Raw genomic sequence first — 115,343 nt, forward strand, 5'->3', positions numbered from 1 at the left:
CGTGGTGCTGCGCGACACCTCCGAGGGCGGGAACAACGCCATCCTGGCCTTTGCGATCAGCTACACCTCTGAGCGCACCGACGAGCCGGCCGACGTGCTGCTGGGCTGGAACACCGCCCTGGATGACTCCGACGCCGAGACCGCCTGCCGCGCGATGCTCGCGCTGCTGGCCGCGCACTTCCCGGTCAAGGTCGAGGTCGACGACGCCATGGGGCCGCTGAAGACCGTCACCGATGAGCTGATCGCCGCCGGGGACGCCGAGTACGACTTCGAGGCGCTGATCTACGCCAAAGACGCAGCCTGAGCGGGGAGCCCATGACCGCTGAGTCCACCGACACGCTCACCCGCGAGCCCGCCCAGAAGAGCGCTGCGACGGAAGCCGACGCCCGCACCGGGGCGCTGCTGCCGCCGCTGACCCTGGGCCCGATCACGGTGCAGACCCCGGTGGTGCTGGCCCCGATGGCCGGGATCACCAACACCGCCTTTCGCAGGCTCTGCCGGGACTACGGCGGCGGGCTCTTCGTCAACGAGATGGTCACCGCACGCGCCCTGGTGGAGCGCCGCCCGGAATCGCTGCGGATCATCAAGCACGAACCCGACGAGGTCCCACGATCGGTGCAGCTCTACTCGGTGGACCCGGTCACCACCGGGCATGCCGTGCGGATGCTGGTCGACGAGGGCCGCGCCGATCACATCGACATGAACTTCGGCTGCCCGGTGCCCAAGGTCACCCGTAAGGGCGGCGGCTCCGCGCTGCCCTGGAAGACCCGGCTCTTCGAGTCCATCGTCGCCACCGCCGTGCGGGAGGCCTCCAAGGGGAACATCCCGGTCACGGTGAAGATGCGCAAGGGCATCGACGAGGACCACCTCACCTATATCGAGGCCGGTAGGATCGCCCGGGACTCCGGTGTGGCCGCCGTGGCCCTGCATGGGCGCACCGCCCGGCAGCACTACTCCGGTCAGGCCGACTGGTCCGCGATCGCCGCGCTGCGGGAATCCCTGCCCGACATCCCGGTGCTGGGCAATGGGGACATCTGGTCAGCAGAGGACGCCGTGGCGATGGTGGAGCAGACCGGGGTGGACGGCGTCGTCGTGGGCCGTGGCTGCCAGGGCCGGCCCTGGCTCTTCGGGGACCTCCAGGCCGCCTTCGAGGGTCGCGAGGAGCGGCACCGCCCGGATCTGCCGATGGTCTCCGCCACGCTGCTGCGTCACGCGCAGATGCTGATCCCGTACTTCGACGGCGACGAGCGCAAGGCCATGCAGGACATCCGCAAGCACGTGGCCTGGTACTTCAAGGGCTACGCCGTGGGGTCCCAGCTGCGCACCCAGCTGGTCGCCGTGGAGTCGATGGCCCAGCTCGAGGACCTGCTCGGGCAGCTGGATCAGACCCTGAGCTACCCCGGGGCCGACGCCGAGGGTCCGCGCGGCCGGGCCGGATCACCCAAGAAGGTCCACCTTCCCCAGGACTGGCTGGAGTCCCAGGAGCTCAACGAGGTGCAGCGCGAGATGATCCAGGCCGCAGAGGTCGACACCTCCGGCGGATAGGGTTGGACCCATGAGCGCGCAGAACGTGGAGCGAGTAGAGGGCGGATACGCCGCCCTGAGGCCGGGATACACCGAGGCCGATGAGGCCCGCTGGGTGCCCGAGCACGGGAAGTCCGTCTACCGCTCCAGCTTCGAGCGCGACCGGGCGCGGCTGCTGCACTCCTCGGCGCTGCGCCGGCTCGGCGCCAAGACCCAGGTGGTCTCGCCCGACGTTGACGACTTCTCCCGCACCCGGCTGACCCACTCGCTGGAGGTCGCCCAGGTGGGCCGGGACCTGGGCCGGCTGCTGGGCTGCGACCCCGACGTCGTCGACGCCGCCTGCCTCTCCCATGACCTGGGACACCCGCCCTTCGGACACAACGGGGAGACCGTGCTCAACGCGCTGGCCGCCCCGCACGGCGGGTTCGAGGGCAACGCGCAGACGCTGCGGCTGCTGACCCGGCTGGAGACCAAGCGCTTCCACTCCGACGGCCGCTCCGCGGGGCTGAACCTGACCCGGGCTTCCCTGGACGCCGCGGTGAAGTATCCATGGCGCGCCCATGAGGCGCCGATCCTGCCCGATGGCAGCCGCAGCGCGAAGTTCGGCGCCTATGAGGACGACGTCGAGGTCTTCGACTGGATCCGGGACGGCGTGACGGGCCGGCGCAAGTCCATGGAGGCCCAGGTGATGGACGCCGCCGATGACATCGCGTATTCGGTGCATGACATCGAGGACGGCGTGGTCAACGGCCGGTTCCAGCTGAAGTTCCTCACCGATCCGCTGCAGCGCCGTCGCGTGGTCCAGACCACCCACGACTGGTATTTGCCCGAGACGGACCCGGCCCGGATCGAGGCCGCCCTGGATCGGCTCGCCTCCGCGGACTCCTGGGTGGGGGAGTCCGACGGCTCCCGGCGCGCGCTGGCCGCGTTGAAGAACATGACCAGCGAGCTGATCGGCCGGTTCTCCCACGCCATCTTCGCCGCCACCCGTGAGGCCTATGGGGACCGTCCGCTGGTCCGCCACGAGGCTGACCTGGTGGTGCCCGATGAGACGGTGGAGGAGGTCTCGCTGATGAAGGGGATCGCGGCGACCTACATCATGGCCTCCCGGGAGCAGAAGCCGGTCTACGCCCGGCAGCGCGAGGTCATCGAGGGCCTCTACGGGCTGCTCGTCGAGACCGGGGACCAGTTCCTGGAGCCGCCCTTCCAGGCGGACTTCCACGCCGCCGGCGACGAGTCCGCCCGGCAGCGCGCGATCATCGACCAGATCGCCTCGCTCACCGACGGCGCGGCGCTGGAGTGGTACGCCACCCTGGTCCACGGCCGCCCGGTCTTCAACCGCCTCTTCGCCTGACCCCCGCCCCTCAACGCCGGGGGAGGTGGGGGAGGGTTATTTGCCGATGTCGCCGACGACGACGTCGAAGGCCGCGAACAGCTCATCGGCCTCCACGAAGAGGTTCAGGTCCTGCTCCCCGGCTCCCATGGCGATCCGCCCGGAGATCGAGGCGTCCGCATAGATCGGCCAGGTCTGGCCCTCAGGGGTGCGCGCGCCGAAGGGCGTGATCGTGCCCGGGTGGTACCCGGTGGCCGCCACAGCCTCCTCCGGGGCGGTCATCGACATCTTCTTCATCCCGGCCAGCCGGCGCAGCTTTGCCCAGTCCACCTGCTTGTCCCCAGGGATCAGCGCCACCACATAGCTGTGCTCGGAGGCGGACTGGGTGAGCTTGGCCTTGGCGACCAGGGTCTTCACGATCTCCCGCGGCGCGACCCCGAGATTCTCGGCGGCCTCCTCCAAGCTGGAGGCGGGTCCGCGCTGGACGAATTCAAGGGTCACGGCGCGGGCGTCGGCGTCGGCCTGGACCCGGGCGCGTCCGGAAAGCTCAGTCATGTTCCCCAGCCTAGCCAGAGAACCGACCCTCTGCCCGGTCCCTGCACAGGCGCGCTGAGGGCGGGCAAGCATTTGGCCGTGCCGAGTAGATTAGAGCCATGGCCGGACTGATCAAACGCGAAGACATCGACGCCGTCCGTGAGCGCGCGGACCTTCGCGAGGTGGTCGAACAGTATGTGACGCTCAAGGGTGCCGGCATCGGCTCATGGAAGGGCCTGTGCCCGTTCCACGATGAACGTTCTCCCAGCTTCCACATCCGCCCCCAGGTCGGCACCTTCCACTGCTTCGGCTGCGGCGAGTCCGGGGACGTGATCGCGTTCCTGATGGGCATGGACCACACCAGCTTCCAGGAGACCGTGGAGAAGCTGGCCGGCCGCGTCGGCATCGAGCTGCGTTACGAGGACGGCGGGAAAGGACCCGATAAGGCGGAGATCGGGCGCCGCCAGCGGCTGCTGGATGCGCACAAGATCGCCGACGAGTTCTTCCAGGCGGCGCTGCAGAGCCCCGAGGCGCAGCCCGCCCGCGAGATGCTCACCGGCCGCGGCTTCACCCGGGAGCACGCCGCCCAGTTCTCCGTGGGTTACGCCCCCAAGGGGTGGGACAACCTGCTCAAACATCTGCGCGCCAAGGGCTTCACCGAGGAGGAGCTCACCGAGACCGGCATGTTCTCCTCCGGTGGACGTGGGATCTATGACCGCTTCCGCGGCCGACTGATGTGGCCGATCCGCAACATGACCGGGAACACCGTGGGCTTCGGCGGACGGCACCTCTACGAGGATGACAAGGGCCCGAAGTACCTGAACTCGCCTGAGACCGCGATCTATAAGAAGTCCCAGGTGCTCTACGGGATCGAACACGCCAAACGCCACGTCGCCAAGCAGCGCCAGCTGGTGGTCGTGGAGGGCTACACCGACGTCATGGCCTGCCACGTGGCCGGGGTGGAGACCGCGGTGGCGACCTGCGGCACGGCGTTCGGCGAGGGCCACGTGCGGATCGCGCGCCGACTGATCTCCGATGAGGGCGGCGCGGGCGAGGTCATCTTCACCTTCGACGGTGACGCCGCCGGTCAACAGGCGGCGCTGAAGGCGTTCAAGGAGGACCACATGTTCCTCGCCAAGACCTTCATCGCGGTGGGCCCCGAGGGCATGGACCCCTGTGACATCCGCCAGCACCGCGGAGACGACGCGGTCCGCGAGCTGATCAGCTCCAAGACGCCGCTCTTCGAGTTCGCGATCCGGGCCAAGCTGCGCGAATTCGACCTGAACACCATCGAGGGTCGGGTCGGTGCGCTGCGCGCCACCGCCCCGATCGTGGGTGGGATCAAGGACCCGGCGCTGCGCCCGGCCTACACCCGGGAACTGGCCGGCTGGCTGGGCGCCGAGATGGACGACGTCAATCGGGCGGTGGCCTATGCGCAGAAGCATCAGCCCTCACCGCATCAGGAGGCGGAGAAGGGCTCCGGTACCGGCCAGGGGCACCAGTCTGCGGGGCATCAGGGACAGGGCGCGCACGGGCAGTCGGAGCCGGGGGAGCCGCTGCGCCGCAGCGCGCCGGGATATCCACGCCCGGACACCCGCGATCCGGCGGTGCTGATGGAGCGCCAGGCGCTGGAGGTGATCCTGCAACACCCCACCCATCTCACCGCGGAGCAGTGGGAGGAGATCTTCACGGTGCGCTTCACCGCCCCGGCGCACCAGGCCATCCACGACGGCGTGCGCATCGCCGCAGCCTCGGCCTCGGATCCGCGCAACTGGGTCCAGGCGGTGCGCGAGGAGGTGCCGGAGCCGATCAAGTCCTTCGTCTCCGAGCTTGCCGTGACCGCGCTGCCCACCAACAGCGATGAACACCTCGAGAAGTACTGCCAGTCGATCCTGAACCGGCTGGTCGAGCTGAAGATCACCCACCAGAAGGCGAACCTGCTGGGCCGGCTGCAGCGCATGGACCCGGCCCAGAACCCGCAGGAGCATCAAGCGCTGAACCGTGAGCTGATGGAGCTGGAGCTGCGCCGTCGCGCGCTGCGGGAGGCGGAATGGGGGTGAGCCTGCGGCCCGCGCACCCCGGTCCGGCACCAGCCGACTTCGAGGCAAGCACCAGGCTTGATAGCGTGTTGCCTCGAACACAGTGAGCGCAGCCACGCCGCAGGCGTCGCCGCCGAGGATCAAGCACAACAGCAGGACAAGTTCATCAGCGTGACGATGGGGTCACGTGAAGCATCCGAGAAGGAGATTCACATGCCCCAGGAAACACCCTCTGCCGCGCAGACCAGCTCACCGGCCACCGGCAGCATCACCCGGGTCCAGGCCACCCATGAGGTGCCCGAGGCGATGCGCCGCGACGTCGGTCTGCTCGGTGGCCTGCTGGGCCAGGTGCTCAAGGAGTACGGCTCCGAAGGCCTGCTCGACGACGTCGAGGCGCTGCGCGAACTGACCATCGCCGCCCTGGAGGACACCAGCGGGGAGACTCTGGTGCGCGCCGAGGAGCTGGTCTCCTCCTTCTCCGCGGAACGGGCCAAAGAGGTCGCCCGCGCCTTCACCTCCTACTTCCTGCTGGCGAACCTGGCCGAGGAGCAGCACCGGGTGCGGACTCTGCGCACCCGCGACGGCGAGCTCCCGCTGGCCCAGCAGCAGCCCACCGACTCGGTGGCAGCGGCCTTCACCCACCTCGCCCAGGAGGTCGGCGAGCGCGAGGCCGAGCGCCGGCTCAAGGAGCTGCGCTTCCACCCGGTGCTCACGGCGCACCCCACCGAGGCCCGACGCAACGCGATCACCGCCTCGGTGCGCCGCATCGGGGCGCTGCTGGAGGTGCGTGATGATCCCCGGGTGGGCCCCACCGAGCTGGCGAAGAACCGCCGCGAGCTCCTCGAGGAGATCGACAACATGTGGCGCACCGCGCAGCTGCGCGTCTCCAGCCCGTCACCGCTGGACGAGGTCCGCACCGCCCTGGGGATCTTCGACTCCTCCTTCTCCTCGGTGTTCACCCAGGCCTACCGCCGGATGGACGACTGGCTCCAGGGGGAGGCCTCAGGAGCCCAGGCGCCGAAGGCGCCGGCCTTCATCCGGCTGGGCTCCTGGATCGCCGGTGACCGGGACGGCAACCCCAATGTCACCGCGACCATCACGCGCAAGGCCGTGGCGCAGGCCGCCGACCGGGTCCTGGCCGACCTCGAAGAGCGGTCCCGGCGCACCGGCATGTCGCTGACCCTTGATGACCGCTACACCCCGCCCAGCCCCAAGCTCGAGGCGCTGTGGAACCGGCTGCGCCAGCTCTCCGAGGAGCTCACCGAGCAGGCCGCCCAGCATTCCCCGGGCGAGCCGCACCGTCAGGTGCTGCTGGCGATCACCGGACGCATCCAGGCCACCCGGGAGCGCAACGCGGACCTCGCCTACGCGGTCCCCGAAGAGCTGATCACCGATCTGCGTGTGGTCCAGGACTCGCTGGTGGAGGCCGGTGCCAAGCGCGCGGCCTACGGAGACCTGCAGGAACTGATCTGGCAGGTCCAGACCTTCGGCTTCCACCTCGCCGAGCTCGAGGTCCGCCAGCATTCCAAGGTGCACGCCCAGACCCTGGCCTGGCTCGAGGACCCCGCCTCGGTGGAGAAGATGGCCGTGCCCGGAGAAGAGGTGCTGGAGACCTTCCGCGCCATCGCCTCGGTGCAGCAGCGCTACGGCGTGGACGCCGCCCGACGCTATATCGTCTCCTTCACCCAGTCCGCGCAGAACCTCGCCGATGTCTACACGCTGGCGGAGAAGGCACTCGGCGGGCCCGAGAACGCGCCGGTGCTCGACGTCATCCCGCTCTTCGAGACCTATGAGGACCTGCGCAACGCCCCGCAGATCCTCGAGGAGATGCTGACCCACCCGGCCGTGCAGGCGCGCCTGGAGCAGACCGGCCGGCGCATGGAGGTCATGCTGGGCTACTCGGACTCCGCCAAGGACGTCGGCCCGGTCTCCGCCACCCTCGCGCTCTATGAGGCCCAGGAGAAGATCTCCGCCTGGGGGATCAAGCACGAGATCACGTTGACCCAGTTCCATGGGCGCGGCGGCGCGCTGGGCCGCGGCGGCGGACCCGCGAACCGGGCGATCCTGGCCCAGCCCCCGCATTCGGTGGACCTGCGCTTCAAGGTCACCGAGCAGGGCGAGGTGATCTCCGCCCGCTACGGCAACCCGGAGATCGCGCTGCGCCACATCGAGCAGGTCGCCGCCGCCACGCTGATGGCCTCGGCGCCCTCCACCGAACGGCGCAACGCCGAGGCCGCCCAGCGCTACGCCGGGCTGGCCGAGAAGATGGATGCGGTCTCCCGGGAGCGGTTCCACGGCCTGGTCAACGCCGAGGGCTTCGCACCCTGGTTCGCCGAGGTCACCCCGCAGGACGAGGTCGGGCTGCTCGCCATCGGCTCCCGTCCGGCCAAGCGTGGACTCTCCGTGGAGTCCCTGGAGGACCTGCGCGCGATCCCGTGGAACTTCGCCTGGGGTCAGGCGCGGATCAACCTCACCGGCTGGTACGGACTGGGCAGCGCCCTGGAATCGGTGCAGGACCTGGAGCAGCTGCGTCAGGCCTACGCCGACTGGCCGCTGTTCCGGGCGCTGATCGACAACATCGAGATGTCCCTGGCCAAGACCGACCGGCGCATCGCCGAGCGCTACCTGGCGCTGGGGGATCGCGCGGATCTCACCGCGGTGGTCCTCGAGGAGTTCGACCTGACCTCGAAATGGGTGCTCGCGATCACCGACCAGGATCGTCTGCTGCAGAAGCACCGGGTGCTCGGTAGGGCCGTGCAGCTGCGCAACCCCTATGTCGACGCGCTCTCGCTGATCCAGCTGCGCGCCCTGCGGGTGCTGCGTTCCGGCAAGCTCACCGATGATCAGATCGATGATCCGCGCAACCTGCTGCTGATCACCCTCAAGGGAGTGGCCGCCGGCCTGCAGAACACCGGCTGACCCCTTCCCCTTCCCCTCTGCGTTTTACCTCCCCCTACGTGTCCTACCGGCCGGACGGTGCCGCCGGTAGGACACGTAAGCCCCGGTAGAACGCTGGTGGCTAGGATTGGGGGATGACAGTCTCCTCGGCGAAGCCCCTGATCAGTCCCGACCTCGACCCGGCCCAGGCAGATCCGCATCTCTGGCTCGAGGAGGTCACCGGGGAGCAGGCGCTGGCCTGGGTGCGCGAGCGCAACGCCCGTGCCGAGGACCGGATCCAGGACGAGGCGTTCGATCCGCTGCGCACGCAGCTGCGCGAGATCCTCGACGCCTCCGATCGGATCCCCGGCGTGACCAAGCGCGGGGAGCACCTGTATAACTTCTGGACCGACGCCGAGCATTCGCAGGGGATCTGGCGGCGCACCACCGAGGAGTCCTACCGCAGCGAGTCCCCAGAGTGGGAGATCCTGCTGGATCTGGACGCGCTCAGCGCCGAGGAGGGGGTCACCTGGGTCTGGCACGGCGCCGAGGTCCTGCGCCCGCGCGAGGCGACGCCGGACACCCCCACCCCGAGCAACGCGGACACCGCTGCCGACACCGCCCCCTGGCGGCACACCCTGATCTCACTCTCCCCGGGCGGCTCCGACGCCGATGTCACCCGCGAGTTCGACCTTCTCACCCGGCGTTTCATCCCGGAGTCCGAAGGCGGGTTCCACCGGCCGCAGGGCAAGGGCGGGCTGAGCTGGATCGATTCCGAGACCGTCTACCTCACCCACGACGACGGCGCCGATGCCGTCACCAGCTCCGGCTATCCGCGGGTGGCCCGGCGCTGGCGGCGCGGCACCGCGCTGACCGAGGCTGAGCCGGTGATCAGCGTGGAGGCGGACCATATGAGCGCCGTCGCCGGCTACGACAGCACCCCGGGCTATGAACGACACATCGGGGTGAGGCTGCTGGGCTTCTACGACCGCGAGACCTACCTGATCGACCCTGACGCGCCGGAGACGATGACCCGGGTGGAGGTGCCCACCGACGTCTCGGTGGGCTTCCACCGGGATCTGATCCTGCTGCGTCCGCGCACCGACTTCACCCACCACGGGGTGGACTACCGCGGCGGCAGCCTGATCGTGGGCGACGCCGAGAAGTTCATGGCCGGGGCGCCTGAGCTGCGGGTGCTCTTCGAGCCCACCGCGTCGGCGGCGCTGCTGGGAGTCGCGCTCACCCGCGAGAGCATCCTGGTGACGATCATGGAGGACGTGGTGCACCGGGTCGAGGCGCACTGGCGCGAAGCCGGCCAGTGGCGCGCCTGCGCGGCCTTCGGCGAGCTCCACGGCTCCCTCGGCGTCGCGGCGGTGGACGAGGAGGACTCCGAGGAGGTGTGGGTCACCAGCACCGACTGGATCACCCCCACCAGCCTCCACCGCGGCACCCTGCAGGGGCTGCGCAGCGGCGCGCCGGCGTCGTTGGAGCTGCTCAAGCAGGCGCCGGAGCGCTTCGACTCCGAGGGGCTGGCCTGGGTGCAGAGCTTCGCCACCAGCGAGGACGGCACGAGGGTCCCGTACTTCCTGATCGGCCGGGCCGAAGCCGTGCAGGCCGCGGAGGCCGCGGACTCCGAGTCGGTGCCGGGCGCCACGCAGATCGCCGGACCCGAGCCGCACCCCACGATCCTCTACGGCTACGGCGGATTCCAGATCTCGCAGACCCCGAGCTACCTCGGGCTCGCAGGCAAGGCCTGGCTGGAGGCCGGGGGAGTCTTCGCCGTGGCCAATATCCGCGGGGGCGGGGAATACGGTCCTGGCTGGCATCAGGCCGCGCTGAAGCAGAACCGGCACCGCGCCTACGAGGACTTCGCCGCAGTCGCCCGGGACCTGGTGAGCACCGGAGTGACCACGGTGGAGAAGCTCGCCTGCCGCGGCGGCTCCAACGGCGGACTGCTCACCGGCAACATGCTCACCCGGTACCCCGAGCTCTTCGGCGCGGTGGTGATCCAGGTGCCGCTGCTGGATATGCGCCGCTTCGCGCAGCTGCTCGCCGGAGCCTCCTGGCGCGCCGAATACGGCGACCCCGAGACGGCGGACTGGGAGTTCATCCAAGACTTCTCGCCGTATCACCTGGTCGGTGGCGGCGTGGACTACCCACCGGTGCTGCTGACCACCTCGACCCGGGATGACCGGGTCCACCCGGGGCATGCCCGCAAGATGACCGCCGCCCTGGAGGAGCTCGGCGCCGACGTCACCTACTGGGAGAACACCGAGGGCGGGCACGGCGGCGCGGCCAACCCGGAGCAGCAGGCACGGATGAACGCGCTGATCTACCGCTGGCTCTGGCAGCAGCTGGGCTGAGAGGGGGTTCCCTCCCGGAGGCGGCGGATTAGACTGGTCCCGTGAAATCGGGGCGCGCCGGGACCGGCGCGGACCGATCAGGAACAGATCACAGCCGAGGATTCCAGGGGGGAACGCTGCGCATGAGTGTGCCGGCCATCGAGACACGAGGACTGGTCAAACGCTTCGGGAACACCGCTGCGGTGGACGGCATCGACCTGGACATCGCTCAGGGCGGGATCTATGGCGTGCTGGGCCCCAACGGGGCCGGGAAGACCACAGCGATCCGGATGCTGGCCACGCTGCTGCGCCCTGACGCCGGGGAAGCCCGGGTCCTGGGCCATGATGTCTTCACCGAGCCCAAGACCATCCGGGAGAAGATCGCGCTCACCGGGCAGTTCGCGTCGCTGGACGAGGATCTGACCGGGATCGAGAACCTGATGCTGCTGGGACGGCTGCTCGGCTACAGCGCCCGGGACGCCAAGCTGCGCGGCATGACCCTGCTGGAGGCCTTCGGCCTCACCGACGCGGCCGGCCGCCAGGTCAAGAAGTACTCCGGAGGCATGCGCCGCCGCCTGGACATCGCCGGGTCCCTGATCGTGACCCCGCAGCTGATGTTCCTCGACGAGCCCACCACCGGGATCGATCCGCGCAGCCGCAACCAGGTCTGGGACATCATCCGGACCCTGGTCGAGGGCGGCACCACCATCCTGCTGACCACCCAGCACCTGGAGGAGGCCGATCAGCTCGCTGACCGGATCGCGGTCATCGACACCGGCAAGGTGATCGCCGAGGGCACGCCAGGACAGCTCAAGGCGCAGGTCGGCACCGGCGCGCTGAAGGTGCGGGTGGTCGACTCGACCCGCCGCGAGGAGGCCGCCGAGATCCTCGGGCGCACCCTGCTGGCCGAGGTGATTCGGGAATCTGACCCGTCGGCGCTGACCGTCCGGCTCGAGGACGAGTCCCGGGCCGCCTCAGCACTGATCGCCCTGCAGGACTCCGCCCTGGCGGTGGAGACCTTCGCGCTGGGTCAGCCCAGCCTGGACGAGGTCTTCCTCGCCCTGACCGGTCATAAGACAGCTCACGAGTCGAGCGACGGCGTGAGCGCAGAGGCACAGGAGGAGGCGGCGTGACCACCACGGCGCAGGATCAGAACCAGCGGATCAGAAGCGTCCTGGTCCCGGCAGAGCAGCGGCCGGCCCCGGCGGGCGCGGTCAGCGCGTCCTTGACCTACGGCTGGCGTGCGCTGCTGAAGATCAAGCACATCCCCGAGCAGCTCTTCGACGTCACGGTCTTCCCGATCATGATGACCGTGATGTTCACCTACATCTTCGGCGGAGCCATCGCCGGCTCGGTGGACGGCTACGTGCAGTTCCTGATCCCCGGGATCTTCGTGCAGACCATGATCATGATCACCATGTACACCGGGCTCACCCTGAACCGGGACATCTCCAAGGGCGTCTTCGACCGCTTCCGTTCCCTGCCCACCTGGCGCCCGGCACAGCTGGTCGGAGCGCTTCTGGGGGATCAGATCCGCTACGTCCTGGCCGGCGCGATCATCCTGATCGTGGGCTTCGTCATGGGGTTCCGGCCCGAGGGCGGACTGACCGGGGTGCTGATGGCGTTCGTGCTGCTGCTGCTCTTCAGCTTCAGCCTGTCCTGGGTCTGGACGGTGATCTCGCTGCTGGTGCGCACCGAGCAGGCCGCGATGGGCATCTCGATGTTCATCATGATGCCGCTGACCTTCGCCTCGAACATCTTCGTGGATCCCGAGACCATGCCCAGCTGGTTGCAGGGCGCAGTCGAGGTCAACCCGGTCTCGGTGGTGGTCACCGCCATCCGTGAGCTGATGGCCGGGGCCGGTCAGTTCTCCTCCGTCACGCTGGTGCTCGTCTACTGCGCCGTGCTGGTCGGGGTCTTCGGCCCGGTCTCGATGTACTTCTACAACCGCAAGAGCTGAGCGTCCTCCGCCGGGCCAGCGCAGGGGATCGCTCCGTCTGGCCGCCCCGGCGGGGCGCGCTCACTTGATGAAACGGATGGTCAGCGGGTAGCGGTACGGCCGGCGGTTATAGGCGGCGATGGCGGCCAGGATGCTGAACACCACCGAGAGCACCCAGGCGAGGAACAGGATCAGGAAGCCGATCAGAATGATGGTGGTGGCCGCGCCGACGATGTAGGCGATGAACAACGTGATCTGGAAGTTCAGCGCCTCCTTGCCGTGATCATCGAGCATTCGGCTGCGCTGCCGGAACACCAGCCAGAGCACCAGCGGCACCAGCCAGGACAGGAAGACCCCGCCCAGGTGCATCGCGACGCCCCAGCCCTGCTCCTCCCCGGCGCTCACCGGGACCCCGGACTGCCCGACCGAGGGTCCACCGGGCGAGACCCCGGACGGGCTGCCTGGCTGCCCGCCGGAGGGGCTGCCTGTCGGTCCGCCGGAGGGCGCCGGGCCTGCGGCAATGCTCGGCTCCGGCGGCGCCTTGTGCCACTGTCCATCGGGTCCCTGCTGCCATTCACCGTCTGCGCCTGTGGGGCGGGTGGGCTGGGTCATCACTCCTCCAAGGTCTTCGCCGCGGCGGGATCGGGATTCAGCGTCAGCCGCGAGTGAGGACCAGCGTAGTCCTCGCGCGCTGTGATCGATACGGTGGAGGACATGTCTGCTCAGCCCGATATCGCCACCGTTCCGGAAGAAGTTCTCAGCCTTGCCCGCGCGGCCCGCCACGTCGCCGTCTTCAGCGGCGCGGGCATCTCCGCCGAGTCCGGCGTACCGACCTTCCGCGAGGTCCAGACCGGTCTCTGGGAACGCTTCTCCGCCCAGGATCTCGCCACCCCCGAGGCGTTCGAGGATGATCCGGGACTGGTCCACACCTGGTACCGATGGCGGGCCGCGCTGATCCAGCAGGTCGCGCCGAACCCGGGGCATCGGGCGCTGGCCCGCTGGCAGCGGCAGCTCACCGAGCGGGGCGGCAGCCTGAGCATCGCCACCCAGAACGTCGATGATCTCCACGAGCGCGCCGGCGCCGAGGTGCTGGCGCACCTGCATGGGAGCATCACCGCTCACCGCTGCGCCGAATGCGAGGCACCGGTGGAGCTTCCGGCACCCCAGTACGACGGCGCCGCCGCGCCCGCACAGCCGGAGGACCCGCCGCAGTGCACCGTCTGCGGGGAGGGCCTGATCCGGCCCGGCGTCGTCTGGTTCGGCGAGGCGCTGCCGATGCCGGCGTTCGAGGCCGCCGCGGCGGCGATGCAGAGCGCAGACCTGATCCTGGTCGTGGGCACCTCCGGTCTGGTGCAGCCAGCCGCCTCGCTGCCGCTGCTCGGCATGGAGCGCGGGACGCCGCTGGTCGAGATCAATCCCGAACCCACGGAGCTCAGTGACGCCATGCACCACCGGCTGCGCGGACCCGCCGGGGAGCTGCTGCCGGCCCTGGTCCAGGCGGTCACCGGGGACTCTCCGGACCCTCCGGACTCTTCGGACTCGCCGGAGAAGACGACGACGAGAACCGGCGCGACCGCGCCCGACTCTGCGCGATGACCCTGTGGGAGACGGTGCTCCTAGGAGCGATTCAAGGGCTGTTCATGTTCGTGCCGGTGAGCTCGTCGAGTCACCTGGTCCTGATCCAGCAATACCTGGCCGACCAGGGGTCGCCGCTGCCTTCCCCGGACACCCCGGAGATGATCCTCTACAACCTGGTGGTGCACCTCGGCACCATGGTCTCCGTCACGATCGTGATGTGGCGGCCGCTGAAACGTCTGGTTCGAGGGATCTGGCGTGAGCTGGGACTCTGGCGCAGGCGCCGAACGCTGCGGCACCTGATCCACCTCAGGCTGGCGCTGCTGGGCCTGGTCACGACCGCCATCACCGGGGTTCTCGGGCTGCTGATCCGTGCCTACGGCACGGGCGTCTTTGCCAGTCCGTGGGCGGTGGCGCTGATGCTGATGGTCACCGGGGCAGTGCTGTGGTGGTCTGACTCGGTGAAGACCACCTGGCGGGGCGCCGCTCAGATGACCCTGCTGGTCGCCATCGTGATCGGGCTGGCCCAGGCGGCGGCGCTGTTTCCGGGGCTGAGCCGCTCGGGTCTGACCATCGCCGCCGCCCTGGCAATGGGAATGCATCGCCGGCTTGCCGCGCAGTTCAGCTTCTTCGTGGCGATCCCCACGATCCTCGCCGCGACCGGGCTGCAGTCGTTGAGTCTGCTTGACCCTGCCAGCTTCGACGGAGGCCTGTTCTTGAGCTGGCAGGACTATGCGTTGGGGTTCCTGGTAGCTGCCGTGGTGGGAGCCGGGGCGCTGTGGGTGGTGCTGCGGCTGCTCTACCGAGGCTATTTCCGCGTCTTCGCGGTCTACGTGGTGGGTCTGGCGCTGTTCGTGCTGCTCACCCAGCCCGACCTCAGCGACGCCCCGCCAGTGGACGAGCTGCCGCTGGATCAGGACCAGATCAAAAGCGTCCAGCTGCACTGAACCCTTCCCGCCCCGTCAGCGCCGCGCGAGATAGCATGAACCCATGCTCTGGCTATACCTGCTCGCCGTGGTGCTGCTCGGTCTCGTGGTGGCCGCGCTGCTGGGACGTTGGGAGGGAGCGGCCGTGCCGGGCGAGGAGTCGGATCTGGACGGCTCAGGCGTGGATGAGCTGCTGCGGCTCAGGGCCGGCGCGAGGATCACCGCGGATGACCTCCAGGAGGTGCGCCTGGACTCCGCCGTGCGCGGCTACCGGATGGACCAGGTGGACCGGCTGCTGGACGCGCTCGGAGAGCAGCTCCATGACCTCCAGCTTGAGCGCCCACCGATGCAGCACCTGGCTTCGACCAGTCAGACGGTGCCGGAGGCGGACACCTCTGTAGCGAGGCTGACAGCTGACGAGGACCCTGAGGGTCAGGCTCATGGCCCGGCTGACAAGGATCTAAGCGCCCCGCGACAGGACCATCCGAAGCGCGGAACTTCACGGGTGGAGTGACATTCCTCGCAGATGCGAGATAATGGAAGCAGTTCAGGTGCTGGAACTCTCAGGCATGGACACGCACGCTAGAGAACTTCGGAAGGGATGCACTCGATGGCTGCAATGAAACCGCGCACTGGCGACGGTCCGATGGAGGTCACTCAGGAGGGCCGCAGCCTGATCATGCGGGTGCCTATCGACGGAGGGGGCCGTCTGGTGTTGGAGATCAACAACGACGAAGCGCAGGCACTCAAGCAGTGCCTCATCAAAGCCGTCGGCGAGTAATGATCTTCGGTTCAGGCCGGTCGTGCACTGCACGACCGGCCTGAACTGTCTCAGCTGCGCTCGCCCAGTGGCTCAGCGCCGCGCCGCGACCAGCAGCCCGGTGCCGGCCCCGAGCATCGAGGTGCACAGGCGATCGTCTTCCAACAGACGGCGCTCCAGCTGCCGCATCTGCTGCGTGGACTCCTCGCGCACTGCAGGCCGCGGCAGGCGATCATGATCCAGCGCGTCGTTCATGATCAGCAGTCCCGAGGGGCGAAGGAGCCGAATGCCCTGTTCGGCGTACTCAGCGGCGTGCGTCGCCTCGGCGTCGACGAACACGAGGTCATAGCCCCCGGAGGTCAGACGGGCGAGCACCTGTTCCGCCCTGCCGGTGATCAGCCGGGTGCGTGCCGAAGCCAGACGCGCCTCACGGAAGGTCTCCTTCGCCGCCTGGATGTGGTCGGCCTCGTAGTCGATGCTGGTCAGAACGGCGTTCGCCTGGGCGCCGCGGAGCAGAGCCAGAGAGGAGACGCCGACGCCGGTGCCCACCTCGACCAGCGCCTGCGCTCTGCTGCTGGCGGCGAGCACGGTCAGCAGCGCGGCCACCCCTTGGCTGACCGGCTGGACTCCGAGGCTCTCGCCGCGACGACGCGCTTGAAGAAGCGCCGGCTCCTCCTCGGTGTGCTGCTCCGCGTAGGCCCAGCTTGAATGCTTGACCGAGTGCTGTGACTGCTGGGCTTTCATAGGACCTTCTCTGCGCGCGAATGAGAGGAACCGGGCGCCGGCATCGGCAGGCACGTCCGGCGCCGTGGAGCCCGCGGTGACGGGTCGGACCCCGAGTGACGTTGAATGTCCAAATTTTCAGCTTCTGCCCAGTTCTACACTTCATGATAGTCAGGATGACCAGGCTCGATCGTAGTACTCCGTCCGCTCGCGGAGGCGGCACCGGTGAGTCACACCGTGGCTGGCAGCGCGGAGCGGTCGCCCAGGAAGCCACCCGGCCGCGTGCCGGGTGGCTTGTGGCGCTGGCCCTGCTGGTGCTGGTGCTGCTCGGAGTTCTCATCTTCGTGACCGCCTGGGTGGTGGGAGGCAGGGCGCTTCCGCAGATCAATTCGGTGCAGTCTCTGCTGCCGCAAGGTTCACAGTCCAGCCAGCATGAGGCCGAGGGTCTCGCCCACGACGGCGTCGTGGAAGCGCCCGTCACCAGCACAGACCTGAACCTGATCCCGGTGGACGCCGCCGATGTGACGCTGCCCGGGGCGCCGGAGAGCACGCAGATCCAGCAGATCCCGCTGGAGAACCTCAACGAGCTCAAGAGCCTGGGCTGGTCCGTGCCGCATCTCTCCGGCTTCGGCCTGGCCACCGAGTACGCCGAGACCGGAGTGGTCGATGGCATACGCACCGTGCAGGTGCGGCTGACCGACGGCGAGCACCGCCTGGACATCTCCGAGACCCGCCCGGAAGATGCCGAGTTGGAGCTTGCGTCGCTGGAGTCCAAGCTCGGCGAGGTCGTGGACACCTCCGCCGCCGCCCGGGAGACCCTCACCCTGCGCACCGGCGATGACTGCGAGCTCTACGTGTCTGAGGACTCCGAGGAGTGGACCGCGGCGATGGAGAGCGCTCGGGTGCAGTACGTGGTCACCTCCGATCTGCCCACAGAGACTGCGGAGCAGATCTCGAACTGGGTGATGGCCACCGACCGCTCCCGCGTGCAGGTGCTGCCGATCGTTCCCTCCGGCTCCGAGCGGCTTGAACGCGGCTTCGAAGAGCTGCTGGACTGGCTCACCGACTGAGCCGACGCTGAGGGTAGGGTTGAGCTGTGCCTGGTATCAATGCCTACGAGTTCGTGATCCTGATCGTGCTCGCGCTCGTCATCCTCGGACCCGAGAGGCTTCCGCAGTATGCCCGGAATCTGGCCCGCTGGGCCCGCCAGGCGCGGGACCTCGCCGAGGACGCCAAGGGCCGTTTCAAGGATGAGACCGGCACCGACTTCGACGACGTGGACTGGAAGCGCTACGACCCCCGGCAGTACGATCCGCGGCGGATCATCCGTGACGCCCTGAGCAACGAATACGGAGACGACTTCCGGGAGACCCGTTCTGCGGTGACCGGGACGCTGGACTCGGCTCGCGCGGCGACGGACCCGCGCGAACTCTTCCGCAGCAAGAACGGCTCCACACCCGGTGCCCGCAGCGGCGCCGCCTCCAGCGGGGGCGTCTCGCCCGCCGCAGCGGCCGCCAGCGGCGCCATCGCGGCCGGGATGGCCGGAGCTGGCGCGCCGCGGGACCCCGCCGCGCCAGCCGCACCGGAGGTCGCCGCGAACGAGGATCATGCGGAGGCGCCCACCGCAGTCAAGGCCCCCTTCGACAGCGAGGCCACCTAGGCGCCCACCCCTCACCCCACGCGTTTTACCCCGCGATGCGTGGAATACCTCCCCGACGGTCACCCGGGTACATCACATACGCGCAGGTAAAACGCTGGGGCAGGGGAGCAGGGGTGGAGACTGGGATCAGGCGGGGCTGATCGGGAGCTTGCGCCCGCTGAAGCCGCGCGGCTGCACGGCCAGCCGGGCGGCGATCTCGCGCAGCGCGGATCCGGCCGGGGAGTCAGGGGCTGAGAGCACCACCGGCTCGCCGTCGTCGCCGGCCTCGCGCAGGTTCATGTCCAGCGGCACCGAGCCCAGCAGCGGCACCTCGGCCTGAAGGGACTCGCTGAGCCGGTCGGCCACCAGCTGGCCTCCGCCGGAGCCGAAGAGCTCGAAGCTGGAGCCATCGGGCAATGTCATCGGTCCCATGTTCTCGATCACCCCGGCCACGCGCTGCTTGGTCTGCGAGCTCAGCGCGCCGGCCCGCTCGGCCACGTTCGACGCGGCGGCCTGCGGGGTGGTGACCACCAGCAGCTCGGAGCCGGGCAGCAGCTGGGCCACTGAGATGGCGATGTCCCCGGTGCCCGGGGGCAGGTCCAGCAGCAGCACGTCCAGATCGCCGAAGTGCACGTCGGTGAGGAACTGCTCCACCGCCCGGTGCAGCATCGGACCGCGCCAGGCCACGGCCTGGTTGCCCTCGACGAACATTCCGATCGAGATGGTCTTCACCCCGTAGGCCACCGGCGGCAGGATCATCTCATCGAGCCGGGTGGGCTTATCGGTGATCCCCATCAGATCCGGGACGCTGAACCCATGGATGTCCGCGTCCACGATCCCGACCTTCAGCCCCTGCGCGGCCATCGCGCAGGCCAGGTTCACCGTGACCGAGGACTTGCCCACCCCGCCCTTGCCGGAGGCGACGGCGTAGACCCGGGTCAGGTTCTCCGGCTGCGCGAAGTGATTGACCTTCCCGGTCTCCCCGCCCCGGAGGTGGTCCTTCAGCTCGGCCCGCTCCTGGGGAGTCATCACGCCCAGCTGCACCGAAGCGGTGGTGACTCCCTCAGCGCGCACCGCGGCCGCGGTGACGTCTTCGACGATCCGGCTGCGCATCGGGCAGGCCTCGATGGTCAGCTTGACCCCCACCTGCGCGGCACCGGATTCGTCCACACTGATCTCACCGACCATGCCCAGCTGGGTGATCGGCAGGCGCAGCTCCGGATCGATGACCTCGTTCAGGCGCTGGCGGATGCGTTCGGTGATGGAAGGATCAGACACCGCCCCAGTCTACGAGCCAGCACGCTCTGTGACCTCGCCGGTCTCTTCAGGGCTCCGCCACAGGCATGCACCTGAGATGATGTGGACATGTCGATCAACGCTGGGACCAATGCAGGCGCAAAGAACACCTCGGGGCTGCCGCGCGGTGAGCTGCTCGGCCGGTACCGCTCCTATGAAGACGCCCAGAAGCTGGTGGATCACCTCACCGCGGCGGAGGACTTCGACGTCAAGGCGCTGAGCATCGTGGGCAACGACCTGCGCTCGGTGGAGCATATCCGCACCCGTCTGACCTACCCACGGGTGGCGCTCGGGGGTGCCGCGCAGGGCGCCATGTTCGGCGCCTTCATCGGGCTGATCCTCTACCTGTTCAGCCCCGAGGCCGCGATCTACAACCTGTTGTTCTCGGTGGTGCTGGGCATGGCGATCTGGATGATCATCGGGGTCTTAGGCTTCGCCATGCGCAAGGGGAAGCGGGAGTACGCCTCCTCCTCCCAGCTGGTGGCGACCACCTTCGACGTGGTCTGCGAGTTCTCGGCGGCGCACCGCGCCCGGCAGCTGGTGCCCGGCGCCGGTGTGATGAGCCTGAACGCCTATAACGATCCGACCACCCAGGCGTCGGCACGGCTCACGCCCGCCGCACCGGCCCGCACCGGTTCAACCCCCGCCAGTTCCGGCAGCGCCGCCTCAGCTGCCACGCAGCCGGTCGCCGCGCCGCCGCAGACCGGGTCGGGAGAGCAGCATCAGGGCAGCCAGACAGACGGAGGCCCAGCGCTCGTCCAGCCACCCGCAGCCGCACACACGCCGGGACAGGACGCTCAGGGGCCCGACGCCGAGGGCCAGGATGCCCAGGGGCAGGACGCACCTGAGAAGGAGACGACGACGGCGCCCGGCTCGGCTCCCGGCCAGCCCACGGCCGGGTACAACGACCTTCCTGACGGGCGCCCACGCTACGGGGTGCGCGTCCCCGCCGCAGAGACCCCCGCTGAGGGCGGCGCCCCCGAGGCCGCTGACGGAGGGCCGGAGCAGGACGCGGAGCGTCGCCCTGTCGATGATTCCAAGGACGCTGAGGACTCTTCGCACCGCTGAGGGCGGCGGCCAGAACCGGAGGGAACGTGTCTGCAGACACGAAGACGCCCCGCTCCTCCGATGCTCCGTGGAGCCCGGGCGAGCGGGGCGCTTCTGTGTATCTGCGCTTCAGTGCGGTCCTGGCTCAGTCATGAGCCGCGCCGCGCTGAAGTGGTTCAGACGGTCTTGCTGCCGCGGCGACCGGTGATGGCCTGCCAGATGAAGGCCACCAGCACGCCGCCACCGATGGCGAAGAGCCAGGTGGCAAGGTCGAAGAACGAGTCGTTGACGTTGATGCCGAAGACGGCGGAGGCGATGAAGCCGCCGACCAGTGCGCCGAGCACACCGGTGATCAGTGCGGCGATCCAGCCACCGGCCTGCTTACCGGGCAGGATGAGGCGGGCGATGGCGCCGGCGATGAGGCCCAGAACGAGCCAAGCGATGATTCCCATGAAAATTCCTCCTGTGATTCTTGAACCTGACAGGTTCGACTTATTCCAGCCTAACCCCTGAAACCCAGCAGTCATGAACGCTTAGTCGCTGACAGAGATCGGCTTGATCACAGTTCTATCACCGCCGTAGCACACTTCTTCTCGGCTTGAGACCAGGATCTTCAGGAATTCCAGATGCCCTGCATCCAAGCTTCAATCTCCTGCGCGGTGCGCGGAAGCGCTGCCGAGAGGTTCTCGGCGCCGTCCTGGGTGACCAGCACGTCGTCTTCGATTCGCACTCCGATCCCGCGGAACTCCGCAGGCACCGCGAGGTCTTCGTCCTTGAAGTAGAGACCGGGTTCGATGGTGAACACCATCCCGGGCTCCAGCACTCCGTCGAGGTAGAGCTCCCGCTTGGCCTGGGCACAGTCATGGACATCCAGTCCCAGGTGGTGACTGGTTCCATGCGGCATCCAGCGGCGGTGGTGCTGGCCGGTCTCGTCCAGGGCCTCCTCAAGGCTGACCGGCAGCAGTCCCCAGTCATCGAGGTGCTCGGCGAGGACCTTCACCGCAGCCGCGTGGATCTCGCGGAACCTGATCCCGGGGCGGACCACGGCGAAGGCGGCATCCGCCGCGGCGAGCACCGCGTCGTAGATCTTCTGCTGGACCGGGGAGAACTCCCCGCTGACCGGAAGCGTGCGGGTGATGTCTGCGGTGTAGAGCGAGTCCGCCTCCACTCCGGCGTCGAGCAGGAGCAGGTCCCCGCGTCGCACCGCGCCGTGATTGCGGATCCAGTGCAGCACCGTGGCGTTGTTGCCCGCAGCCGCGATGGTGTCATAGCCGAGGTCGTTGCCCTCCAGGCGGGCCCGGGCGAAGAACGTGCCCTCCACGATTCGCTCGCCGCGGGCGTGACCGGCTGCGCGCGGCAGAGCGGCGACGACGTCGTGGAACCCGGCGATCGTGGCGTCCACGGAGAGGCGCATCTGTGAGATCTCCCAGTCGTCCTTGATGAGTCGCAGCTCGGAGAGCGCCTCGGCGAGCTCGCCGTCGAAGGCGTCGGAGGTCTCCAGGTCCACCGTGGTGTTGATCCGCGAGGTGTCCACCAGGGCGTCCACGTCCAGGTCCACCTCCCGCAGCAGCCGGATCCGGGTGCCGCCGAACTCCACCGGCCCGGCGTTCTTGGTCACCGCCACCTCCAGGGCCCCGGCATCTGCGGTGCGCAGCCCGAGTCGCTGCGAGAACTCATCAAGACCCGGACGGGGGCCGATCCAGAACTCGCCGTGGCGGGCATCGGCGTAGAACTCCTGGGTGTCGCGTCCCGCCATCGGCTTGAAGTACAGCGTGACCTCATGTCCGGAACCGTGATCCCCGGTCCCTTCATCCACGGGTTCGAAGACCAGCACCGCGCCGGGCTCATGGTCCACCCCGAGCCCGGAGAGGTGGGCGAAGGCGGAATGCGGCCGGAACCGGTAATCGGTGTCATTCGAGCGCACCTTGTGCGGGCCGGCGGGGATCACCAGACGCTCTGCGGGGAACCGTGCTGAGACCGCGCCGCGCCGGGCGGCAGCATACTCGGCCACCTCGTCACGTTCATGCTGCACCGTCTCCGCTGGAGCCCAGCTGGAGGCCATGAACTCCTGGAACGCCTCCGAGGTGGGCCGCTGGGAACGGTTGTTCACCCGGTCCCCGAGATCCTGCCCCTGCTCGGGGGTGAAGCCCGCCGCGGAGGCGGGGGAGACGACGTCGAACTCTTCCTGCTTCTCTGAACTGGTCATGGGATCCAGTCTAGGCGGGGGCTCGACGTCGGAGCTGGGTCACGGCACCCGGGCCGGCCGGGGCTGGCCGGTAGGCTGAGGAGCATGAGCGTGGACCTGCACACCCATTCATATGTCTCCGACGGCACCGAATCTCCGGCGGCGCTGGTCGCCGCCGCGGCGGCCGCGGGACTGCAGGGACTGGCGCTCACCGATCACGACACCACCTCGGGCTGGGACGAGGCGATCGACGCCGCGAACCAGCACCGAATCGCCCTGCTGCCCGGGATGGAGATCACCACGCTGACCGAGAACGGGATCAGCGTCCACCTGCTCAGCTACCTCCACGACCCGCAGCACCCCGGCCTCTCCGAGGCCGTGGCTGCGGCCCGGGACGGTCGGCTGCACCGGGCGCGCCGGATCGCTGATCGGCTCTCCGTGGACTTCCCGCTGACCTGGGAGACCGTGGAGCAGCATGTCAGCGCCGGGGCCACCGTCGGGCGGCCGCACCTTGCCGACGCCCTGGTCGGCATCGGCGCGGTGGCAGACCGGCAGGAGGCCTTCGACCACCTGCTGCACGCCGCCTCTCCCTACTACGTGGGCCAGGACAACATGCACCCGGTCACGGCGATCCGGCTGGTGCGCGAAGCCGGGGGAGTCCCGGTCCTGGCCCACGGCATGGCCTCAGCGCGGGGCCGCACGGTCAGCGGCGAGCAGCTGGAGGAGATGGTCGCGGCCGGTCTGGCCGGCGTGGAGGTCTACCACCGGGACAATCCCGAATCGGGCCGGGAGGTGCTCCGCGGGCTCGCGTCCCGCCACGACCTGCTGATCACCGGATCCTCGGACTATCACGGCACCGGGAAGGACAACCGGCTCGGGGAGAACACCACCGACTGGGAGACCGTGGAGGCGCTGTGCGCCCTGGCCACCGGCACCGCGCCGATCCGGCCCTGAGTCCCAGAACCCACGACGGAGGCGGTCCCGGCGCGGCCCGCCATAGACTGTGCCCATGACTCAGACCATCAGCGACCCGGCAGGAGTCGTGCGGGCCAAGCGGCTGCCCCGGGAGAAGCGGCGCACCCAGCTGCTGGAGTGCGCGCTGCAGGTCTTTGTGGCCAAGGGGTATCACGGGGCGTCGATGGACGACATCGCCGAGATCGCCCAGGTCTCCAAGCCGGTGCTCTACCAGCACTTCCCGGGCAAGCACGAGCTCTTCCTCGGGCTGCTCGACACCCACCTCGGTGCCCTGGAGCATGAGCTCACCCAGGCGCTGGCGAGAAGCGAGGACAACAAGGACCGGGTGCAGGCCACCATGGGCGCCTTCTACGAGTTCATCTCGCGCAAGGACGAGGCCTACCGGCTGGTGTTCACCTCCGGGATGGACAACGACGACGAGGTCGAAGACCGGCTGGAACGCTTCCACGACGATATGGCCGGCGCGATCGCGGAGGTCATCGCCGATGACACCGGCCAGCCGATGGCCGAAGCGACGATGCTCGGCCACGGGCTGATCGGCATGGCGCTCTCCGCCGCCCGGCACTGGAGCCGACTCTCCGAACGCCCGGACCGGGAGGTCTCCGCCCAGCTGACCGCGCGTTTGGCTTGGCGCGGAATCTCGGGCTTCCCGAAGGAGCCTGAAAGCACGCAGAGCGCGCAGTAGGTAGACTTCAGGCAGGTAAACCCGCCCGCTTCTCCCGCACGCGCCCGCTCCCGGGCACATGTGGAACTCCTCGAAGTGGGCGCAGCCCACAGATTCAAGGAGTTGGCATGGAAGTACGTATCGGCATTCAGCACGTCTCCCGCGAGATCGTCATCGAGACCGACGCCAAGCCCGAAGAGATCGAGCAGGCCGTGGCCGCCGCCATCGAAGGCGCGCAGTCGCTGCTCAGCCTGGAGGACCGCCGCGGCAAGAAGATCGTGGTGCCGGTCGCCTCCATCGGCTATGTGGAGATCGGCTCCGACACCAAACAGACTGTGGGCTTCGCCGCCGCAGTCGCCTAATGAAAGAACCTATGACTGAACAGAGAACCGAGTCCTCGGCCGCCGAGACCGACACCACCATCGCGGCAGCCGACCCCGAGCTCGCCGAGGCCGTCCAGGCCTCCAGCCTCACCTTCGCAGACTTCAACGTCCGCCCCGAGATCGTCGAGGCGCTCGCCGCCAAGGGAATCACCACCCCCTTCCCGATCCAGGCTGAGACCCTGCCGATCGCGCTGGGCGGCTACGACATCATCGGTCAGGCCAAGACCGGCACCGGCAAGACCCTGGGCTTCGGCATCCCCGCCATCCAGCGCGTCACCAGCCCGGACGACGCCGGCTATGACGACCTTCCGGCCCCCGGGGCGCCCCAGGCGCTGATCGTGGCGCCGACCCGTGAGCTCGCCGTGCAGGTGGCCTCCGACATCAAGGTCGCCTCGGCGCGCCGCGGCATCCGGGTCGCCACCATCTACGGCGGTCGCGCCTACGAGCCGCAGATCGAAGAGCTGGACCGCGGCGTCGAGATCGTCGTGGGCACGCCCGGTCGCCTGATCGACCTGCACCGGCAGCGTCACCTGAAGCTGAAGAACGTCAACATCGTGGTCCTCGATGAGGCCGATGAGATGCTCGACCTCGGCTTCCTCCCCGACGTGGAGACCCTGCTCTCCGCCGTTCCGGAGATCGGACGGCAGACCATGCTGTTCTCCGCGACCATGCCCGGCCCGGTCGTGGCCATGGCGCGGCGCTACATGACCAAGCCCACCCACATCTCGGCCGCAGATCCGCTCGATGAGGGCATCACCAAGAAGGACATCCGGCAGCTGGTCTACCGGGCGCACCACCTGGACAAGGACGAGGTCATCGCCCGTCTGCTCCAGGCCGAGGGCCGTGGTCGCACCATCGTGTTCACCCGGACCAAGCGTCAGGCCGACCGGCTCTCCGCCGAGCTGCAGTCCCGCGGCTTCGCCGCCGGCGCGATCCACGGCGACCTCGGCCAGGGCGCCCGCGAACAGGCCCTGCGAGCCTTCCGCAACGAGAAGATCGACGTCCTGGTGGCCACCGACGTCGCCGCGCGCGGCATCGACGTCACCGACATCACCCACGTCATCAACCTCACCGCCCCCGAGGATGAGAAGGCTTATCTGCATCGGGTGGGTCGCACCGGACGCGCCGGGAAGACCGGCATCGCGGTGACCTTCGTGGACTGGGAGGACATGCCCAAGTGGAAGCTGATCGACAAGGCGCTCGGACTGGGCATCCCGGAGCCGATCGAGACCTACTCCTCCTCGCCGCATCTCTACGAGGACCTCGACATCCCCAAGGGCACCAAGGGGCGCCTGCCCCGGCATAAGCGCTCCAAGGCCGGTCTGGACGCCGAGGAGCTCGAAGACCTGGGCGGCCCGGAGAAGCGCCGGTCCAGCGGTGGACGCGGGGACCGCGACGGCGGCCGAGGTTCACGTGCCAAGGGTGGACGCGGCGGGCGCGATTCTGAGAACGGCGGACGCGGTGAGCGAGAGTCCGGTCAGGGTTCTCGCTCAGCGGCACCACGCAGCCGGAACCGTCGCCGCACCCGCAGCGGTGAGGACAGCGCCTCCGCCTCCCAGCAGCAGGGCCAGTCGGCTCCCGCCGAGGCATCCTCGGCGAGCTCTGATTCGCCCACGCAGCCCAGGCGGCGGCGTCGTCGTCGCGGCGGCTCCGGCTCGGGCGGCGAGAACGCCTCCAGCGAGAGCTGAACGGCACCGATGTGAGTGCCGGTCAGGGCGCTGCGGCGCGCGGCGGCGGCTTCGACCCCGGCGGTGCCTCGCAGGTGCTCGAGGGGGAGAACCTCGAGCTGCTGCCGCAGCTGCCCGACGGTGCCTTCACGGTGATCTACCTGGACCCGCCCTTCAACACGGGGCGGGCCCAGCGGGCCACCAAGACCACCAACACCCGGCGTCCCGACGGTGAGGGCAACCGGGTGGGCTTCGCCGGACGCAGCTATGACACGGTCCGCCGCGCGCTGGCTGAATACGACGACTCCTTCACCGACTACTGGGAGTTCCTCGAGCCCCGGCTGCTCCACGCCTGGCGCCTGCTCGCCGAAGAGGGCACGCTCTACCTGCACCTGGACTACCGCGAGGTGCACTACGCGAAGGTGCTCTGCGACGCGATCTTCGGGCGGGAGTGCTTCCTCAACGAGATCATCTGGGCCTATGACTACGGCGGGCGCACCAAGAAGCGCTGGCCCACCAAGCACGACACCATCCTGGTCTATGTGAAGAACCCGTCGCGGTACATCTTCAACGCCGAGGCCGTGGACCGGGAGCCCTATATGGCGCCCGGGCTGGTCACCGCGGAGAAGGTCGCACGCGGCAAGCTGCCCACCGACGTCTGGTGGCACACCATCGTCTCGCCCACCGGGCGGGAGAAGACCGGGTACCCCACGCAGAAACCTGTGGGACTTGTCCGCCGGATGGTCCAGGCCTCCTCGAACCCGGGGGACTGGGTGCTCGACTTCTTCGCCGGCTCCGGGACCCTGGGGGCGGTGGCCGCGGAGACCGGACGGCGCTTCATCTGCATCGATTCCTCGCCACAGGCGCTGGATGTGATGGAGAATCGTCTGGGCGAGCATGCGCAGGTCCACCGACAGGCACTGATGGAGGCGTCATGATCGAATTTCGACAGGTCACCAAGACCTACCCGGACGGGACCGCCGCGGTGAAGGACTTCAGCCTCACCGTGCCCTCGCACACCACCACCGTGCTGCTGGGCTCCTCCGGCTGCGGGAAGACCACCCTGCTGCGCATGGTCAACCGGATGGTCGAGCCGAGCTCCGGCGCCGTGCTGATCGACGAGGAAGACGTCGCCGACGCCGCCCCGGTCGCCCTGCGCCGCCGCATCGGCTACGTGATGCAGCACTCCGGGCTGCTCCCGCACCGCCGGGTGATCGACAACATCGCCACTGTGCCGCGGCTCAACGGTGCCTCCCGCGCCGACGCCCGGGCCCGCGGCTACGAGCTGATGGAGATCGTCGGCCTCGACGCCTCCCTGGGCGTGCGCTACCCCGGTCAGCTCTCCGGTGGTCAGCAGCAGCGCGTGGGTGTGGCCCGCGGGCTGGCCGCGGACCCCAACATCCTGCTCATGGACGAGCCCTTCGGGGCGGTGGACCCGCTGGTGCGCGTGGAGCTGCAGCGCGAGCTCTCCCGGGTCCAGTCGGAGCTGAAGAAGACCATCATCTTCGTCACCCACGACATCGACGAGGCGCTGACCCTCGGGGACCAGATCGTGGTGCTCAAGGCCGGCGGCGAAGTGGCAGCCGCGGGAACCCCCGCAGAGCTGGTGGCGAACCAGCAGGATGAGTTCGTCTCTCGCTTCCTGGGACTGGACTCGGGCCGACGCTCGCTGAACGCGGCCACCGCCGAGGACGGCGGCTGGCTGATCTCCGACGCCCAGGGCCGGCCGCTGGGCGTGGTGGACCCCCAGCCGGTGCAACGCCCATGACCTGGATCTTGGACAACCTCCCGCGGATCGGGGAACTCACCCTGGCGCACCTGGCGCTGAGCCTTCCGGCGGTGATCATCGCCTTCGTGCTCTCCATCCCGCTGGCCTGGGGTGCCAACCGGGTCCGGGTGCTGCGCGAACCGGTGCTCACCGGCACCGGGCTGCTCTACGCCATTCCCTCGCTTCCGCTGTTCATCCTGCTTCCCGCGCTGATCGGCACCTCGGTGCGGGACCCGCTGAACGTGGTGATCGCGCTCTCGATCTTCGGGCTGGCGCTGATGGTGCGCTCCGCTGCTGAGGCGCTGGACGCGGTCACCGGTGACATCCGCACCTCGGCCACCGCGATCGGCTTCTCCGGAATCGGACGGTTCTTCACCGTGGAGCTGCCGCTCGCCGGACCCGCCCTGCTCGCCGGTGTGCGGGTGGTCTGCGTGAGCTCGATCAGCCTGGTCTCGGTCAGCGCCGTGCTCGGGGTCAGCTCGCTGGGCTCGCTGTTCACCGACGGGTTCGCGCGCAACATCGTGGGCTCGATCCTGGCCGGGATCCTGATGACCGTGGTGCTGGCGCTGATCTGCGACCTGCTGCTGGTCCTCGCCGGGAGGCTGCTCATGCCCTGGCAGCAGGGCCGCCGCCGTCGTCCGCTGCTGGCACGGGCGCGGGAGGTCTCCGCATGAGCAACATCCTCGAAGCCCTGGAGTGGCTGCTCACCGCAGAGGCCTGGGCCGGGCCTGGCGGGCTCTGGGCACGCTCCCTGGAACACCTGGCATACACCCTGCTGGCTCTGGGGATCTCGGCTGCGGTCGCGCTTCCGCTGGGCCTGGCGATCGGTCACACCCGCAAGGGACGCGGCATCGCGATCGTGGCCACCGGCGCCGCCCGCGCGCTGCCCACGCTGGGTCTGCTCACCCTGGTGGCGCTGTTCACCGGCATCGGGCTGACCGCTCCGATGGTCGCGCTGGTGGTGCTGGCCGCGCCCTCGGTGCTCGCCGGCGCCTATGCCGGGGTGGAGTCGGTGAACCAGGCCACCGTGGATGCCGCACGTGCCCAGGGCATGAGCGGCTGGCAGGTGCTGACCCAGGTGGAGATTCCGCTGGGGCTCCCGCTGATCCTCAGCGGACTCCGGCTCGCGGCGCTGCAGGTCATCGCCACCGCCACGCTCGCCGCCTATGTCGGCGCCGGGGGGCTGGGCCGCCAACTCTTCCTGGGGCTGCAGACCTATGACTACTCCGTGATGCTCGGGGCCTCCATCGTGGTGATCCTGCTGGCGATCCTGGTCGACGGCGCCTTCGGACTGGGGCAGCGGCTGCTGCGCAGGGTCCCGGGACTGGCCGGCACGGCGCCCGCGAATGTGACTGCCCGCTGATCACACACTGCGCGTGAGCTGGAGTTTCTGCGAAGATCTCCCTCAGGACAAGTTGCCGCCGAAGTGGGAGCTGCCAAGAGAAAGAGGACCAGACATGAGGACCACCGGACTGTGGGTCACAGGAACCATCGCCGCTCTGGCGCTGACCGGCTGCGGCGGCGGAGATCCGCTCGCCGAGGACGGCGAGTCGGAGGCGGAACAGGGCGAGGCTCTGGTGATCGGCTCCCAGCAGTACTACTCCAACACCATCATCGCCGAGCTCTACGCCCAGGCACTGGAGGCCGAGGACATCGAGGTCGAGCGGGAGTTCGAGATCGGTCAGCGGGAGGTCTACGTCTCGGAGATCGAATCCGGCGCCATCGACATCTTCCCCGAATACGCGGGGAACTTCCTGCAGTACTACGACGCCGAGGCTGAGGCGGCCACCCTGGAGGAGATCACCGCCGCTCTCGAAGAGGCGCTGCCCGAGGGTCTGCGGGTCCTGGAGCCGGCCGAGGCCACCGACCAGGACAGCTTCGTGGTCACCTCGGAGTTCGCCGAGGAGAACGATCTCACCGAGGTCGCCGACCTCGCCGGGATCGAGGATCTGCGCATCGCCGCGAACTCCGAGTTCGAGACCCGCCCCTATGGCCCGGATGGCCTCCAGGACGTCTACGGGGTGGAGATCAGCGTGGTCACCGTCCAGGACTCTGGTGGACCGCTGACCGTGGACGCCCTGCTCAGCGGGGACGTGGAGGTCGCTGACATCTACAGCGCCGATCCGGTCATCGAGGCCGAGGACCTCGTGGTGCTCGAAGACCCCGAGGAGCTGGTGTTGCCGCAGAACGTGCTGCCGGTGGTCTCAGAACGGGTCGACGACGCCGCAGCCGCCGTGCTCGACGAGGTCAACGCCGCGCTGACCAGCGAAGAGCTGATCTCGCTGAACAGCCAGAGCGTGGACGAGCAGGCCGATCCCGCCGACGTCGCCGCCGAATGGCTCAGCGAACAGGGCCTGAACTGACCTGAGGCGCCGGGAGGGATCCCCTTCCCGTGCATGAAAAGATCGTAGACCTGTGGCGGATCGTAGAGCTCTAGCCCTACGACAGACCCACAGGTCTACGATTTTTTCGTCTCGAGGGGCAAGCCCGACGCGGACCAGCCTGAAGCGGCAGCTCAGCCGGCGCGGCGGATCTGCAGGCCGCGCACCGCGTCGATGCGTTCGATCGCGAACTCTCCGGGGCGGTGGTGCTGGCAGAACCCGCCGGCGGGGACCTTGGTGAGGTAGCTGGCCATCTGCGCGAGCTCAGCGGCGGAGAAGTCCTCCGCCCGGCGTCGCTTCGCCGGGGTGGCGCGGGCGGTCTCGGCGCGCACCGGGACCTCGATGCCGTGCAGGTCCTGCAGGGCGCGCACGTAGTCCTCGGTGCGCCCCTCGGCAGCCATCTCGCGGGCGCGCACGGTGGGGGTGTGCAGCATCTTGCGCACGATCCGGCGCACCGCGAACTCCACCTCTTCGGCGGCTCCGGTGCAGCCATGCTGCTTCCGGATCTTGTTCATCTCCTCATCGAGCAGCTCCTGGGTGTGTCGCCGCAGCGCCACGATGGCGTCGTCGGCGCTGCGTTCCCGGCGCTCGGTGAGGTAGGTCTGCACCGCCGAGGCCACGACGTCGCGCGCCTCCTGGACCGAGTCCTCGGTCTCCCCGGGGGCGGCCATCTTCACCGACTCCAGGGTGATCAGGTCCACCCCGTCGAGCTCGGCGACGTCGGGATCGAAGTCATGGGAGAGCGCCAGGTCCACCACGGTCAGCGGCTTCACCCGGGGGGAGCTGCCGGTGAGTCCGGCCAGGTTCTCGACCTCCCTGGCGGTGATCCGACGGTTCCCGCCGGAGCATCCGATGATCAGATCGGCCTCACGGAAGGCGGCGGGGAGCTCCTGCATCTGCAGGGCCCGGGCACCTCCGGCGCGTTCGGCCACGAAGTCTTCGGCCCGGCCCGAGCCCGAGAAGACCCCGATATCGGTGACTCCGCGTTCCACCAGCTGGGCCAGCGAGGTCCCGGAGTAGGCTCCGGTGCCGATCAGCACGACCTTGGCCCTGGGGTAGAAGGCGGCGCCGTCTCCGCGCATGTCCCCGGCGATGTCCAGGGCCACCGAGACGATGGACCGTCCGCGCGAGCCCAGCGCCGTGCGGGTCCCGACGTCCTTGGCGGTGCGTGACGCGGTCTCGAAGAGCTTGGTCAGGTTTCCGGAGATGGTGCCGGCATGCTGCGCGTCGGCCAGGGACTTGCGCACCTGACCGGCGATCTCGCGCTCGCCGATGACCGCGGAGTCCAGTCCGGCCCCGACCTCGAAGAGATGGGAGACGGCGTCGTCCTCCACCAGGGTGCGGAAGGAGCGTCCGACCAGTTCACGGTCCAGGCCTGAAGTCTCGGCCACCACGTCGAGCAGCTGCTCCCGGGTGCTCTGGACGTCATCGTGGGAGGACCCGGTGGACTCCGCGTAGATCTCCATGCGGTTGCAGGTCGCCAGCGTCACGGCAGGCATATGTACGGATCCGGCCAGTTCGGCCGCTCCTGAGCTGAGCGTGCCCACCGTCTCGAGGTCCAGCTCCGAGTGGGTGGCAACGAGGGAAATGAGTACCACGACGTCATCGATTCTACAGCGGGTCGAACTGTGCCGCCGAAAAGTGGAGAATGTGGCATATGACTTCTGGAACTTTCGCGGGCATGGCCGCGTCCTCCCCGGCCACCGGCTCGGTCACCGCGATCCCGCGGGCTGCCGTGCGTTCTCAGGGCCCCACCGGGCAGCTGCCTCAGGACCACCCGCTGCTCACCGGGCTCACCGCCGACTCGGCGCTGCTGAATCAGTATCGCGGCGGGCGTAACAGTGCGGGGGAGATCACACGCCCACACCGCCGCCCCGTGTGGTTCATGCGCCAGGCCGGCCGCTCGCTGCCGGAGTACCGGGCGCTGCGCGAAGGCACCACCATGCTGGATTCCTGCCTGGACCCGGCGCTGGCCTCGGAGATCACGCTGCAGCCGGTGCGCCGGCATGACGTGGACGCCGCCATCTTCTTCTCCGACATCGTGATCCCGCTGCGCCTGGCCGGGATCGACGTGGAGATCCAGCCCGGAGTGGGTCCGGTGCTGGGCTCCCCGGTGCGGACCCGCGCCGACGTCGACGCCCTGCCCACGCTCGACGACGCCGCCTTCGCCCCGATCACCGAGGCCGTGAAGCGCACCGTGGCCGAGCTCGGCTCGGCCCCGCTGATCGGCTTCGCCGGTGCCCCGTTCACCCTGGCCGCCTACATGGTCGAGGGCAGGCCCTCACGGGACCACCTGGGACCGCGGACCATGATGCACGCGGACCCCGAGACCTGGAACGCGCTGGCCGCCTGGGCCGCGGAGGTCTCCGGCCGGTTCATGCGGGCCCAGCTGATGGCCGGGGCCTCCGCCGCGCAGCTCTTCGACTCCTGGGCCGGATCACTCGGCCGCGAGGACTACGCCCGGCACGTGCTGAGCCACTCCGCCGAGGCCTTCACCCACGTCCAGGACCTGGGCGGCACCACGCCCGAGGGTCACCGGGTCACCGCCCCGCTGATCCACTTCGGCACCGGCACCGGGGAGATCCTGGACCTGCTGCGCGCGGCCGGCGCCGACGTCGTCGGGGTGGACTACCGGCTGAACCTCGCCGAGGCGACCCGCCGGGTGGGCGCGGAGACCCCGTTGCAGGGCAACATCGACCCGGCCCTGCTGCCCGCCGACTGGTCTGTGCTGGAGAGTCACATCCGGTCCATCATCGCCGCCGGTTCCGGCGCCGCCGGACATGTGCTCAACCTCGGCCACGGGGTGCCCCCGGAGACCGACCCCGAGGTGCTCACCCGGGTGGTCAGCCTGATCCACGAGATCGGCTACGAGGACTGAGCCTGCGCTGAATGAACGCCCAGAGCAACGCCCCGATGAGTGAACCCGTGGCCGCCGCGGCGCGCCCGCCGCACGTGGCGGTGGTCGGCGGGGGCATCGCGGGGCTGATCGCGGCCTGGGATCTGGCGCGTGCCGGGGCCACGGTGCAGATCTTCGAAGCCTCAGACCGGCTGGGCGGCGCCATCGGCGCCCACGTGCTGGGCGGGGTGGCCTACGACGCCGGAGCCGAGGCCTTCGCGACCCGCTCCCCAGTGGTGCCGCGGCTGCTCACGGAGCTGGGCCTGGATGAACAGGCGGTGGCCCCGCAGCACACTGCGGCCTGGCTGCAGCTGCCGGATCTGGCCGCCCCGCTGCCGGCCACCGGGATCCTGGGGATTCCCGCGGATCCGCTGGCGCCTGATGTGGTGGCCATCCTGGGTGAGGCAGAGGCGCGCCGAGCCGCGGCGGACCTGACCACCTCGATGCAGGACTGGGCTGAGATCTCTGAGACCAGGGCCGGGCAGGTCACTTTGGGCGAGGTGGTCCGGGATCGGATGGGTCAGGCCGTGCTGGACAGGCTGGTCACCCCGATCGTCTCCGGGGTCCATTCGGCGGATCCTGACGACCTGGACATGAACAACGCCGCGCCGGGACTCTTCGAGGCGATGCTGCGCGAAGGCTCCCTGGCCCGTGCGGTGGCGCTGGTGAAGTCCAAGGCACCCCCCGGGTCGGCGGTGAACTCGCTCTATGGCGGGCTGCATCGGCTGGTCCTGACTCTGGAGCAGGAGCTGCGCCAGCTCGGCGCGGAGATCCAGCTCAACACGCAGATCACCGACCTCGCCGCGCTCGCAGCCGGGATCGGCCCAGACGGCGTCCCGGGACGCACGTCCGCGCCGGATCACGTGATCCTCGCTCTGGACGCGCCCGCCGCGGTCCAGCTGGTCTCCGGGGTCGTTGACCTGAGCGGCCTTGATCTGGCCGGACTGCTCCCGGAGCAGGCTCCCGGCGCGCAGGCGGTCGGCGCGAAGGCGGCGGGCCCCGGCGTCGCCCTGGTCTCCATGATCCTGGACGCCCCGGAACTCGATGACCACCCCCGAGGCACCGGTGTGCTGGTGGCTCCCCAGGTGAGCACCATCGCGGCGAAGGCGATGACGCACATCAGTTCGAAATGGGAATGGGCGGACACCGCCGTGGCCCACGCCCACGGGCCCGGGCACCATGTGGTGCGGCTGTCCTACGGCCGGGTGGGGGAGACCCATCAGGGTGCCCTGGGGGCAGACTCCAGCGACGAGGAGCTGCTGCGCGCGGCCACCGTGGACGTCGGGTCGCTCTTCGGGGTCCCGATCGAACCGGAGCAGATCGTGGAGGCCAGCGTGATCCGGTGGCGCCGGTCACTGCCGCAGACCTCCGCCGGGCACGCCGAACGCATCGCCGCGCTGCGCGACCGGCTGGCGCAGACCTCCCGAGCTGGGGCCCCGCAGGATCCGGGCAGCGGAGTCCGGCTCCCGGAGATCCACATGATCGGCGCCTGGTTCGCCGGCACCGGGCTGGCCCGAGTGGTGCCCGACGCGCGCGCCGCCGCCGCGACGATCCTCGCCTCAGGCCGCTGAGCGGTCGGTCACTTTTTTCGACGTCATGTAGAAATCCGGTCAACCTCGGGCGATAAGCTGGATGCGGGACATCGCCACCTGGGGTCCCACACGGACGATCAATGCTGATGGAGGCATCTGTGAGCTACGGCAGCACCGCTCAGCGAACGCCCGAAGAGGTCAACACCTCGGGCAAGGACTGGTTCACCCTCTACACCGTCTTCGCGCGGACCGGTTCCGCTCCGCAGGGCGCTGACGTGGAGGTCGAGTTCGACGAGCTCGCCGGAGCGTTCGCCGAGCAGGAGATCGACTTCCGCGGCAGCTATGACGTCTCGGCCATGCGCGACGAGGCCGACATCCTCACCTGGGTCACCGGGCCGAGCGCTGAAGGTCTGCAGGCCGCAGTGCGGCGCATCCGCCGCACCGCGATGTTCTCCAAGACCCGGATCGCCTTCTCCGCGATGGGCGTGCACCGCACCGCCGAGTTCGCCCGCAGCCACGTCCCGGCCTACGCCCTCGGTGTGCCCCCGGAGGACTGGCTGGTCATCTACCCGTTCAACCGCTCCTACGACTGGTACCTGCTGGACCCGGCCAAGCGCGGGAAGATGCTGCGCGAGCACGGGATGCTCGGGCAGGAGTTCCCCTCGGTGCTGGCCAACACCACCTCGGCGTTCGCGCTGAACGACTGGGAGTGGCTGCTCGCGCTGGAGGCGCCGAAGCTCACCGATCTGGTGGACATGATGCGCAAGCTGCGCGAGTCCGAGACCCGCTATCACGTGCGCGATGAGATTCCCTTCTACACCGGACGCCGCCTGAAGGCCGCTTCGGAGATCGCTGAGGTCCTGCTGTGACGATCACTCCAGAGAACACCGGGTCAGACAACGGGTCGGAGAACACCGGACCGGTCCACCCCACCGAGACCTCCGATCACCCCACCGAGGAGCAGGCCGCCTCGGCCGTGGCGGACTCCTCCCAGGCCACCCCCACCCCGGGCACCGAGGACAAGACCGAGGCCGCCGAGGCCCCGGCTCCGTTGCCGGTGGACTACGCCGAGGGCACCACCACCGACGAGCCCAGCAACTACGACGCGATCCTGCTGGCCTCCTTCGGCGGACCCGAGGGCCAGGATGACGTGATCCCGTTCCTGCGCAATGTCACGGCCGGACGCGGGATCCCGGACGAGCGGCTCGAAGAGGTCGCCACCCACTACCGCGCCAACGGCGGGATCAGTCCGATCAACCAGCAGAACCGGGACCTCAAGGGCGCACTGGAGGCCGAGGTCGCCGCCCGCCAGCTGGACATCCCGATCTACTGGGGCAACCGCAACTGGAACCCGTTCTTCACCGAGACCTTCAAGGAGATGCACGCCGCCGGGCACCGCCGGATCCTGGCGCTGGTGACCTCCGCGTACAACGGCTACTCCTCCTGCGGGCAGTACCGCGAGGACTTCTCGCTGACCCTGGATGAGACCGAACTCCGCGAGGAGATGAGCGTGGTCAAGGTCCGCCAGTTCTTCATGGACAAGGCCTTCATCGACCCGTTCAAAGATGCCCTGGCCGCCGGGATCGCCGATGTCCGGGAACAGCTCGAGCAGGCCGGCAAGCCGGAGGCGCAGCCGAAGATCGTCTTCGTCACCCACTCCATCCCCAGCCGCAACGCCGAAGCCATGGGCCCGGACCGGGTGATCGAGGAATACGGCACCGATGTCTACTCGGCCGAGCACCTCGCCGTCGCCCGGCACCTGATGGCCAGCGTGCCCGAGGCTGAGGGCCTGGAGCACTCGCTGACCTTCCAGTCCCGCTCCGGCAGCCCGAAGACCCCGTGGCTGGAGCCCGACATCAACGACGCCCTGGAGGAATACGCCGAGGCCGGGGTCGCCGGTGTGGTGGTGATGCCGATCGGTTTCGTCTCGGATCACATGGAGGTGCTCTGGGACCTCGACACCGAGGCCAAGGACACCGCCGCCGAGCTGGGCCTGGCCTACCACCGGGCCGCCACCCCCGGCATCCAGGAGAAGTTCGTCTCCGGGCTGGTCGATGTGCTCAGCGAATACCTCAAGGGAGCCAATGGGGAACCCGTGGGCTTCGGCGAACAGGTCGTGCCCGGCAAATGGTCCGGCATCTGCGGACCCTGCAACTGCACCCGGTTCCGCAAGGACGTCCAGAGGAGCTAGATGGCGACATTCACCGTAGGCACGCGCGGCAGCAAGCTCGCCCTGACCCAGACGACGACGGCGGCCGAGGCGCTCGCCTCCCACGCCGAGACCGACTACGAGCTGATCACGGTCAAGACCGAGGGCGACATCCTCACCGGGCCGCTGGCACAGATGGGCGGCACCGGGGTGTTCGCCTCCGCGCTGCGCCAGGCGCTGTTCGAGAAGACCTGCGATGTGGCCGTGCACTCGCTCAAGGACCTCCCCGCCAAGGACCTCGAGGGGCTCGCGATCGCCTCGGTGCCCTCCCGGGAGGATGTCCGCGATGCGCTGTGCTCCGCCGATGACCTGCCGCTGCGCGACCTGCCGCAGGGCGCGAAGGTCGGCACCGGGTCCCCGCGCCGGGCTGCGCAGCTGCGCGCCGCACGGCCTGACCTGGAGATCGTGGACATCCGCGGCAACGTCGGCACCCGGCTGGCCCGGGTCCGGGGCCACGGGTCCGCCGCAGAGGCCTCACCGCAGGCGCCGAATGCGGCCCGGGGTGACCTGGATGCCGTGGTGCTCGCCGGAGCGGGCCTGAAGCGGCTCGGACTGGAGCACCACATCGCCGAGCTGCTGCCTCCCGAGGTGATGCTGCCGGCCCCCGGACAGGGCGCCCTGGCCGTGGAGGTCCGCGCCGAGGACGCCGAGCCGACCGCGCCGCTGGGCATGGCCCTGGCGCTCTATGACGACATCCCCGCCCGGCTGGAGACCTCCGCGGAACGCGGCCTGCTGGCCCGGCTCAACGCCGGCTGCTCCGCCCCGATCGGCGGACTGGCCCGCTACGACGACAACCCCGACGGCGGCGCCACCCTGCGCCTGGACTCGGTGATCTGCGCACCCGACGGTAGCCGGACGCAGCGCGCCGGCGCCGAGATCTCCATCGAGGCCGGTGCGGATCGCCGGGTCTCCGTGGAGCGCGCGGTGCAGCTGGGGACGCTGGTCGCGGAGCAGCTGCTGGCCGAGGACTTCGGACTGCTCAAGCACGTCGTGGACTCCTGAGGGGCTGAGCATGATCACCCAGGCGAGACGGGCAGCGGCTGTGGCGCTGTGCACCGGGGCTGCGGTCCTGCTCGGGTGCAGCGCGGATCCCGACGCGGGTGAGCCCGAGGGTCCCAGCTTCGACAGCGCCGAGGCGCTCTACGACGCAGTCGATGAGGTGCTGCGGTGCCCCATCTTCGACAACACCAACATTATGAACATCGCGCTCTCCGACGGCGGCTTCCTGGAAGGTCTCACCTGCGGGGAGGGGATGGTGCTGGCCTGGTCCGAGGACCGCGAGGAGATCGACGAGGCCCGTGGCAACTTCGCTGACCTCTCGGAACCATCACCCGCCGAGCAGGGCCCCGGCTGGTTCGTCGTGGACGCTGAAGACTCGGTGCAGCCACAGACCGGGGACGGCCCTGAACCGCCGCAGCCGGACTCCCGCGACCTCGAAGCCCTGGCCGAAGAGCTCGGCGCGGAGTACACCGAGTACTGAGGTCTCCGGCCACCGGGCCGTCGCTCAGCCTTCCAGCCACTTCTCCACCCGCTCGGTGAACTCCACGAAGTACTCCAGTCCGCGCAGCTGCCCCGCGCTCACCTGCACCCCGGCCTCCCGGGCGGCGCGAGCCAGCTCCTCCCACGGATGATCATCTACTGGCGGGCTGCCATCGGGGAGATCCTCAGGGAGCACGCAGTTCAGCACATCCTGGGTCAGTGACTCCCGGCCGGGTCGCGGAGCGCTGGCCGGCGTCACAACGGTCACGCCGTCGGCCCGGTGCATGGGGGACTGGGTGAATCCGCGCTCATCGAGGTGGACCCGCTGGCCGTCGTCGAGGATGCAGTGCTCGAAGATGCTCACGCTCAGCCCGGGGTTGCCACCGGTCGGCACCTCAGCGAAGTCACAGAGCGCCCCGATGGCGACCACGCGTTCGCGACCGGCGAGGGTGGGTGCTCGAGTGAAAGGCGAATCCGGGGCCGTAGAAGGCTCCGGCAGGGGTGCGTAGTGGCCTGCGTCGGAGTCGAGATGTGCCATCACGCCAGTCAACCACTGTTGCCCGTCGCACTCGGTAGGCTGGCGCAATGCGCATCGCCCTGACCCGAGATCCCGCGCAGGCCGGACCGCTGGAAGCCGGGCTGCGCGCCGCCGGGCTCGAGGTCCGGTTCCTGCCGGTCACCGAACAGCGCCTGCCAGCAGAGGCCGGCGAGCTGACGACGGCGCTCGAGCGGCTCTCCCGCGGTGACTTCGCCTGGGTGCTGTTCACCAGTGCGAACACGGTGCGTGCCCTGGTGAAGCTGGGATGGGACGGGTCCCTGCCGTCGCAGACTCGCGTCGGCGTCGTCGGTCCCGGGACGGCCCGGGTGCTGCAGCGGCTGACCGGTGTCGCCGAGCCGTGGATGCCGGAGGCCGAGCGCAGCGCGGCCGGGATGATCCAGGAGATGCCCGAACCGGCCCCCAATGACAGCACCTCGCTGCTGCTGCCGCAGTCGGCCCAGGCCCGCTCCGAGCTGCGCGAGGGACTCAGCGCTCTCGGCTGGGACGTCACCCAGGTCAGCGCCTATGAGACCGACTCTCTGGTGGTGGGCGGGGTGCTCGCCGCCGGTGACCCGCGGCGGCGCCTGCTGCCCCCGCCTGCCTCGGAGGATCTCCTGGACCTGGGGCAGCTGGCCGCGGACCTGCGACGCGACCGGCTCACCCATATGGACCCCACCGTCCTGCTGGTCACCAGCTCCTCCGCAGCGGACGCGCTGGCCGACCTGGGACTCCCGCCGCGGGTGCGGCTGCTGGCCATCGGTCGGCCCACCGCCAGGACCCTCTCGCGCCGCGGAATCCCCGCCGCCGGTGTTCTCTCTGAGCCGAGCGCCGCCGCTGTCCTCGCCGCCCTGGGCCGCTGAGAACTAGACTGACGGGCGGCGTCACGCTTGGAGGATGCCCGCTGCGCAACGGCACATGCCGGCCCCGCAGCGACGCACCGTCCGCCCGAGCGCACCGACCGCCGTTCCCCTGATGACCAGGAGTCGCACGTGAGTTTCCCCGAACAGCGCCCCCGCCGGCTGCGTCGCAGCCCCGCCATGCGCCGGATGGTGGCCGAGACCCGGCTGCATCCGGCCGACCTGATCCTGCCGGTCTTCGTCCGTGAGGGCCTGAACGCCCCGGCTCCGATCACCTCCATGCCCGGGGTCGTGCAGCACACCGAATCCTCGCTGCTCACCGCTGCGGTGCAGGCCCGAGACCTCGGCCTGGCCGGGATCATGCTCTTCGGGATCCCCGCCGCCCGCGATGCCCAGGGCAGCGCCGGACTCGACCCCGAGGGGATCCTCAACCGCTCCATCCGCGCCGTGAAGGACCGGGTCGGGGACGACCTGGTGGTGATGAGCGACCTGTGCCTGGACGAGTTCACCGACCACGGGCACTGCGGACTGGTTGACGAGGTCGGCGAGGTGGACAACGACGCCACCTTGGAGGTCTACGCCGAGATGGCCGTGGCCCAGGCCGAGGCGGGCGCCGACGTCGTCGCGCCCTCCGGCATGATGGACGGCCAGGTCGCCGTGATCCGGCAGGCCCTGGACGAGGCCGGACACCAGCATGTGCCGATCCTGGCTTATGCCGCGAAGTACGCCTCCGGCTTCTACGGGCCCTTCCGCGAGGCCGTGGACTCCCAGCTGACCGGGGATCGCCGGCAGTACCAGATGGACGCCCCGAACCGCACCGAGGCGCTGCGCGAGGTGGAGCTGGACCTCGCCGAGGGTGCGGACATGGTGATGGTCAAGCCGGCCAGTGCCTACCTGGACATCCTCTCCGACACCGCCGCGATCAGCGATGTCCCGGTCTCGGCCTACCAGGTCTCCGGGGAGTACGCGATGATCGAGGCCGCCGCCGCCAACGGGTGGATCGATCGGCGCACTGTGATCACCGAATCATTGATCGCGATCCGCCGCGCCGGGGCCACCAACGTGCTGACCTACTACGCCGCCGAGGTGGCCGGGTGGCTGCGCGAGGAGCTCGCCGGCCCCAGCGTCCCGGCGGCCCCGGTCTCGCCCAGCGGGGACTCGGCCCCCAGCGCCGAGACTCCGGTGCACCCACGGGTCGAGCCGCATACGACCGCCGCCCCGGTCGAGGCCTCCACGCCGTCCGAGACCAGTTCACCGACCAATACTGACGGCGATTCCACCGACGAACCCCGCACCGACGCCGGCTTCCCGCCGGTCAGCTGAAAGGACCCTGTCCCGCGATGACCACGAACCAGGAACTCTTCGACACCGCCCGCGAACTGATGCCCGGGGGCGTGAACTCCCCGGTCCGCGCCTTCGGCTCGGTCGGAGGGACACCCGCCTTCATGGTCGCCGCGGACGGCCCCTACCTCACCGACGCCGAGGGGACCCAGTACGTGGACCTCGTGGGCTCCTGGGGTCCTGCGCTCTTGGGGCATAAGCACCCCGCGGTGATCGCCGCGGTGCACGCCGCCGTGGACGCCGGACTGGGCTTCGGCACCTCCCACCCGTTGGAGGCGCGGCTGGCGGAGCTGGTGCAGGGCCGGGTCCCCGGTGCGCAGATGATCCGGATGGTCTCCACCGGCACCGAAGCGACCATGACCGCTGTCCGGCTGGCCCGCGGGCTCACCGGGCGCAACATCGTGGTGAAGTTCGCCGGCTGCTATCACGGGCACTCCGACGGGCTGCTCGCCGCCGCCGGCTCCGGGGTCGCCACCCTCGGGCTGCCCGGATCCGCCGGGGTGACCGAGGCGCAGGCCTCGGAGACCATCGTGGTGGAGTACAACGACCGCGCCGCCCTGGAAGCGGTCTTCGCCGAGCACGGCGAGCGGATCGCCGCGGTGATCACCGAGGCCACCCCGGCGAACATGGGCGTGGTGGTCCCAGAAGCGGGCTTCAACAGCTTCATCCGGGAGATCACGCAGCGCCACGGGGCGCTGATGATCTTCGACGAGGTGATGACCGGGTTCCGGATCACCGAGTCCGGCTACTGGGGTGCCTCTGGCCGGGTGGAAGGCTGGGAGCCTGACCTGTTCACCTTCGGGAAGGTCATCGGCGGCGGTCTGCCCGCCGCTGCGCTGGCCGGACGGCGCGAGATCATGGAGCACCTCGCCCCCACCGGGCCGGTCTATCACGCCGGCACGCTCTCCGGGAACCCGGTCGCGATGGCCGCCGGGGTGGCGACGCTGGAGCACGCCACCGCCGCGGTCTACACGCATGTGGATGAGAAGGCGCAGATCGTGGCCGACGCGCTCACCGCCGCGCTGAGTGAGGCCGGGGTGGACCACACGCTGCAGAAGGTGGGCTCACTGTTCTCGGTGGCCTTCGGCACCTCGGCCACCGGGGTGCACAACTACGCGCACGCCCAGGCCCAGGAGACCTTCCGCTACGGAGCGTTCTTCCACGCCATGCTCGACGCCGGGGTCTACCTGCCGCCGAGCGTCTTCGAGGCGTGGTTCCTCTCCTCGGCGCACGACGACGCCGCCATCGGCCGCATCCTGGACGCTCTGCCGGGCGCCGCGAAGGCCGCTGCCCAGGCCCAGCCCTGAGGGTTCAGGCGCTGAAGACTCAGGCCTGGGGGTTCGGGTCTGGGGGTTCGGGTCTGAGGGTTCAGGTCTGATCACGCGATCCTGGGGCTGATCATGGTCATCCCCGGGGTCGCGGAGCGCTGCATCGCCGGCAGCAGCCGGGCGGCCTCCGCGAGTCCGACCACACGTTCGATCAGGTCCTGGGGGCGCAGCACGCCGTCCGCGATCAGGGCGAGCATCCCGGGGTAGTCCGCGGCGGCCATGCCGTGGCTGCCCAGCAGGTCGAGCTCCCAGGCGATGGCGCGGGCCATCGGGACCGGGGAGAGCCCGGTCTCGGTGGGCAGCAGTCCGATCTGCACGTGTCGACCCTGACGGCGCAGACTCAGGACCGCCGCGGCGCAGGTCGCCTCGCTGCCCACCGCGTCCACGCTGACGTCGCTGCCCTCTGCGGTGATCTCACCGACGGCGGCGGGCACGTCGCGCCCGTCGGCGAGGATCACCTGATCGGCTCCGAGATCTTTCGCGGCCCGCAGCGCCTCGGGGCTGCGATCCACCGCGATCACCCGGGCGCCGAGCGCCTTGGCGATCATCACCGCGCTCAGCCCCACCCCGCCGGCGCCCACCACGGTGAGCCATTCCCCGGCACGCAGCCGGGCGCGCGCGGTCAGTGCCCGGTAGGCGGTGGCGAAGCGGCAGCCCAGCGCGGCGGCGGCCTCGAAGGAGACCGCGTCCGGGATGGCGACCAGGTTCGTGTCGGCGGCGTGCAGCGCGACGTGCTCCGCGAAGGAACCCCAATGGGTGAATCCGGGCTGCTGCTGGTTCGGGCACACCTGGGCGTTGCCGTTGCGGCACCAGTCGCAGGCGCCGCAGCCGCACACGAAGGGCACCGTCACCCGGTCACCGACCTTCCAGTGCCGCACCTCCGGGTGCACGGCGGAGATGACCCCGGCAAGCTCATGCCCGGGCACATGGGGCAGGGTGAGCTCCTCATGTCCGGCCCAGGCATGCCAGTCGCTGCCGCAGAGCCCTGTGGCGTGGACCTCCACGATGACCCCGCCTGCTGGTGGGGTGGGGTCGGGGACCTCTCGGACGTCTACGGGACCTGCGATCTCATCCATCACCAGTGCGCGCATGGGACTGAACTCTACCCATCCCGGGGGCGGCCGCCGCGACCGCGCGCCCACTCTTCCGCGCCGGCACTCCTCCGCGATCCCACTCATCCGCGATCCCACTCATCCCTGGGGCGCATACGGGTGGAATGATCCGGATTCCGGCGACCATTCCACCCGTTATCGCCCCAGGGATTGAGCGGGGTGACCCGGGGCAGGGCTCAGCGGGCGCCGTCGCGGATCGTGCCGTAGTCCAGCGCAGCCCAGAAGTCCCCACGGACGTAGCGCTGCTCGGGCTCCGGGTTGTGATCGAAGGACCGCTTGCGTCCCATGTTCAGCGCCTCGGCGACGAGCCTGCGCCGATCCTGACTCTCCAGGATCCCGGCCTCCAACGCCGCCATGTCATAGCGGGCGTCCAGCTCGCCGCGCAGCCGCGCCACGGTGGCCGCATGCTTCTCCTTGCGCGCCGCGTTGTGCAGCTCATCCGGGTCCGTGGCGAGGTCGAAGAGCTGATCGGGATCACCCGGGCAGATCACGTACTTGTACTGTCCACTGATGATGCTCAGCTGCGGCCGGTAGGTGCCCTCGGCGAGGTACTCGATGATCACCGGGCGGTCCTCGGGTCCGATCTCGCCGGCTTGCTCACCCCGGGCGATCCGCAGCACGGAATCACCGGCGGCCTTCGGCGACGGGGCGCCGGCCAGGTCCACCAGGGTCGGCATCAGGTCCAGCAGCGAGACCGGGGTCTGATGCCGGCCTCGGGGCACCAGGTGTTCTGGGCCGTAGGCGATCAGCGGCACCCGCGAGGAGCGCTCATAGGGGGACATCTTGTACCAGAGGCCCTTCTCGCCGAGCATGTCCCCGTGGTCCGCGGTCACCAGGATCACGGTGTTCTCGCTGAGCCCCAGGGAGTCCAGGCGCTCGCGGATCCGGCCCACGTGGTCATCGATGTAGCTGACCGCCGCGTAATAGGCGCGCCGGGCGTTGCGGACCTGCTCCAGGTCCGGGTAGCGCTCATCGAAGCCGCTCATCGCACGCAGCCGGTGGCTGTGCGGGTCCTCGGCGATATCGGGCACCTCGGGGTGCGCCGGGTCGGGTATCTCCACATCGGCGAACCGGTCCCAGTGCTCCTGCGGCGGCTCATAGGGGTCGTGCGGGTGGATGAAGCTGCTCACCATGAGGAACGGCTGCGCCTCCTCGCCCGCTGCGGCGGCCGCCTGGTTCGCCCGGACCCGGTCGTTGAGGTGACGCAGGGTGCGGAAGCCGACCTCGTCGTCGAAGTCCTGCTGGACCGAGGCCTGGGAGACGCCGGCGGTGAAGACCGGGTCGGCGTCGTGATACCACTGCAGCTTCTGCTCCAGCGGCAGCGTCCAGTCCGGGACCATGTCCAGGTCAGCTGGGTAGACGTCGGTGGTGAGCCGTTCTTCGAATCCATGGTGCTGGTCCGCGCCGATGAAGTGCATCCGGCCCACCAGAGCCGTGTGGTACCCGGCGAGCCGCAGCCGGTGCGCGAAGGTCGGCACCGAGGACGCGAAGTCGTCCCCGTTGTCGAAACATCCCAGCTCAGAGGGCATCACGCCGGTCATCATGGAGGCGCGGGAGGGTGCGCACAGCGGGGAGTTGCAGTAGGCACGGTCGAAGACGGCGCCCTCCTCGGCCAGGGCATCCATGTGCGGGGTCTTCGCGGCGGTGTCGCCGTAGGCGCCGAGCGCCTGGGCGGCCATCTGATCAGCCTGGATGACGACGATGTTCGGGGGTGAGACGCTGGGGGAGTGCTCCGGGGGAGACACGGTTCCGGCGCGGTGTGAGATGTTCTGATGGTCAGACATAGTGTGTCCCTCCTTCGAGATGAGCACTTGTAGGGGCAGGCTGCGCGCGTGAGTGCAGGCATCGCGCCCTGCCAGGGTACAGGTCGCCCTCTGCCGGATTTCGGGGGATCAGCGCGCCTGAAGCGAGAATCAGGAGACAGACAGGGGAGCACAATGACCGAGGCGCAGCACCATTCCGCATCAGCGTCCTGCTGCAGTCCAGGACGCCCGGAAGCGCCGCAGGACGCACCGAAGAGCACTCCGACCATCACCCCGACAGTCACCCCGACGACGACGCCGCCTGGCGCGCTCGAGCCGGCCGCGCGGGCCGCGCTGGTGTCCCGGCTGGCCGCCGCGGCCGGGTCACAGCTCTCACTGATTGGGTTCGCCGCGGACCGGTTCCGGATGGGCAGCGAGGACCCGCAGGCCTACTCAGAGGATGGCGAGGGCCCGGTCCGGACGGCCCGGGTGGAGGCGTTCGCGATCAGTCCCACCACGGTGACCGTGGCGGAGTTCGCCAGGTTCGTCCAGGCCACCGGTCACCTCACCGACGCGGAGCGGCACGGCGATGCGCTGGTGTTCGAAGGTCTGCTCGACCCCGCGCAGCGTGCGGCCGCGCCGGCGCCTGAGCCGTTGACCCCCTGGTGGCGGCAGGTCCGCGGCGCCGCGTGGTTCGCCCCGGAAGGTCCCGGGTCCACCGCTGTGGGACGGGAGGAGCACCCGGTGACTCAGGTGTCTCAGCGCGATGCCCAGGCCTATGCCGACTGGGTCGGCGCCCGGCTGCCCACGGAGACGGAGTGGGAGTATGCCGCCCGCGGCGGACTGGATCAGCAGCCGTATCCCTGGGGATCAGAGCGTGACCCGGAGGGTCGGCGCCGGATGAACATCTTCCCCGGCGAGTTTCCGCAAGGCGTGGTCGGGGAGGTGGGCACCTGTGCGGCGAAGTCTTTCGAGCCCAACGGGTATGGGCTCTACAACACCACTGGCAATGTCTGGGAGTGGACCGCCTCGGGGTTCACCGGCGGTGATGCGGCAGCGCCGGGGGCCTCCGGTGCTGCCCGTTCGGGATCTGATCCGGTGCTGCGCGGGGGCTCCTATATGTGCCACAGCTCGTACTGCCGGCGCTACCGGACCTCGGCTCGGACCTGCGCCTCGGCGGAGACCTCCCTGGGTCACACTGGATTCCGGCTGGCGTTCACACCGGCCAGGCCGGACTGACCACAGCGTCGGGGCGGGTGCGCCGCAGGTACTCCTGCAGGTCCGCGGCCTGCCCGACCTTCCAGCCGGCCTGGAGCCGGTGCAGCTCGGGAGCGGGGATCTGAAGCTGCGGGAATCGTTCCGCCTGGGCGCAGGCCACTTCCACGGCCGCCCAGGCGTCGGGTGCCGCCGAGTGCGCGGCGTCGAGCTCGACCTGATAGTGCAGGCACATCTGGCTCAGCGTGCGCTTGCCGCGGCGGTACTTGTCCACCTGCTTATCGATCACCAGCGGGTCGATGACCGCCACCGGCTCGGTGAACTCCACCCCGTGGCGCAGCGCCTCCTGCTGCAGCACGGTGAAGTCATACGGGGCGTTCATCACGACCACTGCGCTGCCAGCGGCGAACTCTTGTGCGAGGGCGGTGGTGATCTGGGCGACTGCTTCGGCAGCTGGCTGACCGTTGGCCTGGGCGTACTCGGTGGAGATGCCGTGGATCGCGGTGGTCTCGGCCGGGATCTCCACCCCGGGATCTACCAGCCATTCCCGGGTCCGCACGGGATTCCCGGCGGCAGCCGACGACGCGACCGCACCGGACTCGGCCACACCGGGTTCGGCCACGGTCCCGGCCCCGGTCCCGGCCACAGGCTCGACGCCGACCTCTGTGTCATCGAAGATCACCAGTGCCGCGGAGACGATCCTCGCCACCCGCGGGTCCCGGGAGGTGGTCTCCAGGTCGAAGCCGACCCTGCGGCGGGTATGCCAGGACTCGCTGCTGGGGGTGATCTCGAAGAGGGTGGGGGTCTCGGCCATGGCACTACGGTAGCGCGCGGGTGGGACATGGCCGTGGACGTCACCCTGCGCCGCTGAGCGCCGGTGTCCCGCGGCTGCACCAGGTCATGTCCGGGGGCTCTGATTGAATGATCCTCATGGAGTTCGATCAGTCCCAGCATCAGCTGCTCGCCGCCGCGCAGCGGCCCGGACATGGGCCGATCCTGAGCTTCGGCGGTCCCGGCAGCGGCAAGTCGAGCCTGGCCGCCGAGCTTGCGCTGCGTCATCTCGAGTCCGGACAGGACTCCTCCCGGTTGCTGCTGCTTTCACCGACCCGCGCCACCTCGGCGGTGCTGCGCGATCAGGTCGAGGCGGGCTGGGCTCTGCGGGACACCAGTTCAAGGGGCGGCTCGCTCTCGGAACAGCCCTCCCGGTCCTTCGCCTCCTATGCCTTCTGGCTGCTCGGGGAGGCCCGGCGCCGGGAGATCCTCTCCTTCACCGCGCGCCGTCCCCGGCTGCTCTCCGGAGCAGAGCAGGACAGCATCATCCGTGAGCTGCTCGCCACCGATCCTGCCAGCGGGCTGCCGCCGCTGAACTGGCCATCCTCGCTGCAGGAGGCCGCCGGCACCGATGGGTTCCGCAAGGAGATCCGCGAGCTCTTCGACCGCGCGGCCGAATACGGGGTCTCACCCGAGCAGCTGCGCGGCCTGGCCGAACAGTGCCGACGTCCGGAATGGGCGGCCGCAGCAGAGCTCTACCAGCGCTACCGTGAGGACCTCGACGCCGGCGCCAACGCCGATGCCTTCGACCCGGCCGGACTGATCAACGAGGCCTGTAATCTCCTCGAGGAGAACCCCGAGTTCCTGGAGACCGAACGCCAGCGGCTGCGCCGCATCATCGTCGATGACCTCCAGGAGGCCACCCCCTCGGTCTACCGGCTGCTGCGCCTGATCGGAGCCGGCGCCGACGTGCTGGCCTTCGCCAGCCCGGAGACCGCTGTGCAGGGCTTCCGGGGCGCGCGCCCGGACAAGCTGCGCAGCTGGACCGTGGCCCCCCGCCGGGTCACCGCCGAGTCCGTGCTCGGGCTGAACCCCGAGACCGACGCCGAGATCGCGGGCATCGTCCGGCGCAGCATCTCCGGGGCCATGACCCCGGATCCCCACGGCGGGCTGCCCGGGGCCGAGCCCAGCGTGAGGGTGTTGGAGGGCAATCACCGGATCAGTCCCACCGTGGGCCGGGCCTACGCCCGGGCCCTGCGCCGGATCGCCCCGGTGGGACCTCAGCAGCCCAGGCAGCGCTGGCTGCAGCTGCTGAGCGCGCAGCCCGCCCCGGAACCCCAGCAGCCGGCAGCGGACTCCCCAGCCTCCGCTGCCGCACCCCAGGATCCCGCGTCCGGGCCCCCCGCCTCCGCTGCCGAACCCCAGGACCCCGCCGAACCCCAGGACCCCGCCGAACCCCAGGACCCCGCCGCACCTCAGGACCCCGCGACAGAAGACAACGGATCCTGCGCGGTGGAGATCGTGCCGGGAGACTACCTCGCCGAACAGTTCGTCCTGCAGGAGGTCTTGGACCGGCACCACCGGCACGGGGTGCCCTTCGATCAGATCGCGGTCATCGCCCGCAACGGTGCACTGCTCAAACGCCTGGTGCGGATGTTCCAGACCCAGGGTGTCCCGGTGCGCCAATCCATGAGCGATGTGATCCTCAACCAGGAGCCTGCGGTGGCGCCGCTGCTGCGGGCGCTGCACCTGGTGACCGCCCCACCGGAACCTGACACCGAGCATCCCGTGCCGCTGCCAGAGGTGCTCGCGCTGCTGACCAGCCGGTACGGGGAGACCGACTCGATGACCCTGCGCAGCCTGCGCCAGGTGCTGCGCAGCCAGGAACGCCGCCGGCTGCGCGCATTGGCAGACCCTGCTGAGCCGCGAAGCTCCGATGAGCTGTTGGTCGCCGCGGCGAACAACGCGGCGGACCCGGTGTTCGAAGAAGTCCGCGCCCAGGCCCGCTTCCAGCACCTGACCCGCGGGCTGGAGCGGGTCGCCGCGATGCTCGCCGCCGGACACGCCGCCGCGGGCCCCTCCAGCGGACCCGAGGAGCTGCTCTGGGAGATCTGGAACGCCGCCGGGGTCAGCCGCCACTGGGCCGGGCTGACCCGCTGGGCCAGCGCCGAAGGACGCCGCGCCGACCACGACCTCGATGCGGTCATGGCACTCTTCCAGGCCGCGGAACGCTTCTCCGACCAAAACCCGGGAGCCTCGGCCATCGCGTTCGTGGACCACATCGAACGTCTGGAACTGCCGATGGACACCCTGGCGAAGACGTCTTCGGCCGACGTCGCCATCGAGGTCCTCACCCCCGCCAGCGCGGCGGGGCGTGAATTCGACACCGTGATCCTCACCGGACTCCAGGAAGGCGCGTGGCCGAACCTGAATCCGCGCGGGCAGCTGCTGGGCAGCGGACACCTGGTCGACGTCGTGGAGGGTCGCGCCGAGGCTGCGGCGCAGTCCTTGCTGGTGAAACGTATGAACGTGCTCCAGGACGAGTACCGGCTCTTCGCCTCTGCGGTCTCCCGCGCCAAGAACCGGCTCTACGCGGTGGCCGTGCACGCCCAGGAGGAGAGCCCTTCGATGCTCCTGGACCTGGTGGTGCCTCCCGGGGAGCGCGAGGCCCGCAGCGGCGCCATTCCACGTCCGATCACCGCCCACCGGCTGATCGCCGAGCTGCGCCGTCACCTGGAGATCAGCATCCAGTCCCAGCTCGACGACGACGCCGGATCCCGCCTCCCCGAATCCGGCGCCGCCGCGTTGAGCGCCCCGGCGTCCAGCGGGGCGGAGTCCTCCAGCGATCAGGCGACCGAGACCCAGCGCCAGGCGGCAGCCCGCGCGCTGGCCGTGCTCGCCGAGGGTGGACTCATCGGAGCCGAGCCCGGCACCTGGTGGGGTCTGCCCGAACTCAGCACCTCGGCACCGCTGCTGGAGCCCGAGGAGCCGGTCCGGGTCTCTCCCTCCTCGGTGCAGAGCGCCGTGGACTCGCCCCTGCAGTGGTTCACCGGTGCGGCCGGAGGCGTCGAGGCCACCGACTTCAGCCGGATGCTGGGCTCGCTGATCCATGAGATCGCTGAGCACCATCCCGCGGAGACCGACCGCGAGGTGCTCACCGCGGAGCTCGACGCACGCTGGGACAGCCTGGGACGTGAAGCCGGGTGGGAGACCGAGAAGGACCGCTCCCGCGCCCGGGTGATGCTCAAGAAGCTCGCCGGGTACTTCGGCCACGTCCAGGGCCAGGGCCGTGCGGTGATCGCCCGCGAGCTGCAGGTCGAAGCCAGCCTGGAGGTCCCGCTGCCGCCGGACGAACCAGGTGGGGCACCTCAGACACGGTCCGTGGAGATCCGCGGCGTGATCGACCGGGTGGAACGCACCGAGGCCGGCGAGCTCTTCGTCATCGACCTGAAGACCGGCCGCCACAAACCCGCCCAGATCGAGATCCCGACTCACGGGCAGCTGGGCTCCTACCAGCTGCTGGTCGCCCTCGGCGCGGTGGACCGTGCCCTGCACGAAGCCCAGAACGCAGCACCGGCGGCAGAGGATGCCCAGCCAGTTGGCGGCGCAGCCCCCGGGCAGGACGTTCCCGTGGCGTCTCCGGGGTCAGGTGCTGCGCTGCTGCACGTCGGAACCACTGTGGCCAAGACCGACCTGCAGAGACAAGAGCCGCTCACGGCGGAGGACACCTGGCCGCTGGAACAGCTCACCCAGGCCGCCCAGGTGATGAGCGGCAGCGTCTTTGCGGCCTACCACTCACCCAATCAACAGCGTTGCCTGGTCGGCTCGCTCTGCCCGCTCTGCGAGAACACGAAACAGGTGACCCAGCCATGACGGCCCTGCAGACCATGCGCTACAGCGCCCGAGACATCGCCGACGCGCTTCAGCGAGACACGCCCGCCGAGGACCGGAAGTACCCCACCGCCGAACAGCAGGCCGTCATCGAATCCGGGCTGGACCCGATGCTCGTCGTCGCCGGCGCCGGGTCGGGCAAGACCGCCACGATGGCCGACCGGGTGGTCTGGCTGGTGGCCAACGGGATCGTGCGTCCAGATCAGATCCTTGGCGTCACCTTCACCAAGAAGGCCGCCGGTGAGCTGCGCGAGCGGATCACCCGGAAGCTGGAGCAGCTGCTGGAGGCCGAGCTGATCTCCCCGGCCGATGTGGTGCCCGTGGAGGTCTCCGACACCGTAGAGCACGCCGACATCTCCGAGCTGCTCGCCCCCGCGGTCTCCACCTATCACTCCTATGCGAACACCCTGGTGACCGAGTACGGCCTGCAGATCGGCTTGGAGCCCGAGACTCAGCTCATCGGCGAGGCCAAGGCCTGGCAGCTGGTTCATCGCCTGGTCAGCGCCTATGACCGGGCCGAGGTGTGGGTGGAGGCCGAGCAGTCGGCAGGGAACCTGGCCGGGTATGTGATGCGCCTGGCGGGGGACTGCGCCGAGCACCTGCAGTCCCCAGAGGCGGTAGAGGCCCACCTCGACGTCGAGCTGGCCCGGGTGGATGCCTGGGAACAGGCAGGTGCTGAGCTCAAGGGCAAGCAGATCGATCTGGTTCGGGCGCTGCGGGTGCGCCGGGAGATGGCCGAACTGGTCCGCCGCTATCAGGAGAAGAAGCTCACCGACGGGCTGATGGACTACGGGGACCTGCTGCGCTTCGCCGCGCAGATCGCGCAGGACGTGCCCAGCGCGGGGGAGGCCGAGCGGGAGAAGTACAAGGTGGTGCTGCTCGACGAGTTCCAGGACACCTCCTACGCCCAGCTTGCGCTCTTCAGCAGCCTCTACGGCGCCGGAGGCTCCGGCGGCGGGATGGGCCACGCGGTCACCGCGGTCGGGGACCCCAACCAGTCGATCTACGGGTTCCGCGGCGCCTCCGCCGGGCAGCTCTTCGACTTCCCGCAGTCCTTCCCCGCGGTGGACCCCGACACCGACCAGCGCCGACCCGCCGCGCTGCTCCAGCTCACCAAGGCCTGGCGCAACGGGGAACGGATCCTCGACGTCGCGAACCGGCTGGTCGCGCCCTTCGCGCCGGACGCCGCAGACTCACTGGACAAGCCGTGGCGGGCGCATAACGCGCACCTACGAGGACAGCTGAAGCCGCTGAGCCCACCCGACGGCGCCCACACCGGCAGGGTGCGCTATGGCTGGTACACCTCGGATATCGAGGAATCCCAGGCAATCACCGAACAACTCAGTGCGGCGCTGCGCCCCGATGCGCAGCGCGCCCCAGAATCTGAGGCCCCGAGCTGCGCGGTGCTCGCCAGGACCCGCGCCCAACTGGAGACCATCGCCGAGCAGCTGCGCCTGGCCGGGCTGGACTATGAGCTGGTCGGGCTCTCCGGGTTGCTGAGCACCCCCGAGGTCGCCGAGGTGCTCGCCTACCTGCGCGTCATCGCCGACCCCGGCCGTTCCGACGCGCTGATCCGGATTCTCGCCGGGGCCCGGTATCGGATCGGCCCGCGTGACCTGCTGCAGCTGCAGCGCTCCGCGCGCGACCTCGAGGGCCTGCGGCTTCGCGCACCTATCACCGAGCCGCACGAGGGCAGCGCGCAGTCCGGAGAGGACGCGACGTCGGCCGGCGCGGGTGGGCCTGCGGACGCCGAGGACCGGTATGAGTCCACCGAACTGGAGATGGACGAACGTGCCTCTTTGGTCGAGGCGCTGGAACGGCTCAAAGACTCGCCAGACCACGCCGAGCAGCTGGGGCTCTCTGCAGAGGGGCACCGCCGGCTGGTCCTGGCCAAGGAGCAGATCCGCCGGCTGCGGCAGTGGGCCACCCTGGACCTGGGCGTGTTGATCCAGCGCATCGTCAGTGACACCGGGCTCGACATTGAGGTCGCCGCACGGCCCTGGGAGGAACAGCACCATGCCGCTCGGCAGTTGGACGCGTTGATCGATCAGGCCGAGAGCTACGCGGCCACCGAGACCACCCCGGACCTGCGCAGCTTCCTGGACTGGCTGGATGCGGCGGAGGAGAAGGAACGCGGCCTGGAACAAGCCGATGTGGAACCGACCCCCGGGGCGATCCAACTGATGACCATCCATGCCTCCAAGGGACTGGAATGGGACGTGGTCGCTGTGGCGGGGCTGCGCGAGGACAAGTTCCCCAGCGCAAAGGCTGACCGGTGGACCGGCAGCAACGGGATGCTGCCGGCCCGGCTGCGCGGAGATCGCCGCAGCATCCCGCAGTGGGAGTCCGAGCAGCCCGATCTGCGCTCCTGGGCTGTCTCGGCAGGGATAGGCAGCTGGAAGCAGTTCACCGAGGACAACCGGGTCTTCACCCAAGACGTGAAGGACTTCAGCCGGGAGGAGGAACGACGCCTGGCCTACGTCGCGGTGACGCGAGCCAAGAAGTTGCTGCTGTGCACCGGTGCCTGCTTCTACGGCACTTCCGCCGGCAAGGATCCCTCGGAGTTCCTCGAGGAGATCCGCGCGGTGGCCGATGGTCTTGGCGACGCGGCGGCGGCATTGGAGTGGGCAGAGGTCCCCGATATGAAGGCCAACCCGGTGGGCAACGATCTCTTCGGCGCCCAGTGGCCCTATGACCCGCTGGCTCCGCTGTCGATCGGCCGCTATCGCCGGCAGGTCCATGAGGGCGAGCAGACCGCGTTGCCGCAGATCAACACCGTGGAGGCTCCAAAGGTCCAGCCCGGTCGCCGGGCTGCGCTGACCCGGGCCGCCGCTCTGGTGGAGCATGCCATCACCGACCGTGCGCAGTCTGCCGCGACATCCGCCGAGGCCGGCTCGGAGGCTTCACCGCTGACTCCCTGGGAGCAGGAGGCCGAATGGGTGGTGGATCGGGCGAGGGAGCAGCAGCGCGGGACCGGGGAGCCGCATTTCCCGGCGCATATCAGTGTCTCCAGTGTGGTGGGCATGGCGCGTGACGCCGAGTCCATGGCGGAGTTCGCCCGGCGTCCCGTGCCGGTGAAGCCTTCCCAGGCGGCGCGCCGCGGCACCGTCATGCACGAATGGATCGAGGAGTTCTACGAGACCCGCAGCAGGTTGCCCGGAATCGAAGAGCCTTACCGCGGTGATGAGGATCTGGACGACGCCTTTGACCTCTCCACGGTCAAGGAACGCTTCATTCAGACGGAGTGGGCGCAGCGCCGCCTGTACGCCGCCGAGATCCCGGTGGAGACCACCCTGGACGGGGTCGTGATCCGTGGCCGGATCGACGCCATCTTCGGCAAGGACGAGGCCGGCCAGGACCTCACCGCTGAAGACTTCGAGCGCTGGGAGCTGAAGTCAGCGCACGACCGAAATGCTCAGATGCAGCAGTGCACCTGGGACCTGGTCGACTGGAAGACCGGCATGGTCCCCACAGGCAAAGACCTGCGTGAGAAGCAGATACAGCTCGCGGTCTACCGGCTGGCCTTCCATCGGCTCTACGGGGTGCCGCTGGAACAGATCGGAGCGTCCTTCTTCTACGTGGAGCATGGGGTGACTGTGCCGGGGACGGATCTTCCGGAAGAGGATGCGCTGAGGCAGTACCTCCGCGATGCGCGCAGCTACTTCGGCGGATGATTCTTGGTCGGAGTCGTGCGGAGGGTTAACTCGATGTCCAGCAAGACATCCTCGACCGATTCGTGCTCCCAGTAACGGAGTACGGTCCAGCCTTCGTCACCCAGAAGGCGCGAGGTCTCCACGTCGCGCGCTCGGTTGCCCGAAATCTTCTTGGACCAGTAGTCCTGGTTCGTCTTGGGCATGATGAAGTGCCTAGGGCAACCATGCCAATAACAGCCGTCGATCAGGACCACTACCTTGCGACGGGTGAACGCGATGTCGACACTGCGACGGCGGTCCGAAGCGAGCGGTCGGTAGTTGACGCGGAATCGCCATCCCCGAGCATGAAGCGCGCGCCTGATTAGGAGTTCAGGCTTCGTATCCCGACCCCTGTTCGCGCGCATGGTCAGGCGCGCATTCTCGGAGGAAGCCCAGGACTCTGACGTCAGACTGGCTCCGGTGCCATCAGCTTGGTGGCTGTCCACTTAATGTTGGCGGGGACGCTGGGGTACGGCTCCGAGCGGAACGATTTGAAGAGCGCTTCGAAGATGACTCTTGCGCCTTCGACTGGCACCGCCATGCCGATCTGCTTGCGAACGCTGCTGACACCACCGTGGAACCGGAAATTGTCGGGGAAGGTCTGGAGCCGAGCGCGCTCACGGTTGGTCAGTGCTCGGTCCTCGGACCAGTGGTAGATGTGCGTGCCTCCGCCACCGGAACCTGTCACGGTGTAGCTGGGCTTGTTTCGTTCGAGTCGGCGGTAGATGTTGCTGAGAGTGACGCCCTTGACGTTCAGTGCCAGTTCTCCTTCGAGGCCCGCGTTGAACGCGTTCTTACCCTCGGGAATCGCCCGCAGTCGCTTGATCACGTTGAGGCTGTGCCTCGTGAGTTCTTGGTGGCTGACGTTAGGCGCAATTCCCGCCAGAGCCTCTTGAACAGTGACGTGGTTGTTCACCGTATTCGGTGCGGGGATAGCGAACCTCACTCCTCGCTCCACTTCATCCTCGCGTATACCGACGATTATGACGCGGTGGCGCTTCTGCGGGACCCCGTAATCCTCGAACCGATAGAGATGGGGAGTCAGGCGGTATCCGGTCTCGGCCAGAGCGTTGAGGATCTGGGGGAGGGCCTGTCCGGAATTCGAACTGCGTAGACCTGAGACGTTCTCTGCAACGAACCAGCGCGGTTGCTTCTTCTTCAAGACCTCTACGCCATTCTGATAGAGCGGCCCGAACCTTCCGTTGAGTCCAAGGTTCTCGCCGACTGTGCTGAAGTCGTTGCAGGGGAAGCCGAAAGCAAAGCCGTCGATCTCTCCGAGTGCACCTATGTCGAGGGTCCTGACGTCGGAGCAGTGGACGTTCTCTGGCGCGACATCGACATTGCGCCGGTAGGTGGCGCACGTGTCTGCATCAATGTCGTTCGCCCACGCGTGCACGAGTTTCACACCCACGTCTGTGGCGGCCTGACTGGCGCCCAGAGCCATGCCGCCGGGGCCTGAAAAAAACTCCCCCATTCTGAATCGTGCGCTCATTCCGACTCCTCCGGTTACCTGTCCCTTGCGGACAGTTCAGCTCATCCAAATCTAGCAGCTCTATGGGCGCCCTGTCGTTGACACTTGGATCGACAGAACATGCGGGTTCATTCGAATGTACCTTCGACCTAGGACACGAGTCGCTGTCCTTGTTTGCCCCCTACGTTCCTGACATCTTCAACGACCTTCGAGCACTGCCCCGAGGTCGTGACGTGGGCGGAACGGTTCCACCGAGGCAGTCGAGTCAGTGATCACCTCGCCGTGCTTGGCAAAAATGGACTCCAAGAAGGGGTCCCGCTGTGGGACATGTCATATGCGTATGATTCGATTTAGCTTACTGATCGAACCGATAACCAAAGTGGAGCCTGATGTTCGAGAATCATCTTCAGATTCGCCCAAGCCCCAAGCTCATGGAGAGCATGCGGGCACTGGGTTACACCTCAGACGTAGCGGTCGCAGACATCGTCGACAACAGCTTGGATGCAGGCGCAAGCTCGATTGAGATCCGAGGTGATGTCAGCGACGAACCTGCCTGGCTTTGGGTATCCGACAACGGTCAAGGCATGACACTCACCCAGATGGTGGAGGCTCTGAAGCTCGCAGCCGTATCAAGCGTGGACGCACGGGGTGAGAATGACCTCGGCCGATTCGGTCTCGGCCTGAAGACCGCCAGCTTTTCACAGTGTCGACGTCTGACAGTTATTTCGCGGCGGGATGGTGTCACGCACGGAATTCGATTCGATCTCGACGAGTTAAGGGAGTCCGATGACTGGTCTGTGAGACGGCTCGAGGAATCGGACTTGGGTGAAGTCCCGGGGTTCCAGGACTTCTCGAAGCAGGAGTTCGGAACCTTGGTCTGCTGGCAGAAGCTTGATCGACTGATGGAGAGCCGCTCGAGCGGCGCTGCAGGAATGGGCGAGGTGATTGCTGAATTGAGAGCACACCTCGGATTGACATTTCATCGGTTGCTGGCGCCAGAGGACCATATTCGAGGTCGGCTGTCCATGGTCTTGAACGGTCGCGCCGTTCAGCCGATCGACCCCTTCCTGCGCCAGAACCGCGCGGTGGAGATGACATCGCCGGAAGCTATAAAGATCGGAAATGACACGATCAAGGTCCAGGCGTTCACATTGCCCGACTCATCTTTGATCACAGGCCCGGACGCCGAGCGTAAGGACCTCCGGGATGGCATGTACGCAGCTCAAGGATTCTATTTCTACCGCAACAGGCGACTGATCAGTCACGGTGGGTGGGCCAACCTTGGTGGGCGGCGAGACTCCACCAAGCACAGCAGGATACTTGTGGACCTGCCCAACTCCACAGACGACCAGTGGCAGCTCGACGTAATGAAGAACAAAGTCGTTCCTCCCGCGTCAGTGCGACGCCAGTTGGCGAGATTCTACGAAGTGGGAAGCAGGAAAAGTGGCAGAATAATTTCCTATCGCGGCCGGCGAGTTTCTAGCCCAGATGTTGAGTATGCGTGGATCCCGGTGACCGAGCGGGGAGGATTTCGATATGAGCCCAACATTGAACATCCAGTGCTAGATGACGCCTTGACTGATCTCTCGCAGACTCAGCGGGACAAGATGGTCCGCGCTTTGCGCCATCTCGGACTACTGATCCCATACGGCGATATTAGACGTCGGATGTCGATAGATGACGAGGTGCCGGCACGGGAGCACCAGGATGCCCTTGTCCAACACGTGCTTGACGTGGTTGCAACCCTTGAGCTCGATTTGCTGAGTCCAGAAACGGTCGGGGCGGTCCTGCAGCACATTGAGCCTTTCGCGGGCCGACGAGATTTAGAGCAGATCATCGCCCGTGCGGCACAAGCCCATCGATAGCGCCACGAAAGAGGTAGAAGAACCATGAGCGACTCTACAGTTAGAGCGAGACTCTCACGCAGCTTCGAAGACATGCCCGCGTACAACCAATTGACGTCCATGGTGATCGGCTGGGCGGATGGCCTCAAAGCCGGAGCTATCCCTACGGAGCTTGAACTGCGCGGAATGGTGCAAAACGTCGCGAATATGCTCGATTTTGCAGGAGACCTAGGTCATGGCGACCGTGATGGCGTTCTGGACTCAGTCACCAGGGAACTGCTGACACGGGTGAATACGACGCAGACCATCGGAGAAGCAGTCGCGTCGTACTATCGACCCTGGATTGGCGATGCCTGGGCGGATGCTGGTCGCGACTGGGAATACTGGAACACCTACAAGCGACTGTTGCAGAAGCAGGGTCGCCCACCGAAAATGCTCACAACACTCGAGGAAGACGTCAAGAACATTCTCGAGCTTGTTGGGGATCCTCGGGAGGAGGGGCACTGGCAGCGCAGGGGTCTGGTCATGGGTGATGTCCAGTCGGGAAAAACCTCGAATTTCGTCGGTTTGATGAATATGGCTGCTGACGCGGGATATCGCCTATTTGTTGTCGTGGGTGGTCACACCGAGGACCTGCGTTCGCAGACTCAGGACCGTGTGGACGAGGGATTTATTGGGCGCAGGTCAATTGATCTCGATGGTCGAAATCTAAAGGGGGACCGGCTTGTCGGCGTAGGTCCATTGCGGGACCGCAACTCCATAATCTCTGTGACGACGACTGAGACCGACTTCGTTGCGAGTTCACGCCGTGCTCTGCAGCTTGGAGACCTAGATAACAGTGTTTCCGCTCCAGTGGTACTAGTTGTTAAAAAGAACTCGAGCATCCTCAAAAACCTTGCAGCGTGGTTAAAAAAGGCCTCCAATAATGGAGTCTTGGAACTTCCTACGATGTTCATAGACGACGAGTCTGACTATGCGTCGGTCAATACGAATAAAAAAGACCAGGAGGAGGCTACGGCTGTCAATAGGGCGATTCGCTCGATCCTGGAGACTTCGCAACGCTCTACTTACATTGGTTTCACTGCGACCCCGTTTGCCAATGTTCTCACGGACCCGTCTTCCAATGGTGATCTTTTTCCACGGCATTTTGTGTATTCGCTCTACGCTCCAAATAATTACAGCGGAGCAAAAGAGTATTTCGAGAATAATAAGTCGTTGCACGCCAGAAACCAAGTCGAAGATGCTGAGGGAAGCTTTCCGTTCAAACATAAGTCGACCCACAAGGTGCCCCAGCTTCCAGACAGTCTATTAGAGGCAATCGATGCCTTTATCGTGTCTTGCGCTGTGACGAACTTGCGGGGTGGAATCAAGTCCACTCGTTCCATGCTGGTCAACGTGAGTCGCTTCAAGGGTGTTCAGAGGCAGGTGCACGACCTGGTGGAGGAGCACGTCGAGAGTATCGCCAGCGTGGTGCGCAACGTCGGAGCAGCGCCCGCTCGCGATGATCAAGCACCGGAAGCGGTCCTCCGGCTCAGAGATGCCTGGGCGAGGGAGTATGCCGATCTAGACTATTCGTGGGAGGAGGTCTTCGCAGCCCTCCCCGATGCGGCTGAAGTCATAGAAGCGGAGCTCGTAAACGGCGATACCGCGAAGCAGCGAGCCGAAGGGGCAGACGCCAGGGCGCGAAGTCACAGTGACCGAGGACGCCGATACATAGCCGTTGGCGGTGCCATCTTGTCTCGCGGTCTTACGCTTGAAGGCCTCGTGGTCAGCTACTTCTACCAGCGTACCCAGTTGTCTGACACGCTTCTGCAGATGGGTCGTTGGTTCGGTTATAGAGACTCATACAAGGATCTTGTTCGAATCTGGCTTCCACTCGAGGTGATGGAGTGGTTCCTCTTCACCGCTGAAGCGTTGGAGGACATCAGAAAAGATGTGAGTCGCATGAGAAGGCTTGAAATGACGCCCGAGGATTTTGGTCTCAAGATCCAGAAGCACCCTGAGGCACTTAAGGTCACAGCAGCGAACAAGATGCGCCACGCCGATAGTGCGGAAGTGAACCTGGCCTTCGATAAGTTGTCTGTAGAAACGAAGACGGCTGCGATCCACGAAGAAGCCGGCGCGGCCAATCGGCGAGCATTACTCGATCTCGTCGTTGCTTGTGAAAATGAAATGTCTGATCCTGGACTGCCTGCGGAAAAGTCGCAGGTAGGTGCGACCTCAGCTCTCGCCTATTCGCGTGTCGGGCGCCTGGTCGTAGAAGACTTTTTCTCGAGTTTCGTTCCGGGACCAGTCGACACAAACTTTGCTCGCAACTCGCTCACTGGTTCGTTTGTCTCCGACTACGTGCGGTCTATGAATCATGAAGAGGGAGAAATATGGGACGTCGTGGTCATATCTGGAGAAGGAAGTCCGGTTGATGAGCTAAGTCCATATGGCAAGGTCTTTGCCAACCAGCGCAATCAAGCGAATCTCATAAGTGATAGTCCTCGGCCGCATATCAAATTTGCCAATAGTCGTGTTGCTTCAGGGGAGAATCTCGTTACAGCAGCCCGGAGTCTTCGTAACGGCCCAGATTCTAGATGGGCTGATGTCCTCCTTAGGAGGCAGGAGGAGTTGCTCGAGGAGGCAGTGGACACAACAAAGAAGCGCAAGCTCTCCGAATCGGAGGTCTTGCAGACGATCGATAGGCCGATTCTCCTCGTTTACCCGATTCAGGCACGCCGGCCGAACTCCGATCTCTCGATTGGGCCCGAAGACGGGGTACTGGGTCTCAAGCTGGCCTTCCCGGCCCTTCGGGACGAACTCGGTGCGATCGTGGAGGGTGTCCCGAACGTGAGATATGTCGTAAATCAGATTTGGCTGCGAGAGGCGGGACTTGATTCAGAGGATCGCGTAATGGGAGATGAGGAACGAGATGAATGACTTCGAGACTCCCCCGCTGGATTGGTTCGTTGTTCAGGCAGAGGAACTGCGAAGCAAAAGCGCGGGGGTTGGCAAACGCGTACATGCGGAGTTTCTTGACTTGCGGTTCCAGAACTTTGGAAGCAACCGAGTGGGTCTCCGTATAGCGCTCGACACTCGTCCAAGGATCGCCACGACACTGCAGCTAGTCCGCTGCGATGTGCGAAGAGTGAGCGACGGTTGGGTTCTGGACGTGGTCGAGCGTGAACAGGGGGCATCAGAGCAGGCTGCCCCCTTTTTTCGTGATCTTGCCCGAAGACTTGGGCAAGCCAATCAGGAAACAGCACTCGTGCATGTCGAATCCACGCTGGGAGCCTGGCGCACCGCGTTTGCCGCGCGTCGTGACCTATTGTCCGACGAGGAAATGATCGGTCTCTTCGGCGAACTCGAGGTGCTCGGTGTCATTCTGGATCGTGGTCTGGCGGGCTCCGAGCCAATCCCTTCCTGGACAGGGCCCGGAGGGTCTGATCATGACTTCACACTTCCCGGGCTCTATCAAATTGAATGCAAGGCCACCGCGCCGCACTCGGAGAAGCTCCACATCAGCAACGAGGATCAGCTCGAGTCCAAGGATATGTCGCTCTATCTGGCATGTGTCAGGGCCGCCATCGTCCAGGACGCTCGATCGGGGACCACGCTGCCTGAAGTTGTGCATCAGATTGAATCCAAACTGCGTGACGACGGCTCCGTTCAGCTGTTCCATCAAAAACTGGATGCAGTGCATTTCGACCGCCTGGATCGTAGGTACGAAGATGTCGCGATCGAATTGACCTCTATCGACTACTACGAGGTGCGAGACGGAGCGCCGCGCATAGTGCCGGGAGACCTCCACGCCGGGGTCTCTCGGGTCAAGTACCAGATACGCACCAATGATCTGGCTCCATACAAAGTTCCTGAACTGCCGCACGCGTCAATCTCGAAGAGGATGTGAATATGGATTTCTCCCAGTTTCAGGCAGGTCTGGTGAACGATGGACGGACCCGAGCCGAGACGGACCTGACCACCTTCGAAGAGGCCATAGGTCTCGTGCTGTGTGATCTTCTTGAGGAACTTGAGATAGTCCAGGACCTCCAGGTGTTCCACGCCCGCACCAGGGGTGTGAGGAATCGCCAGCTGGCAATCGAGGCGGTCGGTGAGGATCCCGTTGACGGAACTACCTCTATCGTTGTGGTCCTGAATACGCCAGACGTCGATTCTTCGCTCAAGAAGACCGACATTGACCGCGCAGTTGCTGGTGCTGAGCAGTTCGTGAGGCTTGCTACAGCAGGGGACCTGCAGCCACACTTGGAGGAAAGCGCCCCCGCCTACGAGTTGGCAGAGTACTTCAGAGATAGATCCTCGGACACGGATCGCTACCGCGTTGAGGTGGTCAGCAATGCGAGCGCCACACAGGGTGTGAAACAGCTGTCCTTTGAGCCTGCGACCATCGGCGGCGCAACGATGACTTTCCGGGTCTGGGACGCGGCACGCCTGCACAACACGGTTAGTTCCAGCTCGCAGCGGGAGCCGATCGAAATCGTCCTGGGGGAGGAAGGCGAGGGCGTGCCGTGTGTGCACGGCGGGACCACGGAGGAGGGCATCAAAACTTACCTCTTCACGATCTCGGGGCGTCATCTGGCTTCCATCTATGACGATTTCGGATCACGGGTTCTCGAGTCCAATGTGCGCGGCTTCCTGAGCGCCCGAGGAAATGTGAACAAGGGTATCCAATGGACGCTCAACAACGACCCGGGCATGTTCCTCGCCTTCAACAACGGTCTGACAACCACGGCCACAGATGTCACGCTCGAGCAACATGCTGGCGCGCTCCGAATCAAGTCTTTGAAAGATTGGCAGATCGTGAATGGGGGCCAGACGACGGCCTCTATGTGGTACTTCGCCAACCAGAACAAGAAGCGAAATCCTGAAAAACTCGCAAATCTCGATGGAGCCTCAGTTCAGGTGAAGCTTGTAGTGGTCGATGACGAGCGTGCATCTGAGATCGTTCCCGATATCGCTCGCTACGCCAACAGTCAGAACAAGGTCAATCTGTCAGACTTCTCATCTAATTCACCCTTCCAGAAGTTGCTGGACCGCCAAAGCCGACACGTCCTCGCACCCTCCCAAGAGGTTCAGTACGACACCCGGTGGTTCTACGAAAGAACCAGAGGAGCATACGAGAATGCGCGGGCTCGAACATTCGGTGCACGCGTCCGCGAGTTCGACGCTCATAATCCTAAGAGCCAGAAGTTCGACAAGCTTGAGGTCGCCAAGGTCGAGAACATCTGGCGATTCGCGCCTCAGGTGGTGAGTAAGGGAGCCCAGTCCAGCTTCTTGTATTTCTCAGAGTTGATCGCCAAAGAATGGAATCGTGACGAGTCCCAGTTCAACGACGCCTACTACCGTGATCTGATCGCCCGCTTGATCTTGTTCCGCAGCACGCGGAGCCACGTACAGGAGGCCGCGTGGTACACGACTGGCTACCTGGCCAACATCGTCGCTTATGGAATGAGCAAGTTCTTCTACGATCTCCAGGACATGTTCGACGAGCACCTGATCGATCTGGGAGCTATCTGGCGAGAGCAATCCTGCGACGCGCGCGTCATGGAGAATATTGACGTCGCATGTGAGGCTGCTCGCGAGCATCTCACGCGCGCCGACAGGCCTCAGGAAAACGTCACGCAGTGGGCCAAGCAGGACCTCTGCTGGACGACCTTCCGCGATACTCCCCTTGAGTATTTTGAAACCGCAGAGGATGTAGTCGTCTCAGAGGCGGAACGCGCGGTAGAGATTGCGGCGGCCAAGGAGGAGCGGGTCGAAGAGTCGAAGTTGCTGGGCTACTTCGATCTTTTCAAGGTTGATCCAAAGACTTGGCCTGCACTCAAAGAGTTCACCGGGCAGAACTTCGCGCTGTCCGAGAAAGAAACCGGCGTACTGCGTGCCATGGTCACCAAGAACTATGTGACGGAATCCCAGGGTAAAGTCCTGTCATCACTCCTGAAGAAGGCCGAGAAAGAGGGCTTCCGGGCCTGACCAAGAGTGGCTGGTCGTGGGCAGAGCGGGCCCGGCGGTCTCAGTCAAAGTATGACGACGCGTACGCCGCATCAAAGAACGCCCGCTCGATCGCCACGATCCGCTTCCACCGTGCGGACAATCGTGCACCGTCGTCAGACGCCAGCGGCGGGGCCACTCGGTTCAGCTCATCGATCAGGAACTGGGTCCACGCCCGGAAGTCCTCCCCGCGGTGCAGGTCTATCCAGCCCCGGTGCTTCGACGCCTCGGGCAGGGGCAGATCGCGCTGGCCCCAGTCCAGGTACAGCCACTCCGCGATCACCAGCACCACCAGAAGGTCTGCGTAGTCTCTGGACCGAGCCACCTCCCACATCTGGGCGATGAACTCCTCCGTGGGCGCGGCAAGATCCGGACTGACGACATCCGAATCGGGCACGCCCAGCTCGGCGAAGCTCTGCTGGAAGTATCCATCCTCATCAGCGGCGAGCATCCCGAGCTGAGCAGCGAAGCGCAGCCGCGCCGGCTTGGAATCGGTGGTGGCCACGCAGGCGCCCAGCATCGCGATGAAGGCGTCGAAAAACTGGTAGTCCTGCACCAGATAGCGAGCCAGCACCTCATCGCTGAGCGTCCCGTCAAACAGCTCGTCAACGAACCGATGGTTCACCGAGGCGTCCCAGTCTTCGGCCGTGGCCAGCCGCAGCGCTCCGGCGAAACTGTCCGCGGCGACGTCGGCGGTGGTGGTGGAGAAGGTGGTGGGGGAACTCATGGACTCAGCCTACTCACCTGGCTCAGCGCACCTCAGCAGCGTGAAGCGACTAGATCGCAGTCCGCGGAGTCTTCATCTTCCGGGTCAGGTGGATCGCGTAGAGCGCGACCATCACGCCCAGCACGGCGGCGCCGGCCCCGACATAGCTCGGGGCGCGCAGACCCATCTCTGCGGCGATCACCTGGCCGCCCACCAGGGCTCCCAGAGCGTTGGCGGCGTTGAACGCGGAATGGTGCAGGGAGGCTGCCAGCTGGGGTGCATCCGGTGCGGTGTCGATCAGGTGGGTCTGCATCGACGGGCCCAACGCGCTGGCCGAGACCCCGACCAGGAAGAGGAAGATCAGCATCAGCGCCGGGATGTGTGCCGTGGAGGCGAAAAGCACCATGAACACCGCCACCAGTGTCATGGCGATCACCACGGTGCCCAGCACGGACTTATCCGCCGCCCAGCCGCCGACGAAGTTGCCGACCACCATGCCGGCGCCGAAGAGCCCGACCACCCAGGGCAGCGAGCTCTCGCTGAACCCGGTGATCTCGGTGCTGACCGGGGCGATATAGGAGTACAGCGCGAACATGCCGGAGAAGCCGACCACGGCGAGCATGATGCCCACCCAGAGCCGCTTGTTCTTCAGGCCCTTGATCTCCGACCGCATCGTGGCTTTGGCCGGGGGCATCTGCCGCGGGGCGTAGCGGGCCACCGCGACCATCGTGATCAGCGCCAGCACGATCACCGAGATGAACATCCAGCGCCACCCGAACGCCTGACCCAGCGCGGTCACCAGCGGCACACCGAGCACGTTGGAGATCGCCAGACCACCCAAGACGACGGCGATCGCCCGGCTGCGCTTGGCGGGGCCCGCCATCTCCGCCGCCATCAACGCCGCCACGGCGAAATACGCGCCGTGGGGGAGTCCGGAGAGGAACCGAGCCAGCAGCATGGTCTCGTAGTTCGGCGCGAAGAAGCTCAGCACGTGCCCAAAGACGAAGACGCCCAGCAGCAGCAGAGCATAGGACTTCCGCTCCCGCTTGGCGCCCAGGATGGAGAGGATCGGCGCGCCCACCACCACACCGATGGCGTAGGCGCTGATCAGCATGCCAGCCTGCGGGATAGTGATGCCGAGATCGGCCACCGCCTCCAGCTGGAGTCCCATGATCGCGAACTCGGTGACCCCGACTGCGAAGCCACCGATGGACAGCGCGACGATGGCCAGCGCCACCTGCCTGCGGGTGTACTTCGGCTTGGCCGGGGTCGCGCCCGTCGCAGGTGCGTTCGCTGGGGTCTGTTCCGCCGTGGTCATATCGTCATCCTGTGCTGCAGCCGGTCAAGGGGAGAGCGCACCTGTCACAGCGCGCATGAAGCCTGCCAAACCCGGACGCCGGGGGAGACACTCACCCGACAACTGCGCCGCGGCGGGGATCATTCCCGACCATGGCACAGCGCCTCACCGTCGAGGCACCCGTGTGCAATCATCCTGGGCATGCGGGTCCTCGGCGGTGAGGAGACGCTGCCAGGAGATTCAACCAGTCGGCGGGCGCAGGCCCGGGTGCCGCTGGTAGATCGACTCGTCGCCGTGCTCATCGGTCTCCGGGGAGGCGGGCGAATCGGCAGACGCTGGGGAGTCCGGTGATTCAGGTGAGTTCGGTGAGCCAGATGAGGATGGGGACGCAGAAGAGGCTGGAGATGCTGCCGCTTCGTTGGACTGCGGGTAGTCATCGGCGACCGGGGCCACAGACTGGGCCGAGGCGGCCGATTGTGCGGACTGTGCCGAACGGGCCGACTGGGCCGAGGAGGCAGAGCCCGTGGAGGCCGCTGAGCTGGCCGAGCCGACGCCAGGGAAGAAGTGCTTCTCCTTCGCTCGACGCTCAGAGGCGGCGTCGGGGTGAATCGGCAGGTCGCCCTCGTCTTCCTCCTCGAAGATCTGCTCGGGAAGCGGCTCGTAGGCGGCAGCCTGATCGGCGACCGGCTGATGGGCGACCCGCTGATCGCTGACCACCGGGGTTGAACCGGTGGGCTCATCTCCGGGCAACGGACGCGCCGCGAACGCGGGGACCTTGCCCGTCGCACCGTCATCCTCACTGACGCCCTGGTGGTGGACATGGTCACTGTCGGAGTCGTGGTCGGGGTGGTGACCGCGGTCCTGGCCGGTCTGCTCGGCACCGGCATCGGTGATCACGGCGGGCTCGTCGTCGTCCTCACCGGACTCCGCCCACTCACCGGTGTCGGCCACGGTCGCCGCGGCACCGGCCCGAGCCACGGGACGCGAATCCTGGACCTCGGCCGCTGCAGCAGGCTCCTCACCCTCCAGCGGGGTCAGCGCGATCGGCTGCCCGCCGTAAGTCTCGATGTCCACCTTCAGCTGCTCCAGGAGACTCTTCGCCTCGGCGATCATCTCCGGGTTCTCGCTGGCGTGTCCGCGCACCAGCCACTGGGCCAGAGCGAACTCCGCGGTCAGCGCGGCGCGGCGCATCAGATGCTCATCGACCTCACCGGTGCGGTGCCGACGGTACGCCGCGAGCACCTTCTCGGTGAACTCCACATCTCCGGCGGCGGTGAGCCAGGCAAAGTCATCCGCCGGGTCCCCGCTGTGCAGATCGGTCCAACCGGTGACCGCCATGACGCGCTCACCTTCGATCAGCAGCGAATCCTCGTGCAGATCCCCGTGGGTGACGGCCGGGGTGAAGCGCCACAGCTCGCGGTCCTCCATGGCGTGTTCCCAGCGGCGCAGCAGCAGCGCAGGGATCTCCCCGGTGGTCGCAGCCTGGTCCAGCTCGTTGAGTCGACGCTGGCGGTACCGCTCGGCCGAGTATCGGGGCAGGTCGGCGTTGTCCACCACGGCCTCATCCAGGTCGTGGATCGCGGCGATGGTGCGCCCGATGTCCTCGATGACGGTCGGGGACTGCTGGGCCAGCTCGCTGAGCTCGAAGGAGGTGCCGGGCAGGTGGTTATAGACGAAGGTGCGCATCTCCCCGCGGCGCACGGCGCCGGCGACGGAGGGAACCCGGAACGGCAGCTCGGCGCGGATGCCGGTGGAGAAGCCGCGCAGCACCTGCAGCTCGGTCTCCAGGCGCATCGCCGCCTCCTGATGCTGAGGCGAGCGGATCCGCCAGCGGTGACCTTCGGAGTCGATGACGACGGCGGAGGTGAAGTCGCGGGCGTCGTCAGCGGCCGCAGCCACGCCGGTAGGGGAAAGCCCCGGCACTGCCGCGGTCGCCAGGGCCGCAAGTTCCATCGATGTCCATCGCACGAGGACCAGCGTATGGGGTCAGAGCCCCTACCTGGCGCCGGGGCACGCTGAATTGACGAAATCCGGCGGATTGCCCTCCCGCGGGCGCTGCGGATGCGGGGATGCTCACTGTCCACATCCAGGCCCCGGGTGCTCCCGGCAGTCCCGCGCCCGGTACGGTGGAGGGTATGCATATGCACTCCCGGGACCCTGGTGAAGGTCTGCTCGTCCTGCCCCAGGACGGGGCCCGGATCGACCGGCTCGACGCCCAGCGCAAGCGCCCCGAGTGGCTCGACGAGGTCTGGTCCGCCCCCGGCACCCAGGTGCTGCGGCTCTTCGGTCGCCGCGCCCGGCTCAGCGGGAACCGGTTGGACTATGAGCCGGCCACCGGTCCGCTGCCCGAGGGGGCCGTCGCTCTGGGCGCGGTGGACCCTGCCGAGCTGCCCGACGCGGACGTCGGCGCTGAACCCGGTGCGGCCGCGCCGGTGCATGTGGTCACCGTGGCCCACCCCAAGCCAACCGACGAGACCGCCGCCGCGGGGACCACCGGCACCACCTGGGCGGACCTGGCCTTCGCCGGGTCCCAGCTGACCCCGCTCGACGCCGCGCTGCTCACCCAGGCGCTCGCGATCACCGCCTGGCATGCCCGCACCCCGTTCTGCGCCTCCTGCGGGACCGCCACAGAAGTGGAGGTCTCCGGCTGGCGACGCACCTGCCCGAACTGCGGGGTGCAGACCTTCCCGCGCACCGACCCTGCCGTGATCACCGCCGTGCTGGACCCCGAGGACCGGATCCTGCTGGGCTCGGGCAACCGGTGGGAGACCCACCGCTACTCCACCTTCGCCGGGTTCGTCGAGGCCGGAGAGTCGGTGGAGGCCGCGCTGGCCCGTGAGATCGAGGAGGAGGCCGGCGTCGTCGTCTCTGATATCCGCTATATGGGCTCGCAGTCCTGGCCGTTCCCGCGCTCACTGATGCTCGGGCACTTCGCGGTGACCCAGCAGCCCGCCGCGGCCCGGCCTGATGGGGACGAGATCCGCGACGTGCGCTGGTTCACCCGCGCCGAGCTCGCCGAGGCCGCCCAGGCCGGTGAGGTGAGCCTGCCCACCCGGTCCTCCATCTCCCGGGCGCTGATCGAACGCTGGCACGGCGAACAGATCGATGCCGCCTTCGATGCCAGGCCGCTGACCGCCGCGAACGGCGCGAGCGCGCATGCCGCGAACGGCCGGCCCGGCCCGCAAGGTCAACACCCCCGAGGTCAGCAGCCGCGATGAGCCAGCCCGCCTTCTCCTCCAGCTCCTCCACCGGTCACGCCCTCTCCGCCACCCAGCTGGCTGCGGCCCCGCCCGAGGCGATCCTCGACGGGCTCGACGAGGAACAGCGACTGGCCGCCTCCACGCTGACCGGCCCACTGTGCATCCTCGCCGGGGCCGGGACCGGCAAGACCCGCGCCATCACGCATCGAATCGCCTACGGGGTCCGCGCCGGGGTCTATGACCCGCACCGGCTGCTGGCGGTGACCTTCACCGCCCGGGCCGCCGCGGAGATGCGCTCCCGGCTCAGCTCGCTGGGCGCCCCCGGTGTCCAGGCCCGCACCTTCCACGCCGCCGCGCTGCGCCAGCTGCAGTACTTCTGGCCGATGGCGATCGGCGGAACCATGCCGCAGATCCTCGACCACAAGGTCCGGCTGCTGGCTGAGGCCGCGCGCCGTCTGCACGTGACCACCGACCGCGCCGCGCTGCGCGACCTCGCCAGTGAGATCGAATGGGCGAAGGTCTCCACGCTGACCCCGGAGTCCTATCTGGAGGTCGCCACCGCCGAAGGCGCCGGCCGGCCCGCGCCCGGGGGAGTGGACCACCGCACCTTCGCCAAGCTGTATCAGTCCTACGAGGACGTGAAGCTGGACAAGCATCTGATCGACTTCGAGGACGTGCTGCTGCTCAACGTGGGCATCCTGGAGGACGACGAGCGGGTGGCCGCCCAAGTGCGCCAGCAGTACCGGCATTTCGTGGTCGACGAATACCAGGACGTCTCCCCGCTGCAGCAGCGGATGCTGGACCTCTGGCTCGGCGGACGCGAGGAGATCTGCGTGGTCGGCGACGCCGCGCAGACCATCTACTCCTTCACCGGCGCCACCCCTGACTACCTGCTGGGCTTCAAACGCCGCCACCCCGAGGCGAACCTGGTCAAACTGGTGCGGGACTACCGCTCCACCCCTGAGGTGGTGAAGCTGGCGAACTCGCTGCTCGCCGACCGCACCCGGGAGTCCGTGAAGCTCAGCGACCCGGCGCCCTGGCCCGAGCCGCTGCAGCTGATCTCCCAGCGCGAGCGCGGCCCGGTCCCGAAGCTGATCCAGCACGCCGACGATGACACCGAGGCCGGCTGGATCGCCTCCGAGATCAAGGCGCTGCAGGACCACGGCGTGCCGCTCTCCGAGGTGGCCATCCTCTACCGCACCAACGGACAGTCCCAGGCCTTCGAGCAGAGCCTGGCCACCGCTGGGATCTCGTATCAGCTGCGCGGCTCGGAACGGTTCTTCTCCCGCCGCGAGGTCCGTGAGGCGCTCGCGGCGCTGCGCACCTCCTCGCTGGTCGACGACGCCGGGGACGCCGTGACCAAGAGCGTGCGCGACATCCTCTCCTCCCACGGCTACTCCGCGAAGGCTCCCGAGGCCACCGGCGCGGTCCGGGAACGCTGGGAGTCCATGGCGGCGCTGGTCGCACTCGCGGACCAGCTCTCCACCGAACGCGAAGATTTCACGATGCGCAGCTTCATCGCGGAGCTGGAGGACCGCTCCGCCGCGCAGCATGCCCCGACCGTGGAGGGGGTCACGCTGGCCTCGCTGCACTCCGCCAAGGGCCTGGAATGGGAGGCGGTGTTCCTCGCCGGGCTCTCCGAAGGCCTGATGCCGATCACCTTCGCCAAGACCCAGAAGGAGGTCGACGAGGAGCGCCGACTCTTCTACGTCGGGATCACGCGCGCCCGGAAGCATCTGTTCCTCTCCTCCGCGGCCTCCCGGCACACCGGGGGACGCGGCCGACGCACCCCCTCACGGTTCCTGCGCCCGCTGCGCAAGGAGATGGGGCTCGAAGAACCCGGCCGGAAGATCATCCCGGAGGCAGGGCTGAGCCCGAATGCCTCGGGGCGGAAGAAGAAGGCCTCCACCTGCTCCACCTGCGGGAAGGTGCTCACCAACGGCACCGAGGTCAAACGGCGGCGCTGCGAGAGCTGCCCCGCCCGCTACGACGAGGCGCTCTTCGAGAAGCTGCGCACCTGGCGAAGCGAGTATGCCAAAGAGCTCGAGGTGCCCGCCTTCGTGATCTTCACCGACGCCACCTTAGAGGTCATCGCCGAGCGCCGACCCACCTCCGACGAGGCGCTGCTGAAGGTCCCCGGCATCGGGGAGCGCAAGCTCGAGAAGCACGGCGACCGGCTCCGCGAGATCCTCAAAGAGGCCTGACCCGCGCGGTCCCTCCGTCTGGCGTTTTACCGGGCCTTCCGTGAAATACCGGCCGGACGGTGGTCTCGGTAGATCACGGAGAGCCCGGTAAAACGCGAAAGGGGGCGGGGCTACTCGGTGAGCATGCCCGCCAGCAGGGCTGTCTGCGGAGCGATCCCGGAGATCAGGATGTGCTCGTGCCAGGCGTGGGGACCTTCGCCGACGGCGCCGAGCCCGTCCAGCACCGGCAGTCCCAGCGCAGAGATGAAGTTCGCGTCCGAGGCGCCGCCGACCATCCGCGGGGCCAGCTCACGCCCCAGCGCGGCAGCGACCTGCTTGAGCTGCGCCATCGCAGCCTCCGAGGCGGGGGTGGGATTCATCGGCGGGCGGTTTGCATCCACGTCCAGCTCCAGACGCAGCCGCTCATCGGAGCGGTAGGGCTCCGGCAGGCTCAGCGCGCGCAGCGCATCGGCCACCCGCTCCTGCTCGGCAGTCTCGGTGACCCGCACGTCGACCAGGCACTGCGCCTGACCTGCGACCACATTCCGGCCGGTCCCGCCCTGCAGGGTCCCGACGTTGACGGTGGTGCCCCGCTCCGGGGCGGCCAGGGCGACGATCTGCGGGACCAGCACGGCCAGTGCGTGCACCGCGCTGGCGCCGTTCTCCGGCTCCAGCCCGGCGTGGGCCTCCACACCGTGGACCGTGACGTCGGCGAAGACCATGCCCTTCCGGCGGTCCTTCGGCTGCCCTGACGCGCTGGGCTCCGGGACCAGGGTCACCCGAGAATCCGCGGCGGCGGCCTCGATGACCGGACGCCCGGCCACCGAGCCGATCTCCTCATCCCCGGTCAGCAGCAGCCGCAGCGGCGCATGCGGGATCCCGGCGGAGCGCAGGGCGCGGACCGCCCAGAGGGTCTGCACGATCCCGAACTTCATGTCCAGCACCCCGGGCCCGGTCAACCGGTCACCCTCGATGCTCATCGGCCAGACGCTGAGGGTGCCCGCCGGCCAGACCGTGTCGTAATGGCACACCGAGGTCACCGGCTGCTCGGCCTCCACGGAGGAGCCTGGCCACCGCAGCTCCAGCACATCACCGAACGCACCGCCGGGGGTCCTCGCCTCATGCGCGGGCTCTCCCAGCCGCTCGCAGGCCAGCGCGCGGATCTCGGCGAGGCCGGCGTCGAGCAGGGTCTTGTCCTGACTCGGTGTCTCGCAGTGCACGATCCGCCGCAGATCCTCCAGCACGTCGTCGAGATGCTCGGTGATGAACTGCTCCACGGTACGCAGCCCAGCTGCGCTCGGGGCGGGCGTGTCGGCGCGTGTCAGGTTCTCAGGAATGATGGGTCTCCTTCTTCGAGGTGAGCGGGTGTACAGGCGAGTCGATCAGCGGACCGGGACCCCAGGGCCCAGCGGAATCCCGATCGCCCACCACAGCATGAAGAACAGGAACCAGGAGACCAGGAGTGCGACCGCCACCGGCAGTGTCAGTGAGATCAGTGTGCCCACCCCGGCCTTCGGGTAGTAGCGCTGCAGGTAGCCCAGCACCAGCGCGAAATAGGGGCTCATCGGGGAGATGATGTTCGTGGGGGAGTCCCCGATCCGGAAGAGCATCTGGGTGACCTCCGGGGAGGTGCCCACCAGCATCAGCATCGGCACCAGCACCGGGGCCATCAGGGTGTACTGCGCGGAGCCGGAGGTGATCGCGAAGTTGAAGGTGGCCACCAGCAGCACCACCCCGGCGAAGAGCACCCCGGCGGGCAGGTCCAGCTGCTCGAGCACCTGGGCGCCCTCGATGGCCAGCACGGTGCCCATGTTCGACCAGCCGAAGTAGGCGATGAACTGCGCGGCGGCGAAGAAGAGCACGATGACCCCGGAGAGCTCCTTGATCGAGCGTGCCATCAGCTCGGGGATGTCGCCGGGTCGGGTGATCGTGCCGGCCTTGATGCCGTAGGTGATGCCCACGACCAGGAACGCCAGCGCGATCGGCACGGCCACGTCGGTCAGCAGGGCAGACTCCAGGACGTCGGAGCCCTCTCCGCGGAAGGGTGACGCCGGGAGGAACAGCAGCGTGAAGTAGACGACCAGGAAGACCGCCAGGGCGAGGAGCGAGGCCTTCAGGGCGGAGACCTCACGGCGGCTGTAGCTCAGCAGCTCGGCGTCGTCGGTGATGGCGCCGTCTTCGGCGCTCTCGCGTCCAGCAGAGAGCACCGCCGTCGCCGCGCCGCCGGAGGCGTCCTCCTCATGGCGCATCCGTTCGGTCATCTTCACCAGCAGCACCTCGGTGACCAACGTGACCACCAGCGCGAGCACCACGGCAGAGGCGGCGGAGAAGAAGTAGTTCGCCACCGGGGAGACCACGTAGTCCTCCTCGACCAACTGCGCGGCGGAGGTGGAGATCCCGGCGAGCAGCGGATCGCTGGCGGTGATCAGCAGTGAGGCGTTGTACCCGGCCGAGGCGGCCCCGAAGGCGACGACGGCGCCCAGGACCGCCGAGCGGCCGCTGGCCTTGAAGGCCGCCGCGGCGAGCGGGATCAGGATGACGTAGATCGCATCGGAGGCGACGGATCCGGTGACCCCGGTCAGCGCGACCGTGAAGGTCAGCCATTTGCGGGAGACCCGGGAGACGATCACCCGGATGGCGGCCCCGATCAGCCCGGAACCTTCGGCGACCGCGACGCCGAGCATCACCGTGATGATCAGGCCCAGGGGTGGGAACGTCACGAAGTTCTCCACGGCGTCCGTGAGCATCCGTTGGAAGCCCTCGGGGTTCAGCAGGCTCTGCACTGCGATGTACTCGCCGTCCGCGGGGTTCTCGGCGCCCAGACCGGAGGCCTCCAGGATCGCCGAGAAGACGACCACCACCACGGAGAGGATGACGAAAAGCCAGAACGGATGCGGCAGCAGGTTGCCGACCCGCTCGATCACCCGGAGCAGGCGCACCACCACCCCGGCTCGACGCTCCTGCGGTGGACGCGGCTCCTGGTCGGTGACGCTCTGCTGGGGCATCTGCTTCCCATCTGCCCGCTCGATCTGAGGAGGGACTTCGTGGTCGGATCCGGGCAACGAGCGGTCAGTCTAGTTCAGGGCCGGTTGCCTGGGCATTGCCCCAAAAGTCCTCAGTTCTGCCGTTCTACAGTCCTCAGTTCTACCGGGCATTGCGAGGTCTACCCGCTGAACCGTCGCCCCGGTAGGTCACGTACGCCCCGGTAAAACGGGAGAGAGGGGAGGGGGAGGGGAGGGCTCAGCTTGCGTTGCGGTCCGCCCAGCTGACCCCGGCGAGGAACGCGTCTGCCTCCCCGGTGCGCGGGTACTTCGCCACCAGGTCCTTGAAGCGCGGCCCATGACCGGGTTCGATCAGGTGCGCAAGCTCGTGGACCAGCACCGAATCCTGGACCCAGGCGGGCATCTCGCGCAGCCGCGAAGAGAGCCGAATGGTCCCGGTGGTCGAGGTCGTGGAGCCCCAGCGCTGATGCTGCTGGGTCGACCAGCTCACCGCCTCAGGCTGCGGGACCCCGTCGAAGTAGCGCGTCGAGAGGGCGCGCGCACGCTGCAGCAGTTCCTCGTCGCTGCGAGGCCGCCGCGCCGCCCGCCGGGCGAGCTTCTTCTGGAACGCCCGGGCATGGTCCTCGACCTCACGCTGGCTCAGCCGCACCGGGACCCGCAGCCGCAGAGTCCCGGCCACCTGATCCGCGGTGATCGTCCGGGTGCGGCGGGCCGAGCGGACCACCAGCACCTCGTGCCCATCCACCGTGATCTGCTGTTGAAGCTGCCGCGACGCCATGAGAAGGAGCCTAGCCCGGCCCGAGACTGTGGAAAACCCAGCCAGGGCTGCGCAGGCTTGGCACCATAAGGACATGGACGCTTGGGCCGCGCTCGCGGAATGGGAAGACATCTTGGTGCTGGATCAGCGCACGGTCCAGCTCGGCGCCGAGGACCGTGCCGTGAGGATCATCGGACCCGCCCAGCAGACGCTGAGGCGACTCCAGGAGCGCACCAGCAGCCCCTCCGAGGAGGCGGTTGAGAACGACGGCGCCGCCCAGCTCCCCGACACAACCGCCCCTCGTGCCCCCTTCCCACCGGGAGACGGCCCCGCGGTCCGGGTGCGCGCCCGCCGTGGACTCGCTGCTGTACTCATCGAGGGACTGCCCCGCCCCGCTGCCCTGCTCGCCGAGCAGCTGACCCTGCTGAAGCTGGGTGCGCTGCTGCTGCATGATGAGCACCCGGTGGATCGCCACGACGTATCGTCCGGGTACCCCGCCGCTGCGGTGGGGCACTCCCGGGCCAGCGCGGTGCGCCGACTCTGCCTGCGCCAGGACCCCGAGGCCGTGGTCCTGCTCTGCTCCGTGGCCACCGCGCCTGCCACCCCTCCCGCCGCCGCCATCCCTCCCGCAACCCCCGCCCCCGCAACACGTCCCGCCGCATCCCGGCCGCAGGAACCGGTGGATGTCCACGTGATCTTCGCGCGCCGCGCCGTCGCCCCGAGTCGCCTGCTCGACGCCGCGGCCACCGCCCAGCTGGTGCTTCCCGTGGTGCAGGAGCGCGGCCAGTGGCGGATCGGGCCGCTGCTCAGCCGCGCACACGGACCGTGTCCCCGGTGCCTGCTGCTGCACGGCCGCGCGGAGGACCCTTACTGGGAGGCGGTGCAGACCGCCCTCGCAACAGAATCCGCGCCACCCCGCAACCCCACCGCGACACCTGCGACCCTGGGAGCACCGCCCCTGGTGGAGTCCCCGACCTCGGGTGCGCCACAGTGCGCCGCGGTCCTCGCGAGCCTGATCACCCGAGAGATCCAGCTCGCGATCGATGCTGAGTTCACGCCGCAGACCGCCACCCGGGTGATCACCGTCTCCACGCAGACCGGACAGCTGGATCTGCATCCGGTGCAGCCGCACCCGGAATGTGACTGCCGGCTGCACGCCACCGGCTAGACCCTGCAGAGACCACCCGAGTCGCAGGAAAGCTCCGCCGGTCATCGTCAATGCAGACCGAAGACTTCATCCGGTGGCGAACTGACCGCGCCCATACAGACAGCACCGAGCCAGCGTGGATACGCTGGAATCTCTCAGGCCGAACCAGGATCACCACAGGGAGCGTCCGATGAGCCAGAACAACTCCGGCAACAACGACCAGGGCAACGGGGAAGACCCACGTGACCCCATGGAGGAGTTCTTCAAACAGCTCTTCGGCGGGCAGATGCCCGGTCAGACCCCCGGCGAGGACGCCGAAGCCGACGACGCAACCAAGCGCGGCCCCAGCATCGGCTTCACCGGCACCCCCGGCGCAGGCGGCGCGGCAGGCACTGGCGACCAGGGCGGGTTCCCCGGCTTCCCTCCCGGCTTCGACCCCTCGCAGATCCCCGGCATGGCGGATATGAACCCGCAGATGATGCAGCAGATCATGGGTCAGGTGCAGTCCATGTTCTCGGCCATGCAGAACCCCTCCGAGGAGGACAAGGGCCCGGTGAACTGGTCCATGGCTCGCCAGGCAGCGCGCCAGGCCGCCGCCGGGGATGATCCCAGCGTCTCCGCAGCCGAGCGCAAGGAGATCGACGACGCCCTGCGCCTGGCTGACATGTGGCTCGATGGGGCCACCAGCTTTGAGAGTGCCGGACAGATCGGTCAGGCCTGGTCCCGCGCGCAGTGGGTCGAGGAGACCTTCGAGTCCTGGAAGCGGCTCACCGAACCGGTGGCGGAATCGGTCGCCAAGGCGCTGGGCAGCGCCATGAAGGATCAGCTCGGAGAGTCCGGATCGGGCCTTCCCCCGGAGCTGGAGTCCATGATGGGCGGCGCCGGGGCGCAGCAGATCACCGGCATGATCGAGTCCATGGGCGGGATGGCCTTCGGCATGCAGCTGGGCCAGGCCGTGGGTGCGCTCGCCAAGGAGGTCGTCTCCTCCTCGGACACCGGGCTTCCGCTGGCCGGTCACACGACCGCCCTGCTGCCCAAGAACGTGAGCGAGTTCGGCAAGGGCCTCAGCGTGGACAAGCGCGAGGTGCTGCTCTACCTGGCGCTGCGCGAGGCCGCCCGGATGCGCCTGTTCATCAACGCGCCCTGGCTGGAGCAGGACCTCTTCAACGCGGTCGGTCAGTACGCAGCCGGCATCCACATCGATATGGGTCGGATCGAAGAGGCCGCCAGCCAGATGGACCCCAGCAACCCTGAGGCGATGAACTCCATCCTCGGCGAGGGCCTCTTCCCGGAGGAGCGGACCCCCATGCAGGAGGCCGCGCTCAAACGCATCGAGACCACTCTGGCGCTGGTCGAGGGATGGGTGGACGACGTCGTCACCCAGGCCGCCGAGCATCTGGAGTCGATGTCCCGGCTGCGCGAGACCATGAACCGCCGCCGCGCCTCCGGAGGTCCGGCCGAGGACACCTTCGCGGCGCTGGTCGGACTGGAGCTGCGGCCGCGCCGGCTGCGCGACGCCGCCGCGCTGTGGGCGCACCTGCGCGAGACCGAAGGGATGTCCGGGCGCGACGACGTCTGGGGCCACCCCGACGTCCAGCCGGACGAGCAGGACCTCGACGATCCCACCGGATTCCAGCAGCGCCGCGCAGAGCGTCAGGAGGAGACCGCCAAGATCGACGAGGAGCTGCAGAAGCTGCTTGACGGCGGGTATGACGGCAAGTCCCCGGGGGCCTGACGTCATCTTCCTGTGCGGCTGGTCCCAGATGAGATGATGAGTGACGATCATCATGACTGAGCGCACCCAGAAACCCAGACGGCCGAGCCTGCGGAGAAGCCTGCAGGCGGTGGCGGGCACGTCTGCGCTCATGGTCGGGCTGGTCAGCCTGCTGCTGCCCAGCCCCTACCTGGTGGAGAGCCCGGGTCCGATGTTCAACACCATCGGTGAGATCGAGGACCAGGCCGTGATCTCTGTCAGCGGGGAACAGACCTATCCCACCGAAGGCTCACTGAACCTCACCACGGTGTTCGTCAGCGGGGCGCCCACCTCCACGGTGCGGGTCCCCGACGCCGCCCTGGGCTGGTTCAACCCGGGCACCGACATGCAGCCGCACGAGCTGATCTACCCCTCCGGCACCACCGCGGAACAGGTCCAGCAGCAGAACACCGCCGCGATGACCAGCTCGCAGGACCTCGCCGTGGCAGCTGCGCTGAACGAACTGGGCATCGACTACGAACAAGAGCTCTCCGTCGTCGACTTCACCGCCGAAGCCGTCGAGGTGGGCACCGATGACCAGCTGCAGCCCGGGGACCGGGTCACCGCGGCGGCCGGCAGCTCCATCACCGGGCTCGAGGGACTGCGTGACGCAGTCAACACCGCCGCAGGTCAGCCGGTAGCATTGACTGTGCTTCGTGATGGTGAGGAGCTCGACTACGAGGTCCCCACCTACCAAGAGGCCGATGGCGACTACTACGTGGGGATCATGCTCGAGAACGAGTTCGCGTTCCCGGTGGACGTCGACATCGAGCTCGACGGCGTCGGCGGTCCCAGCGCGGGACTGATGTTCTCTCTGGGCCTGGTGGACTCCATGACCGAGGAGTCCATGACCGGAGGCGAAGACTGGGCCGGCACCGGCACCGTGGATCCCGACGGCACCGTCGGGCCGATCGGCGGCATCGCCCAGAAGGTCGTCGGGGCGCACTCCCAGGGGATCGGGAACTTCCTGGTCCCGGCCGCGAACTGTCCCGAGCTCGACGGGCGGGTGCCCGACGGGATCTCCACCTACGCGGTCGCTGACGTATCCGAGGCTCGCGCGATCGTCGAGGCGGTCCGCGACACAGACGAAGACTTCCTCGCAGGGCTCGAGCCCTGCGGAAGCTGAACCGGCCCGCCGGTCCAGCGGGGTCAGCACACTGACCCACCAGCAACATCGATGTATCCGAGCACAAATATAGAGACGAGGGTTTATCCGTGAGTTTCTCTCAGGGATTCGGGTCCGCGAACCCGTTCGGCGGAGGCCTGTTCGGCTCCGGTTCGGGCGGGAACGACGGCGACAGCTCCGGCGGTTCTGGTTCCGACCAGCCTGCCAGGAGCTCCGGACCGCGGCGACCGTCAGCACTGGTGCTGACGATCATCATCATCGCCGCGCTGATCGGCATTTTCGTAGCATCTTCAGGCTTCTACGCCGAGATCCTATGGTTCAACCAGCTGGGATACCAGGACGTCTTCTGGACTGAGCGGATCGCCCGCGGCGTGATCTTCGTCGTGGCGTTCCTGCTGATGGCCGGCCTGGTATGGCTGAGCCTGTTCCTGGCGTTCCGGCATCGCCCCCAGGTGATGCAGAACCAGATGAACGAGTCGGTGATCCGCTACCAGCGCACGCTGAACTCGATGCGCCGCCTGTTCATGATCGGTCTGCCCGCACTGATGGGCCTCTTCGCCGGCACCGCGGCCCAGGGCAGCTGGGAGAACGTGCTGCTGTTCATCAACCAGCAGCCCTTCGGGATGACCGACCCCGAGTTCGGCATGGACTTCGGGTTCTTCGTCTTCACCCTGCCCTTCCTCGGATTCATCAACGGCTTCCTGATCTCTGCGGTGCTGGTCGCCGGCATCGCCGGGATCCTCACCCATTACCTCTTCGGCGGGATCCGCATCGAGGCCAGCGGCAAGTTCGTGGTCGAGAAGGCCGCGCGCTGGCACATCGCCGTGACCGGTGCGCTGTTCCTGCTGCTGCAGGGTGTGAACTGGTGGCTCGATCGCTACGCGACCCTGCAGAACCAGAGCGGGACCTGGGCCGGAGCGCTCTACACCGACGTCAACGCCGTCATCCCGGCCCAGGCGATCCTCGCTGTCGCCGCGGTGCTGGTGGCCGCGATCTTCATCGTCACGGCAGTGACCGGACGCTGGCGCTTCTCCATCATCGGCTCGGCGATGCTGCTGATCACCGCGATCATCGGCGGCGGGCTCTACCCGTTCCTGGTCCAGGAATACCAGGTGCAGCCCTCGGAGCGGACCCTGGAGACGCCCTACATCGAGCGCAACATGGAGCTCACCCGCTACGCCTACGGCCTGCATGAGATCGAACAGGAGAACTACGACGCGGATGCCTCGGCCACCCCGGGCGCCCTCGCAGAGGACGCGGCCAACACCGAGAACATCCGCCTGCTGGACCCGAACCTGGTCTCGGCCGCATTCGGCCAGTTCCAGCAGTTCCGCCAGTACTACTCCTTCCCTGACACGCTGAGCTTCGACCGCTACGAGATCGACGGCGAACGCCGCGACACGGTGATCGCAGCCCGTGAGCTGAACGTGCCCACCGACGCCTCCTGGGTCAACCGGCACCTGATCTACACCCACGGCTATGGCCTGGTCGCTGCCAACGCGAACACGGTCACCCCCGAGGGACGCCCCAGCTTCACGCTGCAGGGCATCCCCACCCGCGGCGAGCTGGCATCCGATGAGGACTACGAGCCGCGCATCTACTTCGGGCAGAACTCGCCGGAGTACTCGATCGTCGGGGCGCCCGAGGGTGCCGATCCGTTGGAGCTCGACCGCCCTGCGGCGGCCGACTCCGAGGCCGAGACCGTCTACACCTTCGAAGGTGACGGCGGCCCCGACGTCGGCGGCCTGTTCAACCGGCTGGTCTACGCCATCCAGTTCCAGTCTCCAGAGATCCTGCTCTCCGGTGACATGAACGAAGAGTCCCAGATCCTCTACGAACGCGAGCCGCGGGAGCGGGTGCAGCAAGTCGCACCGTTCCTCGATGTGGACCAGAACGTCTACCCGGCGATCGTCGATGGACGGGTCAAATGGATCGTGGAGGGTTACACCACCTCCAATGATTTCCCCTACTCCGATCAGCAGCAGCTGGAGCAGGCCACCACGGATGCGCTGACCCAGGGAGCACCCACGCTCGCCGGCCAGGTCAACTACATCCGCAACTCCGTCAAGGCCACCGTCGACGCCTACGACGGCTCGGTGGAGCTCTACGCCTGGGACACCGAGGATCCGATCCTGCGTGCCTGGCAGCAGGTGTTCCCGGATGCTCTGCAGCCCTACGAGGAGATGTCGGCTGAGCTGATGGACCACGTGCGCTACCCCGAGGACATGTTCCGGGTCCAGCGCGAGCTGCTGGGTCGCTACCACGTGACCGATCCCGGCACGTTCTACGAGAACAACGACGCCTGGTCGGTCCCCGCGGATCCGACCGCAGACGACGAGGGCGCCATGGCGCAGCCGCCGTACTACATGACGCTGCAGATGCCCGACCAGGAGGAGCCCTCGTTCTCCCTGACCGGTACGTTCATCCCGCAGATCGCCGAAGGCGCGCAGCAGCGCAACGTGCTCTATGGCTTCCTCGCCGCGGCCGGTGACGCCGGCACCGGTGAGGACGGAGTGAAGGCGGAGGACTACGGCCAGCTGCGGCTGCTGGAGCTTCCGCGTGACACCGCGGTTCCCGGCCCCGGCCAGACCCAGGCGAACTTCGACTCCAACTCGCAGATCTCCCAGGAGCTGAACCTGCTGCGTCAGGGCGCCTCCGAGGTGATCAACGGCAACATGATCACCCTGCCTGCCGGTGATGGCATCCTCTACGTCCAGCCGGTCTACGTGCAGTCCACCGGCACCGCGGCCGCCTACCCGGCGCTGCGCAAGGTGCTGGTGGCCTACGGCGAGGAGGTCGGCTTCGCTGACACCCTCGATGAGGCCCTGGACCAGGTCTTCGGCGGCGACTCCGGAGCCGCCGTGGCCGACGGCGCTGGTGTCACCGGCGATGCCGTGGACTCCGAGCTCGACGTGCCTGAGGGGGAGGAGCCCGCGGAGGACCCCGCCCCCACCGAGGATGAAGCGCCCGCTGAGGAGGAGGCCACCACCGAGGATGAGGCCGACGCCGAGGAGACCGAGGGGCCCGTCGCTCCTTCCGGTCCCGCGCAGGAGCGTCTGAACGACGCCCTGGGTCGCGCAGGCACTGCGCTCCAGGACTCCGAGGAGGCACTCGCCGAAGGCGACTTCGCCGCCTACGGCGAGGCGCAGGAGCAGCTGCAGCAGGCCATCGACGATGCCCTGCAGGCCGAGGCTGACCTCGAGGAGTGATCCTCGGGAGCTGATCTCAAACCCGCAGAATCTCCCCGCTCGGACCCTCGTGGTCCGGGCGGGGAGGCGGGTGTCGGAGATCACGCTCCAGAGGGTTCATCTCGATTTTGCCCTCAGGATATGTGTGCGTAGACTAAACAAGTCGCAACGCGGGGTGGAGCAGTTCGGTAGCTCGCCGGGCTCATAACCCGGAGGTCGCAAGTTCAAATCTTGCCCCCGCAACGAGATGAGGCCCCTGATCTGGTAGTACCAGGTCAGGGGCCTTTTGCTTGTCTGGATGATTCTCGACCCTGCTCCGGACTCCGTTCTGACTCAGGGATCGTGCCAGTGCCGCAGGCGGTCGTTCTGAGGCGGCTCCCAGACGGGGTGGTTTGTGAAGGGGTGCCCGGTGAGCGACCAGCCGGTGGGCAGTTGGTCACTGGGGGTCCAAGGTCACTACCAACGACTCCCCACAGAGCAGACGATGGGTATCTCAGCGCAGAGATATCCAAGGAGTGAACATGAAGGCACTGGTGTATCAAGGCCCGGGTTCGATCGCCTGGCAGGAGAAGCCCGCTCCCGGGATCCAGAAGCCGACGGACGCGATCGTGAAGATTGAGACCACGACGATCTGCGGAACCGATCTGCACATCCTCAAGGGTGACGTTCCCACCGTCGAATCCGGACGCATCCTCGGACACGAAGGAGTAGGCGTCGTGACGGAGGTCGGCGAGGCGGTGACCGAGATCTCCGTCGGAGATCGCGTCATCGTCTCGTGCATCTCCGCCTGCGGGAAGTGCAGCTACTGCCTGGAGGGCGTGTATTCCCATTGCCTTGCCGATGAAGGAGCATCCGGAATCGGCTGGATTCTGGGACATCTCATCGACGGCACACAGGCCGAGTACGTGCGGGTCCCGTTCGCTGAGACCTCGCTGCACCAGGCGCCCGAAGGGGTGGCAGCCGAAGAGGCCGCGATGATCAGCGACATCCTGCCCACGGGGCATGAGATCGGCATCCGCTACGGTGCTGTGGAGCCTGGTGATGTCATTGCGGTCATCGGCGCGGGCCCCGTGGGCCTCGCCGCGATCACGACGGCCTCTCTGTACGGACCGAGCCGGGTTGTCGCAATCGACATCGACGCCAACCGGGTCGAGCAGGCGAAACGCTTCGGTGCGAGCGACGGCATCGTCTCATCGGACTCGGACTGGAAGGAGCAGGTGCTCGCCCTCACCGACGGGCTTGGAGTGGATGTCGCGATCGAGGCTGTTGGGGTGCCGGCGACCTGGGACATGTGCCTGGCAATCGTGCGGCCGGGTGGTCATGTCGCCAACGTCGGCGTACACGGCAAGCCGGTGAGCTTCCCGTTGGAAACTGCGTGGATCCAGAACCTCACGATCACCACCGGGCTGGTCAACACGGACACCTCGCGCATGCTGATCAAGTTGCTCGCGCAGGGAAGACTCGACGCGGGCGGCTTCATCAGCCATCGCTTCTCGCTCGAGGACATCATGAGTGCCTACGACACGTTCGGCCGCGCGGCCGAGACGAAGGCGCTCAAGGTCATCCTCACCGCGTGATTGCGACGGGCGGCAGCTCATGAGCGCTGCCAGCACCGTGACGAGGGTGCGAAAGGAACCAAGGCGTGTCCCGGACGAGGACCGCGCCACCGATACAGCAGGTATTTGGTCCCTGTCTCAGTGGGGGAGCCGCAGGTTGCCTCGGGCCCAGACCCCAGACGGTCTTGGCGCACGCGTACGGCATCAAGCCGGTCAGTAGGTGAAGTTCCGGCTCGCTGAGAGGTTGATGCCTTCTCCGGTGAGCTGATTCCAGCAGGACATCTGCGACTGGAACGACGTGCAGGCGAAGAACTCGTTCGACGCCGTCTGCCCATAGCCCAGCACTGGCTGATTCTGCTGGGGCACCGGGTTCTCACAATCCGGCTCCGCGGTGCGGTCCACCCGGATGGCGTAGGTGACCCCTTCGGTGCAACCCTCCGGTGCGGTGAAGCTGTGCTGGAGCACCCGGCAGCGCAACGTGTCCGAGAGCTCACAGAGTACGTTGCCGTTGGGGGAGACAAAGGAGTTCAACGGCTGGCCCTGCGCCGGGAAGGAGGTCTGGATCCAGGCGGTGCCCATGTCCGACACTGTGCCGCGCAGCGCCGAGGCAGTCTCCTCAGACTCCCGGAGGTCCAGATACAGCGCCGCAGCGTGGGTGCTGTCGCAGTTCTCCTGGAGACCCAGGAGCGCATCCCGGACCAGCTCGCCGTCCGAGGACTCCACCCAGCGTCCCTCCTGCGAGGCGGCCGAGGCGAGTTCGGCGAGGACCTCGCCGTCCTCCGCGGGAGAGTCACAGCTGGACTCCTCCGGCAGGCCTGCCACCTCCACGCGCAGCTCATCGGGGGTCGGGGGCTCCGGGCTCGGGCTGGGCTCGGGCTCCTCACCGGGTTCCTCCGCGCCGCCCTCTGCGGGTGCGCTGCTCGCCGGGGCCTCGGCGGCGGGAGCATCCGCGGGGGAGCCGCCCTCCAGCAGGGACAGTGCCATAGCGACGAGGCCGACCAGCACCAGGACCGGCAGCAGCACCGCGAGGATGAACTTCGGCGCCCTGGACCGGCGTCTCTGCGTCGGCGCGGGCCGCGCGGCCCCGTAGCCGGCGCCGGAGGTCACGCGAGAAGGACCGGGGGCAGCCTGGTCGCTGGCGGAGGAGCCCCCGGGAAACCAGGCGTCCTGCGCGTGGTGACCGGGCTGAGTCGCGGTGACGGGGCCCACCTCGCCGGTGTCCTGCGCGTCGAGTCTCTCGGCGGTCACCGATTCGTCCTGGGTGGGGGTGTGGTCCGAGGGCGCCTCGGGCGGCGGGGCGGGGGTGGGGGTCTCGGGGCTCTGCGTGGCTGACTCCGGTGGGTTGCTGGCCCGCCGGGCCAGGGCGGCGTCGATCTCTGGGTCACCCAGCGAGGCGAGGGCGTCGCGCAGCTCCGGGTAGGTCGCGGGGTTCTCGGCCACGGCCGCGCGCAGCGACGGGTGGTTCTCCGCGATCCAGTGCAGCGTGTCCCAGTCCGTGCCGGGATCGGAGGCGATGCGGCCGAGCTCGTCGTCGTTCGAAGCCATGCGTTCCTTCTGAGGTCCCGACGGCGGCGCACCAGGCCTGCCGTGCAGCGTGAACAGTGCCGTGTGAGCGAAGTTTACCTGCGCGGCGCACCGGGCATGGCGTCAGTTCTGCAGCTGGTAGCTCTCTCGAGCCATGAAGAATCCGTTGCCGGTCTCGGTGTTCCAGCACTCGAAGCCCGATTCGGAGGAGACGCAGGCGAACCGGCCATTGCTGGCGGACTGGCCATATTGCAGGGTCGCCGAGTTCTCACCCTCGGTGCTGCCACATTCGAGTCGAGGATCTTCCGACCCGACCGAGAGGCGCGCCGGGCCTTCACAGTCCTCCGGGGTCTCGAAGCTGTAGTCCAAGATGCTGCACTCGAGCTCGTCCTCGCTCATGGCGCAGTTGATGTTGCCCGAGGGTGCGGTGAAGGCGGGGATGTCCTGCGCCCCCTCGGGGGCTGGACGGGCGGGCTCGTCTTCGTCCTCGGCGGGGTCCTGCCCCTCGGCCTCCTCCTCGGTGCCATCCTCGGGGGCGGGCGCTCCTTCTTCGGCCTGCTCCTGCGAGACCGAGGACTCCTCGGCGGAGTCATCGCCGCTGAGGACACCGTTGAAGATCAGGAAGTACGCGGCGACCACCGCCGCCACGGCGAGCAGCAGGATCATGAACAGGATCGCGCAGGTGCCGCCGCCGCGACGCCGCGGTTCGGGTTCCAGCTCGGCGTACGACGCCGGGGCGGCAGGGGTCTGCCAGGGTGCCGGGCCGGCCGGTGCGGCGGGATAGTACCCCTGGCGCGAGGGCACCGGGTCATAGCCCTGACCGTGCTGCTCCGGGTAGGCCTGACCGTGCGGATCCCGGTGGCCGTGATCCTGCTGGTGGAGGTGGTCCTCCCGGACCGCTGAGAACTCGTCAGTCTCAGAGGGGCCCCGGGCGGGGCCCCCTGCTGCCGGGAGCATCGTGGTGGGCTGGTCTTGTCCCGGCGCCACCGACCCGGCGGATCGACGTCGCAGCGCGGCGTCGACCGCTGGGTCGCCCAGCTCGGAGAGCCACTGCAGCAGCTCGGGGTAGGTGTTGGGATTCTCTGCGATCAGCGGGCGGAGCTCGGGGTGGTCCCCGGCGAGCATGTGCAGCTGGACCTGGGGCGTGTTCGGGTCGGCGGCGCGAGCGGCCGGTCCCGTGGCACTCTGCCCATGATGTGGTCCGTCAGTCATGATCTCTCCTGAGTCGATGGTCCCGCGTGCGGCATTCTTGGGACATCATGCCCGAACCGGGACCGAATTTCAGGTCAGCTCACGGTGCGCTGTGCGCTGAGCTCCACGAAATGCCGGTGCAGCCGATGATCGGGAGTCAGCTCAGGATGGAAGCTTGCCGCCAGGATCCGACCCTGCCGGACCGCGACCGGGCGCTCCTGCCAGGAGGCGATGACCTCCACCTCGGGCCCAAAGGACTCGATCACCGGGGCTCGGATGAAGACCGCCTGCAACGGCGTCACATCCTCCCCGGGGATCCCGCTGACCTGCAGCGGACCTACGAAGGATTCCAGCTGGCTGCCATAGCCGTTGCGGCGCACCACCACGTCCAGACCGCCGATCCGCTCGAACCCGGTGAGCGCCTCGGCGTCGAGGATCTGATCCGCCATCAGGATCATCCCGGCGCAGGTTCCGAACATCGCCATGCCTTCGGCGTGCCGTTCCCGGATGGACTCCATGAGTCGCACCGGGGCGGCCAGCCGAGCCATGGTCGTGGATTCCCCGCCGGGCACGATCAGCCCGTCCAGGCCTTCGAGCTCGACGGGGCGGCGCACGGTGGAGACCTCAGCACCCGCGGCGCGCAGGGCGCGGGCGTGCTCGGCGACGGCCCCCTGCAGCGCCAGGACCCCGATGTGGGGTGTGTTCACCAGCCGCGCTCGGCCAGCCGGTGCGGGGCCGGCAGGTCGGCGACGTTGATGCCGACCATCGCCTCACCCAGACCCTTGGAGGCCTCGGCGACCACCGCGGGGTCGTCGTAGTAGGTGGTGGCCTTGACGATCGCGGCGGCGCGCTCGGCGGGGTTGCCGGACTTGAAGATGCCCGAGCCCACGAACACGCCGTCGGCGCCCATCTGCATCATCATCGCGGCATCGGCCGGGGTGGCCACGCCGCCGGCGACGAAGAGGACCACCGGGAGGCGGCCTTCCCGGGCGATCTGCTTGACCAGCTCATAGGGGGCCTGCAGGTCCTTCGCGGCGAGGTAGAGCTCGTCCTCGGCCAGGGAGGTCAGCCGGGCGATCTCGGCGTTGATGGTGCGGATGTGCTTCATCGCCTCGGAGACGTCGCCGGTGCCGGCCTCGCCCTTGGAGCGGATCATCGAGGCGCCCTCGGTGATCCGGCGCAGCGCCTCACCGAGATTCGTGGCGCCGCAGACGAAGGGCACCTTGAACTTGGACTTGTCGATGTGGTGGATGTAGTCCGCGGGGGAGAGGACCTCGGACTCATCGATGTAGTCGACCTTGAGGTGCTCGAGGATCTGCGCCTCGACGAAGTGGCCGATCCGGGCCTTAGCCATCACGGGGATCGAGACCTCGTCGATGATGCCAGTGATCAGGTCGGGGTCAGACATCCGGGCGACACCGCCGGTGGCGCGGATGTCGGCGGGCACGCGCTCGAGGGCCATGACAGCGACGGCACCGGCGTCTTCGGCGATGCGGGCCTGCTCGCGGGTGACCACGTCCATGATCACGCCGCCCTTGAGCATCTGGGCCAGTCCGGTGTTCACAGCGGTGGCGCCGGTGGCGGCAGCAGTGTGCGAGGTGGACTCAGTGGTCACGGAGATCTCCTGGAAGGTTGGGTTGCTGCGATGACAATGGGGAGTGAACATCGCGTTCACTCCCCATTGTTCCATCACTTCAGCGTGACCGCTGAACCGACGTCATACAGCTGCGCTCAGGCGCGATCGCGCTCCTCAGCCTCGAGCTGCGCGGCGTAGTCCTCGGTGGCCTGAGCATCCGAGCTTCCGGCGCCCAGGGCTGCCGGTGCGGAGCTGCCGGACTTCAGCGCTGCGAGCCGGGCGTCGACCTCGGCCTGTTCGCCGAGGTCCTCCAGGGACTCGAACTGTGCGTCCAGGGAGGAGGCGGCCAGCTCGTTCTGCCCGCGCACCTTCGCCTCTTCGCGGCGGATCTTCTCTTCGAAGCGGCCCACCTCTGAGGTCGGGTCCATCACGTCGATGGACTTCACGGCGTCGTGGACCTGGGACTGGGCGTGCGCGGCGCGGGAGCGGGCGATGAGCTCGTCGCGCTTGGAGACCAGCTGCTGACGCTTGGTCTTCATCTGCTCCAGGCCGGTCTTGAGCCGGTCCACGATCTCACGCTGGGAGGTGATGGTCGGCTCCGAAGACTTCGCGGAGGACTCCGCCTCCATCTGGCGCTGGATGGCCACCCGGGCGAGGTTGTCGAACTTCTGCGCGTTCTCGGCGTTGCCGCCGTCACGGAACTCGTCGGCCTTGCGGGAGGCGGCGAGGGCCTTCTGCCCCCAGGAACGGGAGTTCTCGAGATCCTCCTTGTAATCGTCCTCCATCATGCGCAGGTTGCCGATGGTCTGGGCGATCGCCTCTTCGGCCTCTGAGATGTTGTTGGTGAAGTCTCGGACCATCTGGTCGAGCATCTTCTCCGGGTCCTCGGAGCGATCCAGCATGGCGTTGACGTTTGCGCGTACCAGCTGGGACATGCGACCTAAAATGGACTGCTTGCTCACAGTGTTCACCTTTCCTTGTGCATCAATGTCTCTGAACTGCTCACCATGTCGATACTAGTCACGGCACCTGGCCACGGCCATGGCAGGTCCCCGGGGAAGCCGCAGGAATCCCCGGGCCCGGGACGTCAGAACATCCGACGACGGCGTCCGAAGCCGCCGCCCATGCCTCCGCGGCCCCCGGGGTAGCCGTAGCCCCCGGGCATGCCGAAGCCTCCGAACCCGCCGCCGTAGCCTCCACCCCCGCTGAGCGCGTCCTCGGCCGATTCCTGGCGTGCGATCTGGGCGGCCTGGACGGCGAGCGTCTTGGCCTGGGTCGCCAGTTCGAGGGCTTTCGCCGGCTGGTCATCCCCGATGGATTCCGCCTCGGCGAGTGTTCGCTCCGCCTCGGCCATCCGGGTCCGGGAGGTGGCGCCGCTGCGTTTGGAACGCAGGTAGTCACGAGAGGACTGCACCTGGTGCCGCGCGGTGAGGATCTCGGTCTGGAGCACCTCGCGGGCGCGACGATCCCTGGCCTGCTGGTCGCGCACTGCGTTCAGCGGCTCATCGAGCTCCCGGTGGGCGATTTCCAGGGAGTTCAGCAGCTCCAGCGGATTGGTCTTCTGCTGGGAGTCCAGAGCGCGGCGGACCTGTTTCACCGCGGCTTCGGCGGCGGCGATGGGTCCTGCGAGCTCTGCAGACTGACCTGCCTGCATGGTGGCGCGGGCCTGGGCGATGTCCTGCTCGGTCTGGTCCAGGCCGATGCTGAGGTTCTGCTCGGCGCTGCGCAGTCGCAGCTGGGTCTCCTCCAGGGAGTCGATCAGCTTCCCGGCTTCCCCGGCCGCTTCTTCGCCGGTGTGGATCGCGACCACCGCGTCGGAGGCGTCTGAACCGGTGAGCGCCTGCTCGGCCTCGGCGGCGGCCCGCCGGGCGTGGTCGAGGCTGCGCGAGGAATGCGTCAGGCCTTCGGTGAAGGAGGCGAGCGCGTCGTCGTCGTATACGGACTGCAGATCTGGCAGCCGCTTCTGGGCCTGCTCCCGGCGGCGGCCGAGCTCCTCGATCCGGGCACGGAGCTGATCCAGCGCCGGCCGGGGGTCGAGCTCCAGGCTGCGCAGGGACTCGAAGTCTTGGCGGTGCGACTCCAGGGTCTCATTGACCTGCTGGCAGTTGGCGATCACCTTGCGCAGCAGCTCACGGGCCTGCGCCTCATCCTCCGGGGGATCACGGTCCACCTGGTGTTGCATCCGGAAGGACTCCTGCAGGTGCTCCCGAGCCTGGTCCACGTCCTGCTGGAACGGGGCCACCTGTTCATCGCCATAGGCGGCGCTGGCGAAGAGGATCTCCTGCTCGGAGGAGTTCACCGCATTATCGGCCGCGATCAGCAGAGAACCCGCCTCGCGCCGCAGCTCCTCGAGGCTCATTCCAGCGAGTCGACGTTCTTCTGCGGAGACCGGTTCGGAGTCCCGACCGGAGGAGAGTCGCTGGCGATCTGCGAAGCCCTGGAGCCGGCGGTCCTGCTTCTTCCCGCCTGAGAGCCACACCGCACCCAGACCGATCAGTCCTAAGATGACCGCGCCGATCAGCAGCGGGCCGATCACGATCATTCCCAGGGTGACGGGGGGACTGAGGACTGTCTCGGGCACCATGGGCCGAGTCTATAAGTGGCCTATGACATCGTCTATCAGGCAACGGTCAGCTCCCCTGAGGGCGTAGGGAGCGCTGGTGTCGGGCGCGTCCAGGCCCAGCTCAGACCAGCGGCGTCTCATGGAATCGTCCAGGAGGCATCCAGCCGGTTATCGTCGTCGATACAGAATGGGCGCGGACAATAGCTGTCGAGCCACAGGCCAGCATGCGTGTCACGCTCCGGCCGGCACACTATTGCACCGCAAGACCACAGAGGCAGGTTCCACCATGAGTTCAGATCCGTCTAACAGTCCTGACCGGGATGAGGTAAACCCTCCGGAGGACGCCACCGCGCGGATCGACCCCGTTCCGGCGCGTGAAGAGGCGCAGGATCCTCATGTGGAGTCGGTCCCGGGGCCTGAGACGGGCCACGGCAGCCAGGGACACGGCAGCCCGTCTCCCGAGGGCCGAAGCCCCGAGGAGTCCTCTCCACTCAACGCGTCCGACGTGCCCCCCGCACCGGCCGGTTCCCAGCCCGGATCAGGCCAGTACACCCAGGCGGAACATGGTCAGGGCCAGTACGGCGGGGGCCAGTACGGGCAGGGCCAGCATGGTCATGACCAGTACGGCCAGGGTCAGTACACCCAGGCGGAACACGGTGAGGGCCAGTACGGCCAGGGCCATTATGGCCAAGACCCGTACGGGCAGTATCCGCAGGGCGGGGTCCAGTACGGCGCGGACCAGTACGGCGGGGTCCAGTACGGCCAAGACCCGTATGCCCAGTCCCAGCACTACCAGGATCCCTCCCTTGCATCGACTGGCGGCTACGCCGGGTATGGCTCAGGTGCGGCCTTCGCCGACTCCTCGCAGAAGCAGCCCCGGAACAAGCGGACGGTGGGCGTGGGTTCCCTGGCGCTCGCGGTGCTGCTGGCCGGGCTGCTCGGCGGCGGCGTGGTGGCGGGATCCCAGGCCGTGCTCGGAGACGGCGGAAGCGTGAGCACCTCCGCGTCCGGCGGGATCGAGATCAACAACCCGGATTCGGCCACAGTGGTCACTGCGGCGGCGGCGAAGGCCTCCCCGTCAGTGGTGACCCTCGCAGTCAACGACGGCAGCCAGGGCGGTTCGGGTTCGGGGATCATCCTCGATGAGGAGGGTCACGTGCTGACCAACACCCATGTGGTGACGCTCGGTGGTGCCGCTGCCGACCCGGAGATCGAGGTCCGGATGAGTGACGGGTCCGTCTCCGCCGCGGAACTGGTGGGCACCGACCCGCTCAGTGATCTTGCGGTGATCAAGCTGGAGAACATCGACGGCATCCAGCCCGCCGAGCTGGGATCCTCCGGCGACCTCAACGTCGGGGACCAGAGCATCGCCATCGGTGCTCCGCTGGGACTCTCCGGCACCGTCACCGACGGGATCGTCTCCACGCTGAACCGGACGATCTCCGTGGCCTCCTCAGCGGTAGAGGATGACGGCGCCGATGCTCCCGAAGCTCCGGAAGACGGCTCGGAGGAAGACGGTTTCGAGTTCTACTTCCCGGACATGGAGGGATCTCCCACCCAAGGATCGATCCACCTCAACGTGATCCAGACCGACGCCGCGATCAACCGCGGCAACTCCGGCGGTGCCCTGGTCGACGACGAGGGCCGGGTGATCGGGGTCAACGTGGCCATCGCCTCCTCCGGAGGGGGAGCCGAGACCGACGCCGGATCCATCGGTGTGGGCTTCGCCGTGCCCATCGACTACGCCCAGCGGGTCGCCCAGGAGCTGATCGACACCGGCGAGGTCTCCCACGGGCTGCTCGGAGTCACGGTGGCGGCCGCTGGATCCCAGGACGCCTCCGGGGAGACCGATCCCGAAGTGGCTCCGGTGATGCCTGGCTTCACCGTGGGCGCACTGATCGACGACGTCCCGGGCAATACGCCCGCTGCGGACGCCGGACTGACCACCGGTGACATCATCACCGCGGTCAATGACCGGAGGATCGAGGATTCGCTCGCGCTGACCGCAACCATCCGGGAGTACCCGGCAGGGGAGACCGTGACGATCACCTACGTGCGTGACGGCGCCGAGGAAGAGACCGAGGTGACCCTTGGCGCGACCTGAGTCCGATCTCTCCGGCGGGGGTGACGATCCGGGGAGTCAGGGGTCCGGGCCCGTGGCACCGGCGCGGCTCGCCGCAGAGCATGGACTGAGCTCGGTGCTGGCATTCGGGGCGCACCCGGATGACATCGACTTCGGTGCCGCAGGCAGCATCGCGGCCTTCACCGAAGCTGGCGTGGCCGTGACTCTGTGTCTGCTCACGGCCGGTGACGCCGGAGGCTTCGAGCCCGGCCGCGACGCCGCAGAGATGGCCCGGGTGCGTGAGGCCGAGCAGCGCCAGGCGGCGGCGGTGCTGGGGGTGGATCGGGTCATCCTGCTCGACGAGCGGGACGGCTTCGTCGCGCCCACCGCCGAGCTGGTCGGGAAGATCGTGCGGATCATGCGTGAGGTCAGGCCTGAGCTGGTGATCTCTCCGCATCCCGAGCGTGCCTGGGATCGGCTGCAGAAGTCTCACCCTGACCATATGGCCTGCGGGGAGGCAGTGGTGCGAGCCTCGTACCCCTATGTCGAGAATCCCTTCGCCTACCCGGAGCTGGCGGCCGAGGGGCTTGAGGCGTTCAAGATCCGGCATCTGATGCTCACCACCGCCCCGCAGGAACGGGTCAACCTGCGTCTGGACGTCACGGGTCAGGAGTCGGTGAAGATGAGCGCCCTGCGGGCGCATTTCAGCCAGCACCCCGACGCTGCCCGGATGGAGGGCTATGTGCTGGAGAAGATGCGCCAGATCCACGGTGCCGGCGGTTACGCCGAAGAATTCCACTGGGTCACGGTCAACGCCCCGGACACGATCAGCGGGTTCTGAGATCGGCGGCTCCAGAAAGCGGCGGCTCAGGCGGGGGTGACCAGCACTCCGTCGGCGTCGGACCAGAGGGTGGCGCCGGGAACGAAGGTGACGCCACCGAACTGCAGCGGCACATCCACCTGACCGAGCCCTTCCTTGACCGACTTGCGCGGGTTCGATCCCAGCGCGCGGACCCCGAGATCCATCTCGGCGAGCTGCTCGCGGTCCCGGACGGCGCCGTGGATGACCACCCCTGCCCAGCCGTTCTCGATCGCAGAGGCGGCGATCATGTCTCCGATCAGCGCCGAGTCCAGGGATCCTGCGCCGTCGACGACCAGCACCGAACCCTTGCCGGGGGTGTTCAGCAGCTCCTTGACCAGTCCGTTGTCCCGGTAGCAGCTGATGGTCCGCACCTGGCCGGTGAAGCGGGCGCGACCGCCGAGGTTCAGCAGCTGCAGGGAGAGCGACTGCAGCGACTCGTCGGCGTCGTAGAGGTCGCAGGTGGCGAACTCGGTGCCACCGCTCGGCGCGGGCTCGGGCTGGCTGTTCGGGGTAGACATGGTTTCTCCGCTCATCAGTCCTGTTCCTGGTCCTCATCCACGGAACCGCCGTACTGCGGCCCGTCGGTGACGCGTTCACGCAGCTCGATCTCACCGGCGGTCTCACCCGTCGGCCGCTCCTCGCCGCGGATCGTCTCGATGGTGATCTGCAGGGCTCGGTTGGCCTCGATGTCTCGCAGGGTGACGATCTCCTCCTCGAGCTCCGCGGCGGTGAAGTTCCCCAGCGAGCTGGGCTGGCCCTCGTCGCGCGGCATCAGCCAGAGCTGGTAGGTCGTGTCGCCTTCGAGCTCTCCGACCTCGGCGAAGTCGACATAGCCGACCCCCTCGGCGGTCGAGATCACCGCCCGCGCGGTGCCCCCCTCGGTGAGTTCCACGCCCTCGACCACTCGGGCCTCCGGGTCACCGTCGGCTGTGGCCTGGATGTCCTGACCCGAGGCGAAACCCCAGATCAGCAGGATCGCGGCGAGTACGACGACGCCCAGCCCGGTCACGATCATCCAGCGTTTCATCACCGGCTCACGCTTGGAGGTGACCTCGGTGTGGCTGGAGATGGACTCCACCATCCCCATCCCGACCTCCTGGTCTGAGAGGTTGTGCAGCACCTCATCGAGCAGGTTGCTCGGCGGGACCACCGGGTAGGCCGTGAAGATCTCGGCAAGGGTGCGACGGGCGGCAAGCACCCGGGTGTCCCAGGCCCGCGCGGTGGCATCGTCCGCGGTCAGCGCCGCTTCATCGAGCACCGCGCGTTCCCGGTTGTCGATCGCGTCCAGGGCGTGGACCTCGGCGAGCTCCACCAGCAGCCCGTTCTCGACGTCGGAGCTGATGTCCTCGGTGAAGTTCCGTTTCACCGCCCCGGAGCGCTCCACGTCCTTCTTGGTCACCGCAGCCCGCAGGATCGGGTCCAGCTCCGCCTCCAGGGTGGTGCGACGGGCATGCATCCGTGTCATGCCATCCCGCAGACGCGACTTCACCGCGGGCACGGCGGATCCCACCTGCGCGGCGACCTGCTGATGGGTGCCTCCGGCCAGATAGCTCAGCGCCAGCGCCTGCGACTGGGAGTCAGAGAGGACGCTGATGTCCTCGATGATCTCCTCGGGCAGCCCGGCGATGCCGCCGCCCTGCTCGGCCGGGACCACGGTGAGCGGGATCGGGGTGGCCAGACCTTCCCGGAAGCGCTCCACGATGATCCGGTGCGCCAGCGGCACCAGCCACTCCAGCACCAGCTCATACTCGCTGGGCCGGTAGGCCTCCTCCTGGACCTGCTCCTGGGCGGCGTGCTCATCGGTGAGCAACTCCGAGGCCTGGGACTGCAGCCGCAGATCCTGGGCGCGCTCATCGGCCTGGTCCCAGAGCTGGTGATAGACCGCCAGCGTGGAATCCTGGGCGCCCTGGGCGTCAGCGTGCATGAGCAGCGCCAGGCCGTAGACCACGTCGGAGGTGGCGTCGTAGAAGGTGGCGAAGGAAGGCTGTTCCCCCCGGGCGGACCCTGCGAGCAGCTCGCTCAGCGTCGGGTCGCTCAGCGACCGGGCTGAGTCCAGGTGATCGGCGCTCTGGTCATCGGTCGCAGTGTGGCCATGGTCAGTGGCGTGCTCGGACTCAGCTGTGTGCCCACGGGCAGTGTCGTGCCCCGTCTCAGCCGTGCGCCCGACCTCAGCCGTGGGCGCTGGCTCAGCGTCGTGTTCAGCGTCGTCGGCGTGCCCATGCTGCGCGGCCTCGGCCGTGCCCGGGTGCGGATCCGTGTCAGGTTCCGCGGGCGCCTGGTGACTCGCCGTCTCGGTGGTGGTGTGCTGGGTTCCGCGGTGCTGATCTGCGGGGGTCCGGCCACCGTCGGGACGATCGTCGGGGCGGTCCGATGCAGGGCGGTCAGAGGCGGTGTCCATGGTTGGTGAGTGTATCCATCCTCAGCTCGGCGCCGCGGCACCAACACCCGCCTTCGAATCAGACAGCGCCGCTGAAACCGTCCTGACGCCAGGCCTCGTAGACCGCGATCGAGACCGAGTTCGCCAGGTTCAGCGACCGGCGGGAGGCGAGCATCGGAATGCGCACCCGTTGCGTGATGCGCGGATCCGCCTTGACCTCTTCATCCAGCCCGGTGGATTCTCGTCCGAAGAGCAGCACATCGCCGTCGCGGTAGCTGATGGAGGTGTGGGCGACGGTGCCCTCACCGGTGAATGCGAAGATCCGTTCAGGGGCGAGCGCCGCGTAGGCGGCCTCCAGGCTCGGGTGCACCGTGAGCACGGCGAGGTCGTGGTAGTCCAGTCCGGCCCGGCGCAGCTTCGCATCGGCGAAGTCGAATCCCAGCGGCTCGGCCAGGTGCAGCTCGACGCCGGTGACGGCGGCGAGCCGGATCAGGTTCCCGGTGTTGCCGGGAATCTCAGGCTGGTCCACCAGCACGCGTATCGCAGTCTCCACGCCGGTCATCCTACCGGCGACCGTTCACCGGTCAGGTCTCCTTCGCCGGCGGGGGAGGGGCGGGCGCCTGCCCAGGGCCACCGTGCTGCGGGCGCCTGCCCAGGGTCACCGTGCTGCGGGCGCCTTCTCCTGGCTGCTGTCCCCGACGGGGGCCGCCGCCGCGTGCTCGAGCCGGATGATCACGCCCTTGGAGATCGGGGTGTTGCTGCCCTGCACGGTCTCGTCCAGGGGCACCAGGACGTTGCCCTCCGGGTAGTACACCGCCGCGCAGCCCTGCGCCGAGGGGTAGGACACGGCGCGGAAGCTGCGCAGCACGCGGTCCTTGCCGTCTGCGGATTCCCCGTGGACGTCCACCAGGTCCCCGTCGCTGAAACCCAGGCGTGCGAGGTCCTCGGGGTTCACGAAGAGCACATGCCGGCCCTTCTTGATCCCGCGATACCGGTCGTTGTAGCCGTAGATGGTGGTGTTGAACTGGTCGTGGGAGCGCATGGTCTGCAGGATCAGACGATCCGGCGGGCAGTTCATCGGATCCAGCTGATTCACGGTCATCCTGGCCCTGCCGGTGGCGGTGTTGAAGGTGCGGGAGTCGCGCGGCCCGTTGGCCAGGAGGAAGCCGTCCTTCTCGCGGATGCGCCGGTTGTAGTCCCCGCAGCCCGGGACCACGTGGGAGATGTGATCGCGGATGAGGTCGTAGTTTTCTTCGAATCCCTGCCAGTCGGCAGCGATGCGGCGGCCCAGGACCGCGTGGGCTATGCGGCTGATGATGGCGATCTCAGAGAGCAGGTTCGGCGCCACCGGGTCGACCCTGCCCTGCGATGAATGGACGGCGCTGACGGTGTCCTCCACGGAGACGAACTGAGGCCCCGATGCCTGGACATCGATCTCGGTGCGACCCAGGGTCGGCAGGATCAGCGCCTCCTGGCCCACCACGGTGTGGGACCGGTTGAGCTTGGTGGAGATCTGCACGTTCATCTCGAGGTGCTCCATCGCGGCCTCGGTGGCCCCGGTGTCCGACATCGCGGACGCGAAGTTCCCGCCCAGGGAGAGGAAGAACCTGATGGCGCCGTCGCGCATGCCCCGCACGGCGTCCACGGAGTCGACACCGTGTTCACGGGGCGGGTCGAAGGAGAACTCTTCGCCGAGGGTGTCCAGGAACGACGCCGGCATCTGCTCCCAGATGCCCATGGTGCGGTCACCTTGGACGTTGGAGTGCCCGCGGATCGGTGCCGCTCCGGCTCCGGGGCGGCCGAAGTTTCCCCGCAGCAGGAGCAGGTTGATGATCTCCTTGATGGTGCCCACCCCGTTCCTCTGCTGGGTGACGCCCATCGCCCAGCAGAGGATGACCGAGTCAGCGGTGATGTACCGCTCGGCGAGCTCGTCGATCTCCTCCGATCTCAGACCCGTCGCCTCGCGGATGCTCGGCTCATCAAGGTGGGAGAGGTGTTCGCGCAGCTCGGCAAGCCCGTCGCAGTGCTCGGTGATGAACTCGTGGTCGAGCACGCCGCCGGGGTTGCGGTCCTCGGCGTCGAGCACCCGCTTGGACACGGCTTGGAGCAGCGCCATGTCTCCGCCGGCGCGGATCTGCAGGAACTGATCCGCCAGGTCGGTGCCGCGGCCCACCACGCCCCTGGGCTTCTGCGGATTCTTGAACCGACGCAGTCCCGCCTCGGGCAGGGGATTGATCGCGACGATCTGGCCCCCGTTCTCCTTCTGCTGCTCCATGGCGGTGAGCATCCGCGGATGGTTGGTCCCGGGATTCTGCCCCATCACGATCAGCAGATCCGTGGTGAGGAAGTCGTCATAGGAGACTGTGGCCTTGCCGACCCCGAGGGTCTCACCCATCGCCACACCGGAGGATTCGTGGCACATGTTGGAACAGTCCGGCAGGTTGTTGGTGCCGTAGCCACGGACGAAGAGCTGGTAGAGGAACGCCGCCTCGTTCGAGGCGCGTCCGCTGGTGTAGAACGCGGCCTCGTCGGGTGAGGCGAGGCTCTTGAGCTTCTCCGCGACGATCTCGATGGCCGTGTCCCAGTCCACCGGTCGATAGTGCTGGGATCCGGCGGCCTTGTAGACGGGCTCTGTGAGCCGGCCCTGCATCCCCAGCCAGTACTCGGAGCGTCCGCGCAGCTCGCTGATGGGGTGCTCGGCCCAGAACTCTGAGGAGACCGTGACGGGTGTGGCCTCCCAGGTGACGGCCTTCGCGCCGTTCTCGCAGTACTCGAAGGTGCTGCGGTGACCTGAGGGATCAGGCCAGGCGCAGCTCATGCAGTCGAATCCCTGTTTCTGGTTCATCGCCAGCAGCGTCCGAGCACTGCGCTCGATGCCCATGTGTTTCAGCGCGGGCTGCATCGAGTGGTACACCCCCGGCAGGCCGGCGGCCCAGTCCTTGGGCTTGCCGACGTCAAGGTTGTTCTCGTCGGCTTCCTCCACATGCGGCTCGTGGCGAGTCATCGCGTATCCCTTCGGGCGGGGGTCTGGGCGTGCGGCAGTCTTCTGGGTGCCATCGTGACTCACGAGTCGGGTGGATGTCCCGAGGTCCCGCCCCACGGATGGGGCGGGACCTCGGTGGGGTTCTCACTGGTTGGCGGCTCGCGGTGCCCCGATGCCGGGGTCGATCTGGACCGGTCCGGCAGCCGAGGGTCGAACATCGAAGTCGAAGATCGAGGTCGGGATATAGACGGTGGAACAGGAGTTCGGGATGTCCACCACGCCGGAGAGTCGGCCCTCGATCGGTGCCGCCCCGAGCAGCAGATACGCCTGCTCCGGGGAGTATCCGAACTTGGTGAGGTAGTCGATCGCGTGCAGGCAGGCGCGCTGGTAGGACAGGTGCGAGTCCAGGTAACGCTGCTCACCGTCCAAGGTCACGGAGGTTCCGGAGAAGGCCAGCCACTGGCTGAACTGAGGATCGACGTTGCCCGGCATGAAGATCGCGTTCTCCTTCACCCCGTAGGTCTCCATGCCGCCCTTGATCACGTCCACGTGCAGGTCGATGAAGCCGCCCATCTCGATGGCGCCGCAGAAGGTGATCTCGCCGTCGCCCTGGGAGAAGTGCAGGTCGCCCAGTGAGAGGTTCGCGCCGTCCACGAAGACCGGGTAGAAGATGCGGGTGCCCTTGGACAGGTTCTTGATGTCCTGGTTGCCGCCGTTCTCCCGCGGGGGCGCCGTCCGGGCCGCTTCGGCGGCGACTCGGCTGAACTCCTCCGAGGGCAGAGACCCCAGAACGGCTTCTCTCGGCTCCGGAGGCAGCGCCAGCGGCGGCACCCGGTGCGGGTCGGTGGCGATCAGGTCGCCTTCACGCTTGTTCCACACGGCCAGAAGCTCCGCCGAGGGGGCCGTTCCCATCAGTCCGGGGTGGATGAGCCCGGTGAAGGACACGCCTGGGATATGCCGCGAGGTGGCCGTCTGGCCGCTGAAGTCCCAGATGGCCTTATACGCATCCGGGAACTGCTCGGTGAGGAAGCCGCCGCCGTTGTTGCGCGAGAAGATGCCCGTGTACCCCCAGCCCTGACCGGCGAGGGGTCCAGAGTCCTCCATCGGGATGGGGCCCACATCGAGGATGTCCACGACCAACAGGTCACCTGGCTTCGCGCCTTCAACGGCGAAGGGACCGCTGAGCTTGTGCACCGTCAGCAGCGGGGCGTTGAGGATGTCCTCGGCGGAGTCGTCGTTGACGATGGCGCCGTCGAACCACTCGCGGCAATCCACCCGGAAGGAGTCCCCGGGCTTCACGGTGGCGACCGGAGGGATCTCTGGATGCCAGCGGTTGTGCCCCAGCTTCTCCTGGTCCTCGAACTTCTTGGAAGAATCTAGCGGAAACAGCAGTTCAGGCATGGTGTTCTCCTTCTGTGGACAGGTCGGGCCGTGGGGTTATGGTCGCGGAAGCTTCTGATGCAGCGGGTTCGAGGTGTATCTCTGCGCTGGGGCGGAGCGCGCCCGCCCGGGCAGCGAACTGACGGTCTCGGGTTCATGAGCGCTGCGCTCGGCGGCGTCGATGACTCGGGAGGCCGCTGAACCGGCCCGGGAGAGTCGGGGCGCGCTGACCCGGCGCCTGGCGGACGCGCCACAGGTCGGGCACGTCGCGTTCTCGGGCACCGAGCGCATGGCGAAGACCAGGTCGAAGTCGGTGCAGTCGGGGCATCGGAACTCGTAGGTGGGCATGATCCTCTTTCAGGTGACGAGGTGTGCGGGGGTGGATTCCTCGGGTTCCGTCGCGGCTGCTCTCCGGCGTCCGAGCGTGATGGCGATGAGGAGCGCGAGCGCTCCCAGTGCGGCGAGGGTCAGGGCGAGGGGCACGTTGGACTCGTATCGGCCCAGCAGCAGGACGAAGGCCGGGATCGTGCCGGTGAGGTGGCTGATCAGTATCGTGAACCATCCGGTGGTATGCGCCAGAGATTCCATGCCCAGCCCCAGCAGCAGGAAGAAGAGGAACCACAGCACCGCCCAGATCCACCAGATGACGGCGAAGACCGGGTCCTGCAGTGTCAGTTGGATGAACCCGATCACCACCGCGCACGCCGAGACGAACAGTGAGAACCAGCCAAGGCCCTCTCCGCTGACGCCGGTCACCTGAATGATGCCCACGTAGAGGTAGGTGAACCCGAAGAGGTACAGGCCCGCGGCTCCCAGGATGATCCCCGGGTCATTCTCGGCCTGGATGAGAACGATGGTCGGGAAGACCACCTGCATGCCGCCGACGAAGAAGTTGAGGATGGCAGCAGACTTGCCGGGGATCACCCCGATCAGCATCAGCCCGTTGATGAACAGGACCGCCCCGACGTATAAGAGTCCGACGTTGCTCATGCTTCACCCGCCTCCACGACTGCGTCGAGGGTCCGGAGCCAGCGAGGTGCTACCCGGAGATGTGATTCCTTGAGCGTGTCTTCACCATGGGCCGGGAACAGTCAGGTGGGCCAGGGTCCTAGGTCCTACGGACCAGGTCAGCCGGAGGTCACTGCAGCGGGTGCTGGAGCTGCCGGCGCAGCGCGGCGAGCAGGTGCCGGTCGATCACGTTGGCCTGGTCGGAGGCGGCCAGCTGCTCTCGGATGCTGCGGAAGGCGCGCGCCGGGGCCAGCGGGGCGCGCCCGGAGCCGGTGCCGCGGGTCTCGATCACCGGGCTCTGCATGCTGCCGTCGGGGGAGTGCAGCACGATCTGCTGGCCCAGGTTGAGGGCGGTCTCCCGTCCGGTCTCCCGCATGGCCGCCTCGAGGGTGGCCCGCAGCAGCCGGGAATCCCCGGTGAGATCGGGCAGGGTCAGCGAGCGGCCCGCTGCGTGGAGGCGGCGTCCGTCCCAAGAGGCTGCGGCGGCGGGCACCTCAAGGGAGGTGACCACGACCAAGGTGTCCCCGCAGACCAGGACATGATCCACCGCGGGGCCGCGCGGGGGCCGGCTGCGTCCGCGCCGGTCCTTCTCGGCCGGCTCCAGAGCCACGGCGTTGAACAGCCGCGCCGTGGGCAGCTCGGCGAGCACATGCTTCTCCAGCAGATCGGCCATGCGCTCCGCGCGACGCACCCGCCCGCCGCCGAAGAGTCCTCGGGAGGCGAAACGGCCGTGGCTGCGCTGGCTGGTCAGCGGCAGCGACAGCGGCTCGGGCTGCGAGAGGTCAGGGATGTAGACCGGAGCCAGATGGGCGGCCCCCGACGGCGTCCGGGCGGAGTCTGCGCTGGAGGAGCCCGCCGAGGTGCTGCCCGAGGCGGTGGTCCGAAACCCGGATCCTGAGCCGCCGAAGCCGGAACCCCGGCCGTAGATCGGGCCGCTGCCGGCGGCCTCGTCTGCGGGGCTCTCGCCGCTGGTCTGTGGCTGGCGGAGCCTGCGGTCGTAGGCGGCGCGGGCAGATTCGTCGCCGAGGATCTCCCAGGCCGACTGCACCTGATGGAACTCCTCGGCCGTGCCTCCGGCATCCGGGTGCGCCTGCCGCACGCGCCGGCGGTAGGCCGCGCGGACGGACTGGGCGTCGGCATCGGAGCCGATGCCCAGCACGCTGTAGAGATCTCCGGAATCACTGCTCATCGAGGATTCACGATAGCCCCAAAAGCGTAGAATCGTGGACACGATGTCATCTGTACCCGACGCCCCCGGCGGATCCTACTTCGACCACGCGGCCACCACCCCGATCAAGCCCACCGCGATGCGCGTGCTCACCGAGATGCTGCCCGCGCTGTCGAACCCCTCCTCGCTGCACGGCTCCGGCCGCCGGGCGCGGCTGGCCGTGGACTCCGCCCGGGAGCAGCTGGCCCGCGCGGCGGGCGCCCACGCCTCAGAGGTGATCTTCACCTCCGGGGGCACCGAGGCGGACAACCTGGCGGTCAAGGGAGTCTACTGGCAGCGCCGCACCCAGGACCCGGGACGGCGCCGGATCCTGCTCCCCGGGATCGAGCACCACGCGGTGCTCGAGACCGCCGAATGGCTTCAGGAGCACGAGGACGCCGAGCTGGAGATCCTCGCCGTGGATTCCGAGGGCATCGTGGATCTTCCGGCGCTGGAGGCCACCCTGTCCCAGTCGGCGGAGTCCGTGGCGCTGGTCACCGTGATGTGGGCCAATAATGAGACCGGCGCGATCCAGCCGGTGGCGCAGATCGGCGAGCTCTGCACACGGTTCGGGGTCCCGCTGCACACCGATGCGGTCCAGGTCTTCGGCTCACTGCCGGCCGGGGCGGCTCCGATGAGCTTCCGGGACTCCGGGGCGGCGACGCTGGCGATCAGCGGGCACAAGATCGGCGCCCCGGTCGGTGTGGGCGCGCTGCTGGTCCGCAGGGACGTGGTGCTGACCCCGGTGCTCCACGGTGGCGGCCAGGAGCGCGACATCCGTTCGGGGACCCTCGATGTCGCCGGGATCTGCGCCTTCGCCGCAGTGGCCGAGGAGCTGGTGGCGTCTGCGCAGCAGGAGGCCCAGCGGCTGGCGGGGCTGCGTGATCAGCTGTTGGACGCCGTCGTCGGACTCGAGGGTGTGACGCTGCGCGGACCGGATCCGCGCACCCACCCGGAGCTGCGACTGCCGAACAATCTGCACATCACCGTGGAGGACGCCGAGGGCGATTCGCTGCTGTTCATGCTGGACATGGCAGGGTTCGACACCGCCACCGGCTCCGCCTGCACCGCCGGGGTGCCGCGCCCCTCGCACGTGCTGCTGGCGATGGGCCTGGGAGAGGAGCAGGCCCGCGGGGCCCAGCGCTTCACACTGGGATGGACGACCACCCAGCGCGACGTCGACGCGCTGATCGCCGCGCTGCCTGCGGTGATCGCCCAGGCGCGCAGCGCGGGCATGGCCGCGGCCCGGCGCTGAGCGGGAAAGCACCCGGGGGAGGGGACGCAGCGGGAGAGGAGGGAGGGACCTCGTCTCAGGGCAGCACGATGTCGTTGACCTCACTCGGTGCGCAGGCGATCTCCCAGCGGAACCCGTCGGGATCCGCGAAGTAGCCGCTGTAGCCGCCCCACTCGCGGTGCTGTGCCGGGGAGACGGCGCTGGCACCGGCCGCTTGGGCCAGGCGCAGGACCTCATCGACCTGGTCGTTGCTGGCCACGTTGTGCGCCAGAGTCAGCGGGGCGACGCCGGTGCCGGTCATGATCGGACCCACCTCGGCCTCGAACTCCTCGCGATCCCACAGCGAGAGCAGCAGGTGCTCACCGGCACGCAGCATCAGCACCCCGGGGGCCTCCACGCTGGGCGCCCAGCCGAGCCCTTCGAGGTAGAAGCGTCGGGTGGCGGGCAGATCCGCCACGGCCAGGGTGATCAGGGAGAGTCGCTGGTCCATCGGGGCCCCACTTCTACGGGAGTGCTGATTCGGGCCGGGTCTGCGTCGGGTGCGCCCGGCGGCGCGGCCGCTCAGTCCTGCTGCATCTGCTCACGCAGCGCCTCGGCGGCGTCGCGCACACGGGTGATCACCCGCATGGCGGCGGGCTCGGTCAGCGCGGCGGACTGCGACCGGGCTGGTTCCGTGCCGTGCCGGTCCGCGGAACCTACCAGAAGGAAGCTCTCCAGGGCACCCAGCGGCATCCCGAGTCGTTCCCAGGGACCGCGCAGCCGCCGCGCCAACTCACTGACCTGCGGCAGCTGGGTCTCCCCGCGACGGGCCGCCTCGGGCGAGCCGAGACGAGCCGCGGCGGCGGTCTCCGCGGAGGTCAGCATGGAGGCGAGCATGCTGGCTCCGGATTCCACCAGCTCGGCGGTGCGCTCCCAGCCGGGGGCCTGCATCGTGGTGAGATCCACCCCGAAACCGTCTGCCCGCGGGCCCCGTTCCGCGCGGAAGTCCTGGATGTGCTCGGCCTCCACGCGGCCGCCCAGGTCTAGCAGGACCTCATCCGCGCCGGCGTGCTGCAGGGTCTCGATCATGGCGCCCAGATACCCACGGGCCTCCTCCCGCTCCAGCGCCCGGATGGTGCGGTACCCGCTGACCGTGGGGATCAGCCCGCTGCGGACGCGGGTGTAGTCGGGCTCGGTGAGGACCACGGTCAACGACGACGGCGCGCAGGCTCTGCGCACGTGGCTCAGGTGCTCCGCGGCCCCGGTCGCCAGCGAGGCGGCCAGGTCCCGGCGCGCGCCGTGATCGGTGAGCACCTTCTCCCCGGAGGGCAGCGCCAGTCCGGCCATCAGGCTGATCGGTCCCAGCAGCTCGAGCGCCAGGGGAGCGCCGCGCCCGTCCTCGGCGACCGGGTCCAGGCCGGACTCGCGGCGCTGACCGCGGAGATCGGCCAGGGTGTCCACATCGGAGCGCAACCAGCCGCGGGCACGTTGATCATCGGCGCCGGGGCGCTGAGTCAGCCGCCAGCCGTAGGAGGTCAGCTCGGTGGCGAGCTCGGAGAGCTGGGCGAGGCTGCGTCCCATCAGCTGAGAGTGCAGGCCCCGCCCGGGCAGTTCGGGCAGCCCGGGAAGATGCGGTGCCGGCAGCTCGGCGGCATGGAGCTCGGCGCTGCGCAGCAGGTTCGTCCCAGGCATCACGCCGACGGCGGCGCTGCGCAGGCTCATCCGCGTTCGACCGGGGCCTCGGAGGCCTGCGCGCCGGCACCGGGCCGGGAAGACGGCGCCGCCGAGGTCTCAGGCGCTGAAGTCTCAGGCGCTGACGTCCCAGGCGCTGCGGCGGTGGCGCCGGAGATCGCCTCGTGGTGCCGGATGACCTCTTCGATGATGAAGTTCAAGAACTTCTCCGCGAACTCAGGGTCCAGCTGCGCCTCGTCGGCGAGTCGTTTGAGCCGGGAGATCTGGTTCTTCTCACGGGCCGGGTCTGCTGCGGGAAGCCGGTGCTTGGCCTTGAGCACGCCGACGCGCTGGGTGGCTTTGAATCGCTCGGCCAGCAGGTAGACCAGGGTCGCGTCGATGTTGTCGATGCTGGCCCGCATGGACAGCAGCTCGTCGAGGATCTCGGGCTCTACCTGGGCGGCGGCCTCACCGGCGCGGGGATCAGTGCTCATGGACCCAGCCTACTGGCCGGTGGCGCCCACCGGCTGGTAGTTCTTCGAACGCGCGGTGTCGATCGTGGCCTGCCCCAGCACCCGGGTGCCCTGGTACATCACGGCCGTCTGCCCCGGAGCCACGCCCTGCAGAGGTTCCTGAAGCTCCACCATCAGCCGCGGGGCGCCGTCCTCGGTCTGCGGGTCCTCGGCCTCGACCCGGGCCCGGGCCGGCACGGGATCGGCGTGCGCGCGGATCTGCAGATCAAGCGAGAACCAGTCACCGGTGTGAGCCTCCGGCACCGGGCGGCCCGCCCAGGAGAGCCGGATCCCTGTGAGCCGGTCGATCTCGAGCAGCTCACGCGGACCGGCCACCACGGTGTTCTCCTTGGGCCGGATCTCCAGCACGAACCGCGGCTTGCCGTCCGGGGCGGGGCGGCCCAGCTTGAGTCCGCGGCGCTGGCCCACGGTGTAGGCCTCGGAGCCCTCATGCTCACCGATCTGCTCACCCTCGGCGTCGAGGATCGGGCCGTTGCGCAGCTCGATCTGCTCGGCCAGCCAGCCCCGAGTGTCACCGTCCGGGATGAAGCAGATGTCATGGGAGTCCGGCTTCTTGGCCACGGAGAGCCCGCGTTCGGCGGCCTCGGCGCGGACCAGATCCTTCGACGGGGTCTCCCCGAGGGGAAACATGCAGTGCTCGAGCTGTTCGGTGGTGAGCACCCCGAGCACATAGGACTGGTCCTTGGTCCAGGTGGCCGCGCGGTGCAGCTCCGGGGTGCCCTCGGCGTCGCGGAAGACCTTGGCGTAGTGCCCGGTGGCCACGGCGTCGAAGCCCAGGGCGATCGCCTTGTCCAGCAGCGCCTCGAACTTGATCTTCTCGTTGCAGCGCATACACGGGTTGGGGGTGCGCCCGGCGGCGTATTCGCTGATGAAGTCATCCACCACATCGGCCTTGAATCGATCGGAGAAGTCCCAGACGTAGAACGGGATGCCGAGCTTCTCACACGCCCGCCACGCATCGGAGGAGTCCTCGATGGTGCAGCAGCCCCGGGACCCGGTGCGCAGCGTGCCGGGCATCCGACTCAGCGCGAGGTGGACCCCGACGACCTCGTGTCCGGCCTCGACGGCGCGGGCTGCGGCCACGGCGGAGTCGACTCCGCCGGACATGGCTGCCAATACCTTCATGAGATGACTTTCCGATTGACGATCAGGCGCGCCGCCGATGCGGCGCTGATGGACCCCAGTATTCAGCAACCCAGGGGGTCGGTGCATTCCCGCCGGTCAGAGCCGACCGGAGGCCTTGAGCCGGATATAGGTGTCCGCGAGCTGCGGAGGCAGCTGGTGCGGGGTGGCCTCGACGACCTCGACTCCGAGGGAGGTCAGCTGCCGGCGCAGCGCCTCCTTCTCGATCAGCGCCCGCTCCGCGGCGGCCGCCCGGTAGACCTCCCCGGCGGTCTCCCGGGCCTGCGCTCGCCGATCCAGCTCAGGATCCCGGACCGCGGCGAGCACCACCAGGTGCCGTTGGGTCAGCGCCGGGAGCACCGGCAGCAGCCCTTCCTCCAGAGAGCCTGAGTCCAGCGAGGTCAGCACCACCAGCAGGCTGCGCTGTGAACTGATCGAGCGGATCTGCCCCGGCAGCTGGGAGAAGTCGGCTTCGACCAGGCGCGGCTGCACCACGGACATCGCCTCGGCCATCTGATGCAGCAGGTCCCCGCGCATCCCGGAGCGTGCCTGGGAGCTGATCCCGCGGTCGAAGGAGAAGCAGTCCACGCGGTCCCCGGCCCCGGCGGCGAGCGCGCCGAGCAGCAGCGCCGCCTCGATCCCGGAGTCCAGCCGCGGCTCGTCCTCGATCCGCACCGCGGAGGTGCGGGAGGAGTCCAGGGCGAGGATCACGCGCCGGTCGCGTTCCGGGCGCCAGGTGCGCACCACCAGGTGCTGCCCCTGCGAGGACTGCCTCCGGGCCGTGGCGCGCCAGTCGATGGAGCGGACATCGTCGCCGCGGACGTAGTCGCGCAGCGAGTCGAACTCATGGCCGGCCCCACGGATCTGCACCGCGGTGGCCCCGTCGAGCTCGCGCAGCCGCTGCAGCTTCGAGGGCAGGTGGCGTCGGGAATGGAACGGCGGCAGCACCCGCTGGGTGTGCCGCACCCGGTGCACCACCTGGCGTCCGGCCAGGCCCAGCGGACCGATCGAGCGCAGGCTCAGATGCTCGCTGTGCAGGTCCCCGCGCCGGGTGGGCCGCAGCGCCGTGTCGATCCGGCGGCTCGCGCCGGGCGGCGCCGTCTCCGGGTCGGCGGAGCGTCCCGCCGCGAGCTGGATCGGGCTGATCGGCGAGCGTGCCCCGGCGGAGGGCTGCCAGCCGTCCTTGACCTGGCCGCGCAGCGCACGTGCGCCGCGGTGGTGCAGCACGGTGCTCGCCGTCGTCGGCTGCCCCAGCCGGACCGCGGTGGTGGGCACCCGCTCCACCCGCACGCTGCGCGGGGATCCCGCGAGCACCATGTCCACGGCCGCCAGCAGGGCCAGGATCAGCGCGCAGCCGAGCAGCGTGGCCGGGTCGGGGAAGACGACGACGACGGCGCTCAGCCCCAGCGCCAGGTACAGGAAGCGTCGGGTCAGCACCATGGCGGGCTCCCCGGGGCCCGGTGCAGCCGGGTGTCCGTGACGGCGATGATCATCTCAGGCCGGTCAGCGCGGGACCGGGACGGTGGCCAGGATGGACTGCAGCACGTCATCGATGCTGACCCCGTCCATGGCCGCCTCCGGGCGCAGCGAGACCCGGTGCCGCAGGCAGGCCGGGCCGAGCGCCTTGACGTCGTCCGGGGTGATGAAGTCCCGGCCGGAGAGCCACGCCCAGGCGCGTGAGGCATTCATCAGGGCGGTGGCCCCTCGAGGGGAGACGCCGAGCTGGAAGCTCGGGGTCTCCCGGGTGGCCCGGGCCAGGTCGACGATATAGGCGAGCACCTCGCCGGCGATGGCGACCTGCCGGACCTGGGCGCGAGCGGCCAGCACGTCCTGGGCCCCGGCCACGGCGCGGACACCGGCGTCGGCGAGGTCGGAGGGGTTGAACCCGGCGGCATGGCGGCGGATGACCTCGATCTCCTCGCCGCGCTGCGGGAGATCCAGGTGCACCTTGAGCAGGAACCGGTCCAGCTGGGCCTCGGGCAGCGGGTAGGTGCCCTCGTACTCCACCGGGTTCTGGGTGGCGGCGACCAGGAACGGGTCAGGCAGCGGGCGGCTGATCCCGTCCACCGAGACCTGCCGCTCCTCCATGGCCTCCAGCAGCGAGGCCTGGGTCTTCGGCGGGGTGCGGTTGATCTCGTCGGCGAGCAGCAGGTTGGTGAACACCGGTCCTTCGCGGAAGCTGAAGTCCCCGGTCTTGGAGTCATAGACCAGGGAACCGGTGACGTCACCGGGCATCAGGTCCGGGGTGAACTGGACCCGGGAGGTGTCCAGGCTCAGCGAGGCCGAGATCGCGCGGACCAGCAGCGTCTTGGCCACCCCGGGCACACCCTCGAGGAGCACATGCCCGCGCACCAGCAGCCCGATCAGCACGCTGGTCACGGCGGCGTCCTGACCGACCACCGCCTTGGCCACCTCCACGCGGACCTGGTGGAACTTCTCCCGCAGCTGGTGCGCTCCCTGATCGGAGCGCGGGTGGGCGGTCTCAGGTGCAGGATCGTAGGCGGCCTGATGGTTCTGTGTGGCGGCCGGGTGCGGTTCAGTCATCGCTGGTGTTCTTCCCTTGCTGGTGGGTCAGGTGTGTGGGCTCGGGTGCGGCGCTGCGGCCGCCGGGATGATGCTTCAACGCGGCGCTGCGGACCTCATCCTCCAGCTGCGCCAGGGCCTGGGCGTAGGCGACGAGGTCGGCGTTGCTGCGAGGTTCTGTGTTGATCAGTCCGCCCAGCTGGGCCGGGTCTCGGTGGACCGCACTGGCGGCGGCGCTGATGATGCTCGCCTGATGCGGGGCGGTTCCCAGGCGCAGCAGCCGGGCGAGCCGGATCAGGTGCGCGCTGCGCAGGGTCTGGGCCGAGGCGGTGACCGCGTTGGCGCTCTGATACATCCGGCCGCGACCCTCGGCGGTCTCGGCCGCAGGGACCTGCACCGGCAGCGGCTCGCCGATCACCGGGCCGGGGCGTCGCCCGAGCACGAGCATCATCACCAGTACGCACAGCAGCAGCCACCAGGTCAGCGGGAGGACCCAGCCGGGGAAGAAGTCCATCGGGGAGGCCCACTGCTGATCCTCCAGCGTGTCCAGGCCCATCGGGGTGTACCAGATGAGGTCATCCTCGGCACCGAGCAGCCACAGCGCGAGCGCCGCGTGCCCGGCGTCGGTGATGTTCTGGTTGGTGAAGGCCGCCGGGGCGCCGAAGAGGATCCCGGCGTCGGTCTCGACCAGCATCTGCGGATCACCGGCCGCCGCGGAGTCCTCCGCGGCCTCCCCGGCATCGGCGGCATCCCCGGAGGAGACGGGGAAGCAGCCGGTCCCGGCGCCGGTGAACAGTGCGCCGGGGGCCTGCACCGTGGAGGCGTTGACCGCGGCGTCCACGCCACACTGCGTGCCGGCCTGAAGCGCGGAGCCGGAGCCGCCACCGGGATGAGCCCCGGCGTAGCTCACGGGGCCCTCCGGGTAGAGCGAGCTGAGCAGCTCAGGTCCTTCGCTGAGCAGCGCCACTTCTCGATCCCTGCCGTCGCGCAGCCGCTCCAGGAAGGCCTCGTCGGGGACCTCGCCGGTGGAGAGCACCACCAGAGGAGCGTCCGGGTGCTCGCCGAGCAGCTCGCGGGTGATCTCTGCGGAGGGCGCCGGGTGGATCTGCACCTGCTGGTCGTCGAGGACCTCGGCCAGCGCCGCATACCCGTCCAGGGAGGTGTTCTCCAGGCCGAACCGGTCCATGTCCTCGTCGCTGAGCGACTGGACCAGGGCCACGGAGAGCAGGCCCAGGACCAGCAGCAACAGCCAGAACTGCCAGCGCTGGTAGCCGCTGCGCAGCGCGGAGCCGAGCGTCGCCGTCGTCGTCATCGGGGCACCCCCGGACGCTCCGGGGCGGTCCAGGCCTCGGGTGCGCTGGGGGCGGCCGCCTCGGCGGGTGAGCCCGCGCTCTGGGAGGCGGGCAGCCGCTGCTGAAGGTCCAGCAGCGCGTCATAGTCCGAGCGTTGCAGCGACCGGCCGCCGTAGCGGGAGTAGTTGAACAGCTCTGCGGCGCGCATGGCTTCCCGCGCCTGGGTCGGGTGCGCCCGGGCCAGCGAGGCGCCCGCCTCGGTCGCGGTGCGCCCGGCCTGCTCGGCGAGCTCCTGACGCTCTTCGGCGGCGCGGATCACGGACCGGAACAACTCTCTGCAGGCCTCGTCGAAACGGCCGGCCTGGGCGTGGGACTCGGCGCGTCGGCGCAGCTCATCCGCGGTGACCCCGGCGGGGCTGGCAAGCAGCTCCTCGGAGTCGGCACCGCGCTGCAGCCGGGGCCGGACCAGCACGATGCACAGCACCACCGCGGCCAGCAGCAGCACCAGCAGCAGCACCGGACCCAGCGGGAGGTTCACCGGTCCCAGGTTCAGGCTCAGCTGGTCCAGCCAGCCGAAGAACCGGTCTGCGGCCTCGCGCAGCGGCCCGGTCGCGTCCCGCTGATAGCGCGGGTCGCTGAGCTCGCGCTCCAAGAGTCGACGTGCCTCATCGGGTTCGGGCTGCATCGCGGCTCACCTCCGCGAAGTGCTCGTGGAGGTGCTCGGTGGATCCTGGGACGAGGCGGTCGGTGGGGGTCCACATGGGCGGCTGGGTGCCCCACGGGGTGTTCGGTTCAGGTGCATCTAGGCGGGGGGCGCCGGGTCGCCGTGCGGCCCGGTCCGCGGCGGCGAGCAGCGTCACGTCCAGTGCCTCCTGGCGGATCCGGGCATTGAGGTACATCAGGGAGATCACCGTGCCGACCACCCCGATGAACAGCGTGGAGAGCACCGTGCCGTAGAGCTCGGTCAGCGCGAACACCGCGAAACCGGCCCACTCGCCTCCGGGGGAGGTCGAACCGGCGAGCAGCTCGGAGAGGGCCACGGTGAGCATCAGCGGCATCGAGGCGACTGTGAACACCAGCCCCAGGATCACGTAGAGCAGCGCCACCAGCCCGATGTTGCGCCACCAGCGTCCCCGGTTCAGCCGCCAGGACCGGGCGATGGCGGCGAAGGGTCCCAGCCGTTCCACCACCACCGTCAGGGGGGCATACATCACCGCCGCGGTGACCCAGCACATGAGCAGGAAAAGTCCCGGAAGCACCACCACGGCGCCGAGGAACAGCGTGATCACCAGCAGCAGGACCGCCAAGACGAACACCGGCAGCGCCACCACGCTGAGCAGCAGTCCCAGCACCAGCAGGTTGACCACGCATGGGCCCAGCCGGCCCCAGCGCAGCCGCACGGTCTGGCCCATCCCGGTGTGCAGCCCATAGGCGGCGCGCAGCGTGGGCAGCACCATATAAGCGGTGGCCACCGCGATCACCAGGGAGGTCACCGCGGCGCCGGCGAAGCTCACCCAGAGGAACGCCGCGTCCGTGGCCACCCCCAGCGCCAGATCAGGGTCCTCGAACGCGCCGGGGTCCGTGAGCATGCGCATATAGGAGGAGGAGGGCAGCACCAGCATCATGATCAGGGTGAGTCCGAAGTTCACCAGCCCGGCGAGGAACGGGACCCCCAGCACAGCCTTGGGCGAGCGACGGATCACCGCGACGGCGGCGCTGAAGAGTTCATCGGCGACCATCCGGCGCAGCGGGAAGATCGCCCCGGGCTGCAGCGGCTGTTCCCCGGAGGCGCTCGAAGGCGCCGGAGCATGGCCCGGCGAGCGCCGAGCATCCCGGTGTGTCTCCGCTGTGCGGATCATCGTCCCTCCTCAAGCGCGTCTGCGCGAGTGCCCTCTGCGCCCAGCCTACCGCTCTCATATATCCTGGGTGCGGTGCCGCATGGAACTGGGCCCGAACCTGCGTGCGCGTGACGCTCTGCGCGGCAGGACCCCTATGGATGGAGAGCAGATGAAAGCCAGAATCCTGGTCGTCGACGACGACGAAGCGCTCGCAGAGATGATCGGCATTGTGCTGCGCAATGAAGGATTCGAGCCCACATTCTGCTTCAACGGTGAGGACGCCCTGGAGACCTTCCACAGCTCCAAGCCCGATGTGGTCCTGCTCGACCTGATGCTGCCGGGCAAGGACGGCATCGAGGTCTGCCGCGAGATCCGCGATGAGGCCGACACCCCGGTGATCATGCTCACCGCCAAGTCAGACACCGCGGATGTGGTGCGCGGCCTGGAGGCCGGCGCCGATGATTATGTGCCCAAGCCGTTCAAGCCCGCGGAGCTGGTCGCTCGGGTGCGCGCTCGGCTGCGGCCGGCGGACCATAACGCCCGCCCCGACGGGGAGAGCCTGAAGATCGGTGACCTGAGCATCGACGTGGCCGGCCACGAGGTCCGGCGCGGGGAGCATCGGATCTCGCTGACCCCGTTGGAGTTCGATCTGCTCACGGCGCTGGCGAAGAAGCCCTGGCAGGTCTGGAACCGCGAGATGCTGCTCGAAGAAGTCTGGGGCTACCGGCACCAGGCCGACACCCGCCTGGTCAACGTGCACGTGCAGCGGCTGCGGTCAAAGATCGAGAAGGACCCGGAGAACCCCGAGATCGTGCAGACCGTGCGCGGCGTCGGCTATAAGGCCGGGGGGCAGGGGTAGTCATTCCTGGCCAGGCTGAGAACTCCGCGGACCGGGCTGCCTCGCGGTCTTCGGCCACCTCCACCGGCAGCATCCCGGTGATCAGGGACCGCGCCCTGGATCCCCAGGCGGACAGTTCTGCCTCGGCAGAGACCCCGGCAAGCTCAGGGGAGCGGCCCGGCGCCAAGCGCAGCCTGGCCGGCACCGCGCGCAGGATCAGCGGGCTGCCCCGGCTCTGGGCGCGCTCGCTGCTGATCCGCGCGGTCTTCTTCACTGGGCTGCTCACCATGCTCAGCACCATGGCGGTGGCGGCCTTCCTGGTGCAGCAGGTCACCTCGGGGCTCTTCCAGGAGCGCTTCGACCAGGCCGAGCAGGAGGCCGCCGTCGGCCTGGACAGCATCCGGAGCAGCTTCGCGGCGCTGAGCACCACGAGCCGGTCGGAGGCGCAGCAGGACGTGTTGTCGATCCTGAATGAGGTAGACAATTCCACGGCGCAGATCCAGCGCGAATTCTCGCTGCAGCCTCTGGAGGTAGGAGAGAACCTCTACGTGGACGGCATCACGTCCCCCGGGCTCAGCGCGCAGGACATCTCCGAGGAGCTCGATGAGGCCGTGGCCGGTGGCACCGGGCAGTACTGGCAGGCCGTCTCGCTTGAACGCAATGGTGCCTCCGAGGTCCCCGGGGTGGCCTTCGGCACCCAGGTCGACATCCAGGGCAACCCCTACGCGCTCTACTTCGTCTACGACTTCTCCCCGGTCCAGGAGAACGTGGCGTTCGTGTTCCGGACCATGCTGGTCGCCGGGATCGCGATCCTGCTGATCAACATGGCCATCGCCGGCTGGGTCGCCCGGTCGGTGGTGCGCCCGGTCTCGCAGGCCGCCGAGGTCTCGGAGCGGATCGCCGACGGGCAGCTGGATCAGCGCCTGGCGGTGCGCGGGGAGGACGAGATCGCCCGCCTGGGCCTCTCCTTCAACCGGATGGCCTCGAACCTGCAGGAGCAGATCACCCGACTGGCGAACCTCTCCAAGATGCAGCAGCGCTTCGTCTCTGACGTCTCCCACGAGCTGCGCACCCCGCTGACCACGGTGCGCATGGCCGCGGAGGTGCTGCATGAATCTCGCGACGACTTCGATCCGATCAATCGGCGCTCCACCGAGCTGCTGCACCATCAGGTGG

At 68.2% G+C, this 115,343-nt stretch carries 93 protein-coding genes, 1 tRNA gene and 1 pseudogene (2 of these 95 running past the window's edge); 53 read left to right on the forward strand and 42 right to left on the reverse strand.

Going from position 1 to position 115,343, the window contains the following annotated elements:
• The 3 genes in view from HNR11_RS07385 to HNR11_RS07395 are tightly spaced (at most 11 nt apart) and all read left to right on the forward strand, a layout consistent with a single transcriptional unit that may run on beyond the window.
• A protein-coding gene (locus HNR11_RS07385) for a GNAT family N-acetyltransferase (protein WP_179441760.1) crosses the window boundary here: on the forward strand, positions 1-304 show its 3' portion. The gene continues 662 nt to the left of window position 1, outside the view; only the last 304 of its 966 coding nucleotides appear in the window; its start codon lies off the left edge, out of view; the stop codon is at positions 302-304.
• An 11-nt stretch (positions 305-315) separates the two neighbouring features.
• A complete protein-coding gene (dusB, locus tag HNR11_RS07390) occupies positions 316-1,545 on the forward strand; it encodes a tRNA dihydrouridine synthase DusB (protein WP_179441761.1) in 1,230 nt (409 codons plus the stop codon).
• A 10-nt stretch (positions 1,546-1,555) separates the two neighbouring features.
• Positions 1,556-2,878: a deoxyguanosinetriphosphate triphosphohydrolase gene (locus HNR11_RS07395; protein WP_179441762.1), complete on the forward strand. Its 1,323-nt coding sequence runs from the start codon at positions 1,556-1,558 to the stop codon at positions 2,876-2,878.
• A gap of 36 nt (positions 2,879-2,914) precedes the next feature.
• On the opposite strand, the gene HNR11_RS07400 is transcribed toward HNR11_RS07395, so the two are convergent.
• Positions 2,915-3,412 (reverse strand): aminoacyl-tRNA deacylase, encoded by a 498-nt coding sequence (locus HNR11_RS07400; RefSeq protein WP_179441763.1) that lies wholly within the window; start codon positions 3,410-3,412, stop codon positions 2,915-2,917.
• A 98-nt stretch (positions 3,413-3,510) separates the two neighbouring features.
• Between HNR11_RS07400 and dnaG the strand changes: the two genes are divergently transcribed.
• From dnaG to HNR11_RS07425, 5 genes are all read left to right on the forward strand, one after another.
• A complete protein-coding gene (gene dnaG, locus HNR11_RS07405; protein ID WP_179441764.1) occupies positions 3,511-5,451 on the forward strand; it encodes a DNA primase in 1,941 nt (646 codons plus the stop codon).
• A 192-nt stretch (positions 5,452-5,643) separates the two neighbouring features.
• A complete protein-coding gene (locus tag HNR11_RS07410; RefSeq protein ID WP_218849665.1) occupies positions 5,644-8,349 on the forward strand; it encodes a phosphoenolpyruvate carboxylase in 2,706 nt (901 codons plus the stop codon).
• 113 nt (positions 8,350-8,462) lie between these two features.
• Positions 8,463-10,670: a prolyl oligopeptidase family serine peptidase gene (locus HNR11_RS07415; protein WP_179441766.1), complete on the forward strand. Its 2,208-nt coding sequence runs from the start codon at positions 8,463-8,465 to the stop codon at positions 10,668-10,670.
• A gap of 122 nt (positions 10,671-10,792) precedes the next feature.
• Positions 10,793-11,782, forward strand: coding sequence for an ATP-binding cassette domain-containing protein (locus HNR11_RS07420; protein WP_179441767.1), 990 nt, complete (start codon positions 10,793-10,795; stop codon positions 11,780-11,782).
• On the forward strand, positions 11,779-12,609 hold the full coding sequence (locus tag HNR11_RS07425) for an ABC transporter permease (RefSeq protein ID WP_179441768.1): 831 nt from the start codon (positions 11,779-11,781) through the stop codon (positions 12,607-12,609). Before HNR11_RS07420 ends, HNR11_RS07425 begins: the two co-directional genes overlap by 4 nt.
• A gap of 60 nt (positions 12,610-12,669) precedes the next feature.
• Here the strand turns inward: HNR11_RS07425 and HNR11_RS07430 are convergent, their stop codons facing one another.
• Positions 12,670-13,200, reverse strand: a complete 531-nt coding sequence (locus tag HNR11_RS07430) for a DUF4870 domain-containing protein (protein ID WP_179441769.1) — start codon at positions 13,198-13,200, stop codon at positions 12,670-12,672.
• Positions 13,201-13,302: 102 nt separating this feature from the next.
• On the opposite strand from HNR11_RS07430, the gene HNR11_RS07435 reads away from it, so the two are divergent.
• The 4 genes from HNR11_RS07435 (at position 13,303) to HNR11_RS07450 (ending at position 15,870) form a co-directional block, all read left to right on the forward strand.
• A complete protein-coding gene (locus HNR11_RS07435) occupies positions 13,303-14,184 on the forward strand; it encodes an SIR2 family NAD-dependent protein deacylase (RefSeq protein WP_179441770.1) in 882 nt (293 codons plus the stop codon).
• The gene (locus tag HNR11_RS07440) at positions 14,181-15,110 is read left to right on the forward strand and encodes an undecaprenyl-diphosphate phosphatase (protein WP_179441771.1); all 930 of its coding nucleotides are present in this window, start codon (positions 14,181-14,183) and stop codon (positions 15,108-15,110) included. The genes HNR11_RS07435 and HNR11_RS07440 overlap by 4 nt, the downstream gene beginning before the upstream one ends.
• A 43-nt stretch (positions 15,111-15,153) precedes the next feature.
• Positions 15,154-15,603 carry a DivIVA domain-containing protein gene (locus HNR11_RS07445; protein ID WP_179441772.1) on the forward strand — a complete coding sequence of 150 codons (450 nt, stop codon included), beginning with the start codon at positions 15,154-15,156 and terminating at the stop codon, positions 15,601-15,603.
• Positions 15,604-15,699: 96 nt separating this feature from the next.
• Positions 15,700-15,870 carry a DUF3117 domain-containing protein gene (locus HNR11_RS07450; RefSeq protein ID WP_083504863.1) on the forward strand — a complete coding sequence of 57 codons (171 nt, stop codon included), beginning with the start codon at positions 15,700-15,702 and terminating at the stop codon, positions 15,868-15,870.
• 72 nt (positions 15,871-15,942) lie between these two features.
• Here the strand turns inward: HNR11_RS07450 and HNR11_RS07455 are convergent, their stop codons facing one another.
• Positions 15,943-16,593 carry an O-methyltransferase gene (locus HNR11_RS07455; protein WP_179441773.1) on the reverse strand — a complete coding sequence of 217 codons (651 nt, stop codon included), beginning with the start codon at positions 16,591-16,593 and terminating at the stop codon, positions 15,943-15,945.
• A 155-nt stretch (positions 16,594-16,748) separates the two neighbouring features.
• On the opposite strand from HNR11_RS07455, the gene HNR11_RS07460 reads away from it, so the two are divergent.
• Positions 16,749-17,642, forward strand: coding sequence for a hypothetical protein (locus HNR11_RS07460; protein ID WP_179441774.1), 894 nt, complete (start codon positions 16,749-16,751; stop codon positions 17,640-17,642).
• Between the two features lie 26 nt (positions 17,643-17,668).
• Complete coding sequence (locus tag HNR11_RS07465) at positions 17,669-18,232, forward strand: twin-arginine translocase TatA/TatE family subunit (protein WP_179441775.1); 564 nt, start codon at positions 17,669-17,671, stop codon at positions 18,230-18,232.
• A 126-nt stretch (positions 18,233-18,358) separates the two neighbouring features.
• Here the strand turns inward: HNR11_RS07465 and HNR11_RS07470 are convergent, their stop codons facing one another.
• The gene (locus tag HNR11_RS07470; protein ID WP_179441776.1) at positions 18,359-19,489 is read right to left on the reverse strand and encodes a P-loop NTPase; all 1,131 of its coding nucleotides are present in this window, start codon (positions 19,487-19,489) and stop codon (positions 18,359-18,361) included.
• An 87-nt stretch (positions 19,490-19,576) separates the two neighbouring features.
• On the opposite strand from HNR11_RS07470, the gene HNR11_RS07475 reads away from it, so the two are divergent.
• Positions 19,577-20,575, forward strand: coding sequence for a YflT domain-containing protein (locus tag HNR11_RS07475; RefSeq protein ID WP_179441777.1), 999 nt, complete (start codon positions 19,577-19,579; stop codon positions 20,573-20,575).
• Positions 20,576-20,730: 155 nt separating this feature from the next.
• Here HNR11_RS07475 and HNR11_RS07480 read toward each other — a convergent pair whose 3' ends face one another.
• Complete coding sequence (locus tag HNR11_RS07480; protein WP_179441778.1) at positions 20,731-21,006, reverse strand: GlsB/YeaQ/YmgE family stress response membrane protein; 276 nt, start codon at positions 21,004-21,006, stop codon at positions 20,731-20,733.
• Positions 21,007-21,167: 161 nt separating this feature from the next.
• On the reverse strand, positions 21,168-22,760 hold the full coding sequence (locus tag HNR11_RS07485) for an aminopeptidase P family protein (RefSeq protein ID WP_179441779.1): 1,593 nt from the start codon (positions 22,758-22,760) through the stop codon (positions 21,168-21,170).
• A gap of 84 nt (positions 22,761-22,844) precedes the next feature.
• Here HNR11_RS07485 and HNR11_RS07490 point away from each other — a divergent pair, with 84 nt between their 5' ends.
• The 9 genes from HNR11_RS07490 to HNR11_RS07530 all read left to right on the forward strand — a co-directional run bounded on the left by HNR11_RS07490 (position 22,845) and on the right by HNR11_RS07530 (position 30,559).
• Positions 22,845-23,693: a PHP domain-containing protein gene (locus HNR11_RS07490; RefSeq protein ID WP_179441780.1), complete on the forward strand. Its 849-nt coding sequence runs from the start codon at positions 22,845-22,847 to the stop codon at positions 23,691-23,693.
• A gap of 55 nt (positions 23,694-23,748) precedes the next feature.
• Positions 23,749-24,399 (forward strand): TetR/AcrR family transcriptional regulator, encoded by a 651-nt coding sequence (locus HNR11_RS07495; RefSeq protein WP_179441781.1) that lies wholly within the window; start codon positions 23,749-23,751, stop codon positions 24,397-24,399.
• Between the two features lie 107 nt (positions 24,400-24,506).
• A complete protein-coding gene (locus HNR11_RS07500) occupies positions 24,507-24,740 on the forward strand; it encodes a DUF3107 domain-containing protein (RefSeq protein WP_058888384.1) in 234 nt (77 codons plus the stop codon).
• Between the two features lie 11 nt (positions 24,741-24,751).
• Positions 24,752-26,449 carry a DEAD/DEAH box helicase gene (locus HNR11_RS07505; RefSeq protein WP_179441782.1) on the forward strand — a complete coding sequence of 566 codons (1,698 nt, stop codon included), beginning with the start codon at positions 24,752-24,754 and terminating at the stop codon, positions 26,447-26,449.
• An 11-nt stretch (positions 26,450-26,460) separates the two neighbouring features.
• Positions 26,461-27,366: a DNA-methyltransferase gene (locus HNR11_RS07510; protein ID WP_179441783.1), complete on the forward strand. Its 906-nt coding sequence runs from the start codon at positions 26,461-26,463 to the stop codon at positions 27,364-27,366.
• Entirely contained in the window at positions 27,363-28,196 is an 834-nt protein-coding gene (locus tag HNR11_RS07515; RefSeq protein ID WP_179441784.1) for an ABC transporter ATP-binding protein, read from the forward strand. Before HNR11_RS07510 ends, HNR11_RS07515 begins: the two co-directional genes overlap by 4 nt.
• The gene (locus HNR11_RS07520; protein ID WP_179441785.1) at positions 28,193-28,870 is read left to right on the forward strand and encodes an ABC transporter permease; all 678 of its coding nucleotides are present in this window, start codon (positions 28,193-28,195) and stop codon (positions 28,868-28,870) included. Before HNR11_RS07515 ends, HNR11_RS07520 begins: the two co-directional genes overlap by 4 nt.
• Positions 28,867-29,559: an ABC transporter permease gene (locus HNR11_RS07525; protein WP_179441786.1), complete on the forward strand. Its 693-nt coding sequence runs from the start codon at positions 28,867-28,869 to the stop codon at positions 29,557-29,559. Before HNR11_RS07520 ends, HNR11_RS07525 begins: the two co-directional genes overlap by 4 nt.
• 94 nt (positions 29,560-29,653) lie before the next feature.
• The gene (locus tag HNR11_RS07530; RefSeq protein WP_179441787.1) at positions 29,654-30,559 is read left to right on the forward strand and encodes an ABC transporter substrate-binding protein; all 906 of its coding nucleotides are present in this window, start codon (positions 29,654-29,656) and stop codon (positions 30,557-30,559) included.
• Between the two features lie 152 nt (positions 30,560-30,711).
• On the opposite strand, the gene HNR11_RS07535 is transcribed toward HNR11_RS07530, so the two are convergent.
• Entirely contained in the window at positions 30,712-32,175 is a 1,464-nt protein-coding gene (locus tag HNR11_RS07535; protein WP_179441788.1) for a glutamyl-tRNA reductase, read from the reverse strand.
• A 59-nt stretch (positions 32,176-32,234) separates the two neighbouring features.
• Here HNR11_RS07535 and hemE point away from each other — a divergent pair, with 59 nt between their 5' ends.
• The 6 genes from hemE (at position 32,235) to HNR11_RS07565 (ending at position 38,694) form a co-directional block, all read left to right on the forward strand.
• Positions 32,235-33,455: a uroporphyrinogen decarboxylase gene (gene hemE, locus HNR11_RS07540; protein ID WP_179441789.1), complete on the forward strand. Its 1,221-nt coding sequence runs from the start codon at positions 32,235-32,237 to the stop codon at positions 33,453-33,455.
• An 11-nt stretch (positions 33,456-33,466) separates the two neighbouring features.
• Positions 33,467-35,044 (forward strand): protoporphyrinogen oxidase, encoded by a 1,578-nt coding sequence (gene hemG / locus HNR11_RS07545; protein WP_179441790.1) that lies wholly within the window; start codon positions 33,467-33,469, stop codon positions 35,042-35,044.
• A 101-nt stretch (positions 35,045-35,145) separates the two neighbouring features.
• Positions 35,146-35,874, forward strand: a complete 729-nt coding sequence (hemQ, locus tag HNR11_RS07550; RefSeq protein ID WP_179441791.1) for a hydrogen peroxide-dependent heme synthase — start codon at positions 35,146-35,148, stop codon at positions 35,872-35,874.
• Positions 35,871-37,196 carry a ferrochelatase gene (locus tag HNR11_RS07555; RefSeq protein WP_425488258.1) on the forward strand — a complete coding sequence of 442 codons (1,326 nt, stop codon included), beginning with the start codon at positions 35,871-35,873 and terminating at the stop codon, positions 37,194-37,196. The genes hemQ and HNR11_RS07555 overlap by 4 nt, the downstream gene beginning before the upstream one ends.
• On the forward strand, positions 37,197-38,216 hold the full coding sequence (hemC, locus tag HNR11_RS07560; protein ID WP_058888393.1) for a hydroxymethylbilane synthase: 1,020 nt from the start codon (positions 37,197-37,199) through the stop codon (positions 38,214-38,216). It begins immediately after the preceding gene.
• A gap of 10 nt (positions 38,217-38,226) precedes the next feature.
• Positions 38,227-38,694, forward strand: coding sequence for a hypothetical protein (locus HNR11_RS07565; protein ID WP_179441792.1), 468 nt, complete (start codon positions 38,227-38,229; stop codon positions 38,692-38,694).
• Positions 38,695-38,718: 24 nt separating this feature from the next.
• Here the strand turns inward: HNR11_RS07565 and HNR11_RS07570 are convergent, their stop codons facing one another.
• Positions 38,719-39,231, reverse strand: coding sequence for a hypothetical protein (locus HNR11_RS07570; protein ID WP_179441793.1), 513 nt, complete (start codon positions 39,229-39,231; stop codon positions 38,719-38,721).
• A 47-nt stretch (positions 39,232-39,278) separates the two neighbouring features.
• Between HNR11_RS07570 and HNR11_RS07575 the strand changes: the two genes are divergently transcribed.
• From HNR11_RS07575 to hemL, 3 genes and pseudogenes are all read left to right on the forward strand, one after another.
• Entirely contained in the window at positions 39,279-40,091 is an 813-nt protein-coding gene (locus tag HNR11_RS07575; RefSeq protein WP_179441794.1) for a uroporphyrinogen-III synthase, read from the forward strand.
• A 129-nt stretch (positions 40,092-40,220) separates the two neighbouring features.
• Positions 40,221-41,195: pseudogene (gene hemB, locus HNR11_RS07580) on the forward strand (porphobilinogen synthase); the annotation flags it as partial.
• A gap of 233 nt (positions 41,196-41,428) precedes the next feature.
• Positions 41,429-42,736 (forward strand): glutamate-1-semialdehyde 2,1-aminomutase, encoded by a 1,308-nt coding sequence (gene hemL / locus HNR11_RS07585; protein WP_179441795.1) that lies wholly within the window; start codon positions 41,429-41,431, stop codon positions 42,734-42,736.
• Between the two features lie 71 nt (positions 42,737-42,807).
• On the opposite strand, the gene HNR11_RS07590 is transcribed toward hemL, so the two are convergent.
• Together HNR11_RS07590 and betC are read right to left on the reverse strand one after the other, a co-directional pair.
• Complete coding sequence (locus HNR11_RS07590; RefSeq protein WP_179441796.1) at positions 42,808-43,848, reverse strand: zinc-dependent alcohol dehydrogenase family protein; 1,041 nt, start codon at positions 43,846-43,848, stop codon at positions 42,808-42,810.
• Between the two features lie 197 nt (positions 43,849-44,045).
• Positions 44,046-45,653, reverse strand: coding sequence for a choline-sulfatase (betC, locus tag HNR11_RS07595; protein WP_179441797.1), 1,608 nt, complete (start codon positions 45,651-45,653; stop codon positions 44,046-44,048).
• A 153-nt stretch (positions 45,654-45,806) separates the two neighbouring features.
• On the opposite strand from betC, the gene HNR11_RS07600 reads away from it, so the two are divergent.
• Entirely contained in the window at positions 45,807-46,850 is a 1,044-nt protein-coding gene (locus tag HNR11_RS07600) for an SUMF1/EgtB/PvdO family nonheme iron enzyme (protein ID WP_179441798.1), read from the forward strand.
• Here the strand turns inward: HNR11_RS07600 and HNR11_RS07605 are convergent.
• Positions 46,828-47,640 carry a 3'-5' exonuclease gene (locus tag HNR11_RS07605; RefSeq protein WP_179441799.1) on the reverse strand — a complete coding sequence of 271 codons (813 nt, stop codon included), beginning with the start codon at positions 47,638-47,640 and terminating at the stop codon, positions 46,828-46,830. The genes HNR11_RS07600 and HNR11_RS07605 overlap by 23 nt on opposite strands.
• A gap of 116 nt (positions 47,641-47,756) precedes the next feature.
• Between HNR11_RS07605 and HNR11_RS07610 the strand changes: the two genes are divergently transcribed.
• Both HNR11_RS07610 and HNR11_RS07615 read left to right on the forward strand, forming a co-directional pair.
• Entirely contained in the window at positions 47,757-51,470 is a 3,714-nt protein-coding gene (locus tag HNR11_RS07610) for an ATP-dependent DNA helicase (protein WP_179441800.1), read from the forward strand.
• A complete protein-coding gene (locus HNR11_RS07615; protein WP_179441801.1) occupies positions 51,467-55,162 on the forward strand; it encodes an ATP-dependent helicase in 3,696 nt (1,231 codons plus the stop codon). The genes HNR11_RS07610 and HNR11_RS07615 overlap by 4 nt, the downstream gene beginning before the upstream one ends.
• Here HNR11_RS07615 and HNR11_RS07620 read toward each other — a convergent pair.
• Both HNR11_RS07620 and HNR11_RS07625 read right to left on the reverse strand, forming a co-directional pair.
• Complete coding sequence (locus HNR11_RS07620) at positions 55,147-55,626, reverse strand: very short patch repair endonuclease (protein WP_343050615.1); 480 nt, start codon at positions 55,624-55,626, stop codon at positions 55,147-55,149. The genes HNR11_RS07615 and HNR11_RS07620 overlap by 16 nt on opposite strands.
• A complete protein-coding gene (locus tag HNR11_RS07625; protein ID WP_179441802.1) occupies positions 55,587-56,672 on the reverse strand; it encodes a DNA cytosine methyltransferase in 1,086 nt (361 codons plus the stop codon). The genes HNR11_RS07620 and HNR11_RS07625 overlap by 40 nt, the downstream gene beginning before the upstream one ends.
• Before the next feature lie 368 nt (positions 56,673-57,040).
• On the opposite strand from HNR11_RS07625, the gene HNR11_RS07630 reads away from it, so the two are divergent.
• The 4 genes from HNR11_RS07630 (at position 57,041) to HNR11_RS07645 (ending at position 64,471) form a co-directional block, all read left to right on the forward strand.
• Positions 57,041-58,516, forward strand: coding sequence for an ATP-binding protein (locus HNR11_RS07630; RefSeq protein ID WP_179441803.1), 1,476 nt, complete (start codon positions 57,041-57,043; stop codon positions 58,514-58,516).
• A 72-nt stretch (positions 58,517-58,588) separates the two neighbouring features.
• Complete coding sequence (locus HNR11_RS07635; RefSeq protein ID WP_179441804.1) at positions 58,589-61,420, forward strand: Z1 domain-containing protein; 2,832 nt, start codon at positions 58,589-58,591, stop codon at positions 61,418-61,420.
• Positions 61,413-62,390, forward strand: a complete 978-nt coding sequence (locus HNR11_RS07640) for a PD-(D/E)XK motif protein (RefSeq protein ID WP_179441805.1) — start codon at positions 61,413-61,415, stop codon at positions 62,388-62,390. Before HNR11_RS07635 ends, HNR11_RS07640 begins: the two co-directional genes overlap by 8 nt.
• A 2-nt stretch (positions 62,391-62,392) precedes the next feature.
• Complete coding sequence (locus HNR11_RS07645) at positions 62,393-64,471, forward strand: AIPR family protein (RefSeq protein WP_179441806.1); 2,079 nt, start codon at positions 62,393-62,395, stop codon at positions 64,469-64,471.
• A gap of 40 nt (positions 64,472-64,511) precedes the next feature.
• Here HNR11_RS07645 and HNR11_RS07650 read toward each other — a convergent pair whose 3' ends face one another.
• The 3 genes from HNR11_RS07650 to HNR11_RS13875 all read right to left on the reverse strand — a co-directional run bounded on the left by HNR11_RS07650 (position 64,512) and on the right by HNR11_RS13875 (position 68,460).
• Positions 64,512-65,216: a TenA family protein gene (locus HNR11_RS07650; RefSeq protein WP_179441807.1), complete on the reverse strand. Its 705-nt coding sequence runs from the start codon at positions 65,214-65,216 to the stop codon at positions 64,512-64,514.
• Positions 65,217-65,265: 49 nt separating this feature from the next.
• Positions 65,266-66,513 carry an MFS transporter gene (locus HNR11_RS07655; RefSeq protein WP_179441808.1) on the reverse strand — a complete coding sequence of 416 codons (1,248 nt, stop codon included), beginning with the start codon at positions 66,511-66,513 and terminating at the stop codon, positions 65,266-65,268.
• A 219-nt stretch (positions 66,514-66,732) separates the two neighbouring features.
• On the reverse strand, positions 66,733-68,460 hold the full coding sequence (locus HNR11_RS13875) for a phosphotransferase (RefSeq protein WP_343050616.1): 1,728 nt from the start codon (positions 68,458-68,460) through the stop codon (positions 66,733-66,735).
• Between the two features lie 167 nt (positions 68,461-68,627).
• Here HNR11_RS13875 and nudC point away from each other — a divergent pair, with 167 nt between their 5' ends.
• Positions 68,628-69,710, forward strand: coding sequence for an NAD(+) diphosphatase (gene nudC / locus HNR11_RS07665; RefSeq protein ID WP_179441809.1), 1,083 nt, complete (start codon positions 68,628-68,630; stop codon positions 69,708-69,710).
• Entirely contained in the window at positions 69,707-71,896 is a 2,190-nt protein-coding gene (locus HNR11_RS07670) for an ATP-dependent DNA helicase UvrD2 (RefSeq protein WP_179441810.1), read from the forward strand. Before nudC ends, HNR11_RS07670 begins: the two co-directional genes overlap by 4 nt.
• 110 nt (positions 71,897-72,006) lie before the next feature.
• Here the strand turns inward: HNR11_RS07670 and HNR11_RS07675 are convergent, their stop codons facing one another.
• The 3 genes from HNR11_RS07675 to HNR11_RS07685 all read right to left on the reverse strand — a co-directional run bounded on the left by HNR11_RS07675 (position 72,007) and on the right by HNR11_RS07685 (position 75,655).
• Positions 72,007-73,152 (reverse strand): M20 family metallopeptidase, encoded by a 1,146-nt coding sequence (locus HNR11_RS07675; protein ID WP_343050617.1) that lies wholly within the window; start codon positions 73,150-73,152, stop codon positions 72,007-72,009.
• A 105-nt stretch (positions 73,153-73,257) separates the two neighbouring features.
• Positions 73,258-74,880, reverse strand: coding sequence for an AbgT family transporter (locus tag HNR11_RS07680; RefSeq protein ID WP_179441811.1), 1,623 nt, complete (start codon positions 74,878-74,880; stop codon positions 73,258-73,260).
• 235 nt (positions 74,881-75,115) lie between these two features.
• A complete protein-coding gene (locus tag HNR11_RS07685; RefSeq protein ID WP_179441812.1) occupies positions 75,116-75,655 on the reverse strand; it encodes a M48 family metallopeptidase in 540 nt (179 codons plus the stop codon).
• A gap of 73 nt (positions 75,656-75,728) precedes the next feature.
• Between HNR11_RS07685 and HNR11_RS07690 the strand changes: the two genes are divergently transcribed.
• The 6 genes from HNR11_RS07690 (at position 75,729) to HNR11_RS07715 (ending at position 84,425) form a co-directional block, all read left to right on the forward strand.
• Positions 75,729-76,802 carry a hypothetical protein gene (locus HNR11_RS07690; protein WP_179441813.1) on the forward strand — a complete coding sequence of 358 codons (1,074 nt, stop codon included), beginning with the start codon at positions 75,729-75,731 and terminating at the stop codon, positions 76,800-76,802.
• Between the two features lie 169 nt (positions 76,803-76,971).
• Complete coding sequence (locus HNR11_RS07695; RefSeq protein ID WP_179441814.1) at positions 76,972-78,516, forward strand: zinc-dependent metalloprotease; 1,545 nt, start codon at positions 76,972-76,974, stop codon at positions 78,514-78,516.
• A 52-nt stretch (positions 78,517-78,568) separates the two neighbouring features.
• Entirely contained in the window at positions 78,569-79,660 is a 1,092-nt protein-coding gene (locus tag HNR11_RS07700) for a YlbL family protein (RefSeq protein WP_179441815.1), read from the forward strand.
• 89 nt (positions 79,661-79,749) lie between these two features.
• On the forward strand, positions 79,750-82,869 hold the full coding sequence (locus HNR11_RS07705; RefSeq protein ID WP_179441816.1) for a UPF0182 family protein: 3,120 nt from the start codon (positions 79,750-79,752) through the stop codon (positions 82,867-82,869).
• Positions 82,870-83,017: 148 nt separating this feature from the next.
• Positions 83,018-83,091, forward strand: a tRNA-Met gene (locus HNR11_RS07710).
• A gap of 278 nt (positions 83,092-83,369) precedes the next feature.
• Positions 83,370-84,425, forward strand: a complete 1,056-nt coding sequence (locus HNR11_RS07715; RefSeq protein WP_179441817.1) for a zinc-dependent alcohol dehydrogenase family protein — start codon at positions 83,370-83,372, stop codon at positions 84,423-84,425.
• Positions 84,426-84,617: 192 nt separating this feature from the next.
• Here the strand turns inward: HNR11_RS07715 and HNR11_RS07720 are convergent, their stop codons facing one another.
• The 6 genes from HNR11_RS07720 to HNR11_RS07745 all read right to left on the reverse strand — a co-directional run bounded on the left by HNR11_RS07720 (position 84,618) and on the right by HNR11_RS07745 (position 91,279).
• Positions 84,618-85,949, reverse strand: a complete 1,332-nt coding sequence (locus tag HNR11_RS07720; protein ID WP_179441818.1) for a variant leucine-rich repeat-containing protein — start codon at positions 85,947-85,949, stop codon at positions 84,618-84,620.
• A gap of 102 nt (positions 85,950-86,051) precedes the next feature.
• The gene (locus HNR11_RS07725; RefSeq protein ID WP_179441819.1) at positions 86,052-87,140 is read right to left on the reverse strand and encodes a variant leucine-rich repeat-containing protein; all 1,089 of its coding nucleotides are present in this window, start codon (positions 87,138-87,140) and stop codon (positions 86,052-86,054) included.
• A gap of 74 nt (positions 87,141-87,214) precedes the next feature.
• Entirely contained in the window at positions 87,215-87,826 is a 612-nt protein-coding gene (gene pdxT / locus HNR11_RS07730) for a pyridoxal 5'-phosphate synthase glutaminase subunit PdxT (RefSeq protein ID WP_343050618.1), read from the reverse strand.
• A complete protein-coding gene (gene pdxS, locus HNR11_RS07735; protein WP_375139267.1) occupies positions 87,823-88,734 on the reverse strand; it encodes a pyridoxal 5'-phosphate synthase lyase subunit PdxS in 912 nt (303 codons plus the stop codon). The genes pdxT and pdxS overlap by 4 nt, the downstream gene beginning before the upstream one ends.
• A gap of 116 nt (positions 88,735-88,850) precedes the next feature.
• The gene (locus HNR11_RS07740) at positions 88,851-89,657 is read right to left on the reverse strand and encodes a PspA/IM30 family protein (RefSeq protein ID WP_058888842.1); all 807 of its coding nucleotides are present in this window, start codon (positions 89,655-89,657) and stop codon (positions 88,851-88,853) included.
• Between the two features lie 125 nt (positions 89,658-89,782).
• Complete coding sequence (locus tag HNR11_RS07745) at positions 89,783-91,279, reverse strand: hypothetical protein (protein WP_179441820.1); 1,497 nt, start codon at positions 91,277-91,279, stop codon at positions 89,783-89,785.
• 265 nt (positions 91,280-91,544) lie between these two features.
• On the opposite strand from HNR11_RS07745, the gene HNR11_RS07750 reads away from it, so the two are divergent.
• Positions 91,545-93,362 (forward strand): S1C family serine protease, encoded by a 1,818-nt coding sequence (locus HNR11_RS07750; RefSeq protein WP_179441821.1) that lies wholly within the window; start codon positions 91,545-91,547, stop codon positions 93,360-93,362.
• Entirely contained in the window at positions 93,349-94,161 is an 813-nt protein-coding gene (locus HNR11_RS07755) for a PIG-L deacetylase family protein (protein WP_218849668.1), read from the forward strand. Before HNR11_RS07750 ends, HNR11_RS07755 begins: the two co-directional genes overlap by 14 nt.
• Before the next feature lie 26 nt (positions 94,162-94,187).
• Here HNR11_RS07755 and rraA read toward each other — a convergent pair whose 3' ends face one another.
• From rraA to HNR11_RS07795, 8 genes are all read right to left on the reverse strand, one after another.
• Positions 94,188-94,700: a ribonuclease E activity regulator RraA gene (gene rraA, locus HNR11_RS07760; protein WP_246310353.1), complete on the reverse strand. Its 513-nt coding sequence runs from the start codon at positions 94,698-94,700 to the stop codon at positions 94,188-94,190.
• A 14-nt stretch (positions 94,701-94,714) separates the two neighbouring features.
• Complete coding sequence (locus HNR11_RS07765; protein ID WP_179441823.1) at positions 94,715-96,580, reverse strand: anti-sigma factor domain-containing protein; 1,866 nt, start codon at positions 96,578-96,580, stop codon at positions 94,715-94,717.
• Between the two features lie 58 nt (positions 96,581-96,638).
• Positions 96,639-97,112, reverse strand: a complete 474-nt coding sequence (locus HNR11_RS07770; RefSeq protein WP_232301744.1) for a tRNA (cytidine(34)-2'-O)-methyltransferase — start codon at positions 97,110-97,112, stop codon at positions 96,639-96,641.
• 105 nt (positions 97,113-97,217) lie between these two features.
• Positions 97,218-99,563, reverse strand: coding sequence for an FdhF/YdeP family oxidoreductase (locus tag HNR11_RS07775; RefSeq protein ID WP_179441824.1), 2,346 nt, complete (start codon positions 99,561-99,563; stop codon positions 97,218-97,220).
• Positions 99,564-99,686: 123 nt separating this feature from the next.
• Complete coding sequence (gene fmdA, locus HNR11_RS07780; RefSeq protein ID WP_179441825.1) at positions 99,687-100,943, reverse strand: formamidase; 1,257 nt, start codon at positions 100,941-100,943, stop codon at positions 99,687-99,689.
• A gap of 36 nt (positions 100,944-100,979) precedes the next feature.
• On the reverse strand, positions 100,980-101,270 hold the full coding sequence (locus tag HNR11_RS07785) for an FmdB family zinc ribbon protein (RefSeq protein ID WP_179441826.1): 291 nt from the start codon (positions 101,268-101,270) through the stop codon (positions 100,980-100,982).
• 9 nt (positions 101,271-101,279) lie between these two features.
• On the reverse strand, positions 101,280-101,912 hold the full coding sequence (locus HNR11_RS07790) for an AmiS/UreI family transporter (protein WP_179441827.1): 633 nt from the start codon (positions 101,910-101,912) through the stop codon (positions 101,280-101,282).
• 148 nt (positions 101,913-102,060) lie between these two features.
• Positions 102,061-103,119: a DnaJ domain-containing protein gene (locus HNR11_RS07795; RefSeq protein ID WP_179441828.1), complete on the reverse strand. Its 1,059-nt coding sequence runs from the start codon at positions 103,117-103,119 to the stop codon at positions 102,061-102,063.
• 43 nt (positions 103,120-103,162) lie between these two features.
• Between HNR11_RS07795 and HNR11_RS07800 the strand changes: the two genes are divergently transcribed.
• Entirely contained in the window at positions 103,163-104,392 is a 1,230-nt protein-coding gene (locus HNR11_RS07800; protein WP_179441829.1) for a cysteine desulfurase family protein, read from the forward strand.
• Positions 104,393-104,447: 55 nt separating this feature from the next.
• On the opposite strand, the gene HNR11_RS07805 is transcribed toward HNR11_RS07800, so the two are convergent.
• The 9 genes from HNR11_RS07805 to HNR11_RS07845 all read right to left on the reverse strand — a co-directional run bounded on the left by HNR11_RS07805 (position 104,448) and on the right by HNR11_RS07845 (position 113,350).
• Positions 104,448-104,861, reverse strand: coding sequence for a VOC family protein (locus tag HNR11_RS07805; protein ID WP_179441830.1), 414 nt, complete (start codon positions 104,859-104,861; stop codon positions 104,448-104,450).
• Positions 104,862-104,932: 71 nt separating this feature from the next.
• Positions 104,933-106,072, reverse strand: coding sequence for a uroporphyrinogen decarboxylase/cobalamine-independent methonine synthase family protein (locus HNR11_RS07810; RefSeq protein WP_179441831.1), 1,140 nt, complete (start codon positions 106,070-106,072; stop codon positions 104,933-104,935).
• Entirely contained in the window at positions 106,069-106,515 is a 447-nt protein-coding gene (locus HNR11_RS07815; protein WP_179441832.1) for a chorismate mutase, read from the reverse strand. The genes HNR11_RS07810 and HNR11_RS07815 overlap by 4 nt, the downstream gene beginning before the upstream one ends.
• 9 nt (positions 106,516-106,524) lie before the next feature.
• Positions 106,525-107,679: a tRNA 2-thiouridine(34) synthase MnmA gene (gene mnmA, locus HNR11_RS07820; RefSeq protein ID WP_179441833.1), complete on the reverse strand. Its 1,155-nt coding sequence runs from the start codon at positions 107,677-107,679 to the stop codon at positions 106,525-106,527.
• A 96-nt stretch (positions 107,680-107,775) separates the two neighbouring features.
• Entirely contained in the window at positions 107,776-109,116 is a 1,341-nt protein-coding gene (locus HNR11_RS07825; protein ID WP_179441834.1) for a DUF58 domain-containing protein, read from the reverse strand.
• 63 nt (positions 109,117-109,179) lie between these two features.
• Entirely contained in the window at positions 109,180-110,220 is a 1,041-nt protein-coding gene (locus tag HNR11_RS07830) for an AAA family ATPase (protein WP_179441835.1), read from the reverse strand.
• On the reverse strand, positions 110,213-111,511 hold the full coding sequence (locus tag HNR11_RS07835; RefSeq protein ID WP_179441836.1) for a DUF4350 domain-containing protein: 1,299 nt from the start codon (positions 111,509-111,511) through the stop codon (positions 110,213-110,215). Before HNR11_RS07835 ends, HNR11_RS07830 begins: the two co-directional genes overlap by 8 nt.
• Entirely contained in the window at positions 111,508-112,176 is a 669-nt protein-coding gene (locus tag HNR11_RS07840) for a DUF4129 domain-containing protein (protein ID WP_179441837.1), read from the reverse strand. Before HNR11_RS07840 ends, HNR11_RS07835 begins: the two co-directional genes overlap by 4 nt.
• A complete protein-coding gene (locus tag HNR11_RS07845; protein WP_179441838.1) occupies positions 112,157-113,350 on the reverse strand; it encodes a DUF7847 domain-containing protein in 1,194 nt (397 codons plus the stop codon). The genes HNR11_RS07840 and HNR11_RS07845 overlap by 20 nt, the downstream gene beginning before the upstream one ends.
• A 148-nt stretch (positions 113,351-113,498) precedes the next feature.
• On the opposite strand from HNR11_RS07845, the gene mtrA reads away from it, so the two are divergent.
• Together mtrA and mtrB are read left to right on the forward strand one after the other, a co-directional pair.
• Positions 113,499-114,188, forward strand: a complete 690-nt coding sequence (gene mtrA, locus HNR11_RS07850; protein WP_058888845.1) for an MtrAB system response regulator MtrA — start codon at positions 113,499-113,501, stop codon at positions 114,186-114,188.
• 77 nt (positions 114,189-114,265) lie between these two features.
• A protein-coding gene (mtrB, locus tag HNR11_RS07855) for an MtrAB system histidine kinase MtrB (RefSeq protein ID WP_343050619.1) crosses the window boundary here: on the forward strand, positions 114,266-115,343 show its 5' portion. The gene runs 686 nt beyond the window's last position; only the first 1,078 of its 1,764 coding nucleotides appear in the window; the start codon lies at positions 114,266-114,268; the stop codon falls past the right edge of the window.

Origin of the sequence: Nesterenkonia sandarakina, from assembly GCF_013410215.1 — a bacterium.
Classification (GTDB): domain Bacteria; phylum Actinomycetota; class Actinomycetes; order Actinomycetales; family Micrococcaceae; genus Nesterenkonia; species Nesterenkonia sandarakina.

Excerpts from the sequence above, each read along its gene's own strand:
- HNR11_RS07495 (WP_179441781.1), top strand. The coding sequence starts at position 23,749 with ATGACTCAGACCATCAGCGACCCGGCAGGAGTCGTGCGGGCCAAGCGG.
- HNR11_RS07500 (WP_058888384.1), top strand. The coding sequence starts at position 24,507 with ATGGAAGTACGTATCGGCATTCAGCACGTCTCCCGCGAGATCGTCATC.
- HNR11_RS07635 (WP_179441804.1), top strand. The coding sequence starts at position 58,589 with ATGCCCGCGTACAACCAATTGACGTCCATGGTGATCGGCTGGGCGGAT.
- HNR11_RS07630 (WP_179441803.1), top strand. The coding sequence starts at position 57,041 with ATGTTCGAGAATCATCTTCAGATTCGCCCAAGCCCCAAGCTCATGGAG.
- HNR11_RS07415 (WP_179441766.1), top strand. The coding sequence starts at position 8,463 with ATGACAGTCTCCTCGGCGAAGCCCCTGATCAGTCCCGACCTCGACCCG.
- HNR11_RS07655 (WP_179441808.1), bottom strand. The coding sequence starts at position 66,513 with ATGACCACGGCGGAACAGACCCCAGCGAACGCACCTGCGACGGGCGCG.
- dnaG (WP_179441764.1), top strand. The coding sequence starts at position 3,511 with ATGGCCGGACTGATCAAACGCGAAGACATCGACGCCGTCCGTGAGCGC.
- HNR11_RS07795 (WP_179441828.1), bottom strand. The coding sequence starts at position 103,119 with ATGAGCAGTGATTCCGGAGATCTCTACAGCGTGCTGGGCATCGGCTCC.
- hemL (WP_179441795.1), top strand. The coding sequence starts at position 41,429 with ATGACCACGAACCAGGAACTCTTCGACACCGCCCGCGAACTGATGCCC.
- HNR11_RS07800 (WP_179441829.1), top strand. The coding sequence starts at position 103,163 with ATGTCATCTGTACCCGACGCCCCCGGCGGATCCTACTTCGACCACGCG.
- HNR11_RS07515 (WP_179441784.1), top strand. The coding sequence starts at position 27,363 with ATGATCGAATTTCGACAGGTCACCAAGACCTACCCGGACGGGACCGCC.
- HNR11_RS07695 (WP_179441814.1), top strand. The coding sequence starts at position 76,972 with ATGAGCCAGAACAACTCCGGCAACAACGACCAGGGCAACGGGGAAGAC.
- HNR11_RS07565 (WP_179441792.1), top strand. The coding sequence starts at position 38,227 with ATGATCACCCAGGCGAGACGGGCAGCGGCTGTGGCGCTGTGCACCGGG.
- betC (WP_179441797.1), bottom strand. The coding sequence starts at position 45,653 with ATGTCTGACCATCAGAACATCTCACACCGCGCCGGAACCGTGTCTCCC.
- HNR11_RS07610 (WP_179441800.1), top strand. The coding sequence starts at position 47,757 with ATGGAGTTCGATCAGTCCCAGCATCAGCTGCTCGCCGCCGCGCAGCGG.
- HNR11_RS07825 (WP_179441834.1), bottom strand. The coding sequence starts at position 109,116 with ATGGTGCTGACCCGACGCTTCCTGTACCTGGCGCTGGGGCTGAGCGCC.
- HNR11_RS07810 (WP_179441831.1), bottom strand. The coding sequence starts at position 106,072 with ATGAGCCTGCGCAGCGCCGCCGTCGGCGTGATGCCTGGGACGAACCTG.
- hemQ (WP_179441791.1), top strand. The coding sequence starts at position 35,146 with ATGCTGATGGAGGCATCTGTGAGCTACGGCAGCACCGCTCAGCGAACG.
- HNR11_RS07445 (WP_179441772.1), top strand. The coding sequence starts at position 15,154 with ATGCTCTGGCTATACCTGCTCGCCGTGGTGCTGCTCGGTCTCGTGGTG.
- mnmA (WP_179441833.1), bottom strand. The coding sequence starts at position 107,679 with ATGAAGGTATTGGCAGCCATGTCCGGCGGAGTCGACTCCGCCGTGGCC.
- HNR11_RS07430 (WP_179441769.1), bottom strand. The coding sequence starts at position 13,200 with ATGACCCAGCCCACCCGCCCCACAGGCGCAGACGGTGAATGGCAGCAG.
- HNR11_RS07625 (WP_179441802.1), bottom strand. The coding sequence starts at position 56,672 with ATGAGCGCACGATTCAGAATGGGGGAGTTTTTTTCAGGCCCCGGCGGC.
- HNR11_RS07790 (WP_179441827.1), bottom strand. The coding sequence starts at position 101,912 with ATGAGCAACGTCGGACTCTTATACGTCGGGGCGGTCCTGTTCATCAAC.
- HNR11_RS07840 (WP_179441837.1), bottom strand. The coding sequence starts at position 112,176 with ATGCAGCCCGAACCCGATGAGGCACGTCGACTCTTGGAGCGCGAGCTC.
- HNR11_RS07530 (WP_179441787.1), top strand. The coding sequence starts at position 29,654 with ATGAGGACCACCGGACTGTGGGTCACAGGAACCATCGCCGCTCTGGCG.
- HNR11_RS07745 (WP_179441820.1), bottom strand. The coding sequence starts at position 91,279 with ATGGTGCCCGAGACAGTCCTCAGTCCCCCCGTCACCCTGGGAATGATC.
- fmdA (WP_179441825.1), bottom strand. The coding sequence starts at position 100,943 with ATGCCTGAACTGCTGTTTCCGCTAGATTCTTCCAAGAAGTTCGAGGAC.
- HNR11_RS07420 (WP_179441767.1), top strand. The coding sequence starts at position 10,793 with ATGAGTGTGCCGGCCATCGAGACACGAGGACTGGTCAAACGCTTCGGG.
- HNR11_RS07680 (WP_179441811.1), bottom strand. The coding sequence starts at position 74,880 with ATGCCCCAGCAGAGCGTCACCGACCAGGAGCCGCGTCCACCGCAGGAG.
- HNR11_RS07475 (WP_179441777.1), top strand. The coding sequence starts at position 19,577 with ATGTCGATCAACGCTGGGACCAATGCAGGCGCAAAGAACACCTCGGGG.
- rraA (WP_246310353.1), bottom strand. The coding sequence starts at position 94,700 with ATGTCTACCCCGAACAGCCAGCCCGAGCCCGCGCCGAGCGGTGGCACC.
- HNR11_RS07640 (WP_179441805.1), top strand. The coding sequence starts at position 61,413 with ATGAATGACTTCGAGACTCCCCCGCTGGATTGGTTCGTTGTTCAGGCA.
- HNR11_RS07845 (WP_179441838.1), bottom strand. The coding sequence starts at position 113,350 with ATGATCCGCACAGCGGAGACACACCGGGATGCTCGGCGCTCGCCGGGC.
- HNR11_RS07815 (WP_179441832.1), bottom strand. The coding sequence starts at position 106,515 with ATGAGCACTGATCCCCGCGCCGGTGAGGCCGCCGCCCAGGTAGAGCCC.
- HNR11_RS07410 (WP_218849665.1), top strand. The coding sequence starts at position 5,644 with ATGCCCCAGGAAACACCCTCTGCCGCGCAGACCAGCTCACCGGCCACC.
- HNR11_RS07600 (WP_179441798.1), top strand. The coding sequence starts at position 45,807 with ATGACCGAGGCGCAGCACCATTCCGCATCAGCGTCCTGCTGCAGTCCA.
- HNR11_RS07505 (WP_179441782.1), top strand. The coding sequence starts at position 24,752 with ATGACTGAACAGAGAACCGAGTCCTCGGCCGCCGAGACCGACACCACC.
- HNR11_RS07645 (WP_179441806.1), top strand. The coding sequence starts at position 62,393 with ATGGATTTCTCCCAGTTTCAGGCAGGTCTGGTGAACGATGGACGGACC.
- HNR11_RS07605 (WP_179441799.1), bottom strand. The coding sequence starts at position 47,640 with ATGGCCGAGACCCCCACCCTCTTCGAGATCACCCCCAGCAGCGAGTCC.
- HNR11_RS07525 (WP_179441786.1), top strand. The coding sequence starts at position 28,867 with ATGAGCAACATCCTCGAAGCCCTGGAGTGGCTGCTCACCGCAGAGGCC.
- HNR11_RS07805 (WP_179441830.1), bottom strand. The coding sequence starts at position 104,861 with ATGGACCAGCGACTCTCCCTGATCACCCTGGCCGTGGCGGATCTGCCC.
- HNR11_RS07725 (WP_179441819.1), bottom strand. The coding sequence starts at position 87,140 with ATGACTGACGGACCACATCATGGGCAGAGTGCCACGGGACCGGCCGCT.
- HNR11_RS07575 (WP_179441794.1), top strand. The coding sequence starts at position 39,279 with ATGCGCATCGCCCTGACCCGAGATCCCGCGCAGGCCGGACCGCTGGAA.
- nudC (WP_179441809.1), top strand. The coding sequence starts at position 68,628 with ATGCATATGCACTCCCGGGACCCTGGTGAAGGTCTGCTCGTCCTGCCC.
- HNR11_RS07395 (WP_179441762.1), top strand. The coding sequence starts at position 1,556 with ATGAGCGCGCAGAACGTGGAGCGAGTAGAGGGCGGATACGCCGCCCTG.
- HNR11_RS07720 (WP_179441818.1), bottom strand. The coding sequence starts at position 85,949 with ATGGCTTCGAACGACGACGAGCTCGGCCGCATCGCCTCCGATCCCGGC.
- HNR11_RS07765 (WP_179441823.1), bottom strand. The coding sequence starts at position 96,580 with ATGGACACCGCCTCTGACCGCCCTGCATCGGACCGCCCCGACGATCGT.
- HNR11_RS07775 (WP_179441824.1), bottom strand. The coding sequence starts at position 99,563 with ATGACTCGCCACGAGCCGCATGTGGAGGAAGCCGACGAGAACAACCTT.
- HNR11_RS07570 (WP_179441793.1), bottom strand. The coding sequence starts at position 39,231 with ATGGCACATCTCGACTCCGACGCAGGCCACTACGCACCCCTGCCGGAG.
- HNR11_RS07400 (WP_179441763.1), bottom strand. The coding sequence starts at position 3,412 with ATGACTGAGCTTTCCGGACGCGCCCGGGTCCAGGCCGACGCCGACGCC.
- HNR11_RS07490 (WP_179441780.1), top strand. The coding sequence starts at position 22,845 with ATGAGCGTGGACCTGCACACCCATTCATATGTCTCCGACGGCACCGAA.
- HNR11_RS07690 (WP_179441813.1), top strand. The coding sequence starts at position 75,729 with ATGGACGCTTGGGCCGCGCTCGCGGAATGGGAAGACATCTTGGTGCTG.
- HNR11_RS07685 (WP_179441812.1), bottom strand. The coding sequence starts at position 75,655 with ATGGCGTCGCGGCAGCTTCAACAGCAGATCACGGTGGATGGGCACGAG.
- HNR11_RS07520 (WP_179441785.1), top strand. The coding sequence starts at position 28,193 with ATGACCTGGATCTTGGACAACCTCCCGCGGATCGGGGAACTCACCCTG.
- HNR11_RS07650 (WP_179441807.1), bottom strand. The coding sequence starts at position 65,216 with ATGAGTTCCCCCACCACCTTCTCCACCACCACCGCCGACGTCGCCGCG.
- HNR11_RS07615 (WP_179441801.1), top strand. The coding sequence starts at position 51,467 with ATGACGGCCCTGCAGACCATGCGCTACAGCGCCCGAGACATCGCCGAC.
- HNR11_RS07830 (WP_179441835.1), bottom strand. The coding sequence starts at position 110,220 with ATGACTGAACCGCACCCGGCCGCCACACAGAACCATCAGGCCGCCTAC.
- HNR11_RS07455 (WP_179441773.1), bottom strand. The coding sequence starts at position 16,593 with ATGAAAGCCCAGCAGTCACAGCACTCGGTCAAGCATTCAAGCTGGGCC.
- hemC (WP_058888393.1), top strand. The coding sequence starts at position 37,197 with ATGGCGACATTCACCGTAGGCACGCGCGGCAGCAAGCTCGCCCTGACC.
- hemE (WP_179441789.1), top strand. The coding sequence starts at position 32,235 with ATGACTTCTGGAACTTTCGCGGGCATGGCCGCGTCCTCCCCGGCCACC.
- mtrA (WP_058888845.1), top strand. The coding sequence starts at position 113,499 with ATGAAAGCCAGAATCCTGGTCGTCGACGACGACGAAGCGCTCGCAGAG.
- HNR11_RS07670 (WP_179441810.1), top strand. The coding sequence starts at position 69,707 with ATGAGCCAGCCCGCCTTCTCCTCCAGCTCCTCCACCGGTCACGCCCTC.
- HNR11_RS07480 (WP_179441778.1), bottom strand. The coding sequence starts at position 21,006 with ATGGGAATCATCGCTTGGCTCGTTCTGGGCCTCATCGCCGGCGCCATC.
- hemG (WP_179441790.1), top strand. The coding sequence starts at position 33,467 with ATGAACGCCCAGAGCAACGCCCCGATGAGTGAACCCGTGGCCGCCGCG.
- HNR11_RS07460 (WP_179441774.1), top strand. The coding sequence starts at position 16,749 with ATGACCAGGCTCGATCGTAGTACTCCGTCCGCTCGCGGAGGCGGCACC.
- HNR11_RS07450 (WP_083504863.1), top strand. The coding sequence starts at position 15,700 with ATGGCTGCAATGAAACCGCGCACTGGCGACGGTCCGATGGAGGTCACT.
- HNR11_RS07440 (WP_179441771.1), top strand. The coding sequence starts at position 14,181 with ATGACCCTGTGGGAGACGGTGCTCCTAGGAGCGATTCAAGGGCTGTTC.
- HNR11_RS07700 (WP_179441815.1), top strand. The coding sequence starts at position 78,569 with ATGACTGAGCGCACCCAGAAACCCAGACGGCCGAGCCTGCGGAGAAGC.
- HNR11_RS07715 (WP_179441817.1), top strand. The coding sequence starts at position 83,370 with ATGAAGGCACTGGTGTATCAAGGCCCGGGTTCGATCGCCTGGCAGGAG.
- HNR11_RS07750 (WP_179441821.1), top strand. The coding sequence starts at position 91,545 with ATGAGTTCAGATCCGTCTAACAGTCCTGACCGGGATGAGGTAAACCCT.
- HNR11_RS07435 (WP_179441770.1), top strand. The coding sequence starts at position 13,303 with ATGTCTGCTCAGCCCGATATCGCCACCGTTCCGGAAGAAGTTCTCAGC.
- HNR11_RS07485 (WP_179441779.1), bottom strand. The coding sequence starts at position 22,760 with ATGACCAGTTCAGAGAAGCAGGAAGAGTTCGACGTCGTCTCCCCCGCC.
- HNR11_RS07590 (WP_179441796.1), bottom strand. The coding sequence starts at position 43,848 with ATGCGCGCACTGGTGATGGATGAGATCGCAGGTCCCGTAGACGTCCGA.
- dusB (WP_179441761.1), top strand. The coding sequence starts at position 316 with ATGACCGCTGAGTCCACCGACACGCTCACCCGCGAGCCCGCCCAGAAG.
- HNR11_RS07835 (WP_179441836.1), bottom strand. The coding sequence starts at position 111,511 with ATGACGACGACGGCGACGCTCGGCTCCGCGCTGCGCAGCGGCTACCAG.
- HNR11_RS07785 (WP_179441826.1), bottom strand. The coding sequence starts at position 101,270 with ATGCCCACCTACGAGTTCCGATGCCCCGACTGCACCGACTTCGACCTG.